The organism is Pseudonocardia humida, from assembly GCF_023898865.1.
Taxonomy (GTDB): Bacteria; Actinomycetota; Actinomycetes; order Mycobacteriales; family Pseudonocardiaceae; genus Pseudonocardia; species Pseudonocardia humida.
In genome coordinates this window covers 168,970-257,208 of sequence record NZ_JAGSOV010000023.1, presented here as the reverse complement: position 1 = coordinate 257,208, position 88,239 = coordinate 168,970, and the positions used below count along the sequence as shown (strand labels likewise).

Annotated in this window: 78 protein-coding genes (1 of these 78 only partly in view); 28 read left to right on the top strand and 50 right to left on the bottom strand. The window is 74.9% G+C overall.

Features of this window, described 5'->3' with window-relative positions; genetic code table 11:
- The 7 genes from KDL28_RS11845 to KDL28_RS11815 form a co-directional block, all read right to left on the bottom strand.
- On the bottom strand, positions 1-195 hold a 195-nt coding region (locus tag KDL28_RS11845), incomplete at its 3' end, for an SDR family NAD(P)-dependent oxidoreductase (RefSeq protein ID WP_252437732.1).
- Between the two features lie 16 nt (positions 196-211).
- A complete protein-coding gene (locus KDL28_RS11840; protein WP_252437730.1) occupies positions 212-1,180 on the bottom strand; it encodes an alcohol dehydrogenase catalytic domain-containing protein in 969 nt (322 codons plus the stop codon).
- The gene (locus KDL28_RS11835) at positions 1,177-2,217 is read right to left on the bottom strand and encodes a zinc-dependent alcohol dehydrogenase (RefSeq protein ID WP_252437728.1); all 1,041 of its coding nucleotides are present in this window, start codon (positions 2,215-2,217) and stop codon (positions 1,177-1,179) included. The genes KDL28_RS11840 and KDL28_RS11835 overlap by 4 nt, the downstream gene beginning before the upstream one ends.
- Positions 2,214-3,317, bottom strand: a complete 1,104-nt coding sequence (locus KDL28_RS11830) for an ABC transporter ATP-binding protein (protein WP_252437726.1) — start codon at positions 3,315-3,317, stop codon at positions 2,214-2,216. Before KDL28_RS11830 ends, KDL28_RS11835 begins: the two co-directional genes overlap by 4 nt.
- Entirely contained in the window at positions 3,314-4,342 is a 1,029-nt protein-coding gene (locus KDL28_RS11825) for an ABC transporter ATP-binding protein (RefSeq protein ID WP_252437724.1), read from the bottom strand. Before KDL28_RS11825 ends, KDL28_RS11830 begins: the two co-directional genes overlap by 4 nt.
- A gap of 34 nt (positions 4,343-4,376) precedes the next feature.
- Positions 4,377-5,375 carry an ABC transporter permease gene (locus KDL28_RS11820; RefSeq protein ID WP_252437722.1) on the bottom strand — a complete coding sequence of 333 codons (999 nt, stop codon included), beginning with the start codon at positions 5,373-5,375 and terminating at the stop codon, positions 4,377-4,379.
- The gene (locus KDL28_RS11815) at positions 5,372-6,316 is read right to left on the bottom strand and encodes an ABC transporter permease (protein ID WP_252437720.1); all 945 of its coding nucleotides are present in this window, start codon (positions 6,314-6,316) and stop codon (positions 5,372-5,374) included. Before KDL28_RS11815 ends, KDL28_RS11820 begins: the two co-directional genes overlap by 4 nt.
- A gap of 357 nt (positions 6,317-6,673) precedes the next feature.
- Between KDL28_RS11815 and KDL28_RS11810 the strand changes: the two genes are divergently transcribed.
- The 7 genes from KDL28_RS11810 (at position 6,674) to KDL28_RS11780 (ending at position 14,388) form a co-directional block, all read left to right on the top strand.
- Positions 6,674-7,945 (top strand): LLM class flavin-dependent oxidoreductase, encoded by a 1,272-nt coding sequence (locus KDL28_RS11810; protein WP_252437718.1) that lies wholly within the window; start codon positions 6,674-6,676, stop codon positions 7,943-7,945.
- Between the two features lie 4 nt (positions 7,946-7,949).
- Positions 7,950-8,792 carry an alpha/beta fold hydrolase gene (locus tag KDL28_RS11805; RefSeq protein WP_252437716.1) on the top strand — a complete coding sequence of 281 codons (843 nt, stop codon included), beginning with the start codon at positions 7,950-7,952 and terminating at the stop codon, positions 8,790-8,792.
- Positions 8,789-9,397, top strand: coding sequence for an NADPH-dependent FMN reductase (locus tag KDL28_RS11800; protein WP_308215991.1), 609 nt, complete (start codon positions 8,789-8,791; stop codon positions 9,395-9,397). The genes KDL28_RS11805 and KDL28_RS11800 overlap by 4 nt, the downstream gene beginning before the upstream one ends.
- A complete protein-coding gene (locus tag KDL28_RS11795; protein ID WP_252437714.1) occupies positions 9,394-10,632 on the top strand; it encodes a 3,4-dihydroxy-2-butanone-4-phosphate synthase in 1,239 nt (412 codons plus the stop codon). The genes KDL28_RS11800 and KDL28_RS11795 overlap by 4 nt, the downstream gene beginning before the upstream one ends.
- A 67-nt stretch (positions 10,633-10,699) precedes the next feature.
- Entirely contained in the window at positions 10,700-12,139 is a 1,440-nt protein-coding gene (locus KDL28_RS11790) for an MFS transporter (protein WP_252437712.1), read from the top strand.
- A gap of 24 nt (positions 12,140-12,163) precedes the next feature.
- Complete coding sequence (locus KDL28_RS41105; RefSeq protein ID WP_308215990.1) at positions 12,164-12,826, top strand: nitroreductase family protein; 663 nt, start codon at positions 12,164-12,166, stop codon at positions 12,824-12,826.
- Positions 12,823-14,388, top strand: a complete 1,566-nt coding sequence (locus tag KDL28_RS11780; protein ID WP_252437710.1) for an AMP-binding protein — start codon at positions 12,823-12,825, stop codon at positions 14,386-14,388. The genes KDL28_RS41105 and KDL28_RS11780 overlap by 4 nt, the downstream gene beginning before the upstream one ends.
- Before the next feature lie 17 nt (positions 14,389-14,405).
- Here the strand turns inward: KDL28_RS11780 and KDL28_RS11775 are convergent, their stop codons facing one another.
- Entirely contained in the window at positions 14,406-14,987 is a 582-nt protein-coding gene (locus KDL28_RS11775) for a TetR/AcrR family transcriptional regulator (RefSeq protein WP_252437708.1), read from the bottom strand.
- A 124-nt stretch (positions 14,988-15,111) separates the two neighbouring features.
- Between KDL28_RS11775 and KDL28_RS11770 the strand changes: the two genes are divergently transcribed.
- Complete coding sequence (locus tag KDL28_RS11770) at positions 15,112-16,143, top strand: phosphotransferase family protein (protein WP_252437706.1); 1,032 nt, start codon at positions 15,112-15,114, stop codon at positions 16,141-16,143.
- Positions 16,144-16,158: 15 nt separating this feature from the next.
- On the opposite strand, the gene KDL28_RS11765 is transcribed toward KDL28_RS11770, so the two are convergent.
- The 6 genes from KDL28_RS11765 to KDL28_RS11740 form a co-directional block, all read right to left on the bottom strand.
- Positions 16,159-16,884, bottom strand: coding sequence for an ATP-binding protein (locus KDL28_RS11765; protein ID WP_252437704.1), 726 nt, complete (start codon positions 16,882-16,884; stop codon positions 16,159-16,161).
- Between the two features lie 172 nt (positions 16,885-17,056).
- On the bottom strand, positions 17,057-18,718 hold the full coding sequence (locus KDL28_RS11760) for an ABC transporter ATP-binding protein (RefSeq protein WP_252437702.1): 1,662 nt from the start codon (positions 18,716-18,718) through the stop codon (positions 17,057-17,059).
- Between the two features lie 35 nt (positions 18,719-18,753).
- Positions 18,754-19,650, bottom strand: a complete 897-nt coding sequence (locus KDL28_RS11755; protein ID WP_252437700.1) for an ABC transporter permease — start codon at positions 19,648-19,650, stop codon at positions 18,754-18,756.
- Positions 19,647-20,660 (bottom strand): ABC transporter permease, encoded by a 1,014-nt coding sequence (locus KDL28_RS11750; protein ID WP_252437698.1) that lies wholly within the window; start codon positions 20,658-20,660, stop codon positions 19,647-19,649. The genes KDL28_RS11755 and KDL28_RS11750 overlap by 4 nt, the downstream gene beginning before the upstream one ends.
- Positions 20,661-20,750: 90 nt before the next feature.
- Entirely contained in the window at positions 20,751-22,364 is a 1,614-nt protein-coding gene (locus tag KDL28_RS11745) for an ABC transporter substrate-binding protein (protein ID WP_252437696.1), read from the bottom strand.
- A 55-nt stretch (positions 22,365-22,419) separates the two neighbouring features.
- Positions 22,420-23,685 carry an aminotransferase class III-fold pyridoxal phosphate-dependent enzyme gene (locus KDL28_RS11740; RefSeq protein WP_252437694.1) on the bottom strand — a complete coding sequence of 422 codons (1,266 nt, stop codon included), beginning with the start codon at positions 23,683-23,685 and terminating at the stop codon, positions 22,420-22,422.
- Between the two features lie 165 nt (positions 23,686-23,850).
- Between KDL28_RS11740 and KDL28_RS11735 the strand changes: the two genes are divergently transcribed.
- Positions 23,851-24,468 carry a TetR/AcrR family transcriptional regulator gene (locus tag KDL28_RS11735; RefSeq protein WP_252437692.1) on the top strand — a complete coding sequence of 206 codons (618 nt, stop codon included), beginning with the start codon at positions 23,851-23,853 and terminating at the stop codon, positions 24,466-24,468.
- Positions 24,469-25,139: 671 nt separating this feature from the next.
- On the opposite strand, the gene KDL28_RS41465 is transcribed toward KDL28_RS11735, so the two are convergent.
- The 10 genes from KDL28_RS41465 to qcrB all read right to left on the bottom strand — a co-directional run bounded on the left by KDL28_RS41465 (position 25,140) and on the right by qcrB (position 34,312).
- Entirely contained in the window at positions 25,140-26,345 is a 1,206-nt protein-coding gene (locus KDL28_RS41465; RefSeq protein WP_252437690.1) for a PucR family transcriptional regulator, read from the bottom strand.
- A gap of 49 nt (positions 26,346-26,394) precedes the next feature.
- Positions 26,395-27,393 carry a carbohydrate kinase family protein gene (locus tag KDL28_RS11725; protein WP_252437688.1) on the bottom strand — a complete coding sequence of 333 codons (999 nt, stop codon included), beginning with the start codon at positions 27,391-27,393 and terminating at the stop codon, positions 26,395-26,397.
- Entirely contained in the window at positions 27,390-28,034 is a 645-nt protein-coding gene (locus KDL28_RS11720) for a class II aldolase/adducin family protein (RefSeq protein WP_252437686.1), read from the bottom strand. Before KDL28_RS11720 ends, KDL28_RS11725 begins: the two co-directional genes overlap by 4 nt.
- Positions 28,035-28,039: 5 nt before the next feature.
- Entirely contained in the window at positions 28,040-28,363 is a 324-nt protein-coding gene (locus KDL28_RS11715) for a 2Fe-2S iron-sulfur cluster-binding protein (protein WP_252437684.1), read from the bottom strand.
- A 36-nt stretch (positions 28,364-28,399) separates the two neighbouring features.
- The gene (locus KDL28_RS11710; RefSeq protein ID WP_252437682.1) at positions 28,400-29,686 is read right to left on the bottom strand and encodes a cytochrome P450; all 1,287 of its coding nucleotides are present in this window, start codon (positions 29,684-29,686) and stop codon (positions 28,400-28,402) included.
- Positions 29,687-29,822: 136 nt separating this feature from the next.
- Positions 29,823-30,650, bottom strand: coding sequence for an oxidoreductase (locus KDL28_RS11705; protein WP_252437680.1), 828 nt, complete (start codon positions 30,648-30,650; stop codon positions 29,823-29,825).
- Positions 30,651-30,737: 87 nt separating this feature from the next.
- Positions 30,738-31,625, bottom strand: coding sequence for a polysaccharide deacetylase family protein (locus KDL28_RS11700; RefSeq protein ID WP_252437678.1), 888 nt, complete (start codon positions 31,623-31,625; stop codon positions 30,738-30,740).
- Between the two features lie 76 nt (positions 31,626-31,701).
- Positions 31,702-31,932: a hypothetical protein gene (locus KDL28_RS11695; protein ID WP_252437676.1), complete on the bottom strand. Its 231-nt coding sequence runs from the start codon at positions 31,930-31,932 to the stop codon at positions 31,702-31,704.
- Positions 31,933-31,967: 35 nt separating this feature from the next.
- Positions 31,968-32,687: a B3/B4 domain-containing protein gene (locus tag KDL28_RS11690; RefSeq protein WP_252437674.1), complete on the bottom strand. Its 720-nt coding sequence runs from the start codon at positions 32,685-32,687 to the stop codon at positions 31,968-31,970.
- Between the two features lie 113 nt (positions 32,688-32,800).
- Positions 32,801-34,312, bottom strand: a complete 1,512-nt coding sequence (qcrB, locus tag KDL28_RS11685; protein WP_252437672.1) for a cytochrome bc1 complex cytochrome b subunit — start codon at positions 34,310-34,312, stop codon at positions 32,801-32,803.
- A gap of 321 nt (positions 34,313-34,633) precedes the next feature.
- On the opposite strand from qcrB, the gene KDL28_RS11680 reads away from it, so the two are divergent.
- Positions 34,634-35,395: a ribonuclease activity regulator RraA gene (locus KDL28_RS11680; protein ID WP_252437670.1), complete on the top strand. Its 762-nt coding sequence runs from the start codon at positions 34,634-34,636 to the stop codon at positions 35,393-35,395.
- Positions 35,396-35,407: 12 nt separating this feature from the next.
- Here the strand turns inward: KDL28_RS11680 and KDL28_RS11675 are convergent, their stop codons facing one another.
- From KDL28_RS11675 to KDL28_RS41460, 5 genes are all read right to left on the bottom strand, one after another.
- The gene (locus tag KDL28_RS11675; RefSeq protein ID WP_252437668.1) at positions 35,408-36,253 is read right to left on the bottom strand and encodes an NAD-dependent epimerase/dehydratase family protein; all 846 of its coding nucleotides are present in this window, start codon (positions 36,251-36,253) and stop codon (positions 35,408-35,410) included.
- A 3-nt stretch (positions 36,254-36,256) separates the two neighbouring features.
- Positions 36,257-37,531 carry a mandelate racemase/muconate lactonizing enzyme family protein gene (locus KDL28_RS11670; RefSeq protein WP_252437666.1) on the bottom strand — a complete coding sequence of 425 codons (1,275 nt, stop codon included), beginning with the start codon at positions 37,529-37,531 and terminating at the stop codon, positions 36,257-36,259.
- A 13-nt stretch (positions 37,532-37,544) separates the two neighbouring features.
- A complete protein-coding gene (locus KDL28_RS11665) occupies positions 37,545-39,569 on the bottom strand; it encodes an ABC transporter permease (protein ID WP_252437664.1) in 2,025 nt (674 codons plus the stop codon).
- Positions 39,566-40,996 (bottom strand): extracellular solute-binding protein, encoded by a 1,431-nt coding sequence (locus KDL28_RS11660; RefSeq protein WP_252437662.1) that lies wholly within the window; start codon positions 40,994-40,996, stop codon positions 39,566-39,568. Before KDL28_RS11660 ends, KDL28_RS11665 begins: the two co-directional genes overlap by 4 nt.
- Positions 40,997-41,444: 448 nt before the next feature.
- On the bottom strand, positions 41,445-42,176 hold the full coding sequence (locus KDL28_RS41460; RefSeq protein ID WP_252437661.1) for a FadR/GntR family transcriptional regulator: 732 nt from the start codon (positions 42,174-42,176) through the stop codon (positions 41,445-41,447).
- A 78-nt stretch (positions 42,177-42,254) separates the two neighbouring features.
- On the opposite strand from KDL28_RS41460, the gene KDL28_RS11650 reads away from it, so the two are divergent.
- A complete protein-coding gene (locus KDL28_RS11650) occupies positions 42,255-43,415 on the top strand; it encodes a mandelate racemase/muconate lactonizing enzyme family protein (protein ID WP_252437659.1) in 1,161 nt (386 codons plus the stop codon).
- 91 nt (positions 43,416-43,506) lie between these two features.
- Positions 43,507-44,295: a 2-keto-4-pentenoate hydratase gene (locus tag KDL28_RS11645; protein WP_252437658.1), complete on the top strand. Its 789-nt coding sequence runs from the start codon at positions 43,507-43,509 to the stop codon at positions 44,293-44,295.
- 16 nt (positions 44,296-44,311) lie between these two features.
- Here KDL28_RS11645 and KDL28_RS11640 read toward each other — a convergent pair whose 3' ends face one another.
- Genes KDL28_RS11640 through KDL28_RS11620 form a run of 5 tightly spaced genes read right to left on the bottom strand, consistent with a single transcriptional unit; the run spans position 44,312 to position 49,604 of the window.
- Complete coding sequence (locus tag KDL28_RS11640) at positions 44,312-45,106, bottom strand: SAM-dependent methyltransferase (RefSeq protein ID WP_252437656.1); 795 nt, start codon at positions 45,104-45,106, stop codon at positions 44,312-44,314.
- A gap of 54 nt (positions 45,107-45,160) precedes the next feature.
- Positions 45,161-46,075: an alpha/beta fold hydrolase gene (locus tag KDL28_RS11635; RefSeq protein WP_252437654.1), complete on the bottom strand. Its 915-nt coding sequence runs from the start codon at positions 46,073-46,075 to the stop codon at positions 45,161-45,163.
- 46 nt (positions 46,076-46,121) lie between these two features.
- Positions 46,122-47,663 (bottom strand): alpha/beta hydrolase family protein, encoded by a 1,542-nt coding sequence (locus KDL28_RS11630; protein WP_252437653.1) that lies wholly within the window; start codon positions 47,661-47,663, stop codon positions 46,122-46,124.
- A gap of 10 nt (positions 47,664-47,673) precedes the next feature.
- Positions 47,674-48,927 carry a sensor histidine kinase gene (locus tag KDL28_RS11625; protein ID WP_252437651.1) on the bottom strand — a complete coding sequence of 418 codons (1,254 nt, stop codon included), beginning with the start codon at positions 48,925-48,927 and terminating at the stop codon, positions 47,674-47,676.
- A complete protein-coding gene (locus tag KDL28_RS11620) occupies positions 48,924-49,604 on the bottom strand; it encodes a response regulator transcription factor (RefSeq protein WP_252437650.1) in 681 nt (226 codons plus the stop codon). Before KDL28_RS11620 ends, KDL28_RS11625 begins: the two co-directional genes overlap by 4 nt.
- A gap of 165 nt (positions 49,605-49,769) precedes the next feature.
- Between KDL28_RS11620 and KDL28_RS11615 the strand changes: the two genes are divergently transcribed.
- The 8 genes from KDL28_RS11615 (at position 49,770) to KDL28_RS11575 (ending at position 57,383) form a co-directional block, all read left to right on the top strand.
- Entirely contained in the window at positions 49,770-50,771 is a 1,002-nt protein-coding gene (locus tag KDL28_RS11615; RefSeq protein ID WP_252437648.1) for an AAA family ATPase, read from the top strand.
- The gene (locus KDL28_RS11610; RefSeq protein WP_252437646.1) at positions 50,768-51,679 is read left to right on the top strand and encodes a DUF58 domain-containing protein; all 912 of its coding nucleotides are present in this window, start codon (positions 50,768-50,770) and stop codon (positions 51,677-51,679) included. The genes KDL28_RS11615 and KDL28_RS11610 overlap by 4 nt, the downstream gene beginning before the upstream one ends.
- On the top strand, positions 51,676-52,632 hold the full coding sequence (locus KDL28_RS11605) for a VWA domain-containing protein (protein ID WP_252437644.1): 957 nt from the start codon (positions 51,676-51,678) through the stop codon (positions 52,630-52,632). The genes KDL28_RS11610 and KDL28_RS11605 overlap by 4 nt, the downstream gene beginning before the upstream one ends.
- 211 nt (positions 52,633-52,843) lie before the next feature.
- Complete coding sequence (locus KDL28_RS11600; protein ID WP_252437642.1) at positions 52,844-53,572, top strand: S1C family serine protease; 729 nt, start codon at positions 52,844-52,846, stop codon at positions 53,570-53,572.
- Positions 53,573-54,292: 720 nt separating this feature from the next.
- Positions 54,293-54,757, top strand: a complete 465-nt coding sequence (locus KDL28_RS11595) for a DoxX family protein (RefSeq protein ID WP_252437640.1) — start codon at positions 54,293-54,295, stop codon at positions 54,755-54,757.
- 199 nt (positions 54,758-54,956) lie between these two features.
- A complete protein-coding gene (locus tag KDL28_RS11590) occupies positions 54,957-56,396 on the top strand; it encodes a thioredoxin family protein (protein ID WP_252437638.1) in 1,440 nt (479 codons plus the stop codon).
- Between the two features lie 23 nt (positions 56,397-56,419).
- The gene (locus KDL28_RS41100; protein WP_305882200.1) at positions 56,420-56,956 is read left to right on the top strand and encodes a UGSC family (seleno)protein; all 537 of its coding nucleotides are present in this window, start codon (positions 56,420-56,422) and stop codon (positions 56,954-56,956) included.
- 10 nt (positions 56,957-56,966) lie between these two features.
- Positions 56,967-57,383 (top strand): nitroreductase/quinone reductase family protein, encoded by a 417-nt coding sequence (locus KDL28_RS11575; protein WP_252437632.1) that lies wholly within the window; start codon positions 56,967-56,969, stop codon positions 57,381-57,383.
- Here KDL28_RS11575 and KDL28_RS11570 read toward each other — a convergent pair.
- From KDL28_RS11570 to KDL28_RS11505, 14 genes are all read right to left on the bottom strand, one after another.
- Positions 57,370-58,539 (bottom strand): NDMA-dependent alcohol dehydrogenase, encoded by a 1,170-nt coding sequence (locus tag KDL28_RS11570; RefSeq protein ID WP_252437630.1) that lies wholly within the window; start codon positions 58,537-58,539, stop codon positions 57,370-57,372. The two genes, KDL28_RS11575 and KDL28_RS11570, sit on opposite strands and share 14 nt — an antisense overlap.
- Entirely contained in the window at positions 58,529-59,617 is a 1,089-nt protein-coding gene (locus tag KDL28_RS11565; protein ID WP_252437628.1) for an alcohol dehydrogenase catalytic domain-containing protein, read from the bottom strand. The genes KDL28_RS11570 and KDL28_RS11565 overlap by 11 nt, the downstream gene beginning before the upstream one ends.
- A 50-nt stretch (positions 59,618-59,667) precedes the next feature.
- The gene (locus KDL28_RS11560; RefSeq protein ID WP_252437626.1) at positions 59,668-60,429 is read right to left on the bottom strand and encodes an enoyl-CoA hydratase/isomerase family protein; all 762 of its coding nucleotides are present in this window, start codon (positions 60,427-60,429) and stop codon (positions 59,668-59,670) included.
- A complete protein-coding gene (locus KDL28_RS11555; RefSeq protein ID WP_252437624.1) occupies positions 60,426-61,613 on the bottom strand; it encodes a CaiB/BaiF CoA transferase family protein in 1,188 nt (395 codons plus the stop codon). The genes KDL28_RS11560 and KDL28_RS11555 overlap by 4 nt, the downstream gene beginning before the upstream one ends.
- A 136-nt stretch (positions 61,614-61,749) precedes the next feature.
- Complete coding sequence (locus KDL28_RS11550) at positions 61,750-63,282, bottom strand: B12-binding domain-containing radical SAM protein (protein ID WP_252437622.1); 1,533 nt, start codon at positions 63,280-63,282, stop codon at positions 61,750-61,752.
- A gap of 212 nt (positions 63,283-63,494) precedes the next feature.
- Positions 63,495-65,204 carry a PucR family transcriptional regulator gene (locus KDL28_RS11545; protein ID WP_252437620.1) on the bottom strand — a complete coding sequence of 570 codons (1,710 nt, stop codon included), beginning with the start codon at positions 65,202-65,204 and terminating at the stop codon, positions 63,495-63,497.
- A 71-nt stretch (positions 65,205-65,275) separates the two neighbouring features.
- Positions 65,276-66,382 carry an o-succinylbenzoate synthase gene (gene menC / locus KDL28_RS11540; protein ID WP_252437618.1) on the bottom strand — a complete coding sequence of 369 codons (1,107 nt, stop codon included), beginning with the start codon at positions 66,380-66,382 and terminating at the stop codon, positions 65,276-65,278.
- Complete coding sequence (locus tag KDL28_RS11535; RefSeq protein ID WP_252437616.1) at positions 66,379-67,263, bottom strand: GNAT family N-acetyltransferase; 885 nt, start codon at positions 67,261-67,263, stop codon at positions 66,379-66,381. Before KDL28_RS11535 ends, menC begins: the two co-directional genes overlap by 4 nt.
- Entirely contained in the window at positions 67,263-70,574 is a 3,312-nt protein-coding gene (locus KDL28_RS11530; RefSeq protein WP_252437614.1) for a serine hydrolase, read from the bottom strand. Before KDL28_RS11530 ends, KDL28_RS11535 begins: the two co-directional genes overlap by 1 nt.
- Positions 70,571-71,317, bottom strand: coding sequence for an ABC transporter ATP-binding protein (locus KDL28_RS11525; RefSeq protein WP_372496947.1), 747 nt, complete (start codon positions 71,315-71,317; stop codon positions 70,571-70,573). The genes KDL28_RS11530 and KDL28_RS11525 overlap by 4 nt, the downstream gene beginning before the upstream one ends.
- A complete protein-coding gene (locus KDL28_RS11520; RefSeq protein ID WP_252437612.1) occupies positions 71,314-73,254 on the bottom strand; it encodes a dipeptide/oligopeptide/nickel ABC transporter permease/ATP-binding protein in 1,941 nt (646 codons plus the stop codon). The genes KDL28_RS11525 and KDL28_RS11520 overlap by 4 nt, the downstream gene beginning before the upstream one ends.
- 3 nt (positions 73,255-73,257) lie before the next feature.
- The gene (locus KDL28_RS11515; RefSeq protein WP_252437610.1) at positions 73,258-74,244 is read right to left on the bottom strand and encodes an ABC transporter permease; all 987 of its coding nucleotides are present in this window, start codon (positions 74,242-74,244) and stop codon (positions 73,258-73,260) included.
- Positions 74,245-74,264: 20 nt separating this feature from the next.
- The gene (locus tag KDL28_RS11510; protein WP_252437608.1) at positions 74,265-75,866 is read right to left on the bottom strand and encodes an ABC transporter substrate-binding protein; all 1,602 of its coding nucleotides are present in this window, start codon (positions 75,864-75,866) and stop codon (positions 74,265-74,267) included.
- Between the two features lie 42 nt (positions 75,867-75,908).
- A complete protein-coding gene (locus tag KDL28_RS11505; protein WP_252437592.1) occupies positions 75,909-77,297 on the bottom strand; it encodes a serine hydrolase domain-containing protein in 1,389 nt (462 codons plus the stop codon).
- A gap of 133 nt (positions 77,298-77,430) precedes the next feature.
- Between KDL28_RS11505 and KDL28_RS11500 the strand changes: the two genes are divergently transcribed.
- Entirely contained in the window at positions 77,431-78,222 is a 792-nt protein-coding gene (locus KDL28_RS11500; protein WP_252437590.1) for an APH(3') family aminoglycoside O-phosphotransferase, read from the top strand.
- 124 nt (positions 78,223-78,346) lie between these two features.
- Here the strand turns inward: KDL28_RS11500 and KDL28_RS41095 are convergent, their stop codons facing one another.
- The gene (locus KDL28_RS41095) at positions 78,347-79,888 is read right to left on the bottom strand and encodes a PucR family transcriptional regulator (protein ID WP_308215989.1); all 1,542 of its coding nucleotides are present in this window, start codon (positions 79,886-79,888) and stop codon (positions 78,347-78,349) included.
- A 129-nt stretch (positions 79,889-80,017) separates the two neighbouring features.
- Here KDL28_RS41095 and KDL28_RS11485 point away from each other — a divergent pair, with 129 nt between their 5' ends.
- Genes KDL28_RS11485 through KDL28_RS11460 form a run of 6 tightly spaced genes read left to right on the top strand, consistent with a single transcriptional unit; the run spans position 80,018 to position 86,676 of the window.
- Positions 80,018-82,387 (top strand): xanthine dehydrogenase family protein molybdopterin-binding subunit, encoded by a 2,370-nt coding sequence (locus KDL28_RS11485; protein ID WP_252437588.1) that lies wholly within the window; start codon positions 80,018-80,020, stop codon positions 82,385-82,387.
- Between the two features lie 36 nt (positions 82,388-82,423).
- Positions 82,424-83,149, top strand: a complete 726-nt coding sequence (locus tag KDL28_RS11480; protein ID WP_252437586.1) for a LamB/YcsF family protein — start codon at positions 82,424-82,426, stop codon at positions 83,147-83,149.
- Positions 83,150-83,206: 57 nt separating this feature from the next.
- Entirely contained in the window at positions 83,207-83,452 is a 246-nt protein-coding gene (locus KDL28_RS11475) for an acetyl-CoA carboxylase (RefSeq protein ID WP_252437584.1), read from the top strand.
- A 10-nt stretch (positions 83,453-83,462) separates the two neighbouring features.
- Positions 83,463-84,818: an acetyl-CoA carboxylase biotin carboxylase subunit gene (locus tag KDL28_RS11470; RefSeq protein ID WP_252437582.1), complete on the top strand. Its 1,356-nt coding sequence runs from the start codon at positions 83,463-83,465 to the stop codon at positions 84,816-84,818.
- On the top strand, positions 84,815-85,687 hold the full coding sequence (locus KDL28_RS11465; RefSeq protein ID WP_252437579.1) for a 5-oxoprolinase subunit B family protein: 873 nt from the start codon (positions 84,815-84,817) through the stop codon (positions 85,685-85,687). The genes KDL28_RS11470 and KDL28_RS11465 overlap by 4 nt, the downstream gene beginning before the upstream one ends.
- Positions 85,684-86,676 (top strand): 5-oxoprolinase subunit C family protein, encoded by a 993-nt coding sequence (locus KDL28_RS11460; RefSeq protein ID WP_252437576.1) that lies wholly within the window; start codon positions 85,684-85,686, stop codon positions 86,674-86,676. The genes KDL28_RS11465 and KDL28_RS11460 overlap by 4 nt, the downstream gene beginning before the upstream one ends.
- 74 nt (positions 86,677-86,750) lie before the next feature.
- On the opposite strand, the gene KDL28_RS11455 is transcribed toward KDL28_RS11460, so the two are convergent.
- Positions 86,751-87,692 (bottom strand): alpha/beta fold hydrolase, encoded by a 942-nt coding sequence (locus KDL28_RS11455; protein WP_252437573.1) that lies wholly within the window; start codon positions 87,690-87,692, stop codon positions 86,751-86,753.
- Positions 87,693-87,915: 223 nt separating this feature from the next.
- Here KDL28_RS11455 and KDL28_RS11450 point away from each other — a divergent pair, with 223 nt between their 5' ends.
- A protein-coding gene (locus tag KDL28_RS11450; protein ID WP_252437570.1) for a VOC family protein crosses the window boundary here: on the top strand, positions 87,916-88,239 show its 5' portion. 90 nt of this gene lie beyond the right edge of the window; 324 of the gene's 414 nt are visible here — the first part of the coding sequence; its start codon is at positions 87,916-87,918; its stop codon lies off the right edge, out of view.

The window sequence follows — 88,239 nt, the reverse complement described above, 5'->3', positions numbered from 1 at the left end:
GCTGGTGGTGTCGGTGCGCACGTAGTGCGCGCGGCGGCCGGCCTTCTCGACCAGCGCCACCGTCTCGTCGCCGGGGGCGAGGTCGCCGATCACGATGTCGGCGCCCTCCTCGGCGAACCGGACGGCGCAGGCCTGGCCGATGCCGCTCGCGCCACCGGTGATGACGGCGACCTTGCCGTCCAGGGCGGTTCCCATGGTCAACCTCCGTCGGTCAGAACGTGAGCACGAGCCGGCCGCGGACGCCGCCGGCCTCCAGTCGGCGGTGCGCGTCGGCGGCGTGGGCGGCGGGCAGGGCGTCGGCGACCCGCGGGGTCAGCCGCCCGGCCAGCACCAGGTCGGCGAGCCGGGCGATGCCGGCGCCGTCGCGCAGGTGGTCGCGCACCATGACGGGGTGGATCCGGATGCCGCGCTCGGTGGGCCCGGCCCAGAAGCGCACGGTGGCCAGCGCCCCGCCGTCGCGGACGATCCCCAGCGCGGCGGCGTCGAGCACGGCCGCGTCGATCAGCCCGTCGACCCCGTCCGGCACCGCCTCGCGGAAGGCCGCGGTCTCCTCGGCCGCGTCGCGCGATGCCGGGACGACGACGTCCGCGCCGAGCCCTTCGACCAGCGCGCGGTCGGCGGGCTTCGCGTCGGCGACGACCCGCAGCCCGGCGTGCTTGCCCAGCTCGATCGCGTACCCGCCGACGGCGCCCGCGCCCCCGGTGACCCCGAGGATGTCGCCGGGGGAGAGGGCCAGGTGGGCCAGGGCCGAGACGACGGTGAGCCCGTTCATCGGCAGGGTGCACGCCTGCGCGTCGGAGACCGCGTCGGGCACGGCGGCGACCGCGTCGGCGGGCACCACGACCAGCTCGGCGTAGGACCCACCGAGCTGCCGGCGCGGCATGACGATCGCCATCACCCGCTGGCCGACCGCCCAGCCCGCGGCATCGTCGTCGATCACGGGACCGACCGCGTCGACCACCCCGGCCAGCTCCATGCCGGGGATCCACGGCGGGGCCAGGCCCTCCTCCGGTCGGGGGCCCGTGAGCCGGTACATGGTGTCGGTCGGGTTGACCGCGGTGGCCGTGGTGCGGATGCGCACCTCGCCCGGGCCCGGCTCGGGCACCGGCAGCTCGAACCGCTCCATGACCTCGGGACCGCCCGTGCTGGCGAAGCCGATGGCCGTCATGGTCGCCGTCACGGGATCACCATGACCTTGATCGAGCCGTCCACGGCGTGCTGGGCGGTGAAGGCCTCGGCCACCCGCTCCAGCGGCACCCGGTGGGTGACCAGGTCGGCGACCCGGACGTGGCCGTCGGCCAGCAGCCGGAAGGCCTCCGCGGCGTCGTCGGCGGTGTAGGCGAAGCTGCCGCGCAGCCGCAGCTCCTTCTGCACGACGGTGTTGACGTCCAGCGGGGGAGTGCGGCTGGTCAGCCCGGCCACGACGATCGTGCCGGCGGCCCGGGCGACCGCGGTGGCCAGCTCCAGCATCGGCAGCGCCCCCGAGCACTCGACGACGGTGCCGACGTTGCCGCTGCCGGGCTGGTAGGGCGAGGTCGAGGTGCCCCAGCGGTCGAGCAGTTGGGCCTTCAGGGCGTCGACGCCGTCGCGGGCGTCCAGGACGGTGGCGCCGGCGGCGGCCCCGGCGGCCAGCCGGGGCGGCGACACGTCGATGCCGACGACGTCGGTGGCCCCGTAGGCGAGCAGCGCCCGCAGCGCGCACTGGCCGATCGAGCCCAGCCCGGTCACCAGGATCGGCTCGTCGAGCGCCGCCGAGCGGACCGCGCGCACCGCGACCGACAGCGGCTCCAGGAACGCGCCCTCCTCCAGGCTGAGCCCGTCGGGCAGCCGGAACACCCGCCGGCCCAGCTGGGCGCGCGGCACCAGGACCCGGTCGGCGAGCCCGCCGCCGGCGCCGTGCACCGGGGCGGCGCACAGGTTCGTGTTCCCCGCCGCGCACTGCGCGCACCCGCCGCACGGGCCCATCGGGTTGACCGCCACCCGGTCGCCGACGGCGATGCCCCTGACCTCGGCGCCGACGGCGCGCACGGTGCCGGCGAACTCGTGGCCCATCCGGGCGCCCGCCGAGATCCACGCGCCCTCGGCGAAGGCGTGCACGTCCGAGCCGCAGATGCCGCAGGCGCCCACGTCGATCACCAGGTCGGCCGGGCCGGGCTCGGGGTCGGGCAGCTCGGCCAGCCCGACCGAGCCGATGCCCTCCCACAGCGCCGCCCTCACGCCGGCACCCGCTGCCGCCGGGTCGCACCGAGCGAGCGCACCGACGCCCCGGCCAGCGTCGGGCCGCTGGTGTGCAGGTGGCAGGCCACCTCGCCGGAGCCCTGGGCGCGCGTCGGCTGCGGCACCTCGGTGCGGCAGAGGTCCATCACGTAGGGGCAGCGGGTGTGGAACCGGCAACCCGGCGGCACCCGCGACGGGTCCGGTGGGTCGCCGGCCAGCACGATCCGCTCCCGGGAGCGCTGCACGCGCGGCGACGGCACCGGAACGGCCGAGAGCAGCGCCTCGGTGTAGGGGTGCGCGGGGGCGTCGAACACCCGGGTGGCGTCGCCGTGCTCGACGATCTGCCCCAGGTACATCACCGCGACCCGGTCGGAGATGTGGCGCACCACCGACAGGTCGTGGGCGATGAACAGGTAGGTCAGCCCGATCGCCGCGGACAGCTCCTCCAGCAGCCCGATCACCTGGTTCTGGGTCGACACGTCCAGCGCGCTGACCGCCTCGTCGAGCACCAGGATCTTCGGGTCGGCGGCGATCGCCCTGGCGATGGTGAGCCGTTGGCGCTGCCCGCCGGAGAACTCGTGCGGGTAGCGCATCATGTACTCCGGCGGCAGCCCGACCCGGCGCAGCAGCTCGCCGACGCGCTCGGCCCGGTCCCGGCGGCCCAGCTTCAGGTGCACGTCGAGCGGCTCGCCGATCGACTCGCGGATCAGCATCGACGGGTCCAGCGAGGAGTACGGGTCCTGGAAGACCATCTGCACGTCGCGGCGGGCCGCGCGCAGCTGCGCGGCCGGCAGCCCGAGCAGCTCGCGGCCCCGCAGCTTCACCGACCCCGCGGCCGGCTCGACCAGCCGCATGACCCCGCGCGCGGTGGTCGACTTGCCGCAGCCGCTCTCGCCGACCAGCCCGAGCGTCTCGCCCTCGTGCAGGTCGAAGCCGACGCCGTCCACGGCGCGCAGCGGCGGCGGCGCGGCCCGGAACGGGCGGCGCCTGCCCGGGAAGCTGACCACCAGGTCCCGGACCTCGAGCAGCGCCCCGGCGGGCTCGGGCTTCGCGACCGGCTCGCTCGCCGTGCCCGCGGATGGGCTCGCACGCTCGCTCATGGCGTTCCTCGCAGGGTCAGCTCGGGGTGCCGCAGGCACCGGGTGGTGTGGGTCGGGCCGAGGCGCACCAGCTCCGGCGACCCCGCGCCGGTGCAGCGGTCCTCGGCGTAGCGGCAGCGGGGGTGGAACCGGCAGCCGTCGGGCATGGCGCCGACCCGCGGCGGGTGGCCCGGGATGCTGGCCAGCTCGCCTGCCGGCTGGTCCATCCGCGGCATCGCGGCCAGCAGGCCCTCCATGTACGGGTGGCCGGGCTGCTCGAACAGCTCGACGATCGGCGCGCCCTCGACGATCTGCCCGGCGTACATCACCAGCACCCGGTCGCAGACGTCGGCGACCACGCCCAGGTCGTGGGTGATGAAGATGACCGACATGCCGTGCTCGCGCTGCAGCTCGCGCAGCAGTTCCAGGATCTGCGCCTGCACGGTGACGTCCAGCGCGGTGGTCGGCTCGTCGGCGATGATCACGTCCGGGCGGCAGGCCAGCGCGATCGCGATCATCACCCGCTGCCGCATGCCGCCGGAGAACTCGAAGGGGTACTGCCGGTAGCGGCGCTGCGGGCTGGGCACGCCGACCCGGTCCAGCAGCGCGATCGCCCGCTCCCGGGCCGCCCGCCGCGACAGCCCCTCGTGCCTGCGCAGCACCTCGGCGATCTGGTCGCCCACGGTGAACGCCGGGTTCAGGCTGGTCATCGGCTCCTGGAAGATCATCGCGATGCGCGGGCCGCGGATGTCGTCCATCTGCTTGGGCGAGAGCGCGGTGAGGTCGTGCTCGAGCACCCGCAGCGTCGTCGCGCGCACCCGGGTCTGCCGGGGCGGCATCAGCCCGGCGATCGACAGGCAGGTCACCGACTTGCCGGAGCCGGACTCGCCGACGATGCCGAGCGTCTCGCCGCGGGCGACGCGGAACGACACGCCGTCGACGACGGTCGCCCAGCCGTGCTCGGTCAGCACGTCGACGACCAGGTCCTCGACCAGCAGGGTGGTCTCGGTGGGCGGAGCCGGGGCGGGGGGCAGGGTCTGGGTCATGCGGGCGTCCTCCCGGACATCTCGCGCGGGCTGGTCAGGACTCGGTGCGCTCCTCGCGGCCCAGCGCGTCGCGCAGGCCGTCGCCGAGGGTCACGAAGGTGAACACGGTCAGCGCGATCAGCACGCCGGGGAAGATCCCCAGCCACGGCGAGCGGCCGTAGTACAGGAAGCCCTCGCGGATCATCGAGCCCCAGCTGGCGTCCGGCGGCTGCACGCCCAGCCCGAGGAAGCTCAGCCCGGCCTCGGAGAGCATCGCGTAGCCTGCGGTGACCGCGATCGCCACCGTCAGCGGGGACAGCGTGTTGGGCAGGATGTGCCGCAGGATGATCGTCGCGGGCGGGGTGCCGATGCTGCGCGACGCCTCGACGTAGGTCTCCTCCTTCAGCCCGATCACCACGCCGCGGACCAGCCGCAGGAAGCGGGGGGCCATCAGGATGCCGACCGCGAACATGGCGTTGCGCAGGCTCGGCCCGAGCACCGCGACCAGGGCGATGGCCAGCAGCAGCGGCGGGAAGCTCATCGCGGCGTCGTTGAGCCGCATGACCACCGTGTCGAACCGGCCGCCGATGTAGCCGGTCAGGAAGCCCAGCGGCACCCCGATCACCATCGCCACGGCCAGCGCGAGGCAGATCGCCAGCAGCGACACCCTGGTCCCGACGATGAGCCGGCTGAGGATGTCGCGGCCGAGCTGGTCGGTGCCCAGGACGTGGCCCGCGGTGAACGGGTCGAGCAGCACCCCGCGCAGGTTCTGCTGGTTGGGGTCGGCCGGGGTGATGAACGGTCCGATCGCGGCCACCAGCACCAGCAGGGCGAGCACGCCGAGCGCGATCATCGCGCCGCGGTTGCGGGCCACGCGGCGGCGGAAGTCGGCCCAGGCGCCGCCGCCGTGCACGACCGCCGCGGTCGCCTCGGCGGGCACCGTGCCCGCGGGCAGCGCCGAGGCGGCGGGTGCGTCCGGGGCGACGGCGAGGTCGGGGGTGGCCGGATCGGCCGCTCCGGTGGCCGCGGGCGAGGGACGCTCGATGTTGGTCAACGGGGGCGCACCTTCGGGTTGAGGTAGCCGTACGCGAGGTCGACGAGCAGGTTGCAGACCACCGCCACCAGCACCGCGACCAGCACGACGCCCTGGATGACCGGGAGGTCGCGGGTGGTCACCGCGTTGATGGCGACCTGGCCGAGGCCCGGCACGCCGAAGACCTGCTCGACCAGCACCGCGCCGCCGAGCAGCGCGGTGATCTGCAGGCCGAGCACGGTCACCAGGGGCACGCTCGCGTTCTTCATGACGTGCTTGCCGATCACCATGCGGGCCCGCAGCCCCTTGGCCCTCGCGGTGCGGATGTAGTCCTGCTGCAGCACGCCGATGATCGACCCGCGCAGCTGGCGGGTGCTCTCCGCGGCGCCCGCGATGCCCAGGGTCAGCGCGGGCAGCACGATGTGGGCCAGCCAGGCCGCCGGGTCCTCCTCGATCGCCACGTAGCCGGTGGCCGGCAGCCAGCCCAGCCCCAGGCTGAAGATCAGCACGAACACCAGGCCGAGCCAGAACGACGGCAGGGCGATGCCCAGCGACGAGCCGACGGTGGCGACCCGGTCGAGCCAGGTGCCGCGGCGCAGGGCGGACAGGATGGCCGTCGGCACCGCGATCAGCAGCGAGATCAGCAGCGCCGTGCCGGCGAGGGCCATGGTCACCGGCAGCCCGTCGCCGATGGAGGTGGCCACCGGACGGCTGGTGAACAGCGAGGTGCCCAGGTCGCCGGACAGCGCCCCGGTCACCCAGTCCCAGTACTGCACCACGACGGGGCGGTCGAGCCCGAGCCGCTCGCGCACGGCGGCGACCTGCTCCACCGTGGCGTCGGGTCCGGCGATCGTGACCGCCGGATCGCCGGGGATCAGCAGCACCAGCCCGAACGCCACGAACGTGACCAGGACCAGTACGGGCACCGTGGTCAGCAGGCGCATGGCGAAGAACTTGAGCACCGTCGGCAACCTCCTCGATGACATCGGCGTCGTTCAGGGGGTTCAGGGGTCGTGCGGGCAGCGCTGGGCGGGCCGGGATCGGCCGTGGGCTGCGCGGTGGTCCGGGGAGAGCCCCGGTGGAGGGGCGGCGCGGTGGCGCCGGTTCCGGGACGCTAAGCGCTGCCGACCGGCCGCCGCAATGGGTGGGCGGCGAAAACCACGGATAACGATGCGATCACGCGCGTTTTGGGCGGGCGGGTGTGAGGACGTCCGTCCCGGGCCCGGGCGAAGTGTGCGGATCTCCATTGCCGGGCCCGCGGGGCCGTTCGACGATAGCCGCGTCCCCGACCGGTCCGACCTGAGGGTGGTGCACGCACGGTGAAGTTCCACTGGTTCGCGGAGGTCACCTACGACGACCTCCCGGCGGACTTCCCGGCCGCCGGGCAGGGCGCATGGGTGGACAGCCCGATCGGGCTGGCCGACCCCCGCCGCGTCGGCGAGAACTACCGGATGTTCCTGCGGCTGATGCAGCAGGCCGACCGCGACGGCTTCGACGGGCTGGCGGTCAACGAGCACCACCAGACCCCGTTCGCGATGACGCCCTCGCCGAACCTGCTGGCCGCCGGCCTGGCCGGGACCACCGAGAAGGCCGCGATCCTGGTCATCGGCGACTCGTTGGCGCTCTACAACCCGCCCACCCGGGTGGCCGAGGAGCTGGCCTACCTGGACTGCCTGTCCGACGGGCGGGTCATCGCCGGGTTCGTCTTCGGCACCCCGATGGACTCCGCGTTCGCCTACGCGCGCCCGCCCTCGGAGCTGCGCGAGCGGTTCCACGAGGCCCGCGAGCTGGTCCTGCGGGCCTGGCGCGAGCCCGAGCCGTTCGCCTTCAACGGCAGGTACACGCAGTTGCGCTACGTGAACCTGTGGCCGCGCCCGGTCCAGGCGCGCCCGCCGATCTGGGTGCCCGGCTCGGGCAGCGTGGAGACCTGGGAACTGGTCACCAGGGAGAACTACTGCTACGGCCACCTGTCGTTCTCCGGATTGCGCGCGGCGAAACCGGTCGTGGACAACTACTGGAACTACGTGGCCGAGAACGGCGGCGACCTGAATCCGCACCGGATGGCGTTCACCCAGCTCATCTGCGTGGCCGATTCCGACGCCGAGGCCGAGCGCAAGTACGCCGATGCGGTGCGCTACTTCCAGCGGGTCAAGGACCCGGCCACCCGGTTCGCCACCCCGCCCGGATACACCTCGCCCGACTCGCTGCGCGGCATGCTCGCCCGCACCACGACGCCGCAGGCCGCCGAGGACCGCAGGCGGGCCACGGCCGGGGAGATGAGCTTCTGGGAGTACGACGAGAAGGGCTACATCATCGCAGGCACGCCCGACCGGGTCGCCCAGCGCGTGCGCGAGCTGGCCACCGAGCTGCGGGTCGGCCAGCTGATCGCCTGCCTGCACATGGGCGACCTGGCCGAGGAGACCGCCGCGGAGAACACCCACCTGTTCGGCACCCGGGTCATCCCGCAGCTGCGGGACCTGTGGGCCGACCAGCCCGACCACTGGACGCCGCCCGCCTCCCACCGGGACGTGCCGGCGAGCGTGCAGCCGACCACCCGGGCGGGCGCCGCGACGCTCGTCGGAGGGGACTGAACCGATGTCGACCGCCACCACCCCCACCTCGGGCACCGCCACGGTCAACGGCGTCTCGCTGCGCTACGACGTGCGGGGCGACGGACCGCCACTGCTGCTGATCTCCGGGCTCGGCGCCAGCTCGCTGGCCTGGGCGCTGCTCGCGCCGCGGCTGGCCGAGCGGTACACCGTCATCACCTTCGACAACCGGGGGACCGGGCTCAGCGACGTGCCGCCGGGCCCCTACGCGATCGACGACCTCGCCGACGACACCGCGGCGCTGGTCGAGCACCTCGGGGCCGGCCCGGTGGCCGCCGTGGGCTGGTCGCTGGGCGGCTCGGTGCTGCAGTCGCTGCTGGTCCGGCACGCGCGGGTGCTGTCGCGGGCCGTGCTGGTCACCGCGTTCCCGTCCTACACCGCGGTGCAGGACGCCTGGTTGGACACCGGCCTGGCGCTGCGCCGGGCCGGGGTCGACCCGGTGGCCGTCGGGATCAGCAGCATGCCGTGGGTGTTCACCCCGCGGCTGCTGGCCGACCACGCCGCCGCGGCGGCCCAGGCCGAGCTGGTCCGCGCCGACCCGCACCCGACCACCCTGGCCGGGTTCGAGGCCCAGGCCGCGGGGCTGCGCGTCTACGACTCCCGCCCGGGCCTGCCGTCGGCGAGCACGCCGACGCTGGTGCTGGCCGGCGCCGAGGACGTGCTGACCCCGGTCGCCCAGTCGGTCGAGATCGCCGAGCTGATGCCGAACGCGACCCTGCAGGTGCTGCCCCGCGGCGGGCACGGCCTGCCGGTGGAGTACCCCGACGACACGCTGGCCGCGATCACCGCCTTCCTCGACCGGACGGCGCAGGCGGGAGGGGGATCGTGACCCGGCCGCTGCACGTCGTCGGGATCGGCGGGACGGTCCGCGCCGGCTCGTCGAGCGAGCAGGCCCTGCGCATCGCGGTCGAGCGGGCCGCCGCCGCGGGCGCCACGACCCGCGTCTTCGCCGGCGCCGAGCTGGCCCGGCTGCCGATGTACGCCCCGGAGGCCGGCGACGGCGGCCCGGTGGCCCGCGAGCTGGTCGAGCACCTGCGCCGCGCCGACGGCGTGCTCATCGCGTCGCCGGGCTACCACGGCTCCATCTCCGGACTGGTCAAGAACGCCCTGGACTACACGGAGGACATGCGCGGGGACGCGCTGCCCTACCTGGCCGACCGCTCGGTGGGGCTGATCGTCACCGCCTACGGTTGGCAGGCCGCGGTCACCACGCTCACCGCGCTGCGCGCCATCGTGCACGCGCTGCGCGGCTGGGCCACCCCGTACGGGGCGGCGGTCAACTCGCTGCAGACCGGCTTCCGCGACGGCGCCTGCGCCGAGCCGCGGGTCGTCGAGCAGCTGCACACGGTGGCCGACGAGGTGGTGCGGTTCGCCGACCTGGTCGCCGCGAGCCGCCACGACGTGCTCTCCGGGCCGCAGCCGGGGGAGGGGTGAGCGCCCCGGCGGCCGGGGCCGACCTCCCCGACCAGCGCCTGGTCGTGCTGCCCGACGCGGACCCGGGCCCGGTCGCGGCCGCGCACCGGGCGCTGCGCCGCGGCCGTCCGGTGCTGCTGGTCGACGACCTGCGCGACGGCCCGGCGGCCGGCACCGGAGTCGTGGTCGGCGGTGTCCTCGTCACCGCCGCCGAGCTGACCGGCACCGCCTCGATGGCGTTCCTGGTGCGCGAGACCAGCGGCGTCGTGTGCGTCGCCATGACCGGGTCCCGGCTCGACGAGCTGCGCGTCCCGCCGATGGACTCCGACGGCCCGGGCGCCTCGGCCTTCGCGGTGTCGGTCGACGCCCGGGTGGGCACCACCACCGGCATCTCCGCGGCGGACCGCGCGCTGACCGCCCGCGTGCTGGCCGACCCGGCCACCCGCCCGTCCGACCTCCTGCTGCCCGGGCACGTGCTGCCGCTGCGGGTGCGCGCCGCCGGCGTGCTGGAGCGGGCGCGCCCCGCCGAGGCCGCGGTGGACCTGTGCCGCGGCGCCGGGCTCGCCCCGGCCGCGGTGCTCGCCGCGGCCGTCGACGGCGCGGGCGAGCCGGCCGACCGGACGACGCTGACCGCCCTGGCCGAGCGCCACGACCTGGTGCTGCTGGCGGTCTCGGACGTGCTCGCCGACCGGCGGCGCCGCGAGCCGTCGGCGCGGCGCGGGGCCGCGACCGCGCTCCCGACGTCGCACGGCCGGTTCCAGGCCGTCGGCTACGGCTCGACGGCCGCCGACCGCACCGCTCCCGCGTCGCCGGGCCGCGACGAGCACCTGGCCCTGGTCCGCGGCGACCCCGCGACCGCGGTCGGGCCGGTGCTCGTCGGCGTGCACCGCGAGTGCGTGCTCGGCGACGTGTTCGGCTCGCTGCGCTGCGGGTGCGCCGCCCGGCTCGACGCCGCGCTGGCCGCGATCGACGCGGCCGGTCGCGGGGTGCTGGTCTACCTGCGCAGCGGGCACGCCTTCGCCCGCCTCGCGGGCGGGGCGAACCCGACCGGCTGCGGCGCGCCCGACGAGCGCCGGGACCTGGTCGCCGCGGACGTCCTGCGCGACCTCGGCTTCGGCACCGGCTTCGGCACCGGGACCGGCGCGGTGGTCCTGCTCTCCGACGACCCGGCCGAGGCGGGCCGGCTGGCCCGGTGCGGCGTCGCGGTCACCGCGCGGCGCCCGTTGCTGGGCGCGGCCGAGGCCGACGTTGTCTGAGCGGTCCGTCGCACCGTCCCCCGCACCCGGCGCGGAGCGCGCCGGTCCGGGGACCCCGTTCCCGGCGGTGCGCCGGGGACCGTTCCTGGCCCTGGTCTGCAGCGTGCAGTTCGTCCTGCTGGTCGGCGGCACCGTGGTCACCGTGTCGCTGCCGGCCATCCGCGCCGACCTGGGGCTCTCGGTGGCGCAGCTGCAGTGGGTGCTGACCGCGTTCGCGCTGACCTTCGGCTGCCTGCTGCTGCTCGGTGGCCGGGCCGCCGACGTGCTCGGCAGGCGCCGGCTGTTCCTGACCGGGCTCGCGGTGTTCGCGGTCGGCTCGCTGCTGTGCGCGCTGGCCGCGTCACCGGGGCTGCTGATCGCGGCCAGGGCGCTGGCCGGGGTCGGTGCGGCCATGGCGTCCCCGGCGGCGATGTCCCTGCTCACCGGCGTGTTCACCGGGGCGCGCGAGCGCAGCCGGGCGCTCGGGGTGTGGGCGGCGGTCGGCGCGGGCGGCGCCACCCTGGGCAACGTGCTCGGCGGCCTGCTGACCACGGCCGGCGGCTGGCGGTGGATCTTCCTGGTCAACGTGCCGGTCTGCGTGCTGGCCTTCGTCGGGGCGTTCGCGCTGGTGCCCGCGGTGCGCGGGGCGCCGCACCAGCGCCTGGCGGTCGTCGACGGGCTGCTGGCCACCGCGGCGGTCGCGGCGCTGATCCTGGGCCTCACCGAGCTGCAGACCGGTGGGATCGGCCCGCTGGCGCTCGGCGCGTCGGTCGGCGCGCTCGCGCTCGGCGCGGCGTTCCTGGTGCTGCAGGCGCGCTCGGCCGACCCGCTGCTGCCGCTCGCGCTGTTCCGGACCCGCACGTCGGTGGCGTTCCTGCTGGTGCTGGTGGCCTCGGGTACCGGGATCGGCGCCTACTTCGTCAGCTCGCTGTTCATGCAGGAGGTGCTGGGCTGGAGCGCGTTGCAGGCCGGCGCGGCGTTCGTGCCGTGGGCCGCCCTGATCGTGCTCGTCTCCCAGGTCACCTCGCGCAACCTGCACCACGTCGGGCCGCGCGCGCTGGTGCCGCCCGCACTGCTGTGCGTCGCGGGCGGGGCGGTGCTGCTGGCGCTCGCGCTCGGCCCGGCCACCGACTACGCGGGCGGGCTGCTGCCGGCGTTCCTGCTGCTCGGCCTGGGCACCGGCGCGGCCGGGGTGTGCTGCACGGTGACCGCGATGTCGGGCATCCCCCGGCACCGCCACGGCGTCGGCGCGGGGGCGCTGAACAGCACCCAGGCGGTCGGCAGCGCGCTGGCCATCGCCCTGGTCGCCCTGCTGTCCACGGCGGTGGCCCGCCACCTGGTCGGCACCGGGACCGCGGTGGCCGAGGCCACCCTGGCCGGCTACCGGGTCGCGCTGCTGGCCGCGGCGGGCACCGCCGTCGCCGGTGCGCTCCTGGCCGCGCTCGTGCTGCCGAGGCGGGTGCCGGTGCCCGAGGATGCGGAGGAGGACGTCGCGCTGTCCCGCCCGGCGTCGGCCCCGTTGACCTGATCCGAGCTCCCGAGGAGGACCACCGTGGTGGACCCGGCGTCGCTGTCCGTCCTGGACGCGCTGCACTCCACGCCCGCCCGGCGCTACCTGGCGCCCGACCCGATCCCCGACGACGTGCTGTGGGAGGTCCTCGACGCGGCGGTCCGCGGCCCCTCCGGCGGCAACGCCCAGCAGTGGGGCTGGGTGGTGGTGACCGATCCGGGGGTCAAGGGCACGGTCGCGGCCTGGTACCGGGAGAACTGGGACCGCGCCTACGGCGCCCGGCGGGCGCAGATCCTGGCCGGCGAGGTCGACGGCGGGCTCACCCCGCGCGGCTACCTCGGCGCCGAGCACCTGGCCCACCACCTGGCCGACGCCCCGGTGTGGGTGTTCCCGGTGCTGCGCGGCGCGGCCGACGCGACCAGCCCGCGGGTCGGCTCGTCGATCTACGGGGCGGTCCAGCAGCTGTGCCTGGCGGCCCGCGCGCACGGCATCGGCACCTCGCTGACCACCCTCTACGGCGGCCACGAGGACGAGCTGCGTGCGCTGCTCGGCCTGCCGGCCGACGCGCTGACCATGGCACTGGTCCCGCTGGGCTACCCGTCGCAGGGGCGGTGGGCGCAGCCGAAGCGGCGCCCGGTCGAGGAGGTCGTGCACTGGGAGCGGTGGGGGCAGCACCGGGCGCGGACGGGCGGCGGTGTCCGATGAGCGACCTGCTGGACGCCCTGTCGTTCGAGCCGCTGACCCCGACCGCGTACCTGGACCGGGCGGCGGCCGCGCACGGCGACCGCGTCGGCGTGGTCGACGGCGGCCGGCGCTGGACCTACGCCGAGCTGCACGAGCGGTGCACGCGGCTGGCCGGGGGGCTGGCGCCGCTGGCGCAGGGCAGGCCGGTGGCGGTGCTGGCGCCCAACACCCACGTGCTGCTGGAGGCCAACTTCGGGGTGCCGTGGGCGGGTTCGGCGCTGGTGGCGGTGAACACCCGGCTCTCGGCGGGCGAGGTGGCCTACATCCTGGAGCACTGCGGGGCCGCGGTGCTGGTGCACGACCCCGTCTTCGACGACCTGGTCGACGCGGCGCTGTCGGGCCTGGAGGACCCCCCCACCCGGATCCGGGCGGGGGAGGAGTACGAGCGGCTGCTGGCCGGGGCCGAGCCGCGCCACGACACCCCCGACGACGAGCGCGCCCTGCTGTCGATCAACTACACGTCCGGGACGACGGGGCGCCCCAAGGGCGTGATGTACCACCACCGGGGCGCCTACCTGCAGGCGCTGGCGATGGTGGGGCACACCGGGCTGACGCCGTCGGCGGTGCACCTGTGGACGCTGCCGATGTTCCACTGCAACGGCTGGTGCTTCCCGTGGGCGGTCACCGCCGCCGCGGCCACCCACGTGTGCCTGCCCAGGGTCGACCCGGTCGAGGTGTGGCGGCTGATCCGCGCCGAGGGCGTGACCCACCTCAACGGCGCCCCCACGGTGCTGTCGATGATCGCCTACGCGAAGCAGGCCGCCCCGGTGGAGACGACCGTGCGCATCGCCACCGGCGGTTCGCCGCCGTCACCGGCGATCCTGCGCCGGATGGCCGAGCTGGGCTTCGAGGTCACCCACCTCTACGGGCTGACCGAGACGTTCGGCCCGGCGATGATCTGCGACTGGCGCCCGGAGTGGGACTCCCTCGACGGCGACGCGCAGGCTCGGCTCAAGGCCCGCCAGGGCGTCGGGAACATGATCGCCTGCACCGCCCGGGTGATCGCCGACGACGGCTCCGACGTCCCCGCGGACGGCACGACGACCGGGCAGATCGCGCTGCGGGGCAACAACGTGATGCTGGGCTACCTGAAGGATCCCGAGGCCACCGCGGCGGCCGCGCCGGACGGGTGGTTCCGCACCGGCGACATCGGGGTGGTGCACCCCGACGGCTACGTCGAGCTGCGCGACCGCAGCAAGGACGTGATCATCTCCGGTGGGGAGAACATCGCCTCGGTCGAGGTCGAGCAGGCGATCATGGACCACCCGGCGGTGCTGGAGGTGGCGGTGATCGCCGTCCCCGACGAGCGGTGGGGCGAGGTCCCGGCCGCGTTCGTGACGCTGCGCGAAGGCGCGTCGGCGACCGAGGCCGAGATCGTCGAGCACGTGCGGGGGCGGTTGGCCCGGTTCAAGGCGCCCAAGACGGTGACGTTCGGGGAGCTGCCCAAGACCTCCACCGGCAAGATCCAGAAGTACCTGCTGCGGGACGAGGCCTGGGCCGGTGCCGAACGGCGCATCCGGTGAGGCGCCGCCCGGCGCGCTCAGCCGGCTCCGACCAGCCGCAGCGCGAACTCCGTGTACTGCCAGGCGACCTCGTTCTCGGAGAGCTCGCCGTCCTCGCGGTACCAGGCGGCGATGCCCATGCCGAGGTCGAGGATCGCGTAGGACGCGAGCCGGGTCGACTGCACGGTGAACCGGCCGACCTCGACGCCGTCGTGGACGAGCCTGCGGAACCCCTGCTCGTACTCGGCGCGCCTGCCCAGCACCGCCTGCCGGTGCGGCTCGGCCAGGCTGCGCAGCTCGCGGGCGCCGACGAACGCCTCGAGCCGGTGTCGGGCGTGGTAGCGGACGTGCGCGTCGACCGCGCGCCGCAGCCGCTCCACCGGGTCGGCGGTGGTGGCCACGGCCGCGCGGTGGGCGGCCAGCAGCGCGTCCATCGTGCCGGTCATGATCTGCACCAACAGGTCCTGCTTGGACGCCACGTGCTTGTACAGGCTGGGTCCGCGCATCCCGACGGCCGCGCCGATGTCGGCCATCGTCGTGGCCGGGTAGCCGTTGCGGGTGAAAAGTTCGAGCGCGGCGGCGCGGATGTCGTCCGTGCGCGAGCTCGCGGCCACCGTCATCGCGTCCCCTCCCACCGGCTAGCCGATCATAGTGAGCCCACGGGGAAGCGCGCCCGGCCGGCGCTGCCCGGCCCGGCAGGCCGCCGGCTCCGGCCGGCTAACGAGCGTTAGCCTTGGGGGCACCATGAGCGTCGACATCGATCCCGACCCGGCCATGGCCGGCCTGGACCTGCCCGCCCTGCAGGCGTTCCTCGCCGCCGAGGTGCCCGGGACCGGGCCGCTGCGCGCGGAGCTGATGCACGGCGGCCGGTCCAACCTCACCTACCGGCTCACCGACGGCCGCTCCACCTGGGTGCTGCGCCGCCCGCCGCTGGGCGGGCTCAACCCGTCCGCGCACGACATGGCCCGCGAGTACCGGGTGGTCGCCGCCCTGCACGGGCACGGCGTGCCGGTGGCCCGGCCGGTGGCGATGACCGAGGACCCGGCGGTCATCGGGGTGCCCTTCGCGGTCGTCGAGCACGTGCCGGGCACGGTGCTGCGCACCCGCGCCGATCTCGACCCGCTCTCCGACGACGACGTCGCCCGCTGCGCGCGCGGCCTGGTCGAGGTGCTCGGTGCCCTGCACGCGGTCGACCCGGCGGCGGTCGGGCTGGCCGGATTCGGCCGCCCGCAGGGCTACCTGGCCCGCCAGGTCCGGCGCTGGTACGGCCAGTGGACCCGGATCGCGACCCGGGAGCTCCCCGACGTCGAGGCCCTGCACGAGCGGCTGGCCCGCGACTGCCCGCCGGAGAGCGGCACGGCGATCGTGCACGGCGACTTCCGCATCGACAACGCCATCCTCGACCCCGACGACCCGGGCGTGGTCCGGGCGCTGGTCGACTGGGAGATGGCCACGCTCGGCGACCCGCTGGCCGACCTCGGACTGCACATCGCCTACGCCGACCCGGCCTTCGACCCGGTGCTCGGCGGCGCTGCGGCCTCCACCAGCCCGCGGCTGCCGCGCCCCGACGACCTGGCCGCCCACTACGCCGCGGTGACCGGCCGCGACCTCAGCGGCCTGGCCTTCCACATCGCACTGGGCTACTTCAAGGCCGCGGTGATCGCCGAGGACATCCACGCCCGCTACCTGCGCGGCGACACCGTCGGCGCGGGCTTCGAGCAGGTCGGAGCGGCGGTGGCGCCGCTGGCCGCCACCGGGCTCGCCGTCCGCTGGTGACGGTCGTCCGCGCCCTCACGCGTCCAGCCCGGGCCCGGGAGCGCGGCCGTCGCAGCTGAAGCGGGCCCAGACGGTCTTGCCGTCCGCGCGCTCGTCGACCCCCCACTGCGCGGCCAGCGCCGCCACGACCCGCAGCCCGTACCCGCTGGGCGGGTCGGTCACGGGCAGGGCGGGGTGGGAGTCGCGCACCTCGACGCGCAGCCCGTCCTCGTCGAGCAGGAGGCCGACCTGCAGGTCGGTGCCGGCGTGCAGCACGGCGTTCGTGACGAGCTCGTTGAGCACCGCCTCCACGCGCCGGGGGTCGCTGCCCGGGCAGGACCAGGAGGCCAGCTGCAGGCCCAGCCGGCTGCGGCTGAGCCGGGGGGCGTCCAGGCCGGGCGGCAGCGTCCACCGGGCCCGGACCTCGCGGGGCTGCTCGGCGCAGCGCAGCAGGGCGAGCTCGGGCTCGTCGGCGACGGCGACCCGGCGGGCGACCCGGGAGGCGCGCAGGGCCTGCCCCATCGTCCGGTCGCGGTAGACCAGCGCGAGGCGGGCGGCGGGCCAGCCCCCCGCGGCGTCGAGGGCGTCGGGGAAGACCTGCAGGACCGACGTGCTGGTGATGGACAGGGCGGTGATGTCGACGACGACGCGGTCGACGTCGCGCAGCAGCGCCGTCACGGGGTCGCGCACGAAGGCCACGTGCTCCGGGTCCAGCGTCCCGCGCAGCACGACCCGCGCGTCCCCGTCTCGGTCCACCGCCATCGAGAGGTCGCCCTCCCGCCGTTCCCGCCGCGTCACCGGCACTGCGCCTCCTCCGCTCGGTGGCTGGCCGAACGGGGGGTGCCCGGCGACGGGCGACTCACTCCTGCGGTCGCCGAGGCGATGGCCAGGTGGCCCCACCGCGTCGCCCCCACCGCGTCTTCACCCCCGCGGGTCATGCGGTGGGCGCCTCGACCTCCTCGGGTCGGGGCGCGCCGATCGGGATGGCGGCCAGGAGCTCCCTCGTGTACTCGTGCTGCGGGTCCCGGAAGAGGGTGGCGGGCGATCCGCTCTCCACGATCCGGCCGTCCCTCATGACGTGGACGTGGTGGCACAGGATGCGCACCACGGCGAGGTCGTGGCTGATGAACACGTAGCTGAGCCCGAGCCTGCGCTGCAGCTCGACGAGCAGGTCGAGGATCTGCGCCTGGACGAGCACGTCGAGGGCCGACACGGCCTCGTCGAGGATCACGACCTCGGGGTCGAGTGCGAGCGCCCGGGCGATCGCGACCCGCTGGCGCTGCCCGCCGGAGAGCTCGTGCGGGTACCGGTCGGCCAGCGCGGGATCGAGGGCGACCTGGGCCAGCAGCTCCGCGACGCGGGCGTCCTGCTCGACGCGGGTGCCGATCCGGTGCACCTCCAGCGGCTCCCGGACGGTGTCGCCCACCGTGTACCGCGGGTCGAGCGCCGCGTAGGGGTTCTGGAAAACCGGCTGGACCCGGCGGCGGAACGCGAACAGGTCGGGCCCGGCCAGGCCGGTGACGTCGCGGTCGTCGAAGACGATGTCGCCGGACGTGCTCGGCTCGAGCATCAGCAGCATCTTCGCGGTGGTGGACTTGCCCGATCCGCTCTCGCCGACGATGCCGACGGTCCGGCCGCGCGGCACGGAGAACGAGACGTCGTCGACGGCGAGGAACTGCTCGCGCCTGCCGAACGCGCCCTTGCGCACCGGGTACTCCTTGCGCAGCCCCACCACCTCGATGACGGGTCGGGCGGCGGTCGGCGTCCCCCCGTCGACGAGGGAGTCGGTGGCCATGCTCGGGGCCGCCGCGAGCAGCCTGCGCGTGTAGTCGTCCTGCGGGTCGGCCAGCACCGTCGCCGTCGGGCCGCACTCCACGACGGCTCCGCGGTGCATCACCACGACCCGGTCGGCGCGCTCGGCGGCGAGCGCCAGGTCGTGGGTGACCAGCAGGACGGCCGTGCCCATCGAGGTGGTGAGCTCGTCGAGCAGGTCCAGGACGATCTTCTGCACGGTCACGTCGAGCGCGGAGGTCGGCTCGTCGGCGATGAGCAGCTGGGGCCGGCAGGCCAGGCCCATCGCGATCAGCACCCGCTGCCGCATCCCGCCGGAGAACTCGTGCGGGTACTGGCGGTAGCGGTGCCCCGGGTCGGGGATGCCGACCGACCCGAGCAGCTCGATCGCGCGGTCGCGGGCCGCGCGACCGGTGGCCACGCCGTGGATCCGGAAGATCTCCGAGATCTGCCGCCCGACGGGCACCAGCGGGTTGAGGTTGGACATCGGGTCCTGCGGGACCAGGCCGATCCGCCTGCCGCGCACGGCGTTCATCCGCCGCTCGGGGAGTGCGAGCAGGTCCGTGCCGTCGAAGGTGATCGTCCCGGCCGTCACGGCGCCGTTGGGGGCCAGCAGCCCGTTGATGGCCGAGGCGAGCGTGGACTTGCCGGACCCGCTCTCGCCGACGACGGCGACGGTCTCGCCGCGGCGGACCGTCAGGTCCGCCCCGCGCACGGCCTGGACGGGGCCGCGGGTGGTGCTGAACGCGACGGTCAGGCCGCTGATCTCCAGCAGGGGCCGCTCGTCGTCGGTCGCGACGATCATCGGGTCCGCCTCCGTTCGGGGATCGGGTGCGCCGCTCACCGGACGCGGGTCCTGACGTCCAGGACGTCGCGCAGGCTGTCGCCGAGGAAGTTGACCGCGAGGACGATCGTGACCATCGCCAGGCCGGGCCCGGCGGCGATCCACCACTGGTAGAAGTTCGCCGACCCCTCGGTGATCATCGCCCCCCACTCCGGTGAGGGCGGCAGCGCGCCGAGCCCGAGGAAGCTCAGCGAGGCGACCAGGATGATGATCATGCCGAGGTCCATGGTGGCGGAGACGAGCACCGGGGTGAGGGCGTGGGGGAGGACGTGCTTGCGCAGGGTCCTCAGGCGGCTCATCCCGATCGCCCTGGCCGAGGTGACGTACTCGCGCTCCTTGATCGAGAGGATCTGGCCCCGGATGAGCCGCGCGTAGATGGGCCACCAGACCACGACGATCGCCACGAAGGAGTTGGTGAGGCCGGGCCCGAGCGCGGCGGCCACCGCCATCGCGAGCAGGATGCTGGGGAAGGCCATGGTGATGTCGGCCAGGCGCATGAGCACGGCGTCGACGATGCCGCCGTAGAAGCCGGCGACCGCTCCGACCACGCTCCCCACGAGCGCGGCGATGCTGATCGTGGCCAGCGCGATCGGCAGCGACAGCCGCGCCCCGTGCAGCACCCGCGACAGCACGTCGCGGCCCAGGGTGTCCGTGCCGAGGAGGAACTCGCCCGTCGGCGGGCTCAGCCGGGGCCCGGCCACCGCGTAGGGGTCGTACGGCGCGAGCACGCCCGCGAACGCGATCACCAGGATCCACGCCGCGACGACCGCGGCACCGGCGAGGATCGAGGGCGTCAGCAGCCGGCGGAACCGCCCGCGGAGCGGGACCTCCGTCCCCGGCGGCGGGGGCCCGGCCGTCGGGGACGCGGCGTCGGGGGCGGCGGCGAGCGTCACGACAGCCTCACTCGGGGGTCGACGACGGCGTAGGCGATGTCGGTGATGAGGTTGGCGACCAGGAAGATGCAGCCGCCCACCAGGCACACCCCGGTGATCGCCGGGAAGTCCAGCGCGCGGGACGACTCGACGGCGTAGGTGCCGATGCCGTTCCAGGAGAAGATCGTCTCGATGAGGACCGCGCCCATGATGAGCAGGCCGACCGAGACGCCGACGATGGTGATCACGGGCGTGATCGCGTTGCGCAGGACGTGCCGGTTGAGCACCTGGCCGCGCGTCATCCCCTTGGCCCGGGCGGTGCGGGCGTAGTCGGACCCCTGCTCCTCCAGCATCTGCGAGCGCACGATGCGGATCACGGTGCCCAGCAGCGCCAGGCTCATGATCAGCGCGGGCATGAGCAGGTGCTGGAAGGCGTCGACGAACAGGGGCCAGTCGCCGGCGAGCAGGGCGTCGACGGTGTAGAAGCCCGTGGCGTCCGGGGGCGGGATCACGCGGGCGGACAGCCGGCCAGGGCCCGCGGCGACCCCCAGGGTGGCGTAGAAGAGGAACAGGAAGATCAGCCCCACCCAGAAGACCGGGAGCGAGGACCCGAGCAGCGCGAGGACCCGCACCACGCCGTCGACGAGCTTGCCCCGCATCCGGGCGGCCAGCACGCCCAGCAGGGTCCCGATGACGATCGCGAACACCAGGGCGACGGCGGCGAGCTCGAGCGTGGCGGGGAGGCGGACGGCGAGGTCCGCGCCCACCGGGGCCTTGGTGCGGAACGAGGTCCCCATGTCGCCCTGCAGCAGGTTCGCGATGTAGACGAAGTACTGCTCGGGCAGGCTCTTGTCGAGCCCCCACCGCTCGGTGGCGGCCCGCACGACGTCGGGGTTGCCGAGGTTGCGCTCACCGACGATCGAGGCGAGCGGGTTGTCCGCGACGGCGTGCGACAGCAGGAACGCGATGGTCACGATCCCCCACAGCAGCAGGGGCATCAGGGCCAGGCGCTTGGCGACGAAACGGATCATCAGCTCGGGTCCACTGGTCGGGGCGGGCGGTGGGCTCGGTGGGAGGTGGAGCCGGTGCGGGGGCGGGCGCGCCCGCCCCCGCGCCTCGGGTCACCCCGTGGCGAAGCGGATGCGGGTCAGGTCCAGGTTGCGGGTGATGTCGAGGTTGTTGCCGGTGACGTCGGCCGAGCTGGCGAGCAGGTACTTCGGGTTGACCACCGGCAGGATGATCGCGTCGTTGTACATCAGCTCGGCCAGCTGGGAGTAGGTCGCGGTGCGCTGTTCACCGGTCTGGGCCAGCGCGGACACCGCCAGCTGCTGCTCCTGGGGGTTGACCGGCATGCCGGCCCGCTCGGCCCAGACCGAGCCCTCGATGAGCCCGAAGTACTGCACGTACTGGATCGCGTCCGGGTGGTCCGGGGCGAAGTAGACGGCCGTCACGGGGATGCCCTCGGCGAGGCGGTCGGCCCAGGCCTGGTACTCCAGCGGCTGCAGGTCGAGCTGGATGCCGACGCCCTGCAGCGACTGCTGGATCGACTGCATCATGGTGGCGAAGTTGACGCCGTAGATCGTGAACGTCGGGAAGACGGCCTGCAGCGCGAGCCCGCCGCCGTAGCCGGCCTCGGCGAGCAGCGCCTTGGCGCCCTCGGGGTCGTACTCGGGCAGGGGCAGGCCCTCGGTGCCCTCGAAGCCGTTGGGGATCCCGGTCGCCTGCTTCTCCCCGTTGCCGGCCACGGTCGCGTCGATCGCCGAGGTGTAGTCGATGGACTTGCGGATCGCCTCGCGGACCCGCGGGTCCTGCAGGGCCTCGCCGCCGGGCTTGCCGGGGGACAGGGCGAGGTAGACGAAGTTGAACGACGGGACGACCTCGGTGGAGAGGTTCGGGTCGTTCTCGATCTGGCCCAGCGCGTCGAAGCTGAGCTGCATCGCCACGTCGATGTCGCCCTGCTGGAGCTGCTGGAGCTGGGCGGAGGAGTCGGTGACCTCCTTGATGGTGACGTCGGTGAAGTTCGGCGCCTCGCCCCAGTAGTTGTCGTTGCGCTTGAGCACCAGCTGCGTGCCCTCGGCGTAGGAGTCGAGCACGTACTGGCCGCTGCCCGCCGAGTTGCCCAGGAACCACTGCTCGGCCTGGTCGGTCGAGGCCGCGTTCGCGTCGGCGGTGGCGCCGTTCTGCGCGGCGACGTCGGAGTTGATGACGCCCGTGTAGCCGGCGGAGGCGATGTTGAAGAACGCCGAGTTCGGCAGTTCCGAGGTCACCACGACCGTGCGCGCGTCCGGGGCCTGCACGTCGGAGACGCCGGCCATGAAGTAGCTCGGCGACCCGGCCAGGTTCTTCAGCCGCTCCCACGACCACTCGACGTCCTTGGCCTCCACGGGTGAGCCGTCTGAGAACACGGCGTCGGCGCGCAGGGTGAACGTGAACTGGGTGTTGTCCGCGTTCGCCGTCCAGCTCTCGGCCAGCAGCGGCTCCAGGCTCCCCTCGGGGGTGGCCCGCAGCAGCGACTCGTAGACCGCCGCGTTGTAGATCTGGCAGGTGTCGCACAGCGAGCGGGAGATGTCGAGCGTGGTGACGTCCATCGCCCGGCCCAGGATGATGCCGGTGCGTTCCTGCGTCGCGGGCCCGGCGCCCGAGCAGGCGGCCAGCCCGAGGGCGAGCGCCATGGCGGTCGCCGCTCGCGCGGCGACCCGGGACTTCCTGGCTCTGCGCCTGGGGAGTGGACTCATCGGGGTGTCTCCTCTGTGGTGCCGGGGTCGGCGGGGGGCGTCGGGGGAGCGGTGGTTACGAGGCGGCCCGGAGCGCGGTCGCGGTCTCGGCGAAGGCCTCGTCGGTCAGCGCGAGCACCTCGTCGACCACCTCGACGGTGTGCGCGGTCGACAGGAACATGTTGTGCCAGGGGTGCAGCAGGACACCGCGCCGGACCGCGGCGTCGGTGAACGCGAACGCCGTGGTCCGCTCGGGGTCGTCGGCGAAGACCAGCAGGGGCATCTGCACCGGCCCGGTGAGGCTCACGGGCAGCCCGTGCCGCTCGCCCTGGGCCTCCAGCCCGGCCTTGAACCGCTCGCCCGGCTCCCGGATGAGGGCCGGGGCGTCGACCTCGACGGCGTGCCGCACCGTCGCGATGGCCGCGGCCATCGGCACCGCCGAGTACCAGAAGGACCCGGTCACGTAGACCTCGGAGGCCGACTCGCGCAGCGCGTCCGCCCCGACGAGCGCGGAGATCGCGTAGCCGTTGGCGAGGGCCTTGGAGAAGGCGGTCATGTCGGGCCGGACGCCGAGCCCTTCCCACGCCCCGCGCACGTCGAGCCGGAAGCCGCTGCGGACCTCGTCGAGGATGAGGACCGCGCCGATGCGGGTGGCCAGCGCCCGGACCGCTCGGGCGAACGCCGGATCGACCGGCTCCTGGGCCACGAACGAGTCGTGCCGGAACGGGGCGACGATGATCGCGGCGACGTCGCCGTCGTGGGCGGCGGCCGCGGCCTCCAGCGAGGCGACGTCGTTGTAGGCGAACTCGACGATGTTGGCCCGGTCCTGCGGCGTCACCCCGGCCGAGCGAGGGGTGAACCAGTCGTTCGCGCCGTGGTAGGCGACGGCGGCCTTGAGCAGCTTCGTGCGGCCGGTGGCGACGCGCGCGATCCGCACGGCCGTCGACGTCGCGTCGGTGCCGTTCTTGGCGAACATCGCCCAGTCGGCGTGCGGGATCGTCGAGGTCAGCAGCTCGGCCAGCTCGACCATCCGCGGGCTCGGGCCCGACAGCGTGTCGCCCAGGGCCGCCTGGCGGGCCGCGGCCTCGTCGACGAGCGGGTTGCGGTGGCCCAGCAGCATCGGGCCGAAGGCGCAGAGGAAGTCGACGTAGCGGTTGTCGTCGACGTCCCACGCGCAGGCGCCCTCGCCGCGGGCCCAGAACTGCGGGAACGACGGCGGCATCGTCCGCGCGTTGGCGAGCATGTGGCCGTACATGCCGCCGGGGATGACCTTCGCCGCCCTGTCGCGCAGCTCCCGGTCGTGACGGGACAGCCGCAGTGGTTGATCGGCAGCGAGAGTCACCGGGGTTCCTCCAGGTGTAGCAGCGTGGGCGTCCAGGATTTAGTTCGGATGTTCGATATACCTTAAGGTCAGATTATCTTCATGTGAAGTGCCTGGAAGTCGGCCCGCGCGGGAGCGCCCACCGACAGACTCGCCCCGACGCCGAGGCCCCACCGGAGGAGATCCATGCCGAAGATCGTCGACCACGACCAACGCAGGCAAGAGGTGCTTGCGGCGACGTGGCGGGTGATCGCTCGGGTCGGCCTGGACGCGACGACGGTCCGCCGCATCGCCGACGAGGCCGGCCACTCGGTCGGGGTCCTCGCGCACTACTTCACCGACAAGGAGGACATCCTCAGCTCCGCCCACCTGCTGGCCTTCGCCCGGGCCCGCGCCCGCATCGTCGAGGCGACCAAGGGGCAGAGCAGCCTGGAAGCCCTCCGCCTCGCCATGCTCGAAGCGCTCCCGCTCGACGACGAACGACTCCTCGAAGCCCACGTCGACGTCAGCTTCCTCGGCCACACGGTGGGCAACGCCCACCTGCGCCAGATCCGCAGCACCTCCAACGCCAACTCCCGCGCCATGTGGGGAGGCTTCGTGACCCAGGCCCAGGAGTCCGGCGAGATGCGCCGCGACGAGGACGCCGGCTTCATCGTCGACGAGATCCAGGCCCTCATCGAGTCCCTCTCGATCCAGGCGATCATCGACCCCGTGCGGATGACCCCGGAGCACCAGGTGGCCCTGGTGTCGCGGTTCCTGGCCCGGGTGTCGATCAACGAGCACCCCCTGCCCGCACGAGAGTGACGCTCGTCCGGCCGGCTGGACGGAAGTCCCTCTCGTCCGGCCCGGTCGAACGAGAGTCACTCTCGTCCCACGAGGCGGGCGGCCCCCCCGTTGCTCGGGCCCCCGGTCGCCCCTCGCCCCTCGCCCCTCGCCCCGAGCGAACGGCGCGCTGGGCCAACCAGGCTGGCCCATCGCGCCACTCGCTCGCCCGGCGGGACGGGAGTCGCGCTGGCTCCGCCCGGCGCAACGAGAGTCGCGCTCGCTCCACCGCGCGCAATGTGAAGTCGCGCTCGTCCCCGGCGAGGCGGCGCGCAGCCGCCGCGAGCCGGGCGAGGCACGGGGGCGCGCAGCGCCCACCCCACCCCGGGGAGCACCTCGCACCCCTGCTGGAGCTGAGGACGCCCGCCGCGGAGGCGCCGCCGGAGGCGCCCTGAACAGTGACTGTCCTGGGCGACGCGCCCAGCTCCGGACCCGGGAAAGGCGGCGTCTGCGCGGCGGGCGTCCTCGGATCGAGCAGGGGTTCGGCCCCTGCCGTCACGTCGACCCGCCCAGGGTTGCACGCCGGAAACCCGGTTGGGCGAGAGCGACCTTCGTCCCGCCTGGCGGCACGAGAGCGACTTTCGTCCCGCGCGGCGGCACGAGAGCGACTTTCGTTCGCCCCGGGCCGGGCGGACGGTGCGAGCGCGGTTCGCCTAGACCTCGCGAGGGTTGCGGCTGCGCTGCTGCACGGTCAGCGAGTCGGCCAGCGCGATCGCCAGCACCAGTTCGGGGAGGCGGGTGCGGAAGCCCGGACCGAGTAGCGCTTCGAGCCGGTCGAGGCGGTAGCGCACGGTGCGTTCGGCGATGCCGAGGGCCTTCGCGGTCAGGCGGGTGTTGAGGCCCGACCGGGAGTAGGCCGTCACCGTGTCGGTCAGCTCGGCCGTGCGTGCTCCCGCGGCCTGCAGCGGGCGCAGCTCGTGCTCGGCGAAGGTTCGGGCGGTGGCCTCGTTGTCGAGCGCGACGGCCCGGAAGGCGATGTCGACGTACCCGAGCGCGGATCCGGTGGGGGCGGTCAGCTTGCGCGCCCACACCGATGCGGCCTGCCGGGCCTGCTGGTGGCCGGTCACGAAGCCGGGTGCGCCGGCGGCCGGTGCGCCCAGGGCGAAGCGGCCCGTCGGGGCCGCGTCGAGGGCCGAGCGCAGCGCGGCCTCGGTCGCCACCTCGTCGACGGCGAACCACGCCCAGGTCAGGTCCTCCCCGGCGGGGACGATCAACGCGTCGGTGGCCAGCTCCCGGGCGACGGCGCTCAGCGTGGCCCGGGCGTCGTCGGAGCCCCAGGCGACGACGGCGACGTGGGTCCTTCCGAGGCGGTAGCCGAGCTCGACCTCGGGCACCGATCCACCGTCGAGGACCTGCACGACCAGGCCGCGGATCCGGTCGTCGCGGCGGCCGTCCTGCTCGCGCTCGGCCTGCGCGTACACCCGCCCGGCGTTGGAGGTGAGGTGGTCGAAGTAGGAGAAGAGGCGGCCGGAGACGGTGCGCAGCAGCGACGCCTCCTCGGGGCGCGGGCGGCGCAGCGCGGTGAGCACGCCGATCACCGACTCCCACACGGCCTGGTGGGTGAGGTGGTAGGTGCGGTCGAGGACCTCCCACGGCAGGCCGTTGCGGGCCGCGGCCACCGACTCCGCCACCAGCTCGACCGGGAACCCGGCGTGGCTGCCCTCGTCGACGGCGAGCAGCGCGCCGTCCACCACCACCGACAGAGCCGACCACCCGGCGTCCTGGAAGTCGCTGGCGTCGATGGCGTAGTACTCGGGGGCGACGCTGCGCAGCAGCTGGGCGAACCGCCTGCCGATCGTCTCGCGCTCCTCGTGGAGGCCGGCGACGAGCGCGCCCAGGTCCAGGCCGGAGGGGTGCACGTCCGTTCGGCCTCCCTCCAGCGCCCGGGCAGTCTAGTGGTCGGTCGGGTCACGGCGGGGTGACGCCGATGTCGGTGGCCCGCTCCTTCCAGAAGGCGACGGTGGTGGGCAGGTCGACGACACCGGCGTCCGAGCCCAGCCCGGTGGCGACGAGACCCGCCGCCGCGGTGCCGAGCGCGGCGGCGAGCCGCGGCTCCCAGCCCTGGTGCAGCCCGACGAGCAGGCCGGCGACGAACGCGTCGCCGCAGCCGGTGGTGTCGACGACGTCGCAGGAGAAGGCGGGCAGGTGCTCGGCCGGCCCCGACCCGACCAGGAGCGATCCCGCTCCGCCCATGGTCACCACGACGGTGCCCACGCCGCGCTCGCGCACCGTCCGGGCGGCCCGTTCGAGGTCGTCGATCCCGGTCAGCCCGCGGAGCTGGTCGTCGTTGGGCAGGAAGTAGTCCGCGGACGGCAGCAGCGGGGTGAGCCGGTCGAGGAGGGCCGGGTCGGTCGCGGAGCGGAGCAGGTCGACCGTCGTGGTGGTGCCGTGCGCGCGGGCGTGCCGCAGCAGCGCGGCGCCCGCCTCGTCGGTGAACGCGCCGAGCACGTCGGGTCCGCCGAGGTGCAGGGCGTCGGCGTCGGCGACGAGCGCGGGATCGACGTCGGCCCCGGTCAGGGTGGCGGTGGCGCCGGGCAGGTGCAGGGAGGGGCGTTCGCCGTTGGGGCGGATCGGCAGCACGGTGGCCGAGGTCGCCAGGCCCGGGCGGACGACCAGCCGCGACGCGTCGACCCCGTGCTGCTCGAGCAGGATGCGCAGCAGGCTGCCCACTGTGTCGTCGCCGACCGCCCCGATAGAGGTGACCTCGGCGCCGAGCTTGGCCAGGTCGACGGCGGTCCCGGCGGCGGTGCCCGCGGCGGTGATCCGGAGCTGGTCGACGAGGGCGCCGCCCTGGCCGGCGGGGATTCCGGTGACGGGGCGCACCAGGACGTCGACGATGTGCGGGCCGACGCACACGACGCGGGGACCGGTGCGAGGGCTGACGGCGGTGCTCGCGGCGGTGCTCACGACGGCGACCTCTCGTAGGCGGCCGAGGCGACCTCGGCCAGGTCCAGCTCGGACAGCGCCCGCGGCGTGCCCATCGAGGCCGCCGTCACCTGCAGCCGGCACAGCCATTCGAGCAGGAGCGCCCGGTCGAACGCCTGCTCCGGGGAGCGGCCGTAGGTGATCGCGCCGTGGTTCTGCATCAGCGCGGCGGTGCGGCCCTGGAGGGCCAGCAGCACGTTGCGGGCGAGCTGGTCGGTCCCGTAGCGGGCGTAGGCGGCGACGCGGACCGGGCCGCCGAGGCGGACGATGTAGTAGTGCAGCGCGGGCAGCACGTCGACGACCGTCGACACCGCGACGCTGGCCAGGCCGTGGTGGTGGACCACGGCGCGGGCGTCGGTCTCGCGGTAGATCCGCAGGTGCATGCCGGTCTCGGTGGACGGCCGTGGGCCGTCGGCCCGGCTGACGAGCGTTCCGTCGAGGTCCAGCACGCACACGTCCTGCGGGCGGACGCGGTCGTAGGCGATCGAGGAGGGCGAGATGGCGACCAGGTCGCCGTGCCGGACGCTGACGTTGCCCGCGGTCCCCTCCACCAGCCCGTCGCTGATGAGCCGCAGCCCGCCCTCGACCACGGCCCGGACGGCGTCGTCGATCGATGACCCCATGCTGCTCACCCCTGCGACTCGGGAACGTGGACGGTGATGCCGTCGAGCTCGTCGGTCATCGCGATCTGGCAGGCGAGCCTGCTGGTCGCGGTGACCGGGGTGAGCAGTCCTTCCAACACGATCTCCTCGTCCTCGGAGGGGGCGGGCAGCAGCGGCCGGAACCGCTCGTCGACGACGACGTGGCAGGTGCCGCAGGTGGCGAAGCCGCCGCACTCGCCGATGATCCCCGGCACCAGGTTGTCCAGCGCGGCCTGCCTGAGGGTCTGCCCGGCGGGGACGTCGAGGAGGACCTCGGTGCCGTCGACGCCGACGAAGCGGGCTGCGGGCACGTCAGTCCCCGCCCCCGCTCGGGTTCGTGGCGGTCCTCACGCGGCAGCCACCCGCCGCACGACCACCGGGATCGCCGGGTGCCGGCGGATGGCCGAGCCCGGTACCCAACCCGGCTGCGGCGATTCCAGGCGCACCTGCACGGACGTGGCGGTCAGCGCCCGGAGGGCGACCTCGCCGAGCATCCGGGTCGCGCCGCGCCCCGGGCAGATGCGGGCACCCCCGCCGAAGGTCGTGCCGAGCCGCGGCGGCCGGTCGAGCCGGTAGCCGCCGGGCTCGTCGTACGCCTCGGGGTCGCGGTTGGCGGCGATCCAGGCCATCGTGATCGGCGTGCCCGCCGGGATGCGCAGGCCGGCGTGCTCGACGTCGCCCAGCGCCATCCGGGTGGTCAGCATGAGCGGTGCGGTGAGGCGGGCGCCTTCGGTGAAGGCCGCCGCCACCAGGGACGGGGCGCGCCGCACGCGCTCGGCGGCCGGGGCGTCGGCCAGCAGGCAGCGGGCCGCGTTGGCCACCGCGACGGCGACGGTGTGGAAGCCGTCGAAGAAGTTGGCCGCCACGAGCGCCCCGAGGTCCGGCGGCGCACCGGGGAGATCGATGCCGTCGAGGCCGCGGGCGAGGTGGCCGAGCAGGGCGTTGTCGCCGCGCTCCCAGGCCATCGCCACGGTCCGGCCGACGAGCTCCAGGTACTCCTCGGTGGCCGCGAGCACCCGGGCCCGGTCCTCGAGGGTGGGCGCGAACAGGAACATCCGGTTCATCTCGTGCACCAGCTGCTGGACGCGGAGCGCCGCTCCGGCCGGCACGCCCAGTTGGTCGGTCCAGAAGCGGGTGACGTACGGCCCGGCGACGTCCCGCTCGAGGTCGACGACCCCACCGACCCGCGTCACCTCGTCGAGGACCCCGACCAGCACCCGCTCGGCGTGCCCCGCCATCCCCAGCACGGCCCGGGGCACCAGGTGGCGGGCGACGACCCGGCGGACGGCGACGTGCAGCGCCGCGTTCATGGTGAAGACCTGGTTGCGCAGGAAGGCGTCGAACGCCGCCGCGCCGCTCGGCGGTGCCGCACCCGTCGCGCGCCGGACGCGGTCGCCGGCGCGGCCGGTCAGGAACTCGACCGGGGTGCCGCCGACCGCGGGGTCCTGGGCCAGCGCCCGCATCACCGCGTCGCCGATGACGAGCAGCCCGCCCTCGCCGTCGCGCAGGACGCGGACGCCGCGCTCGAACAACCCGTCCGAGGCCGCGACCAGATCGGCGGACCAGGCCTGCGGGGCCACCAGGTCGGGCAGCAGGGGGAGGTCGTCGACGGACCGGGGCAACGACCCGCCCATGCCTCACCCGCTCTCGAGATGCCGTGGGAGGGCCTCCCACCCGGGCACCAGCTTCGCTGCTGCCCGGGGGCGCGCGGGTGCCGTGATCCGGCAGTCGACCTCGACGGGGTTGCCGATCGCGGCCGAGCCGGCCGGGTCAGGCGAAGTCGGTGCTCGTGCTCAGCGCCCTCCACGCGGCGAGCTCGGCGCGCTGCGCGTCCAGGACGCCACCGGCGGCGTCGACGGCGTCCGACCCGAGCAGCAGCAGCGCGGGCGGCTCGGCCGCCCCGACGGCGGTGATGATCGCCTCGGCGGCCCTGGCCGGGTCGCCGGGCTGGTTGCCGTGGGCGGTGTCGTGCTCCTTGCGCCGCCTGCCCGCGGTGTCGGCGTAGTCGGCGATCGGCTCGGCGGACTGGGTGAGGGAGCGCCCGGCGAAGTCGGTGCGGAAGCCGCCGGGCTCGACCGACATCGCCGTGATGCCCAGCGGCGCGAGCTCCTTGCGCAGGGACGAGGTCATGGCCTCCAGCGCGGCCTTCGTCGCGGCGTAGTAGCCCGAGCCGGGCGCGCAGATGCGGGCGCCGATCGAGGAGATGTTGACGATCGTGCCGCGGCGGCGGGCGCGCATGTCCGGCAACACGGCCTTGATCATGGCGACCGCGCCGTGGAAGTTGGTGGCGAACAGCCGCTGGACGTCGGCGTCGTCGGCCTCCTCGACGGCGGCGCGGTAGCCGTAGCCGGCGTTGTTGACCAGGACGTCGACGCCGCCGAACCGCTCACGGGTGCGCCGCGCGGCCTCGGCGACCTGGGCGGGGTCGGTCACGTCGAGCGCGAGCGCGAGCGCCCGGTCGGGGTGCGCGCTCACCAGGTCCCGCACGGCGGCGGGGTCGCGGGCGGTGACGGCGGCCTCGTCGCCGCGGGCCAGGACGGCGTCGGCGAGCGCGCGACCGAGCCCGGTCGAGCATCCGGTGATCAGCCAGGTGGCCATGCGGTGTCCTCACTCATCGGGGGGCAGGTGGTCGTGGCCAGCTTGTCCCCCCGGGCCCGGGCGCGCAGCGGCGGCCGGGGGCGCCCGTCAGCGGACGTTCTCGATCCACCACCGCACCACCTGGTCGCGGTGCACCAGGGTGATCCCGGGTGTGGTCGTGACGTGGTGCAGGAAGTCGCGCACCGCCGTCGCGCGGGAGGCCTGGCCGCTCCAGCGCGGGTGCAGGCCCACGCTCATCAGCCGGGCGCCCGCGCCGTGGCGGGCCTCGTCGAGCAGGAAGTCGGCCGCCCCGATCAGGGACTCGGCGAAGTGGCGCGGCGCCGCGTAGGTGGGGGCGAGGAAGTAGCGGGTGTCGTTGTGCACCTTGGTGTAGGGGACGACCAGCCAGGGCCGCCCGTCCACCTCGACCCGGTAGGGCAGCTCGTCGTTGCAGGAGTCGCTGTCGTAGACCAGGTCGGGGTGGGCGGCGGCGAGGCGGCGCGTGCGTTCGCTGGGGAACGACCGCACGTACCAGCCGCGCACCGGGCGCCCCACGAGCTCTGGCAGCACCCGCATCGCGCGCTCCAGGTCGGCGCGTTCCTCCTCCTCCGACATCTGCGACACCTCGGCCCAGCGGTAGCCGTGCCCGAGCACGTCGTGCCCGCTCGCCCGCAACCACTCCGCGAAGGGCGGGTTGCGTTCCAGCGCCCGGGCGCACACCCCGAACGTCACGGGCGCGTCGAACCGCTCGAACAGCCGCACCAGCCGCCAGATGCCCACCCGGCTGCCGAACTCGAAGTGCCCCTCGGTGCCCAGGTCGCGCACGGTCGGGTCGATGGGGATCGTGTACTCGCCCCAGCTGTCGTTGCCCTCGCCGTCGGCCCACGACGCCTCGGCGCCCTCCTCGACGTTGACGACGATGTTGACCGCCACCAGCGACCCGTCGGGCCACCGGTCGAGCGGTGCGGTGGGGCCGTGGCCGACGAAGTCACGCACCGGCGCCGGCCTGGGTCGGGATCATGTGCTCAGCATGGGGCCGGGGCCGGCGATCCGACCAGGGACCGAGCCCGGTTCAGCCGCGGAAGGCGCGTTCCATGGCCCGGCGGGTGAGGGCGCGGGCGAGGCGGGCGAGGACGGCGGTCATGGCGGAGGTGGTGGCGCCGGGGATGTGCAGGGTGCGCCCGGCCCGCCAGGCGGTGAGGGCCGAGGCGACCACGTCGATGGCCGACATCAGGCCGGGTGCGGTCCGCACGAGCTCGCCCATGCCGGCGACGTCGCCGAGCTCGGCGCGGGGATCGCTCACGCCTGCGACTTCGGCGCGCGGTCCGACCGCGACCACTAGCGCGCGGTGATCGCGGACCTCAGGTCGAGGGCCGTCGGTCCGTCGCCGTGCAGCACCGCGCTGATCGGGTCGAGCGACCAGTGCGCGGCCAGCTCCTCGGCGATCAGGGTGGTCGCGGCGGTCACGTCGGCGAGCGCCGTGGCGTGCAGGCCCTCGACCACGATGAGCACGCAGGACGTGGCGTCGCGGACCGCGGAGTGGCCGCTCTGCCGGTTCGTCCAGCGCCGCGCGTGCGCCCGCCCCGCGTCGTCGGCGTAGGTGACCTCGCCGGGTTGCGGGTGCTCGGTCGCCCCGTCGAAGCCCAGGTAGACCTCCTGCCCGGTGGCCCGCCGCACGACGAGGTCGCCGGTCACCCGGTCCAGGTCCAGCACGGCGACGGGCAGGGCGGTCGCCAGCGACACCGCGTTGCACAGGTCGACCAGCGGGTGGATCCGGGGCAGCGCGCCCTCGCGGGCGAACCGGCGCAGCAGGGCCTCGGAGGCGCAGCGGTACTGGGTGGGGCGCAGCCCCAACCGGGTGAACGCCCGGCGCCAGGCCTGGACCTCGGCGAACCCGCTCGGGGTGGCCACGGTGGCCAGCCGGGCGGTGGCCGTGGCCGTGTGGCGGGCCACCGCGTCGGTGGTGTCGGCGTCCGGGGTGGTGCCGGTGGCGGCGACCACGCCCGCGACGAGCTCCGGGAAGTCCGCGCGGAGCTGCGCGGCGTGCTGGAAGCGCATGTTCTGGTCCCTGCTGGTGGTGGTCCTTCGACGGCGTGCACTCTGCCGCCGCCCCGGGGTCGGGGGCAGGTCCAAGACGGCCCCGGTCGACAGGTCCAGCAGGCGGTCCCGGGTCAGTCCGCCGGCGGACCCGCCGCGACCAGCTGGTTCATCCGCTTGGGCACCGGGGCTCCCCGGTACGCCGGCCGGACCGGGCGGCCGTGCTCGTCGAACCCGGCGAGGGGGTGGTGCACCTCGACGTACCCGCCGTGGGGCAGCCGCCGGACGAGGCCGGTCTCGATGCCGTGCTCGAGCACCGCGCGGTCGGCCATCTGCAGGCCGAGGCAGACCCGGTAGGTCACCGCGTAGGCGAGCGCCGGCACGACGAACACGGCGACCCGGCCGGCCCAGAAGACGGCGTCGGTCGAGAGGTGGAAGGTGAACGCGAGGACGTCGGTGGCCGCGGCGAGCTGGAGGCAGCCGTAGAACGCGGCCACCAGCACGCCGAGGGAGGTCCGCGCCGGGACGTCGCGCGGGCGCTGCAGCAGGTGGTGGTGCGCGGTGTCCCGGGTGAAGCGGCTCTCCAGCACCGGGTAGAGGGCGAGCGCGACGAAGCTCAGCGGCAGGAACACCATCGACGGCCAGAACCACGGCGGGACGGTGTACTCGCCCAGCCGGATCTCCCACGCCGGCCACAGCCGCACCGCGCCGTCGACCCAGCCGAAGTACCACGGCGAGGTCGACCCCCCGGAGACGTGCGCGGGGTTGGCCGGGCCGTACGCCCAGATCGGGTTGACCTGGAAGGCGGCGGCCATCGCGGCCAGCACGCCGACCATCGCGGTGAACTGCGCCGCGGACCGGGCCGCGTAGCCGGGCAGCACCCGGACGCCGACGACGTCGCCCTCCGACCGGCCGGACCCGGGGTACTGCGGGTGCCCGTGCCGGGCGTGCAGCACCGCGCGCACCGCGAACAGCGCGCCGATGACGACGGCGAGCACCAGGTGCGCGACGTGCAGCCGGGGGATGACCTCGGTGCCCGGGAACTCGCTCCCGAACAGCATCCAGTGCAGCCAGGTGCCGGCCACGGGGATCGACAGCAGGTAGCCCGAGATCATGCGCAGGCTGGTCCCGGAGAGCAGGTCGTCGGGCAGCAGCACGCCGGTGAAGGCGGTGAGGACCCCGACGAACAGCAGCAGCACCCCGACCACCCAGATCGAGCGCCGCGGCCGCCGGAATGCGCCGCTGAAGAACGCCACGACCAGGCCGGCCAGCAGTGCGGCGACGAACAGCGACGCGGCCCAGTTGTGCAGCTGGCGCACGAACAGCCCGCCGCGGACCTCGAAGGAGATGGCGAGCGCGCTGTCGTAGGCGTGGCTCACGCCGACCCCGCGCAGGTTCTCGTAGGGCCCGTCGTAGACGGTCGTGGCCATCGAGGGGTCGAAGAACAGCTCCAGGTAGAGCCCCGACAGCACGAGCACGACGAAGCTGCCCACCGCGACCTGGCCGAACAGCACGGACCAGTGCCGCGGCACCACGGCGTGCAACCGCCCGCGCACCGCCGCCGCGAGCGGGGACCGCTGCTCGCGCGCCCCTGGCGCACTCGTGGTCCGGCCCGGACCGCTGCCGCCGGTCGTCGTGGCGCTCATCGCCCAACCCCCCTGTCCACGGGCACCGGTCCACCGGTGCCGGGCTCCGCCGGGACGGCCCCGGTCGTGCGGATCGGTGGCGCCGGTCCGGCCCCGCGGCCTACTTCTACAGTACGTAGAAAGTTGGGGTTCGGCCAGTGCCGCCGCGCGCGGACCAGCCGGCGGCGCGCGGCCGGGGCCGGGTCGGCCCCCCTCCGCCCGTCCGGCCCGCCCCCTCGTGGATTTCTCCGGCGACCGCGGCCACGACCCACCACTCCCGCAATCCTCGGGTTACGCTCTTTTCGCAACACAACCGGATGGCTCTGCGGAAAGGTGCGCGCAATGCTGCGACAATCTGTCGGTGGAACGGTCGAGACGCCGGACATCGTCCGACCGCCGGCCGAGCTGGTGGCCGGGCTGGCCGCGGTCGGCAGCGCGACCGCGAGCAGCGAGCTGAGCAGGCTGGGAGTGCGCAACGCCCACATCCAGGGCCCGGTCAGCGCGACCCCCGGCAAGACGGTGGCCGGACCGGCCCTGACCTTGCAGTTCATGCCCAAGCGGGAGGACCTCTACCAGGTCGACGAGTACGCCGACCCGGAGCGCCAGCTGCACCGGCACGTGCTGTATCACACCCAGCCCGGCGACGTGGTCGTCGTCGACGCGCGGGCGGACATGGGCAGCGGCGTGTTCGGCGAGATGATGCTCACCTATTTCATGGGGCGCGGCGGGGCGGGAGTCGTCATCGACGGCTGCGTGCGCGATTTCGGCAAGGCGCGGCAATTGGGCATCGGTTTGTGGCTGCGCGGCGCGACGCCCAATTTCCACACGCAGACCGATATCGTGCCGCACGCGGTGAACGTCCCGATCGCCTGCGGGGGCACGGTGGTGGAGCCCGGCGACATCATCGTGGCCGACGACGACGGCGCGGTCGTGGTGCCGATCGGGCTCGCGGAGGCGCTGCTGGCGACGGCGAGCGAGCACGCGGCGTGGGAGGAGTTCTCCCGCGAGCGCCTCGCCGAGGGCGGCGACATGCGCCGCTACTACCCGCTGTCCGAGGAGGCCCGCCCCGAGTACGAGGAGTGGGTGCGGGCCCGGCGCGGCTGAGCGCGGCGGCGGTCACCGGGCGCGCTCCGCATCGGAGAGCGCCGGGTGCTCGTCGCCGGCGTCCCAGCCCAGCAGGGCGTGCGCGGCGTCGGTCGCGTAGAAGCCGGTGCGCCCGGTCAGCGGCCGGTCGACCGCCACGTCGGGGTACCAGCGGCGCGCCAGCTCGGCCGACGGCGCGTCGCTGGTGGTCCGCGCGGCCACGACGTGGCAGACCGCGTGCCCGGCGGTGGGGCGGTGCAGGGCGAGCAGGCAGGCCGCCGCGGCCGAGTCGAACGAGGTCCAGCCCCAGAGCTGGCTGACGCCGTGCAGCTCGTTCATGGTGGCCCGCGCGTGGGCGTGGTCGTCGCGCAGCGCGTGCAGGCGCAGCGCGGTGAACGTCGCGTCCGGTCGCCGCCGGGCGAAGGCCGCCGACTCCTGCTCCAGGATCCACTTCGAGACGCTGTAGGAGTCCTCGCAGTAGCTCGGGTGCTGCTCGGTCACCGGGAAGCGGTCGTAGCGCGCGACGGCGCTGAACACCCCGCCGATCGCGTTGACGCTGGAGGCCAGGCAGAGGGCGTCGACGCCGTGCTCCTCGGCGGCCACCAGGACGTGGTGGGTGCCGTTCACGTTGGTCCGGAACACCTCCGGCTCCGGGTGGCGGGGGTGGGTGAGCGCCCCCAGGTGCACCACCCCGCGGACGCCGTCCAGGGCCGCCCGTACCTGCCCCAGGTCGGTGATGTCGGCCCGGCGCCACTCGACGTCCGCCGCGGCGTCGGTCCCGGGCAGGTCGACCGCCACCACGTCGTGCCCGGCGCGCACCGCGCGGTCGACGACGCGGCGCCCGAGCGCCCCCGCGGCGCCGGTGATCGCGATCCGCACCGGTCAGCTCCACAGCCGGTCGTGGCTGGACTCGGCGTCCCAGTGGCTGGAGTCGGCGAAGAACTCCGGCGCCCGCGGGTCGAGCCGGCGGCGGAACAGCTCCTCGTCGATGTCGCCGAAGCCAAGGCCGGGGGTCTGCGGGACGGCGATGGAGCCGTCCTGGATGAGCGGCCGGGGCAGGTCGGTGACCAGCTCGGACCAGAAGTCCACGTCGGCGGCGTGGTGTTCGAGCGCCAGGAAGTTCTCCGTCGCCGCGGCCAGGTGCACGCTGGCCATCGTGGCGATCGGCGACGCCGCCAGGTGCAGGGCCATCGCCACCCCGCGCTCCTGGGCGTAGTCGCCGAGGCGCTTGGTCTCGGCGATCCCGCCGGAGGTGGCCGGGTCGGGGTGCACGACGCGGATCGCCCCCGCGTCGAGCAGCGGCTTGAAGCCCTCGGTGAGGTAGATGTCCTCACCGGTGCAGGTGGGCACGGCGACGGCCTCGGTCAGCTGGCGCCACTGGTCGGTGAACTGCCACGGGATCAGGTCCTCGATCCAGGCCAGCGTGAACGGCTCCAGGGCGCGCCCGATCCGGATGCAGGAGTCCAGCGCGATGTGGCCGAAGTGGTCGGCGGCGAGCGCGACGTCGTAGCCGACGATCGAGCGCACCGTCGCGACGTAGTCGGCGAGGTGCTCCACGCCCTTCGCGGTGACCTGGACGCCGGTGAACGGGTGCATCGTCGTCAGGTTCTCGCGGGCGCCCGCCGGGGCGATCAGCGCGCCCGGGACGTCCCACAGCAGGCTGATGCCGACGTCCATCTTGAGCATGGTGAAGCCGCGCTGCTTGCGTTCGAGCAGCTTCGCTCCCATCTCGTGCGGGTCGAGCAGGGACGGGGTGTCGGCGTAGCACCGCACGGTGTCCCGGAACCGGCCCCCGACCAGCGCGTACGCCGGCACCCCGTAGGCCTTGCCTGCGAGGTCCATCAGCGCCATCTCGATGCCGGAGACGCCGCCACCCTGCCGGCCGTGGTGGCCGAACTGCTTGATCTTGCGGAAGATCCGGTCGAGGTCGCACGGGTTCTCGCCGACGACCCGGCTCTTGAGCATCAGCGCGTAGGTGGCGCTGGCCTGGTCGCGGACCTCGCCGTAGCCGACCAGGCCCTGGTTGGTGTCCAGCCGGATGATCGACGAGCGGAACGGCACCCCGTGCAGGTTGGCCACCCGCAGGTCGGTGATGCGCAGCGCGCTGGGCCGCGACGCGGTGCTGACGTGCTCCTCGGTGAGGACGGAGTCGCTCATGTGGTTCCCTTCGTCATCCCTTGACCGCCCCCGCGGTGAGCCCTTCGGTGAGGAACCGCTGGCCGAACGCGTACATGAGCACGACCGGGATGCTGATCAGCAGCGAGGCCGCGGCCAGCTGGCCCTGCGGCACCACGTCGCCGAAGATCATCGACTGCATCCCGACCGGCAGCGTCTTGTACTCGTCCTTGGTGATGAACACGAACGCGAACAGGAACTCGTTCCAGGCGTTGGTCAGGGTGAACAGCGCGACCGCCAGCAGGCCGGGCTTGGCCAGCGGCAGCACGATCCGGCGGAACGCCTGCAGCCGCGTGCAGCCGTCGACGAGCGCGGCCTCCTCCAGGTCGATCGGGATCGACTTGAAGTAGCCGACCAGCAGCCAGGTCGCGAACGGCAGCGTGAACGTCGGGTAGGCCACCACCAGCGACCACAGCGAGTCGGTCAGCCGGAAGCCGCTCATCAGCTGGTAGAGCGGGATGAACAGCAGCGCGCCGGGCATCACGTAGGTCAGCAGCACGGTGACGGTGAACGACTGCGACCCGCGGAAGCGCAGCCGGGCCAGCGCGTAGCCGGCCAGCGCCGAGCAGACCAGCGCGATGACCGTGGAGGCCACCGACACCAGGATCGTGTTGAGGTACCAGGTGCCGAACGGCTGGCTGGTGAACAGCTCGCCGAACTGCTCCAGGCTCCACGGCGTCGGCCACAGGTCGTTGCTGCGCATGGTGATCTGGGTGTCGGACTTGAAGGCCGTCACCACGATCCAGTAGAGCGGGCCGATCACGAAGCCGAGCAGCAGGAACAGGGCGAACCCCGACCCGACGCCGGTGGCCGTGCGCGCGGCCCGCACCCGCCCGCGGGCGGCGAGCGTCGAGATCAGCCGCCCGACCACGGCGGCGACCAGGATGCAGGCGCCGAGCACGACCCCGGCCTTCCAGAAGATGTGCGGCGACGACCAGGCCAGCAGCGCGGTGAAGGCCGCGGCGGTGACCCACAGCAGCGACCGGCGCTGGGCCCGACCCAGCAGGGGGCGCCGGCCCCCGGACCCGAGCACGGCCGCGGTGGGGGCGTCGCCGCTGCGCATCATCCGCACCAGGATCACCACCAGCACCGCGATGACCGGCACCATCACCAGCGTGACCGCGGCGCCCGCGCCGAACTGCAGCTGCGCGATCGCCTTGTTGTAGGCGACCATGACGTAGGGCGCGGTGGCGTCGCCGGGCCCGCCCTGGGTCATCAGCCAGATCAGGTCGAAGTTGTTGAACGTCCAGATGGACGACAGCAGCACCGTGACGATCATGACGTAGCGCAGCCCGGGCAGCGTCACGTGCACGAACCGCTGCCACGGCGACGCGCCGTCGACCATCGCGGCCTCGTGCAGGCCGGAGTCGATCGCCTTCAACCCGGCCAGGAAGGTCACCGTGAAGAACGGGATGCCCTTCCAGACGTTGACCAGGATGACCGAGGGCATGGCCAGCGAGGCGTCGGACAGCCACCCGGCAGGCCAGGTGTCCACCAGGTTCACCGCGGCCAGCGCCGGACCGATGCCGGAGTCGGTGAGCAGGGTGTTCACGCTGCCGAAGATCGGGTCGAACAGCGAGCGCCAGCTGAACGCGGTGACCACGGTCGGCACCACCCAGGGCAGCAGCAGGACCCCGGCCAGCACCGCCCGCCCGCGCTTCATGTGGTGCAGCATCAGGGCCGCGATCAGCCCCAGCACCACCTTGAAGACCTCGGCGTAGGCGGTGAAGACGAACGAGTTGACCACGCCGGTGTGGAACTGGCGGTCGTCGACCAGGGCGGTGTAGTTGTCCAGCCCGACGAACACCGTCTCCGCACCGTGGCGCTCGGTCGTGCTGGTCACCACCGAGTCGAAGATCGGGACCAGGATCAGCGCGGCGATCAGCAGCACCGTCGGGCCCATGAAGACCGCCGCCATGCGCCAGTCCCGGCCCAGCGCGCGCTGGGTGCGGGTGAGCGAGCCGGTGCCCGGTGGCCCCTCGGCCGCCACCGGGACCGGCCGCTTCTGCAGCGTCGTCACTGCGGGACGCCTTGCTGCTCGAAGATCTGCACCATCCGGTCGTGCGCCTCGGCGACCGCCGTTGCGGCCGGGGTGCCCTGCACGACCTGCTGCATCATGTCGGTGAGCAGGTAGGCCGCGACGGCGGCCTGGGCGCCGGGGCTGGGCGCCTGGGGGAACGCGTTGCCGGTCGTGGTGGTCAGTGGCAGCGGCGCCTCGGTGATCTTGCGCAGGGCCGGGAAGGCCGGGTCACCGCTGGTGTAGAACGGGTCGGAGTCCCAGACCTTCTGCCACGCCGGCATCGCCAGTCCGGTGGCCTCCTTCGCGATCCCGAGCAGCGGGGTGCCGCTGACCAGGTACTTGGCCAGGACCTTGGCCAGGTCGGGGTTGGCCACCCCCTTGAAGACCACGAACGCCTGGGACTGGCCGAACAGCAGCGGCCGGTCGGTGGCCGGCCCGATGCAGTCGATGAAGGGGTGGGTCTGCTCGTAGACCGGGTTCCCCTTGGACTTGGAGTCGGCGTAGACGCTGTACTGGTTGCGGGTGTAGCCGAGGATGCCGGCCAGCCAGTTCTCGTTGTTGCTGGAGTCGGTCCAGCTCTCGATCCCGGGCGGGAGCATCGGCTTGTACTTCGGGTTGGTGTAGATGTCGCCCAGGAAGGACACGGCCTCGACGGTCTCGGGGGTGTTGAAGGTGACCTTCGTGCCGTCGTTGGAGGTGAGCGCGCCGCCGTAGCCGTTGATGATCGACTCGATCAGGCCGTTGGCGTCGCCGGAGCGGTTGATCGTCATGCCCCAGCCGAAGCGGCGCTGGGCCGGGTCGGAGATCTCCAGGGCGATGTCGCGCATCTCCTCCCAGGTGTAGAAATCCTTGAGCGCGATGCCCTTCTCCTGCATCCAGTCCTTGCGCGCGAACGAGCCCAGCCCGATGAAGTGGTAGGGGATCGCGAACCACTTGCCGTCGAAGACGCAGTAGTTCTTCGACTCCGCCGTGGGCTCGCCGAACTCGGCGATGAGCTCGGTGACGACGTCGGTGACGTCGGTGAGGATGCCGAGGTTGTAGAACTGGGCGACGAACCGGTTGTCGGTCGCGAAGGCCAGGTCGCGGGCGGTGCCCGCCTGCACCTCGGCGTCGATCTTGGCCACCATGTCGCCCGCGTCGGCCTGGACCAGGCTGTTCTCGATGGTGGTCCCGGTGGCCTCGGCGAACGTCTGGATCGACCGGTCGAGCGCCGCGTTGGCGGCCTCGGAGTAGAGCTTCTGGGACAGCATCCGCACCTGCTGCCCGCGGAACGGCGCCGCCGCGTCGATGACCGACTGCGGTACCTGCACCTGCACCTGCGGCGCGGCGGGCGTGCCGCCACCGCACGCGCTCAGGCCGAGGGCGCCGAGCGCGGTGGCGCTCATGCCCAGGAACTTGCGCCGGGACCAGACCGGGAATTCTTCCATGACCGCTCCTCCCGCATCCGACCGAGCGGACGCGTGCATCTGCCATCGGGGGCCGGGAGGCGAAGGCCTCCCCGGTCGTACGAGGACGGGCCCGGTGTCGGGAACCGGGCGGCGACGGCCCGCGGCCCCCTTGCCGGAGAGCGTCGCCTCTTGCGCAGCGTGCTGAGAGATCCCGGATCGGTCGGGTGACGGCCGGGGTGGGGCGCGGCCGCGCACGGGGAGGGCTGCGGACCGGGGGAGCGGTGCGGGACCGGGGAGCGGTGTGCGCCGGGGGAGCGGTGCGGGTCGGGAGGGCGGTGCGGAGCGGGGGAGCGCTGCGGGACCGTGCCGCCGCCGCGGCGGGGGACCCGCCCTGGTCGACGCGGGTCGCCGGGATGGAGCTGGTGGTGCTGCCATGCCTTCCCCGTCCTCGTCGTCGGGTTCGGATGCCGGCCGTGCGGAGGTGTCGTTAAGCGGGTGCCTCGGGGTGGTCCCGCCCGGTGAGCGCCGAGTAGTTGGCGCGCAGGTGGAACTGCATGGCCGCACGGGCGGCGGCCGCGTCGCGGGCGGCCAGCGCGGCGTAGATGCGGGTGTGGTCCGCGGTGGCCCGGCGCCTGCCTGCCGGGTCCTCGTTGGTGATGCGCCGGCTCGCGGTGCCCAGCCAGCGGGCCGAGTACATGATCCGGTCCAGGATGCGGTTGTCCGCGGCCCGGCAGATCTCCATGTGGAACTCCTGGTCGACCTCCAGGTAGCGGTCGGGCTCGTCCTCCAGGGTCGCCATCCGGTCGAGCGCCTCGCGCATCCGGGCCAGCGTCTGCTCGGTGACCATCCCGGCGGCCATCGCGGCGAGCTCGGGCTCCAGCAGCATCCGCATCCCGTGCAGCTCGCGCAGCAGTTCCTCGACGAGCTCGTCGGGCAGCCACTCGAGCAGCTGCGGACTCAGGTAGTCCCACTCGTCGCGCGGCCGGACGACGACCCGGCGGCCCTGCGCCACGTCCACGATGTCGAGCGAGGCGAGGATCTTGATGGTCTCGCGGGCGACCACCCGGGAGACGCCGAACTCCTGGCAGATCTCCAGCTCCGACGGGGCCCGGCCGTCGGGGAACTCGCCGGCCACGATCTGCCGGGTCAGCCGCGCGGCCACCTGCACCGGGAGCGTCCGGACCTTGACAGCATCGTCGGAGGCTTGTCTGCTGGGCACCTCAGCAGCTTATATGACAAGTACCCAAACGTGACTACCCTCACTCGATGAGCGGTCATACCCAACGGAGGAGCGGACGTGCGCATCGTCGACGTGAAGACCGCGGTGGTCGCGTACCACGGCCAGGCGACCCTCGTCCGGATCGACACCGACGAGGGGATCAGCGGGTTCGGTGAGGCGAACCCGGACGCGGGCGCGGGCGCCGTGGTCGGCATGATCGACTTCCTGCGCTCGGAGCTGATCGGAGAGGACCCCCGCAACGTCGAGCGCTGCTGGGAGAAGCTGCGCAGGCGCAAGGTGTTCGCCGGCCCGCAGGGCGGCGTGTTCGTCATCGCGCTGAGCGGCATCGAGCTGGCCCTGTGGGACCTCGCGGGCAAGGCCGCGGGCCAGCCGATCTACCGGATGCTGGGTGGGAAGTACCGCGACCGGATCCGGCTCTACGCCGACTGCGGCGAGGGCGACGACCCGACCGGCTCGGCGTCCGGGTGCGTCGACCGGGCCCAGCGCATGGTGGCGGCGGGCTTCACCGCGCTCAAGTTCGACATCGACGACCTGCACCACGAGGCCAAGTTCGACGCCTTCAACCACACGGTCAACGCCGCCGAGCTGCGCAGCATGGTCGAGCGGGTGGCCGCGGTCCGGGAGGCGATCGGCCCGGACGTCGACCTGGCCATCGACCTGCACGCCCGCTACGACGTGCCCAGCGCCTGCCGGATCGCCCGGGCCCTGGAGCCCTTCGAGCTGATGTGGCTCGAGGAACCGGTGCCCGCGGAGAACATCGACGCGCTGGTCAGGGTCAGGGCCCAGACCAGCACCCCGATCTGCGCCGGGGAGAACCTGTACCTGCGCTGGGGGTTCCGCCGGCTGCTCGAGTCGGGCGCCGTCGACGTCATCGAACCCGACATCCCCAAGTGCGGCGGCCTGGCCGAGTCCAAGCGCATCGCCAACCTCGCCGAGATGCACTACGTGCCGTTCGCGCCGCACCTGGTGTCCACCCCGCTCGGCACGATGGCCGCGTCGCACCAGTGCGCCGCCATCCCGAACTTCTACGTCCAGGAGTGGCACGCGCTGGAGGAGCGCGAGGTGTGGGACAGCTACGTGGTCGCTCCCGACGGCAGCGGCTCGATCGTCAAGGACGGCTACATCACGCTGCCGGAGGACACCCCGGGGGTCGGCGTCGAGCTCGACATGGACGCGGTCCGCAAGCACGCCGTGCCCGGCTACGGGGTGTTCGAGTAGCCCCCGCCCGCCGCGGCCGGTCGCCGGCGCCGATGATGGACCGGGTGACCGGGGCGCCGGCGGCCGGTGCGGGACGCGGGGGAGGGGACCCATGGCGGTGGACGACGTGGCGGGCGGGGCGGCGGCCCGGGTGGCCGACATCCTGTGGTCGGCATGGCGGTCCGGCGAGCGGATCGAGGCGCTGCCGGCCCCGGTCCGACCGTCCACGCCGGCACAGGGGTGGGCGGCCCAGCGGGAGCTGGTGGCTCTCGCGGGTCCCAGCTACGGCTGGAAGATCGCGGCCACGTCCGGCGCGGGGCAGGCCCACATCGGGGTGACCGGGCCGCTGCCCGGGCCGCTGTTCGAGCGGTTCCGGTACGAACCGGGCAGCGTGGTCCCCTCCGCCGACCTGCACATGGGGGTCGTCGAGGCCGAGTTCGCGTTCCGGCTCGGCGCGGACGTGCCGGCCGGGGCGTCGCCGGCCGCGCTCGCCGGCGCGGTCGCGGCGCTGCACCTGGCCGTCGAGGTACCCGACTCCCGGTTCGTCGAGTTCTCCACCGTCGGCGGCCCGTCGCTGATCGCCGACGCCGCCTGCGCGGGGTACTTCCTGCTGGGGCCGGAGGTGCCCGACTGGCGGGACGCCGACCTCGCCGCGGCCCGGACGCGGATCGAGGTGAACGGCGAGGTCGCCGCGGAGGGCCGCGGCGACGCCGTGCTCGGCTCGCCGTGGGCGGCGCTGGCCTGGCTGGCCGCCGAGCTGCCCCGGTTCGGGTCCGGCCTGCTGGCGGGCCAGGTCGTGACCACCGGGACCACGACGACGCCACCGGCGATCGGCCCGGGCGACCGGGTCCGGGCCCACTTCGCGGGCTACGGCGAGGTCGGGTTCGGGTTCGCCCGGTGAGCGGGCGGCCCGCCGGTCAGGGCTTGCGGGCGACGGCGCCGTAGGCCTCGATGGCCTCGGGCCGGCCGACCTCGGCGGGGTCGGGTCGCCAGAGGGTGATGGGCACCAGGCCGGGCTCGACGAGGTCCAGGCCGTCGAACCAGCCGCGGAGCTCCTCGACGCTGCGCGTGGCGTAGGGGGAACCGGCGTCGGCCTGCGCCTTCGCGGCGATGCGGGCCTCCTCGGTGGTGGCGGTGGCGTCCCACAGCGCCATGTAGCTGCCCGACGGGACGGCCGCCATCACCCTGCGGACGACGGCGTGGGCGTCGTCGGGGTCGTCGAGGTAGCCGAACACCCCCATGAACAGCACGGCGATCGGCCGGTCGAAGTCCAGGGCGGCGCGGGCCCCGTCGATGATGAGGTCGGGGTGGTTGTAGTCGGCGTCGAGGTAGGTCGTGGTGCCCTCGGCGGTGGTGTTGGCCAGCAGGGCGCGGGCGTGGGCCAGGACCATGGGGTCGTTGTCGACGTAGACGACCCGGGCCGTCGGCTGCAGGGCCTGGGCGACCTCGTGGGTGTTCTGCATGGTCGGCAGGCCGGTGCCGACGTCGAGGAACTGGGTGATCCCGGCCTCGCCCGCGAGGTGGCGCACGGCGCGGACGAGGAACCGGCGGGACTTGAGGGCGTACTCGGCGACCGCCGGGTACGCGTCGCGCACGGCGTCGCCGACGGCGCGGTCGGCGGGGAAGTTGTCCTTGCCGCCGAGCCAGTAGTTCCAGATGCGGGCGCCGTGGGGCACGTCCGTCCGCAGGCCCGGGGCCTCGTCCTCGCTCACCGTGTCTCCTCCGGGCGCGTACGGGTGCTGCCGGGGGAGACGGTATCCCGTCGGCTACCCAGCGTCGTCGACGGACCGGTGGGCCCCTGAGGCGACGCGCTCGGGCCCGGGGTCGCCGCCGGTGTGCGCGACGATCGCCGGTACGACCACGTCCCACAGCCGCCGCGGTGGCACCTGGTGGCCCATGTCGGGCAGCGCGACGAGCGTCGCGCCGGCGATCTCGGCGGCCAGCGCCTCGCCGTGGTCGAACGGCAGCAGCGGGTCGGCGGTGCCGTGCAGGACCAGCGTCGGTACGGCGATGTCGGACATCCCGAAGGGCTCGGTGGCGTCCCCGGCGACGACCCAGTGGTTGGCCGCCGCGGCCGGGTCCGTGCTGCGGGCGACCACGGCGGCCGCGATGCGGCGCGCGGCCGCCTCGTCGAAGCCGCCCGGGCCTGCGTACAGCCGCTCCGCCGCCACCAGGTGCGCGACGACCGCGGCCGGGTCGTCCCACGCCGGGTCGGGGGGCGGGTCGGTGAAGGTCGCGGCCAGCCCCGGCCACGGCGGCGACAGCGGAGCGGCGTTGGCGGCGCGCTCGCCCGCGGGGCTGGTGGCGATCAGCGTGATGCTCCGCACCCGCCGCGGGTGCCGCACGGCCAGCTCCTGGGCGATGCCGCCGCCCATGGACACCCCCACCAGGTGGGCGGCGGCGATGCCGAGGCCGTCGAGCACGCGGATCGCGTCGGTGCCGAGGTCGTCGCCGGTGTAGGCGGGCGCGCCGGGCGGGGAGCACGCGGAGCGGCCGGTGTCGCGGTGGTCGTAGCGCACCACGCGGCGCCCGGCCGCGGCCAGCCGCTCGCACAGCTCGACGTCCCACCAGTCCATCGAAGCGGACGCACCGCCGATCAGTAGCACGGCCGGGTGGTCCCGGTCGCCGAAGACCTCCGCGCACAGCCGCGCGCCGTCCACCGTCAGGATCTGCTCGGTCATGCCCGTCATGACCGGCCCGGCGGGCGGAACTCATCGCCGGGCGCGCTCAGGCCGTGATCGGGAAGGTCAGCGCGAGCGGCCAGGCCAGCAGCGCGCCGCCCACCACGGCGATCGACCACACCGGCATCGCCGCGCCGCGCAGGACCGCGGCGGTGCGGGCCTGCCAGACCAGCAGGGCCGCGAAGAGCGGCGCCACGAACAGCACGAACGACGGCGCGCCGCCGACGAGCACGGCGCCGGTGAGCCCGAGCACCACCACCAGCGCCGCCCAGGCGTGACCGAGGACGGGGCGGCGACCCGCGACGGCCTCCAACCCGGCCACCAGCAGCGCGCCGGCGGCGAACGCCGGGAGCAGCAGCCACAGCCGGGTGCCCGCCGGGGTCGACCAGGCCCAGCCGAGCTGCGCGGGCACGGCGAAGCCGACGACGGTCGACGCCGTGAGCACGACCGTGGCGAACGCGGCGCGGGCCGGGGCGGGACCGGGGCGGGCCGGGGTCGGGCGCCGCCGGCCAAGGCCCAGCAGGACCAGGCCGAACACCGCCAGCCAGCCGACCGCGTAGTCGGCGACCCGGACGGGCAGCCACCCGGCCGGGACCACCCGCATCACCAGCGTCGCGCCGACGGCGGCGGCGACCGGGGCCAGGACCGGCCGGACCGCCGAGCGCCCGCCCGCGGCGGCGCCGGGGTCGGGCGCCGCCGCCCCGCCGGCAGCCACCGGTGGCGCCCGCCGGAGCAGCACCAGCGTCGTGAGCGCCCCGAACCCGAGGACCGCGGCGAGGTGCAGCAGCAGGGCCGTTCCGGCCCGGTCGAGCGGGACGACCACGGGCGCGGCGGCGCGGCGCGGGTCCAGCGCGGCGTCGAACCAGTCCAGCGCGGCGCGGTGGGTGGCCGCGCTGAACAGCACGCCGACGTGCTCGACGCCGGGGATCTCGGCGTACCGGCGCGCGGTGCCGGCGCCCGGGTCGCCGTAGGTGCGATCCGGCTCCGCGCCCGGGTGCAGCGCCCGCACGAGCCGCGGGCCCGCGGCGCGGATGCCGGCGAACTCCAGGTCGCCGGCGAGCACGAGCAGGTTCCGGACGCGCGGGCCGCCGTCGTCGGAGCCCGATCCGCCCGAGATCGCCACCGTGGCCGCGACCCCCTGGTCCAGCGCGGCCCCGGCCAGCACCGCGCCCGCGCCCATCGAGTGGCCGAGCAGCCCGACCCGGGCCGGATCCACGCCCGGCTGCCCGCGCAGGTGCCGCAGCGCGGTCGCCAGGTCGTCGACCAGCGGCACCGACCCGAACGGCACCCGGCTGCGGCCGTGCCCGGCCGCGTCGAGCAGGACGACGACGTACCCGGAGCGGGCCAGCGTGTCGGCGAACCCCCGCATCAGCGGCGTGCTGCCGGCGAAGCCGTGCACGACCACCACCCCGGGCCCGCGCCCGGTCGCGGCTCCCGCGCTGACCGTCTCCAGCGGCACCCCGTCGACGACGGTGCCCACCCGGCGCAGCCCGTCGTCGGCCCGCACCAGCCCGACGACCCCCGCCGCCGCGCACAGCACCGCCACCAGCAGGACCGCCGCCCGCCGCAGCGCCTCCGCCGAGATCATCCGGTCCGAGCTATCGGGTGCGGGCGCCGGCCGGGGCGGCCGCGCCCACGGGGTCGGTGGTGGGCGGCGCCGGGGTCCGGGCGCCGCGGCCGTCGGTGACGTGCGGGATCCAGAGCACGAACGTGCTGCCGGCACCGGGAGCGCTGTGCACGGCGACCGTGCCGCCGTGGCTCTCCGCGGTCTGCCGGACGATCGCCAGGCCCAGCCCGGTGCCGCGGTCGTCGGGTCCGCCCCGCTCGGGGCCGCGCCAGAACCGGTCGAAGACCCGCTCGCGGTCCTCGTCGGCGATGCCGGGGCCCTCGTCGCGCACGGCCGACCAGGCCCAGCCGTGCTCGTGGCCGCTGGCCACGAGGACGGTGCCGCCCGCGGGCGAGACCCGCAGGGCGTTGGACACGAGGTTGTCCATCGCCCGGCGCAGCGCGGCCGCGTCGCCGATCACCGTGCTGCCGCCGGCGGAGCGGCGCTCGATCCGGACCCCGGCGCGCTCGGCGAGCAGCGCGTACTCGTCGGCGACCTCGCCGACCACCGCGGCGAGGTCGACGTCGGTCTCGACGAAGGCCGGGGCCGCCCGCCGGGCCGCCGCCAGCAGGTCCTCCACCAGCCCGCTCATCCGGGCGGTCGCCCGGGTCACCACGGTCAGGGCCCGGCGGCGCTCCTGGGGGGTCGCGTCCTCCCGGGAGAGCACGGCGTCGAGGGTGGTGCGGATGACGGCCAGCGGGTGGCGCAGCTCGTGGGAGGCGTCGTCGATCAGCCGACGCTGGGCGGTGAACGCGCCGTCGAGGCGGCCGAGCATGTCGTCGACGGTGTCGGCGAGGGAGCGGATCTCGTCGTTCGGGCCGTCGAGGGCGATCCGGCGCGACAGGTCGGTGGCCCCGATCTCGCGCGCCGCCGCGGTGACCCGCCGCACCGGCCGCAGCGCCCGGCCCGACAGCCACCACCCGACGACCAGGCTCAGCACCAGCAGCCCGGCCAGCACCAGCGCCGAGGCCGTCCGCAGCACCTGCAGCGTCTGGTGGTTGACCGCCTGCTGGACGCTCTCCAGGTCGGCGGCCTGGAACTGCTGGTCCTCGCGCAGCACCAGCTGGTTGCCGACCTGCTTGACCTTCTGCACGGTGATCGGGTCGAGCGGGGCGGCGTCGACGTTCTGCGAGACCACCGCGTAGACCAGCGCCAGCACCGCCGCCGTCAGCCCGAACACCACCAGCGAGTAGGTCGCGGTGAGCCGGAACCGGATCGTCTGCATCCAGCCGGGGAGCCTCGTCATGCCGAGATCCCCGGCACCCGCAGCCGGTAGCCGCGCCCGATCACGGTCTCCAGCACCGGCGGCTCGCCGGCGACGGTCAGCTTGCGGCGCAGCGTCCCGACGGTCACCCGCACGGTCTGGGTGAACGGGTCGGCGTTCTCGTCCCAGACGTGGTCGAGGAGCTCCTCTGCGGAGATGACGTACTCCGGGCGGGCCATCAGGTAGCGCAGCACCGCGAACTCCTTGCGGGTCAGGCGCAGCTCGCGGTCGCCGCGGGCGGCGGTGCTGCGGGCGTCGTCCAGGACGAGCTCGCCGAGTTCGAGCACGGCGCTGGCCGCACCGGTGCCGCGCCGCAGCAGGACCCGGATGCGGGCCAGCAGCTCCCCCAGCGCGAACGGCTTGACCAGGTAGTCGTCGGCGCCCTCGTCCAGGCCGCGGATCCGGTCGGCCAGGCCGCCGCGGGCGGTGAGCATCAGGACCCGCGGCCCGCCCGCCGAGCGCAGCCGCCGGCACAGCGCGAAGCCGTCGGTGTCGGGCAGGTTCACGTCCAGCACGAGCAGGTCGTACTCGGTGAGCCCGGTCTTCTCCACGGCCGCGGCGCCGGTGCCTGCCGAGTCGACCGCGTAGCCCGCCCTGCCCAGACCGGTCACCAACGCCGTGGCCAGGTCCTCGTCGTCCTCCACGACCAAGAGCCGCATGGGACCACAGTAAGCGCGCCGGCGTTGCGGAGCCGTCTCCGTTTTCGCCGGGCTTTCGGTCGGCCTGCCGGTGGTTTTCGCCCCCGCCCGCTGCACTGGTCCACGGCCGAGCGATCCGGTGCCCCCCTCGCCCGGGTCGCTCGGCCCCCGGACCGGAGGAGGAACATGACCGCGGTACCGCAGCTCGAGGAGGCGATCCTCGAGGTCAAGCGCGTGGTGGTCGGGCAGGACCACACCGTCGAGCGGATGTTCGTCGGGCTGCTCGCCCGCGGGCACTGCCTGCTGGAGGGCGTACCGGGCGTCGCGAAGACGCTCGCCGTGCGCACGCTGGCCGCGGTGACCGGCGGCACCTTCGCCCGCCTGCAGTTCACCCCGGACCTGGTGCCCGGCGACATCGTCGGCACCCGGATCTGGCGGCCGTCGACCGAGTCGTTCGACGTCGAGCCCGGCCCGGTGTTCGCCACCACCGTGCTGGCCGACGAGATCAACCGGGCGCCGGCCAAGGTGCAGTCGGCGCTGCTGGAGGCCATGGCCGAGCGGCAGGTGTCGATCGGCGGGGTCAGCCACCGGCTGCCCGACCCGTTCCTGGTGCTGGCCACCCAGAACCCGATCGAGTCCGACGGCGTCTACGAGCTGCCCGAGGCCCAGCGCGACCGGTTCCTGCTCAAGATCGACCTCGGCTACCCGTCGGGCACCGAGGAGCTGGCGATCCTGAACCGGATGAGCGTCGACCCACCACGCCCCCGCCGGGTGCTGTCCGCCGACGGGGTGCGCGAGCTGCAGCGGCGGGCCGACGAGGTGTTCGTGCACCACGCCTGCGCCGAGTACGCGGTGCGGCTCGTGCTGGCGACCCGCGAGCCCGCCCAGTACGGGCTGCCCGACCTGGCCGCGGCCCTGCAGTTCGGGGTGAGCCCGCGGGCGACGCTGGGGCTGGTCGCCGCGGCCAGGGCGCTGGCGCTGCTGCGCGGGCGGCCCTACGTGCTTCCCGGCGACATCGCCGACGTCGCCGAGGACGTCGTCGCCCACCGGCTGGTGCTGACCTTCGACGCGCTGGCCGACGGCGTGGACGCCCGGCACCTGGTCCGCCGGGTCCTCGACGCGGTGCGCCGCCCGGTGGTGGCGCCCGCCCAGCAGGAAGCGGAACGGCCCGACGGGGAGGCTGCGTGACCGCGCCCGCGCCCCACCGCGCCGAGCGGACCCTGCGCCGGCTCGACCTGGCCGTGCGGCGCAGGCTCGACGGCCTCCTGCAGGGCGACCACGGCGGCCTGCGACCCGGCCCCGGCGGCGAGCCCGACGCGGTGCGCCCCTACTCGCCCGGCCTGGACGACGTCCGGCTGATCGACTGGTCGGTGACGGCCCGGACCGGGCAGCCGCACGTGCGGGCCACCGTCGCCGAGCACGAGCTGGAGACCTGGGTGCTGGTCGACGGCTCGGCCAGCATGGACTTCGGCACCGCGGTGATGGAGAAGCGCGAGCTCGCCGCCGCCGTGGTCGCGGCTCTCGGCGCGCTGACCGACGCGCCCGGCAACCGGCTCGGTGCCCGCGTGCTCACCGGCGCGGGACTGGGCACGCACCGGCCGCGGGGCGGTCGGCTCGCGCGGCGGGCGCTGCTGCGCGACCTGCTCGACGCGCCGCGGACCGCGCCCGGCCCCGGCGCGGGCGCCGAGCTGGCCGCCGGCCTGGAGCGGTTCGGCCGGGAGCACCGCCGCCCGGGGCTGCGCGTGGTCGTGTCCGACTTCCTGGACGACTCACCGTGGGAGGCGCCGATGCGCCGGCTCACCGCGCGGCACGAGGTGCTGGCGGTCGGGGTCGTCGACCCGCGCGACCGGCGGCTCCCCGACGTCGGTGCGCTCGTCCTCGTCGACCCGGAGACCGGGCGGCGCCGCGAGGTCCGCACCGACCCGCGGTTGCGGGCCCGGTTCGCGCAGGCGAGCGCGGCGCACGCGGCGGCGACCTCGGCGGCGGTGCGCCGGGCCGGCGCCGAGCACCTGGAGCTGCGCACGGACGGCGACTGGGTGACCGACCTCGCCCGCTTCGTCGCCGGTCGGCGCCGGATGCGGAGGGGCAAGCGGTGAGCTTCCTGGAACCGTGGTGGTTGGTACTGCTGGTCGGCGTCGCGGCGCTCGCCGCGGCCTACCTGCTCGCGCAGCGCAGGCGCGGTCGCTACGCGGTCCGCTTCGCCGCGCTGCCCCTGCTGGAGCGGGTGGCCGGACGCGGGCCCGGGTGGCGGCGCCACGTGCCCGCGGTGGCGTTCGGGCTGGTCACGGTCGGGCTCGTGGTCGGACTGGCGCGGCCGGTGCTGGAGCTCTCCGTCCCCCGGGAGCGGGCCACGGTGATCGTCGCCCTGGACGTCTCCACCTCGATGCGGGCCGTCGACGTCGAGCCCAGCCGGATCGACGCCGCCACCGCGGCCGCCCGCACGTTCGTCGCGAGCCTGCCCGACACGTTCAACGTCGGGCTGGTGACCTTCTCCGGGACCGCGGCGGTGGCGGTGGCGCCGACGCTCGACCGGACGCCGGTGCTGGCCGCGCTGCAGGACCCCGACCTCGGCGACGGGACCGCCATCGGGGACGCCGTGGGGTCCGCGCTGGCCGCCGTCCGGTCGCTGGACGCCGCGCTCGCCAGCACCCCCGAAGGCCCCCCACCCGCCCGGGTCGTGCTGCTCTCCGACGGTGCCAACACCGCCGGCGGTCCGCTCGACGCGGCGGCGGCCGAGGCGGCGGCGGCCGGCGTGCCGGTCTCGACGATCGCCTACGGCACCCCCGCCGGGGTCATCGACAGCGGCTCCCGGACGCTGCCGGTGCCGGTCGACCCGGCCGCGCTCGCCGAGCTGGCCGCGAGCAGCGGCGGCGCGGCGTACACCGCCGCCACCGGCGCCGAGCTGCAGGAGGTCTACGACGACATCGGCTCCTCGGTCGGGTACCGCACCGAGCAGCGCGAGGTCACCGCGTGGGTCCTGGCCGCGGCCCTGCTCGCCGCGCTGGCCGCGGCCGTCACCTCGCTGCGCTGGTTCGCCCGCCTGCCCTGACCCACCCGAACCCGCCCCTCCGGACCGAGGAGGTCCCGTGCCCCATCCCGGCCCAGCGTTCCGACCGAGCACCGAGCCCGACGGGCCCCGGGCGGCGCCGCCGCCCGGGCCCCACGGCCCCGTCCCACCCGACCTCCTCGCCGCGCCGGCGCGTCCGGAACCACCCGTGGCGACGGCCCCGCCGCGGCCGACCCGGAGCCGCGGTCCGGCCGTGCTGGCGCTCGCCGCGGCCGGCGCCCTGCTCGCGGGTGCGGCCGGTGGGGCCGTCGGGGCCGGGACGAGCGGCGGCGGAGCCGTCCTCCTCCAGGGCGGTGGCGGCACCCCGGCCGCCGCGGCGCCCGGCACCCTCGACGCGGTCGCGGCGGCGGTGCTGCCGAGCGTGGTCTCGGTCGAGGTCCGCGGGGCGCGCGGGGCGGGGACCGGTTCCGGGTTCGTGATCGACGCCGACGGCCACGTCCTGACCAACGCGCACGTCGTGGCGGGCGGCGCGGCCGTGGAGGTCGTCTACGCCGACGGGCGCCGCGTGAGCGCGCGCATCGTCGGGACCGACCCGGCGACCGACGTCGCCGTGCTGCGGGTGCCCGCCGGCGGCGCTCCGCCCCCGCTCGTCCTGCGCACGTCCGGTGACCTGCGGGTGGGGGAGGCCGTGCTCGCCGTCGGCTCGCCGCTCGGCCTCGCGGGCACCGTCACCGCGGGCATCGTCAGCGCGGTCGGCCGTGAAGCCCGCCTCGGCGACGACGGCAACCGGCAGACCGCGATCCAGACCGACGCCCCCATCAACCCCGGCAACTCCGGCGGCCCGTTGATCGACGCGGGCGGCCGGGTGGTCGGGATCAACACGGCGATCGCGAGCCTCGGTTCGGGCAGCATCGGCATCGGCTTCGCCATCCCGGCCGAGCGGGCCGCCGAGGTCGCCGGCCGCATCGTCGCCGCCCGGTGAGCCGGAGCGGACCGCGACGGTGTTCGCGGCGGACGTCAGGCGCGCACCGGCAGCACCACCCGCGAGCGGGCCAGGTCGATCCCGCGCCGGGACGGGGCCAGCGCCGTCGAGGTGGCCGGTCCCCGTCGGTGCCCAGGTTGCGCTCCCAGCGGGGGAACGAGCCCCGGCGACCAGCAGGCGGATGCGGTTCCCGGCGGCGAAGCGGTGCGCGATCGCGTCCAGCTCCAGGCGCACCGGACCCGAACCGCCCCGGCACCGCACGATCGCCACGTGGTAGCCCGCGGCGATGAAGGGCCCGGCGAACGTCGCCGCGAGCAGCGCCCCGGCGCCGTACGGGAAGCGCAGCAGCACGGTCCCGCCGATCGGCTCCCGGGGGGCGTAGTGCTCGGCGAGCAGTTCCACCCCGTCGCGCATCGGGACCCGCAGGTCGTGGGTCACCCTCGCGCCGGTGATCCCGGCCCGGGTCGCGAGCAGGCGCCCGAGCAGGGCCTCGGTCCTGCTCTCGGTGCGGGGCCGGGCGGGCGCGGGCGGCGCGGGGTGGGCGGGGGCCATGGGGCACGTCAGCTCGACCGCCCGCCCCCGTGTCCGCCGCGCCGGCCCGGCCGCGGATCTCCCGGAGTCCGCCGCCGTGTCGATCCGGGCACCGCGCCGTTCGACGTCCGGATGAGCGGGGGCGGACGCACTCGCTCCCCGCACGCACCCACCGAGGAGGAGTTCCCGATGACCGCATCGACCACGACCACCGCCCGCACGACCACCGCCCGCACGACCACCGCCCGCACGACCACCGCCCGCGCCGACCGGCTCCGGGAGGCGGCCTGGGCCGGCTTCCGGGTCGTCTTCGGCTTCCTGTTCGTCCTGCACGGCGCCGTCGGCGCGTTCGGCGCGTTCGGCGGCGTCGACGGGGCCGGCACCCCCGTGGAGCTGCTGTCCTGGCCCGGGTGGTGGGGCAGCGCCATCCACCTCGTGGCCGGGGCGCTGGTGCTGGTCGGGCTCTGGACGCGGCCCGCCGCGCTGCTCTGCTCCGGCGCGATGGCCTACGCGTACTTCGTCGTGCACCAGCCGCTGGGAGCCCTGCCGCTGCAGAACGGCGGCGAGCCCGCCGCGCTGTTCGCGTGGGCGTTCCTGGCCATCGCGGCGGTCGGCTCCGGCCGCTACGCCCTCGACGCGCTGCGCCGGCGCTGATCCGCCCGGATCAACTCCACCCCGCAGTACGTCGTGTCCGGCACGCGCGAGGCGCTTGACACCGGCATCGCCCTGATTAGGCTGATGCGACCGGATCAACGTGGAGACCCGTCCGCCGGAACCCGGCGGCGGGTCGCGCGGGCCGCGCCCGCGAGATCGGTCGGTTGCTGGTTCGGCGCTTCGATCGGAGTCGGCGACGGTGGACCTGCGCGAGGACGGCCTGGTCGCCGTGGTGAAGCGCGACTGCCCGACCTGCCGGCTGGTCGAACCGGTGCTCGCCGGTCTGAGCCGGACGGGCGAGCTGACGGTGTTCACCCAGGACGACCCCGCGTTCCCGGACGGCGTCGCCGACCTCCGCGACGACACCGAGCTGAGCGCCAGCCTCGCGCTCGACATCGAGACCGTGCCCACCCTCGTGCGGTTCGCCGGGGGAGTGGAGGCCGGTCGGGTCGTGGGCTGGAGCCGGGCGCAGTGGACCGAGCTGACCGGCGTCGCCGACCTCGGTGAGGGCCTGCCCGAGCACCGCCCCGGCTGCGGCTCGCGGACCCTGGACCCCGACGTGGCCGAGCAGCTGCTGGTCCGCACCCGCGGCGGGGCGCTGCGCTCGCGCCGGCTGGAGATCTCCGCGCTGGAGGACGAGGCGGAGGCGCTGTTCGACCGCGGCTTCACCGACGGGCTGCCGGTCGTCGCGCCCACCCCCGCCCGGGTGCTGCGGATGCTGGAGGGCACCTCGCACGCGCCCGACGAGGTCGTGGCGGTGGTCCCGCCCAACCTGGCCGAGGCGACCGTCGAGAAGGTGGCGGTCAACGCCGTGCTCGCCGGGTGCCGCCCCGAGTACCTCCCGGTCGTGCTCGCCGCCGTCGAGGCGGCCTGCACCGACGAGTTCAACGCCCACGGCCTGCTGGCCACCACGTGGGGCGCCGGTCCGGCGATCGTGGTCAACGGGCCGGTGCGCGCCGAGATCGGGATGAACTGGGCGGGCAACGCGCTGGGCCAGGGCAACCGGGCCAACTCCACGATCGGCCGGGCGCTGCAGCTGGTGATCCGCAACGTCGGCGGCGGGCGCCCCCGGGAGGTGGACAGGGCCGCGCTGGGCCACCCGGGGAAGGTCGGGTTCTGCTTCGCCGAGGACGAGGAGGGTTCGCCCTTCGAGCCGCTCGCGCAGAGCCGCGGCGTGCCGGCGGGCCGCTCGGCGGTCACCGTGTTCGCGGCCGAGGGGCCCCGCGGCGTCGCCGACCAGATCTCCCGGCGCCCGGAGTCGCTGGCCCGCTCGCTGGCCCTGGGCCTGCGCGGGGTGGTGCACCCCAAGCTGGTGCGCGGCTTCGACGCGACGCTCGTCGTGTGCCCGGAGCACGCGCGCGTGTTCGCCGAGGCCGGCTGGGACCGGGCGCGGCTGCAGGCCGCGCTCGACGAGTACCTGCTGCTCGACCGGGCCGAGATCACCCGCGGCGCGGGCGGCGTCGACGAGGGCGTGCCCGCGGGCGACTCCGATCGTCCGCTGGCGAAGTTCCGGCCCGGCGGGCTGCTGATCGTGCACGCCGGCGGCGGCGCCGGCATGTTCTCGGCCGTGATCGGCGGCTGGGCGGGCGGACCGGGCGGGAGCGCGCCGGTGACGAGGGAGGTGGACCCGTGGCGGTGAACGGGACGGGGGTGAGGGGCCCGCTGGTGGTCCTGGACCCCACCGACGAGTCCGCGCCCGACGCGCGCACGGCGATCGCCCGCCCGGCGTCGCTGGACGGGCTGCGGGTCGGCCTGCTCGACATCTCCAAGCCCCGCGGCGACGTCTTCCTCGACCGGCTCGCCGAGCTGCTGGCCGAGCGCGGGGTCACGGTGCGCCGCTACGCCAAGCCGACCTTCACCAAGCCGATGCCGCCCGACCTGCGGCGCGAGATCACCACCGAGTGCGACGTCGTGATCGAGGCGCTCGCCGATTGAGGCTCGTGCACGTCGTGCAGTGTGCACGACTTCGTCGCCCTCGAGGGTCGGGGCGTGATCGCGACCTTCCTCGCCTCCACCGAGTTCGTGGAGGCGGCCGACGCCCAGGCCAGGGCGCTGGGCTACCGCGCGGTGCCCTCGGTGTTCGTGCCGCACCCCATCCAGGACCGCACGGACGCCGAGGTGCGCGCGCTCGCCGACGCGGCGCTGGAGGAGGTGCTCGCCCGGGTGGTCGATGTCGATCAGGCGCGGGGCGTCGACTAGCGTCCGCGGGGTGGCTTCCTTCAACGACACGGTGATCGAGGACTTCCGCGCCAACGACGGCGTGCTCGGCGGTCACTGGGAGGGCAAGACGACCCTCCTGCTGCACACGCCCGGCCGCAAGTCCGGGAAGGACTTCGTCAACCCGCTGGTCGCGGCCCCGCACCAGGGCTCCTACATCGTCTGCGCCAGCGCGGGCGGCGCCCCGCAGGACCCGCAGTGGCTCGCCAACCTCGAGGCGCTCGACGGCCCGGTGACCGTCGAGCTGGGCGCGGACACGGTCCAGGCCGACCACCGGGTCGTGCGCCCCGGCCGCGACGACGACTGGGACGAGCTGTACGGCGTGTGGCGCCAGTACTGGCCCGACGCCGCCGACTACGAGAAGAACACCGACCGGAGGTTCCCGGTCGTCGTGATCACCGTTCGCTGACGCCGGGCGGCCGCTGCGCGGCGCCGCCCTCCGTGGCGTCGTGCAGCACCACCCCGCGGATGTTGTGCCCGTCCACCATGTCCCGGTAGGCCTCGTTGAGCTGGTCGAGCCGGTAGCGGCGGGAGACGAGCTCGTCCAGCCGCAGCGCGCCGTCGCGGTACAGCTCGATCAGCAGCGGGATGTCGGCGAGCGGGTTGCAGTTGCCGAACAGCGCCCCGCGGACCTCCCGCTGGTGGGACACCACGTCCCGGGCGGCGAAGCTCAGCGCCTTCTCCGCCGACCGGCCGTTCGCCGTGACGACGACCCGCCCACCCCGGCCGACCACGGCCAGGCTCGTGGCGATCATGTCCTCGTCGAGCGCGCCCGGGGTCAGGATGACGTGATCGGCCATCCGGCCCCCCGTGATCCCGGCGACGGCGTCCGCGACATCGGCCAGGCGCGGGTGCGCCGCTGTCGCCCCGAACCGCAGCGCCGTGCTGCGCTTGAACTCGACCGGGTCGACGGCGATCACGTGCCGGGCGCCGGCGAACCGCGCGCCCTGCACCGCGTTGATCCCCACCCCGCCGACCCCGACCACGACCACGACGTCGCCCGCGCGCACCTCGGCCGCCCGCACCGCCGAGCCCCACCCGGTCGGCACCCCGCAGCCGAGCAGCGCGCCGACCTCGAACGGGACGTCGTCGGGCAGCGGCAGACAGGCCCACTCCGAGACCACCGCCTGCTGGGCGAAGGTGCCCAGGCCGCAGAACCCGCCCAGGTCGGTGCCACCCAGGTGGAACCGGAACGTGCCGTCCTCGGCCGCGCCGGTCATGGCGTTGCCGCCCTTGACGCAGACGTTCTCGTGCCCGGTCGAGCAGGGCCGGCAGACGCCGCAGGCGGGGATGTAGGAGCAGAGCACCCGATCGCCCGGGCGCACCCTGGCCACGTGCGGACCCACGGCCTCGACCACGCCCGCGCCCTCGTGCCCGCCCACGATCGGCAGCCGGGTGGGGAAGTCGCGCCGGGTGACGTGGTGGTCGGAGTGGCACAGGCCCGCGGCGCGGAAGGAGATCCGCACCTCGTGCGCGCGGGGCTCGTCGAGGCCGAGCTCGACGAGCTCCCACTCCGACCCGCCGTCGAGCAGGACACCGGCGCTGACCCGGACCTCACCGGCCATGGATGATCACCCCGCGGACGCCGCGACCCGCGAGCAGGTCGTCGAAACCGGTGCGGACGTCGTCGAGCCGGTACCGGTCGGTGAGGAGACCGCCGACGTCGAGCTGCCCGTCCTGGTGCATGCGGACCAGGCGGGGGATGTCGTCGAGGGGGTTGCACCCGCCGTGCGGGCCGCCGCGGATCCGGCGGGTGTAGGCGATCGCCGGGCTCGGGTGGTGGCGGAAGGACCCGGGGCCGAGCGAGGTCACGGTGACCTGGCCCGCCTTCCCGACGACCAGGAGCGCGGCGTCGAGCACCGCGTCGTCGACCCGGCCCACCGTGACGATGGCGTGGTCGGCCAGCTCGCCCCAGGTGTCCGCGACGACGAAGTCGTGCGCCGCGGCCGCGTCGGCGAAGGCGTGGGTGGCGCCGGAGCGCAGCGCCGTCTCCCGCTTCAGCGGCACCGGGTCGACGACGACCACGCGGCGGGCCCCGGCGGTCGCCGCGGCCCGCACCGCGCTCGTCCCCACCCCGCCGCACCCGAACACGACGACGGTCTGGCCGGCGCGCACGCCGGCGAGGCGGACGGCCGAGCCCCACCCGGTCGGCACGGTGCAGCCCAGCAGGGCCGCGACCTCCGGGGACAGCTCGGCGGGGACGCCGATGCAGGACGCCTCGGCGACGACGGCCCGTTCGCTGAAGGTGCCCAGGCCGCGGAACCCGCCCACCTCCGCGTCGCCCAGGCGGAACGGCGGCGCGCCGTTCGCGGGGCCGGCGCCGTCCTCGCACAGGTTCTGCCGGCCGGTGGCGCAGTAGCGGCAGCGCCCGCAGACCGGGACGGGTGAGCACAGCACGTGATCGCCCACGGCGACCCGGGAGACGCCGGGTCCGACGGCCTCCACGACCCCGGCTCCCTCGTGGCCGCCGACGAACGGCGCGCGCACGGGGAGGCCACCCGTCCGGGCGTGCTCGTCGAGGTGGCAGAGGCCCGCCGCGCGGAACCGCACGCGGACCTCCCGCGCTCCCGGCTCGTCGAGGTCCAGCTCGACGAGCTCCCACGGCGCGCCGGCCTCCCGGCAGATCACGGCTCGGGTCCGCACCGCCGCACCACCTCCTTCTCCCATCCCCTGCGTCCGCTGCGCGGTCCGCGTCAGCGGCCGACGAACACCGGCACCTCGCGGGCGAGGTTCGCCGCGATGCCGATCGCGCAGTCCTCGGTGGCCCACAGCCGGGCCTGCTCGGACAGCTCCCGCTCGGTCGCCGCGGCGACCTCGTCGGCCAGCCCGGCGCGCAGGGTCTGCTTCATCGACCGCACGGTCAGCGGCGCCGACGCGGCGATCTCGTCGGCGAAGGCCATCGCGGCGGGCAGCGGGTCCGCCCCGTCGGCGAGCCGGTCGGCCAGGCCCAGCGCGACGGCCTGCTCGCCGGTCAGCTTCCGGGCCGTGTAGAGCAGCTCCGCGGCCCGTTGGGCGCCGACCAGCCGGGGCAGCGTCGCGCTGAGCCCGAAGCCCTGGTGGAAGCCCAGCGCGGCGAAGTTGGCGTGGAAGCGGGCGCCCGCCACGGTGACCCGGAAGTCCGCCGCGCAGGCCAGCCCCAGCCCGCCGCCCACCGCGGCGCCGTGCACCGCGGCCACCACCGGCACCCCCACCCGGAACAGCCGCACCGCCTCGCGGTAGAGCAGGCGGGAGCTGTCCACGCGCTCGCCCGGGGCGCCACCGCCGCCGAAGTCCGCTCCGGCGCAGAAGTGCTTGCCCTCGGCGGCGAGCACGGCGGCCCGGCAGTCGCCCGCGTCGAGCCCCTCGAACGCGTCGGCGAGGTCGTGGATGAGCGCGAAGTCGAAGTAGTTGGCCGGCGGCCGGTGGACGGTCACGACCGCGATGTGGCCGCGGCGCTCGACGCTCACGTCGGTCATGGGCCGGTTCCCTCCAGCTGGGCGTCGGGGTCGGTGACGAGGTGGGCCGCTGCCGCCGCGATCTCCGCCGTCACCTCGGCGGTGTGCTCGCCGATCAGCGGCGCCGGCCTGCGCACCGCGGCCGGTGTCGCGGAGAAGTTCGCCATCGCCGGGATGACCCGGTAGCGGCCGGTCACCGGGTGCTCGGCCAGCGGCAGCTCGTCCACCAGGTCCTGCAGGGAGGCGACCCGGGTGGCCGGGATGCCGACCCCGTGGCAGAAGTCCAGCCACTCCTGCGTCGTCCGGGTGGCGCAGACGGCCCGGACGTCGCGGTAGAGCGACTCGGCGTTGGCGATGGTGGCGCGCTGGTCGACGTAGCGGGGGTCGTCCGCGGCGTCCGGGCGCCCGGCGGCGGCGAAGAGCGTCGCGTAGTGGACCGGGCGGTAGGGGAACATGTGCACCAGCCCGTCGCGGGTGGGGTGCGGGCGGCGTTCCGGGGTGAGGATGCGCGGGTAGCCGGCGGCCGGGTGGCCCGGGGCGGTCACCGGCGGCTCCGGGATCGCGCCGCTGCCGTGCTCGGCCAGCATGAACGCCGACATCGCCTGCACCATCGCCACCTCGACGTGCTGGCCCTCGCCGGTGCGCTCGCGGTGCAGCAGCGCGGCGGTCACGGCCTGGGCCATCACCAGCCCGCACACCTTGTCCGCGAAGATCGACGGGAACAGCCCGGCGGTGCCGTAGACCCGGGCGATGATGTCGGAGACCCCGGTCGCGGCCTGGATGATGTCGTCGTAGGCGGGCTCGTGGGCCCGCGAGCCCGCCAGCGGGTAGCCCTGGGCCTGGCAGTAGACGAGGTCGGGCCGGATCGCCCGCAGCGCCGGGTAGTCCAGACCGAGCCGGGCCAGCGCCTGCGGCCGCATGGTGGCCACCACGACGTCGCAGGTGCGGACGATGCCGTGGACGATCGCCACGCCCTCCGGGGTGGTGAGGTCCACGTCCACCGAGCGCTTGTTGCGCAGCATGTTCAGCGCGACGCCGGAGAGCTGCGGGTGCGGCCCCGGGCCCATCACCCGGTTGGTGTCGCCGCCGTCGGCCTCGACCATGATGACGTCCGCGCCCTGGTCGCCCAGGACCTGGGTGGCCAGCGGCCCCATCACCACCCGGCTCAGGTCGAGCACCCGGATCCCGGCGAGCGGCCCGGTCATCGGGGCACCCGGTCGCCCGCCGTGGACAGCATGGTGTCCTCAATACCCGGCACCCCCCGCGCGTGTCTACGTGATCGCCCGGCTCAGCGGGCCCGCGGACCGCGCCGGTGGTGTGCCGTGCGCGCGGACTAGCGCTTCATGATCGGGAGCGGTGCGGCGGCGCGTCGGCGGGGGAGAGGTCCGGCGTCCGCTCGGCCTCGGACAGCAGCTCGGCGTAGCGGCCGAGCATGCGCTCGGCGAGCCCGCGGTAGTACTGCGGCAGGGTGGTGCTGCGCCCCTCGTGGAAGGCCAGGAACCGCGGGTCGGAGCGCAGCATGCCGACGATGCGCTCGAAGCTGCGGACGTCGGCGCGGAAGCTCGCCGTGCGGGCCCGGTGGACGGCGGCGATGGCGCGGTGGGTCGTCGTCCGCAGGCGCCTGCGCAGCATCGCCGGCGACGCGGCGTGCGAGTAGAGGTCGATCAGCCGCTGGTAGTAGCCCACCGGGTCGTAGTTCTTGATCGTGGTCACCAGGTGGGGCGCGTAGTAGAAGCTGAACGGCATGGCGGCCAGGATCCGCCCGTCGGCGGCGAGCCGGTCGTGCAGCGGGGTGCCGCCGAAGGGCACCGGGATGTTGATCGTCGGGAAGGCGAAGGGCGCCTTGTCCATGAACCGCTTGGTCAGCTCGACCGGCGCGTCGCCCTCATCGGTGTCCAACCCGAACATGAAGTTGGCCTGCAGGTACGGCACGTTCTCGGCGAGCTGGGCGAAGTGCTCGGCCACCTTGTCGACCTTGTCCACCCCGCCGGCCCGGCCGACACCGGCCTTGTTCGAGTAGTCGGTCCAGGACTCGACGCCCGGCGCGACCATGGCGCAGTTCGTGTCCTTCAACCGGCGTGGGCGCTCGCCGCGCAGCACCGTCAGCGAGCTCTCGATGATGTAGGGCGGGCGGCGTCCGCGCGGTTGTCCCTCCAGCGTCTGGAAGACCTCGTCGAACTTCACCGCGAAGTTCGCGTCGTGGAACACGACCAGCGTGCCCGGGAGGTGGTCGCAGAGGTAATCGAGGTCGCTCCTGAGCCGGTCGGCGGGCAGCTGGCGGTAGGTGCTGTTCCAGTCGATGCAGAAATCGCACTTGTACGGGCACCCGGTGCTGGCGAGCATCGGCACCGCGGTCAGCGGGAATCGCCTGCGCCGCCAGAAGAACGCCGAGGCGCGGATCTCGGGCATCCGCTCCTCGACCGTCGGCACGTCGTCGAACGGCTGGGCCGAGGAGATCACCGCACCAGGATCGTGCTGCCCGGTGACGACGTCCTCGATCAGCTCCGGATCGCACTCCCGCACGACCAGGTCGAAGAACCGCAGGCAGTCGACCGGGAACGCCCTGGCGTGCGGTCCGCCGATCACCGTGCGGGCACCGGCCGCGCGGTAGATCTTCGCCACGGCGTAGGCGAGGTGGCTGACCTGGGTGTAGCAGGAGATGAACACGACGTCGAGGTCCGCGGGCAGCATGCGGTGCAGCCGGCCGACGCCGTAGTAGGTGGCGTAGAACGTCTCGTGGCCCCGGCGCCGGCACCACACCGAGACGGCCTGCGGGGTGATGCTGGCGTACTGCTTGGTGATCAGCGTCTGGTAGCCGAGGTCCACCGGTCGGCGCGCCGGCGGCCCCAGCAGGTCGAGGATCCCCACTCGCACCCCGCGGCCCCCCGAGGTAGGCGTCCGGGCCCGACCCGGAAGCGGTTGGCGACAGCCGTCCGGCCTGACCCGTGCCTGCCACCGACGTTCTTCGGGCGCGAGAGCGACCCGGCGGAACGCACTCTACTCCGGCGCCGCCGACTGTCGATGGCGGAAACGGCGGAACTGATTCCGCAGGATCGGATCACCGAACTGGTCCGGTCCCCGACCTTTCATGACCGGAATGGCGGATCGGGTGGGGAGGCGGCGTGCAGCACCCGCAGCTGCAGCATCGCGGCGAAGCGCTGGTCGGGGTCGTCCAGGTCGATGCCGCCGACCTCGACGACCCGGCGCAGGCGGTAGCGGAAGGTGTTCTGGTGCACGAATGCGGCGTCGGCGGCCGCGACGACGTCGCCGAACGCGTCCAGCCAGGCGCGCAGGGTCTCGACCAGGTTGCCGCGGTGGTGGCGGTCGTAGTCGATCAGCCGGGCGAGTGCCCCGGTCGGCGCGTCGCCGCGGGCGGCGGCGAGGTCGCGCATCTCCAGGATCAGCGCCTCGCCCTGCAGCTCGTCGAGCCGCCCGAGCCGGCGCCCGGGCCGGCCCTCGCGCAGCACCCGCAGGACCCTGTCCACGCAGGACCGGCTGTGGGCCAGCCCGGACAGGTCGGGCGCGACCGGGCCCACCGCGGCGATCGCGGGCAACCGGTCGCCGACCCGGTCCAGGAAGTCCTGCAGGGTGCGCAGGGCGCCGGTGTCGGCCTTCGCGGCGGTGCCGGTCACGGGCAGCAGGCCGTAGGTGGCGGTGCCGATCGCGGCCACCGCGGAGCGGGGGTGGACCGCGGACAGGTGCATGGCGAAGGCGTCGGCGAGGCGCTGGCGGTCCTGGGTGGTGGCCGCGTCCGTCCCGTCGGCACCGGTCGGGCCGGTCGCGCCGGTGTCGCCGTCGGGTCGCGGGCCGCGGTCGTCGAGGGCCACCCCCAGCACCAGCAGCGGGCGGCCCGCGAGGCCGAGGCGCCCGAGCGCCTCACCCGCGCCCGCCCCGCCCTCCAGCGCCGAGCTGAGCAGGTCGGAGCGCAGCCGCCGCTGCACATCGGCGCCGGCCCGGACCCGCAGCAGGTGCAGCGCGACGAGCTTGGCCGCGTCGCGCAGCGCCTCGGTGCGCTCCCGGCTCATCGGCCCGGGCACCGCCGCCCAGATCGAGCCGAGCACCTCGTCGCCCGCCCGCACGGCGATCGCCACGCGCGGCAGGGAGAGCCTGCCCTCCGCGTCGGGGACGGGGTCGATGGACACCGGCCGGTCGCCGCGCAGCAGCTCCCGGAACACCCCGCGCTCCCGCAGGATCCGCGACACCCGCTCGGGCACCTGCCGACCCAGGATCGTCTCGACCCTGGCCGGATCCGCCTCGTCCTGGCGCCCGGAGAACGCGAGCACCCGGGAGCTGCGGTCCTCGATGGTGACCGGGGCGTCGAGCAGCGCGGCGATCGCGTTGGCCACGGCGAACAGGTCGCCCGACGGCAGGCCGCCGAGCGACTCCGGCTCGGCCACCCCGATGTCGCCCTCGGCCAGCAGCGAGCGCAGCATCTCCCCGAGGTGGCCCCACGGCGCCCCGCGGCTCAGCCCGATCACCGCGACGCCCGTCGCGTCGGCGGCCGTGCGCACCTGCGCGGTCAGCGGGACCGGGGCCCGCAGCACCAGCGCGGCCGCGCCCTCGGTGCCCAACCGGCGCAGCAGCGCCACGACCTGGTCGGGGGCCTCCACGCCGACGCCGAGGACGAGCGCGCGGGGCGGGAGCACCGGCCGGTCGAGCGGGTCGTGGATGACGACGCCGCCGATGTCCGCGTGCCGGTCGGGGTCGCCGTGCGCGAGGTCGAGCAGGGTGCTGCCCAGGTCGTCGAGGATCCGCCCCAGGCTGGTGCGGGGGCGCGCGCTGCCGGCGTGCTGCACGCCGTCACCGTAGGGGCCGGCCGCGTCCACGCAGGCGTCCACGGGCGCGTCCCGGCCGGGCCCGGCGCCCCTCAGCCCGTGATCCACTCGGTGGCCGTGGTGACCTCGGCCAGCCGGTCGGGCAGCGGCGCCACCCCGAGCCCGGCGCCGGTGGGCACGTCGAGGTGGCCGTCGTCGAGCACGAACGGCTCGGTGATGTCGGTGGCGTAGTACCGCCCCGAGGCCGACGTGTCGCCGGGCAGCGTGAACCCGGGCAGCGCGGCGAGGGCGACGTTGGCGGCCCGACCGAGCCCGGTCTCCAGCATCCCGCCGCACCACACCGGCACGCCGTGCGCGGCGCAGACGTCGTGGATGCGCCGGGCCTCCAGGTACCCGCCGACCCGTCCGGGCTTGATGTTGACGACCCGGCAGGCGCCCAGCCGGATCGCGGCCGCGGCGTCGCGGGCCGAGCCGATCGACTCGTCCAGGCAGATGGGCGTGCGGAGGGCGCGGGCCAGCTCCGCGTGGCCGAGCACGTCCTCCTCGTCGAGGGGCTGCTCGATGAGCAGCAGCTCGAAGGGGTCCAGCCGGGCCAGGTGCCGGGCGTCGGCCGGGGTGTAGGCGGTGTTCGCGTCCACCTGCAGCGCCACCTCGTCGCCGAAGCGCTCGCGGACGGCGCGGACCGGGGCGACGTCCCAGCCGGGCTCGATCTTGAGCTTGATCCGGGCGTAGCCCTCGGCCAGGTAGCCCTCGACCGCGTCGAGGAGCTCGGGGATGCCGTCCATGATCCCGACCGAGACGCCGCAGGGAACCCGCCCGCGCACGGCGCCCAGCTCGCGGGCGAAGGAGCGGCCCCCGGCGCGCAGCTCGGCGTCGAGCACGGCCGTCTCCAGCGCCGCCTTGGCCATCCGGTGGCCCTTGACCGGGGCGAGCACGCCGGCGACCGCGGGCGCCGGCACCGGGCCGGCGCGCAGCAGCGCCGGGACGAGGTGGCGGCGCAGCACGTCCGCGGCCGCGTCGACGTACTCGCTGGAGTAGAGCGGGCTGGTCATCGCCACGCACTCGCCCCAGCCCTCGGCGGCGTCGGTCACGACCCGCACGAGCAGGACCTCGCGGACCGTCTGGGTGCCGAAGGAGGTCCGGAACGGCGCGACCAGCGGCAGCGAGACGCGCCGCAGCTCGACGCCGGGCCCGGTCACCGGTGGCCCCGCACGACGTAGCCGCCTGCGCGGTCGAAGCCGTCGATCCGCCCACCCCTGGCGACCAGGCCGGTGAGCGCCTCGCGCACGGCGACCCGCCAGCGCTGGGCCGTCCCCGGGTCGACGAGCCGCAGGCGTCCGACGTCGGGGGGCACGGCCACGAGGGAGGTCGGGCCGTCCAGGCGGCCGGGCAGCGGGCCGCCGTCGTCGTCGTCGACCCCCAGCGCCGCCACGGCTCCGGCCACCGCCGGGGTGCGCCCCGCGGCGCCCCCGGCGCAGGCCAGGACCACGGCCGGGTCGCGCAGCCGCCAGCGCACCAGCAGCCGGTCGGAGTCGGCGTCGCCGTTGATGGCGTCGGCCTGCGGGCCGTAGAAGTCGGGCAGGTACTCGGCCGGGCGCGCGGCCAGCTTCACCAGGTTGAAGTGCGCGTTGCGGGCCACCAGCGGGTCGAAGGTCCAGGCGATCTCGCCGACGCCGCGCGCCATCGCCCACGCCCGCTGGTGCAGCTTGAGAGCGAAGCCGATGCTGCGGTTCGTCGCGGCGGGCGCGACGCCGGCGATGTGGCTGTGCAGCGCGTCCTCGGCCGGGGCGTGGAAGAAGCCCACGCAGGCCCCGACCAGGCGGCCCCCCTCCACCGCCCCGTCGACGGCCCCGGCCACGTAGTTGCCCGCCTTGGCGAACGCGCGCAGGAGCTCGACGGTCACCGGGGGGTTCGCCGAGCGGCCCCAGATGGTGGCGAACAGCTCGACGGTGCGGTCGAGGTCGGCGAGGTCGGTCAGCTCGCGCACCGAGACGCCCGCCGCGCGTGCCGCCGCGTCGGCGGCCCGCACGGCCCCGTCCAGGTCGAGCGCGGCGTCGACGGTCCGGCTCGGGCCCGCCATCAGCGCGTCCTCGGCGTCGCCCGCACCCCGAAGTGCAGGTAGCGCTCACCGGTGGGCAGCTCGTAGAAGGTGACCGGCGCCCAGGTCTGCGCCTGCGCCGGCCGGACCGCGAACAGCGCCGGACCCACCGGGACCAGCGGGTGCTCCTCGACCGGATCGGGCACCACCTCGGCGATGGGACCGGTGATGGTCGTGCGCATCAGCGGCCCGTCCGGGCCGTTCTCGACCTCGATCCGCACCCCGGCCCGCTCGTAGACGCCCACGTGGGGCTCGACGTCGACGGGCACGGGCTCGTCGGGCGGGGCGAACGGCGCCGGCATCGCGACCCCGACGACCTCGGCGAAGACCTCCCGGAAGAGGTCCTGGTAGAGGTCGCGGCCGTGGCCGCCGTTGGTGAGCAGCGCGACGGCCAGGCCCTGCTCGGGCAGCACCCGCAGGAAGGCCTGCTGCCCGAGCGTGGTGCCGTCGTGGCCGATGAGCCGGTGCCCGTCCCAGCCGAACCGGATCCAGCCCAGCCCCCACGAGTCGCCCAGGACGTGCTTGTCGGGCAGGTCCGCGTGGTGCGCGGCCATGTCGGCGACGTGGTCGGCGGACAGCAGCCGGGTGCCGTCGGCGGCGAGGCCGCCGGTCAGGTGCAGCCGGGCGAAGGCCAGCACGTCGGCGGCCGTGGCGGTGATCAGCCCGGCCGGGCCGAGCGCGCGAGGCAGCGACCAGACCGGGGCCGGCACCGGTACGCCGTCGCGCTCGTCGTGGCCGACGGCGTCGGCGAACCGCAGCGCCTCCTCGGGCAGCGTCACCGTGCTCCCCAGCCCGAGCGGGGTGAACAGCCGCTCCCGCATCGCCCGGTCCCAGCTCTGCCCGGTGACCTCCTCGATCATCCGGCCGAGCAGCACGTACCCTGCGTTGCAGTACGACCAGGTCGCGCCGACCGGGTGGTTCTGCGTGGAGTCGGCGAGCAGGTCGACGTAGCGGCGCAGGCAGTCGTCGCCGCGACCGGTGTCGGTGAACAGGTCGCCGTCGATGCCGCTGGTGTGGGTGAGCAGCCGGCGGGTGGTGACCGCCTTGGTGGCGTCGGGGTCGGCCAGGCGCAGCTCGGGCAGCACCTCGACGACGGGGGCGTCCAGCCCGAGCAGGCCCTCCTCGACCAGCATCATCACCACGGTCGCCGTCCAGACCTTGGTGATCGATCCGATCTGGAACAGCGCGGCGGGGGTGACCGACGCCCGGGTGTCGACGTTCAGGACGCCGTGCGCGGTCTCGACGAGCTCGTCGTCCGCGCCGTCGGTCCCCAGGCGCAGGAACGCCAGCTGGGCGCCGGGCACGCCGTGCTCCTCGGCGAGGCGGGCAAGCCTGCGCTGCCAGTGGGCGCCGTCGATGCGGGGCCGCCCGGCCCGCGCGGTGTGCTGCTCCAGCCAGTCGAGGACCCGGTGGTTGACGTCGATCCGCTGGGAGGGCCGCCCGGTCAGCACGAACGCGTGCGATGCGCCCGGGTAGAGCACCAGCCGGGTCGGCACGCCCTGCTCGCGCAGCGCGGTGTGCCACTGCTGGGCCTGGCCGACCGGGCACCGCACGTCGGCGGCGCCGTGGAAGACCAGGGTCGGCGTCCGGACGTCGGCCACGCGGGTCAGCGGCGACATGGCGGCGTAGCGCTCGGGTTCCCGCCACGGGGTGCCGCCGAGCTCGTAGGCGCTGAGCAGGTGGCAGTCGTCGCTGGTGCCGCCCATGCTGACCAGGTCGCTGACCGACCCGCCCGCGACGGCGGCGGCGAAGCGGCGGTCGTGCCCGGTCAGCCAGCAGGTCATGAAGCCGCCGTAGCTGTAGCCGGCGACCGCGAGCCGGTCCGGGTCGGCGAACCCCTCGGCGACCAGCTCGTCGAGCGGTTCGAGGAAGTCGGCGGCGTCGGCGACGCCCCACGCGCCGCGGACGTCGTCGTAGAACGCCTCGCCGTAGCCGTCGCTGCCCCGCGGGTTGACCAGCAGCACCGCCCACCCCCGGGCGACCAGCTCCTGGTGGTAGAGGTGGACCTCGTCGGCGGCGGCGTTCCAGGCGTTGTGCGGCCCGCCGTGGATGTCGAGCAGGACCGGGCGCGGACCGGTCCGCGCGGGGTCGTGCATCAGCCAGGCCTGCACCCGGGTGCCGTCGGAGATCGTGAACCAGCGCTCCGCGCGGGGATGCACCACGCGGTCGGCCAGGTCAGCGCCATGCCCGGTCAGCACGGTGGACTCGCCCGTCGCCGGGTCGACGAGCGCGACCTCGCCGAACGACTCCGCCGTGGTGAGCACGACGGCGGCCCGGCCGGCCGCGACCGACAGGTCCGAGACCACCAGCCCCGGGCCGCCCAGGACGGCGCGGGCGTCGCCGCCGTCGGTCGCGACCGACCGGAGGTGGGTGCAACCCCGCTCGCGCAGGCAGAACCACACGCGCCCACCGGCCTCGTGCGGCAGCCCGCCCGGGTAGCCGACGTCGCCGGGCATGACGTTGCGGTCGAGGGAGCCCGACAGGTCGAGGGCGTCGCCACTGCCGCCGTCCCCACCGACCCCGACGCGGAACAGCCGGGCGTGGCCGACCGGGTCGCCCGCCCAGCCCGTGACCAGCAGCGCCGAGCCGCCCGGCGCCCATCCCACGGTGGCGGCCACGCCTCCGGTGAGCGCGACGGCGCGCGGTCGGGCGTGCGGCTCGTCGACCGCCAGGAGGTGCACCGGGGTGCGGTGGTGCAGGTCGCTGTCGGCGCCGGCCGGGCGGGTGAAGGCGAGGGTCGTGCCGTCGGGCGACCAGGCGGGCGCGCCTGCGTCGTGCGCCCCGTCGGTGAGCACCCGGACCGCGCGGCTCGCGACGTCGAGCACGTGCACCTGGTGGCGGACCGCGCCGCGCATCCCGGCGCCGTCGACCTGGTAGTCGAGCCCGTCGGTGACCATCGGGCCGGCCGCGCCCCCGCCCGGGTCGACGGGCGCGGCGAACGCCAGCCGGCGACCGTCCGGGCTCCACCGCGGCGCGCCCGCGCCCAGCGGCAGGTCGGTCAGCCGCTCCGGCTCGCCGCCGCCCGCGTCGAGCAGCGCCACCTGCCCGCCGCGCAGGAACGCGAGCATGCTGCCGTCCGGGGACCAGGCCGGGGCGGTGTCCTCGGGTCCGGCGGTGAGCCGGCGCGGTGCGCCACCGTCCACCGCGACCAGCCACAGCTGCTCGACGGTGCGGTCGCGGGCGGCGTCGAGGGTCCGCAGCACGTAGGCGACCCGCGTCCCGTCCGGCGATACGGCCGGCCCGGACGGGACGGCCAGCTCGGTCAGGTCCTCGATCTGCATCGGGCGGCTCATGGCCTGCTCCTCCGCGCGGTGCCGCCGGGAACGGCGGCGAGCAGCTCGCGCGTGTAGTCGTGGCGGGGTTCGGTGAGCACGTGGGCGGTCGGTCCCTGCTCGACGACCCGCCCGCCGCGCAGGACCGCGACGTGCGAGGCGACGTAGCGGACGACCGCCAGGTTGTGCGAGATGAACAGGATCGACAGGCCCAGCTCGCGGCGCAGCTCGCGGACCAGGTTGAGCACGGCCCCCTGCACCGAGACGTCCAGCGCCGAGGTGATCTCGTCGGCGATGACGGCGCGGGGGCGGGCGGCCAGCGCGCGGGCCAGCGCGACGCGCTGGCGCTGGCCGCCCGACAGCCGCGACGGCAGGGCCGCGGCGCGGGCCGGGTCGAGGTGCACCAGCTCGAGCAGCCGCTCGACCTCGGCCCGCCGCTCGGCGCGCGAGCTCCCGCGGGGCATCGCCTCGGCCACGCTGTCCCCGACCGTCCGGCGCGGGTCGAGCGAGGAGTAGGGGTCCTGGAAGACCATCTGCAGCGGGCGGTGCCGCCCGCGCAGCGGGACCGGCTCGCCGCCCAGGGTGATCCGCCCGCCGCTGACCGGGGCCAGCCCGACGGCCGCCCTGGCCAGCGTGGACTTGCCCGATCCCGACTCGCCGACCAGCCCGACGATCTTGCCGGCCGGGACCCGCAGGCTCACCCCGTCCACGGCGGTGGTGCGGCCGTAGCGGACCGTCACGTCCTCGAAGCGCAGCTCGGTCACGGCGACTGCACCAGGTCGGCCCGGACGACCCGGGAGGGCGGGAGCGGTTCGCCCGCGTGCCAGCAGGCCACCCGGCGCCCGGGGGCGTGCGGGTCGGCCCGCAGCGGCGGGTCCTCGCCCCGGCAGCGGGCGTCGGCCAGCGGGCACCGCGCCGCGTACGCGCAGCCGGCGGGCACGTCGGCCGGGTCGACCGGGCGGCCCGGGATCGTGGCGAGCGGCTCGTCCAGGTCGGTGTCCATGTCGGGTACCGCATCGACCAGCGCTCGGGTGTAGGGGTGGCGGGCGCCGGCCAGCTCGGCGGCCGGCAGGTCCTCGACGATCCGCCCGGCGTACATCACCAGCACCCGGTCGCAGACCTCGCCGACCACCGCCACGTCGTGGCTGATCAGCAGCAGCGCGACCGCGTCGCTCGCCCGCACGTCCGAGAGCAGGTCGAGGACCTGGCGCTGCACGGTGACGTCGAGCGCGGTGGTCGGCTCGTCGGCCACGATCAGCGCCGGGGTGCCCATCAACCCCATGCCGATCATCGCGCGCTGGCGCATGCCGCCGGAGAACTCGTGCGGGTACTGCCGGGCGCGCTCGCCCGGGTCCGGGATGCGGACCGCGTCGAGCCGGTCCACCGCGCGGGCCGCGGCCCGGCCGCGGGTCATGCCCTGGTGGTGGGTGGCGACCTCGGCCAGCTGGGCGCCGATCCGGTGGGCCGGGTTCAGCGAGGTCATCGGGTCCTGGAACACCACGGCCAGCGCGGTGCCGAGCATCCGGCGGTCGGCCGTGGTCTGCGCCGCGCGCAGGTCGGTGCCGAGCAGGTGCAGCCGGGTGGCCTCGACCCGGGCGTCGTCGTCGACGAGGCGGGTGACGGCCAGCGCGGTCAGCGACTTGCCGCAGCCCGACTCGCCGACGATGCCGACCGCCTCGCCGCGGCGGACGTCGAAGCTCACCCCCCGCACCGGGCGCACCGGACCGGACGGCCCGGGGAAGCTCACCGCGAGGTCGCGGACGCCGAGCACGACGTCGTCCGCGGGTTCCCCGACCTCGGCCGGAGCGGGATCGGGCGCGGTCGCCGGCGCGGCCGCGCCGCCCGGCACCACCCAGCGGCCGGCCGCCGCGACGCCCAGCCCCTCGATGCCCAGCCCCTTCGCGACCGACTCGCCGACCAGGTTGAACGCCAGGCCGGCGAGCAGCACGGCCGCGCCCGGGGCGAGTGCCGCGGCGGGGTTCAGGTAGAGGGCGGCGGCGCCGTCGTAGAGCAGCCTGCCCCAGTCGAAGGAGGGCGACTGGACGCCGAGGCCCAGGAACGACAGGCCGGCGAAGGACAGCAGCGCGCTGCCCGCGCCGATGGTGGCGTTCACGACCAGCGGCTCGGCGATGTTCGGCAGCACGTGGCGGACCAGGATCCGGGCGCGGCCGACCCCGGCCACCCGCGCGGCGGCCACGAAGTCCCGCGCGGCGACGCCGCTGACCAGCGTGTGCACCAGGCGGGCGAACGCCGGGGCGCCGGCCAGCCCGATGGCCAGCACCGCGCCGGTCTCCCCGACGCCGAACACCACCGCGAAGAACAGCGCCAGCAGCAGGCCGGGGAAGGCCACGGCGGTGTTGACCGCGGCCGACACCAGCCGCCCCGCGCGCCTGCCGAGCAGGAAGGGCGCGGTCCCGAGCAGGAGCCCGACGACCACCGCGATCGCCACGGCCAGCAGCGCGAGCACGACCGAGAGCCGCGAGGCGACGAGCACGCGCGCGAGGATGTCGCGGCCCAGGTTGTCGGTGCCCGCCCAGTGCGCGGCCGACGGCCCGGCCAGGATGTTCCCGGTGTCGACGGCCTCGGCGGCATCGCCCCAGAGCACCGGTCCGAGCGCGGCCAGCGCCGCCACGGCGACCAGGAGGGCGGTGGCGACGAGGCCCAGCGGGGAGCGGGCGACCCGCGACCAGCGGTGCGGCACGGGTCAGTCCTCCCGGATCGTCGAGCGCGGGTCGAGCAGGGCGATCGCGATGTCGACCGCGGTGTTGACCAGCAGCACGCCCAGGCCGTAGACGAGCACGATCGCCTGCACCACCGGGTAGTCCTTGGTGAGGATGGACTGCACGATCGTGCTGCCCAGCCCGGGCCAGGCGAAGACGTTCTCGACCAGCACGGTGCCGGCGACCATCGCGCCCAGCAGCAGGCCGCCCAGCGTCAGCGCCGCGGTGACGGCGTTGGGCAGCGCGTGGCCGAGGTGGATCGTGCGGGCCGGGAGGCGCTTGGCCCGCGCCGTGCGCACGAAGTCGGCCTCCAGCACGCGGACCATCTCGACCCGCACGATGCGCGCCAGGATCGCCGCGGGCCCGACCGCCAGCGCGATCACCGGCAGCACGTACGCCGCGGCGGTGTCGTTGCCCGCGCCGGGGAGCCACCCGAGGCCCACCCCGAACACCGAGACCAGCCCGACCCCGATCAGGAAGTCCGGGACGGTCGCCACGACGATGCTGCCGGTGGTGAACGCGAGCTCGGTGCGCCGCCCGTGCCCGCGCCGGGTCAGCACCCCCATGGCCACCCCCAGCGGGATCGCCACGAGCACGGCCGCCAGGAACGCCAGCACGGCCAGCTGGAGCGTGGCGGGCAGCCGCTGGGCGACGACGTCGGAGACCGGCAGCTGCGAGGACAGCGAGGTGCCGAGGTCGCCGGTGAGAAGCCCCTGCAGGTACCGCGCGTACTGGGTGAGCAGGGGGTCGTCGAGCCCGAGGGCCTGCCGGCGGGCCGCGACGAGCTCGGCGGGCGCGGTGGGGCCCAGCGCCCCTCGCACCGGGTCGCCCGGGATGAGGTGGATCATCGCGAAGGACGCGGTCACCAGCACCAGCAGGGAGACCAGCAGCCGGGCGAGGCGCCGGGCGCCGAACCGGAGCCAGGGGTTGCCCTCCCCGCGCCGGACCTCCGGCGGAGGCGGGGCGCTCACGCTCACCGTCACGGCCGGCCCTACTCCGCCGTCATCCGGATGCTCGTCGGGACCAGCTGCCCCGGCGTCGCGAACTCCGCGCCCTTGCCGAAGGTCCGCGCCGAGGTCGCGGCGAACGGCACGATGTCGGCCTCGGCGATGAGCCCGGCCTCGGCGTCGAGCCAGGCGCTGCACCCTTCCGCGCCGGTCAGGGCGGACGCCGCGGCCACCGCCGCGTCGTACTCGGGATCGGAGATCGCGGCGAAGTTGGTGCCGTCCGGGGCGGGCGGGCCGGACAGGAACGGCACCAGCTGGTCGGGGCTGCTGACGTTGAGCGAGACCCAGGCGACGTCCCAGTCGCCGGCGCCGAAGATCGTGCCGGTCAGCGTCGTCTCGTTCTGGCTCTGCGCGGTGGCCGCGACGCCGATCGCCTTCCACTGCTGCACCGCGAGCTCGGCGGCCGCGTCGCCGCTGCTGCCCAGGTTGTTCTGGTAGAGGAAGGTCAGGGCCAGCGGCCTGCCGTCCTTGCTGCGCACGCCGTCGGCGCCGACCGTCCAGCCCGCCTGGTCGAGCAGGGCGCCCGCGGCGGCCGGGTCGGTGGAGGGCAGCGCGCGGGAGACCGAGTCGCCCGGGCAGGCGACCGGCTCGTTCGTGGCCAGCGTGGTGGCGGGGGAGCCGCGCCCGGCCGTGATCACCTTCTGCAGCTCGGCCAGGTCGAGCGCGCGGGTGAGCGCCATGCGGACGGCGGGGTCGTCGGTCACCCGACCGCCGGCGTGGTTGTACCACTGCTCGCCGACGATGGCCGGGGTCTCGGCGACGAACAGCCCGGACCCCGCCAGCCGCTCGGAGTCCGGCCCGGCCACCTGGGTGGCGTTCAGGCCGCCGGAGAGCAGCAGGTTGGCCGCGGTCGTCTCGTTCTCCACCACCTTGACCACGACGGTGTCGGGCAGCCCCGGGGTCGCGGTCGTCGCGCCGCCGGGCCCCCAGGTGTAGTCGGGGCGCTTCGCGTAGGTGTAGCGGTCGCCGGGGGCCGCCTCGGTCAACGCGAAGGGCCCGGTGCCCGCCGTGGCCGTGCGCAGGCCGGCGCGGTCCGCCATGCCGCTCGGGCAGACGATCGGCAGGTTCGCCAGCCCGTTGAGGACGAACGGCGCCGGTGCGGCCAGCGTGATCGTCACGGTGCGCGTGGCGTCGTCGGCCTGCGCGGTGGCGCCCACCGGGTAGAAGGTCCCGAGGAACGGGCTCTGGTTCGCCGGGTCGCCCACGAAGGCCAGGTTGTCGGCCACGGCGGAGGCGGTGAGCGGCGTGCCGTCGGAGCAGGTGATGCCCTCGGCCAGGGTGAGGCGCACCGTCGTGGCGTCGGCTTCCCAGCTCGTCGCCAGCGCCGAGCGGATCTCCCCGGTGTCGCCGTCCACGCTCACCAGCGGGTCGTAGGCGAACTGGGTCACGGTGAACAGCGAGGTGCCCGCGCCCAGCTGCGGGTCGAGGCTGCCCGGGTCCGAGGACATCCCGAGGGTGAAGGTGCCGCCCTCGACGACCCCGGCGGCGCCCGGGGCCGAACCCCCTCCGCCGCACGCGGCGAGGGCGACGACCAGGCAGGCGCTGAGGCCGAACCGGCCCGCGGTGGCGAGGACCACTGGCTTCATGGCGGTTCCGTTCCCGTGCGTGGGGGCTTGTCCGGGGGCAGTTCAGGCGCCCGCGCGGCGGACGGCGCGGCCGACGTGCAGGTAGAGCGCGTGACCGGTGCCGTCGTCGCCGACGAACGCGTGCGGCATGTGCATGCCGCGGTCGGCCTGGAGGGGGATCAGCATGTCGTCTCGGTAGGCGACGAGCTCGGTGCGCTCGGCGCGCCCGCCCATCTCCACGAAGGCGCCCTTGGGCACCTGGTCGAGCCAGATCCGCCCGTCGGGGTCCTGGCTGACGGTGAGGTCGAAGACCTCGGCGGAGTAGGTGCCGAGGAACCGCTCGGCGTCGATCCGGCGCGGCTGCCGGGGCGGCGCGGGCAGCGCGGGCAGGTCGACGTCGGCGAGCGCGGCGAGGACGTGGCCGACCGCGTCCCGGTAGAGCGAGACGGCGTCACCGCCGTTGGTGAGCAGCGCGACGGCGACCCCCGCCGCGGGCACCACCCGCAGGAAGGCCGCCTGGCCGATGGTGTTGCCGTCGTGGCCGACGAGCACGCCCGTCGGGGTGTCGAACCGCTCGAAGCCCAGCCCCCACGACGTCCCCATCAGGCCGAGGTCGGGCAGGGCGACCTCGCCGGCGTGCATCCGCGCGGCCGTCCCCGGCGCCAGCACGGCGGTGCCGTCGGCCGCCCGGCCGTCGTCGAGGTGCATGCGGGCGAAGGCGACCAGGTCGCGCGGGCGCATCGCGAGCATCGAGCCCGCCGGGGCGTTGGACCGCGCCATCGCCCACACCGGAGCCGGCACGACCGCGGCGCCGGGCTCCGGCTCGACGTGCCCCACCGCGGCCCGGAACATGATCGCCTCGGCGGCCCCGGTCGCCGCGTGGGTCAGCCCCAGCGGGGAGAGGACGTGCTCGCGCAGGCACGCGTCGTAGGGCCGGCCCCGCAGCACCTCGACGAGCCTGCCCAGCACGCAGTAGCCGGCGTTGCTGTAGGAGAACTGCTCGCCGGGCGCGAACAGCTGCGGCACCCCGTGCAGGACCGCGACGAACTTCTCCAGGCAGTCGTCACCGGTGCCGGTGTCGGTGAAGATGTCGCCCTCGAACCCGGCGGTGTGGGTGAGCAGCTGGCGCACCGTGATCTGGGCGGCGGCGTCCTCGTCGGCTATCCGGAACTCGGGCAGGTGCGCCCGGACCGGGTCGTCGAGCCCGACGACGCCCTCGTCGACCAGCTGCATGACCAGCGTGGCCGTCCACAGCTTGGTGACCGACCCGATCTGGAAGACCGAGTCCGCCGTCGCCTCCACGCCGGTGGCCCGGCTGAGCAGCCCGGCGGCCCCGTCGACGACCCGACCACCGGACAGCACCGCCCACGCCGCTCCCGGCACGTCGTACTTGCGCAGCAGCTGCCCGAGCCGCTCGTCGAACCAGGACCGGACCTCGTCGAGGGTGCTCATGGGCGAGCAGGCTATGAACGACGGGCCCGGCTGTGTTCGTCGTCACCGACAACTCCGGGCGGGTGGGTTGGTCGAGCCCGACGAGTGCGCGCCGGGGGCGCGAGCGACGATCACCACCGGGCAGGCTGGGCGCATGGCCGCGCCACCCGACGCCCTGCTGCAGCGCTTCCCCGACCACACCTGGTCGTCGGTCACCGACGGCCTGTCCGGAGCCTTGGTCTGGCGGCTGCACGGGCCGTCCGAGCTGTTCGTGAAGGTCGCCGGCGCCTCCCCCCACCTCGACAGCGGGTTCGACGTGCGCGCCGAGGTCGAGCGGACGCGCTGGCTCGCCGGGCGGGGCATCCCGGTGCCGGAGGTCGTCGACGCCGGCACGACCGGGGCGGAGCACTGGTTGATCACCACGGCGGTCGCGGGGCTCCCGGCCGCGCACGCCTGGTCCGCCGAGCAGGTCCCGGCGGTGGTCGACGCCTTGGCCGACCTCACCCGGACCCTGCACGCCCTGCCCGTCGAGGCCTGCCCGTTCGACCGGAGCCTGTCCGTCACCGCGTCCGCCGCGCGGCACGCGGCCCGGGCCGGGCTGCTCGATCTGGACGACCTCGACGACGAGCGCGCCGGCTGGACCGCCGAGGAGTTGCTCGCCGAGCTGGAGGCCACCCGGCCGGACGACGAGGACCTCGTCGTGTGCCACGGCGACCTGACCTTCGACAACGTGCTGCTCGACCCCGCCACCGCGACGGTCACCGGGCTGATCGACCTGGGCCGGCTCGGCCGCGCCGACCGCTGCGCCGACCTCGCGCTCTTGACCGGGGAACTCGCCGGCACGAACTGGCCCGGTGCCGTCGAGCGCTTCCTGCACCGCTACGGCGGGCCTGCCCCCGATCCGGCCCGGTTGGCCTTCTACCGGCTGCTCGACGAGTTCTTCTGAGGCCGGTCCCGGTGTGGAGGTGCACGGCCATGCGTCCCGTAGGGGAGCGACCCATCGAGCGAGTCGCGCAGGCCGCGGACCGGCGACTCGCCGGTGCGATGGTGTGAGCCGCACCGCCGGCGGGTCAGCCGGGTAGGTGCAGCGCGAACCACAGCTCCGCGCGCACCCCGGGGGAGTCCAGGTCGCGCTCCAGCAGCGCGGCGGCCTTCGCCATCCGGGCCCGCAGCGTGTGCCGGTGCACCCCGAGCCGGGCCGCGGCCGGGTCCCACTGGCCGTGGTGGGCGAGCCACTCGCGCAGCGAGCCGACCAGGTCGCCGCGGCGCTCGGCGTCGTGGCGCAGCAGCGGGGCGAGCACCGAGGCGGCGAAGGCGGCGGCGTCGGCCGGGGGGACCAGGTCGGCGAGGCCGCCGGCGGCGAGGTCGGCGAACCGGACGACGGGGCGGTCGCGGCGGTCCGCGGCGTCCAGCGCCCGGGTCGCCTCGCGCAGCGCGCGGTCCAGCTCGCCCGGCGGGGCGGGGTCGGAGACGCCGGCGCGGACGTCGGGGTGGCGGGCCGCGGGGGCGAGCGCGGCGGCGACGGCGTCGTCGGTCTCCCCGGGCACCACGGCGACGACCCGGTCGTCGAGCTCGGCGTGGAAGCCGGGCGCGGCGCGGTCGAGCGCGTCGAGCAGTGCCGGGGGCAGCGGGCCGGACAGCCGCCCGCCGAACGCCACCACGACCACCGGGCCCTCGGGCAGGGGATCCCAGGTGTCGGCGAGGACCTGCTCCGCCCCGCCGCCGGGGAGGGTGAGCAGCGCCCGCAGCACCGCGGTGCGCAGCCTGCGCTCCGCGCGGCCGACGGCGGCGGAGCGGGTGTGGGAGAGGGTCAGCACCGACACGGCGATCTCCACGATGCGCTGGTCGACCGGGGTGAAGGGCCGGTTGCGCCCGACGACCAGCACCGCCGGCCCGAGCAGCCGCACCGGCTGCAGCACCACCTGCCGGGCGCCGTCGGACATCGAGACGCAGGAGCGCCCCGCGTGGTCGCGCACCTTCGCGATCTCCTCGCCGAGGCCGCTCGCGCGCCGGGCCGCGGAGCGGGGCACGGCGTGCCGGACGCGGCCGTCCCCGTCGCAGACCAGGACCCAGGCGTCGAGCCGCTCGGCCAGCGCGGCCAGCACGTTCGCCGTCCCGCCCGCACCGCGCCGGGTCACGCCGGCCGGGCCGGCGGCGGAGACCCCGGTGCTGAGCGCGGCGGCGGTGAGCGCGCGGCGGGCCTCGTCGGTGCGCACGACCTCGGCGTAGCGGTCGGCGGCGTGCGCGGCGGCCACCGCTTTGGTCAGGGCGAGGAACGGGGTCCGCTCCGGGACCTCCAGCAGCGGCAGGCCCGCCCGCGCGCAGGCGTCGACGACGGCGGCGGGGATCTCGTCGTAGCCCAGGCCGGTGCCGAACCCGAGCCCGCTGAGCCCGTGCGCGGCCAGCCGGGCGACGTAGTCGCGCGGGCCGGTGCCGGCGTGCGGACCGAGGCCGACGGTCAGCAGCAGCTCGCCGCCGTCGAGGTACGGGGTGGGGTCGTCGAGCTCGCTGGCGTGCACCCACCCGATCGGGCGGTCCAGGTCCGCGGGCGGACCCGCGATCCGCAGTCCGAGGCCGCGGTCCTCGCACAGGTCCCGGAGCGTGAGCGGCACGGACACCTCCTGGCGAAGTGACAGAGTGGCGGGTCCGGATCGGCCAACCTGCCATATCGGACACTAGCGCCCCGCGGGTGAGTTGGATCACGCTGGCGGGCACCTGTTCCGCGGCCGAGGGGAGACGGCGTGACCACCACCGCGCCGAAGTACGTGGGGACCAGCCTGCCGCGCAAGGAGGACCGCGCGCTGCTGACCGGGCGCGGGACGTGGACGGGGGACATCACCCCCGCCGGCACGCTGCACCTGGCGCTGGTGCGCAGCCCGCTGCCGCACGCCCGGATCACCGGCATCGACACCACCGCGGCGAAGGCGCACCCGGGCGTCACCGCGGTGCTGACGGCCGCGGACGTCGACGGCGAGTTCCTGGCCGGCATCCCGTGCGGCTGGCCGGTCACCGAGGACATCAGGATCCCCGACCACCGCCCGCTGGCCACGACCGAGGTCAACCACGTCGGCGACGGGGTCGTCGCGGTGCTCGCGACCAGCGAGGCCGCCGCCCGCGACGCCGCCGACCTGGTCGAGGTGGACTACGAGGCGCTGCCCGCGGTCGTCGACGTCGCCGACGCGCTCGTCGAGGGCGCCCCGCTCGTGCACGAGGAGCTGGGCACCAACCACTGCTACACCTGGCCGCTGGCCACCGGCGACGTCGACGCCGCGTTCGCGCAGGCCGACGTGGTGGTGAAGGGCACCTACCTGCAGCAGCGGGTGATCGCCTCGCCGATGGAGCCGCGCGCGGTGGTCTGCGTGCCGGACCCGGTCGGCGGCGGGTTCACCATGTACACCGCCACGCAGGTGCCGCACTTCGTGCGCGACATCCTGGCCGCCTGCACCGGCATCGCCGACACCAAGATCCGGGTGGTCGCCCCGGACGTCGGCGGCGGGTTCGGCGCCAAGCTCAACGTCTACGCCGAGGAGTTCCTCGCGCTCGTGCTGGCCCGGCGCACCGGTAGGCCGATCAAGTGGACCGAGACGCGCTCGGAGCACCACCAGGCGACCACGCACGGTCGCGGCCAGGTCCAGGACATCTCCGTCGCCGCCACCAGGGACGGCCGGATCCTCGGCATGAAGGTGGAGCTGCTCGCCGACATGGGCGCCTACCTGCAGCTGCTCACGCCGGGCATCGCGGTGTTCGGCGCGTTCACCTTCTGCGGGCTCTACGACTTCGGCAGCTACTCCTTCACCTGCCGGGGCGCGTTCACCAACCTCACCCCGACCGACGCCTACCGCGGCGCGGGCCGGTCCGAGGCGGCGTACGGCCACGAGCGGATCATGGACGACCTGGCCCGCGAGCTGGGGATGGACCCGGCCGAGCTGCGGCTGCGCAACCTGCACCCGAAGTTCCTGGAGCCGCGCACGGTGCCCTCCGGCGTGCAGTACGACTCCGGCGACTACGAGACCTGCATGCGCAGGGCCATGGAGCTCGTCGACTACGACGGGCTGCGCGCCGAGCAGCGGCGGCGCCGGGAGGCGGGCGAGAAGGTCCAGATCGGCATCGGGATCGGCAACTTCACCGAGTCCGGCGGGCTGTCGCCGTCGAAGGTCGCCGCGGGCGTGCGGCTGCAGTCCGGCGGCTGGGAGCAGGCCACGGTGCGGATGACGACCTCGGGCAAGGTCGAGGTCGTCACCGGCACCTCACCGCACGGGCAGGGCCACGAGACGGCGTGGTCGCAGATCGTCGCCGACAAGCTCGGCGTGCACCCCGACGACGTCGAGGTCCTGCACGGCGACACCCTCATCGCGCCGTTCGGCCGCGACACCTACGGCTCGCGCAGCCTCGCCGTCGGCGGCACCGCCGTGCACCTGGCTGCGGGGAAGGTGCTGGACAAGGCGACGGAGATCGCCGCGCACCTGCTGGAGGCCGACCGGGGGGACCTGCGGTTCGAGGGCGGCGAGTTCTCGGTGGCGGGCACGTCCGGGCCGACGGTGACGATCCAGGCGGTGGCCGGGGCGGCGTCGCTGGCGGCGGACCTGCCCGAAGGGATGGAGCCGAACCTCACCGCCGACTCCGCGTTCGACCCGCCCAACTTCACCTGGCCGTTCGGCACGCACGTCTGCGTGACCGAGGTCGACGTCGAGACCGGGTTCACCCGGATCCGCCGCTACGTCGCCGTCGACGACTGCGGGGTGGTGGTGAACCCGATGATCGTCGAGGGCCAGCTGCACGGCGGCATCGCGCAGGGCATCGGCCAGGCGCTCTTCGAGCACGCCACGTTCGACGCCGAGGGCCAGCCGACCGCGGCGAACCTCGCGACCTACACCATCCCGACGGCGGTCGACCTGCCGAACTTCGAGCTGGAGCAGCAGGTCACGCCGTCACCGACGAACCCGATGGGGGTCAAGGGCATCGGCGAGTCCGGCGCGATCGGGTCCTCGCCCGCCGTGGTGAACGCCGTCATCGACGCGGTGTCCCACCTCGGCGTGACCCACGTGGACATGCCCGCGACGCCGCAGGCCGTCTGGCGGGCGATCAAGGCCGCGACCGAGCAGGCTGGTTGATCGCCGGGAGTCGAGCACAGGGGAAGGAGACACCCGATGGTGGCCATCAACTGCGACATGGGCGAGTCGTACTCGATCTACCACTGCGGCGACGACGAGGGGCTGATGCCCTGGGTGACCGTGGCCAACGTGGCCTGCGGGTTCCACGCGTCCGACCCCCGGGTGATGACCCGGACCGTGAAGCTGGCCAAGCGGCACGGGGTGAAGGTCGGGGCGCACCCGTCGCTGCCCGACCGGGAGGGCTTCGGCAGGCGCGAGATGAAGCTGGACCGCGAGGAGCTGACCGCCGCGGTCGTCTACCAGATCGGCGCCCTGTCCGGGTTCCTGCGGGCCGAGGGCATGGAGCTCAACCACGTCAAGGTGCACGGCTCGCTCTACGGCATGTCCGCGCGCGATCCCGAGGTCGCCGAGGCGATCTCCGACGCCGCCGACGTGTTCGGCGCGCCCCTGATGGGCATGGCCGGCACCGTGCACGAGCAGGTGTGGGGCGACCGGGGGCCGGGCTTCATCAGCGAGTACTACGCCGACCTCGACTACCGCGACGACGGTTCGCTGATCATCACCCGCGAGCACCAGGCGTTCGACCCGCGGCGGTCGGCTGAGCGGGCGCTGCGGGCGGTCACCGAGGGCCTCGCGACCTCGGAGAACGGCAAGGACCTCCCGGTGCGGGCCGACGCGGTCTGCGTGCACTCCGACACCCCGAACGCCGTCGAGCTGGCCAAGGCCGTGCACGACGCGCTCAAGCCCCACCTCGACACCTGACCGCACCGCCAGCACCGACCGCCCCGCCAGCACCGACAGCCGAGAAGGAGCCAGAGGGTGCCCCGACACGAGGTCGTCTCCCCGATCCCCGGAGTGTTCTACCGCCGCCCCGACCCCGACAGTCCGCCGTTCGCCGAGGACGGCGGCCCCGTCTCGGACGACTCGCCGATCGGGCTGGTCGAGGTCATGAAGTCCTTCCACCACATCACCGCAGGCGCGACCGGCACGATCGTGGAGTTCCTGGTGGACAACGAGGACGAGGTGGACGCCGGCCAGCCGGTGGCGGTGGTGGAGACACCGTGAGCGTGGTGCTGTGAGACGGCTGCTCGTCGCCAACCGCGGCGAGATCGCCGTCCGGATCATCCGGGCCGCCCGCGACCTGGGCATCGGCACGGTCGCGGTGCACTCGCAGGCCGACGCCGATGCGCTGCACACCCGGCTGGCCGACACGGCGGTCGGGATCGGGCCGTCGCCGGCGTCGAAGTCCTACCTGGTCGCCGAGGCGATCCTGGACGCGGCCGAGCGGACCGGCGCCGACGCCGTGCACCCCGGCTACGGGTTCCTGTCCGAGCGGGCGTCGTTCGCCGCCGCCGTCGCCGATGCCGGGCTGATCTTCGTCGGGCCGACGGCGTCGACCATCGAGCGGATGGGCGACAAGGTCGCCGCCCGCGAGGTGGCCCGCGCCGCCGGGGTGCCGACCGTCCCGGGCACGCCCGGTGGGGTGCCCGACGCCGACGCCGCGGCCGAGGCGGCCCGGTCGATCGGGTACCCCGTGATGCTGAAGGCCGCCGCGGGCGGCGGCGGGCGCGGCATCCGGGTGGTGCACGACGAGGACGCGCTGCGCGGGGCGTTCGGGCAGGCCTCCACCGAGGCGCGCAAGGCGTTCGGCGACGGGACGATGTACCTGGAGCGGTTCGTCGAGCGCGCCCGCCACGTCGAGGTGCAGGTCCTGGGCGACGGCTCGGCCGCGGTGCACCTGTTCGAGCGCGAGTGCTCGCTGCAGCGCCGCAGGCAGAAGGTCGTGGAGGAGGCGGTCTCCCCGGGGATCACCGAGGCCGTGCGGGAGGGGATGACGCGGGCCGCGGTCGCCCTGTGCCGCGAGGTCGGCTACACCTCGGCCGGCACCGTGGAGTTCCTGGTCGACGACGAGACCCAGGAGTTCTTCTTCATCGAGATGAACACCCGCATCCAGGTGGAGCACCCGACCACCGAGCTGATCACCGGGATCGACCTGGTCGCCGAGCAGCTGCGGATCGCGGCGGGGGAGCCGCTGCGGTTCGCCCAGCCCGACGTGGCGCGCCGCGGGCACGCCATCGAGTACCGGGTCTGCGCGGAGGACCCGGGCCAGGACTTCATGCCCCAGCCCGGCGGCGTCGGGCGGGTCACCCTGCCGTCCGGGCCGTGGGTCCGCTGCGACACCTGGCTGGAACCGGACGCCACCGTCCCGCCCTACTACGACTCGCTGCTGGCGAAGGTCGTCGTGTGGGGCGCCGACCGCGACGAGGCGCTGGCCCGGTCCCGCCGCGCGCTCGACGAGTTCGCCGTCGACGGCATCCCGACCACCGCCGGGCTGCTGCGCGAGCTGGTGGACGAGCCGTGGGTCGCGGCGGCCGACTTCCACACCGGGACACTCGAATCCTGGCTGGCCGAACGGAAGGAGAACGCATGAGCGCGCGCTACAGCTGGGGCGGCGACGAGTTCGTGTTCGTCGAGCTGGCCGAGGAGATGAGCCTGCAGGCCAACTTCAAGGCCATGGCGATCACGAAGCTGCTGCAGGCCGAGCGCCCGGACGGGGTGCTGGAGATCTGCCCGGCCAACGCGTCCTACCAGGTCCGCTACGACCCGGACGTGCTGGAGCCGCACGGCTTCCTGGCCCACCTCAAGCGGCTGGAGGAGCGGGTCGGCGACGCGCTCGGCGTCACCCTGGACTGCCGGGTCGTGGAGATCCCGGTGCTCTACCGCGACCCGTGGACCACCGAGACCCAGATGCGCTTCCGCGACCGCCACCAGGACCCCGGGGCCACCGACATCGAGTACGCGGCCCGGATCAACGGCTACGGCTCGGTCGAGGAGTTCATCGCCGTGCACTCCGGCTCGCCGTGGTTCACCTCGATGGTCGGGTTCGTCGCCGGGCTTCCGTTCAAGTACCAGATGGTGCCCCGGGACCGGCAGATCCTCGTCCCGAAGTACCTGCGCCCGCGCACCGACACCCCGAAGCAGACCGTCGGCTACGGCGGCTGCTTCTCCTGCATCTACTCGGTCCGCGGCGCGGGCGGCTACCAGATGTTCGGGATCACCCCGGCGCCCATCTACGACCCGACCCAGACCAAGCCGGACTTCACCGAGCACATGGTGTTCATGCGCCCCGGCGACATCGTCACCTTCCGCCCGATCGAGCGCGACGAGTACGACGACCTGCAGGCCGCGGCCGAAGCGGGGGAGTTCCGGATCACCAACCGCCCGGTCGGGTTCGACCTGCAGCCCTTCCTCGACGACCCCGACGGCTACAACAAGCGCCTGCTGGAGGTCCTCGCATGACCGGCGCCACCACGATCGAGGTCCGCAAGCCCGGGCTGTCCACCACCGTGCAGGACGGCGGCCGCTCCGGCTACTACCACCTGGGGATCCCGCCGTCGGGCGCGCTCGACCAGTACTCGCTGGCCTGCGCGAACGCGCTCGTCGCGAACCCACCCGACGCGGCCGTGCTGGAGATCGTCTACATGGGACCCGAGCTGGCCTTCACCGGCCCGGCGACGGTGGCGGTGGCCGGGGCGGCGATCGCCCCGAAGGTGAACGGCGACGAGCGGCCGGTGTGGGAGTCGTTCGACGTCGCCGAGGGCGACGTGCTGTCCTTCGACTACCTCAAGGCCGGGGCGCGGGCCTACCTCGCGGTGTCCGGCGGGCTGGACACCCCGGTCAAGCTGGGCAGCCGGTCCACCTACGCGCTCGGCGCGCTCGGCGGGGTCGAGGGCCGCCCGCTCGCCGAGGGCGACGTCCTGCCGGTCGGGGCGGACCGTGGGAGCGGCTCCGCGCGGGCCGGGCTGGTGGTGCCGCCCGAGCTGCGGCCGGTGCTGGCGAAGGAGGTCGAGGTCCGGGTCGTCATGGGGCTCTACGACCACCGCCTCACCGACCGCGGCCGGGCGACGTTCCTCGACACGGAGTGGACGCTGACCCCCGTCGCCGACCGGATCGGGTTCCGCTACACCGGTGGGCAGCTGGAGACCGTGGACCGCGAGCCGCCGTTCGGGGCCGGGCAGGATCCGTCGAACATCGTCGACTCGCCCTACCCGATCGGCTCGATCCAGGTGCCGGGCGGGGTGGAGCCGATCGTGCTGCACCGCGACGCGGTGTCCGGCGGCGGCTACATGATGGTCGCGACGGTGCTGTCGGGCGACCTCGACGTCGTCGCCCAGTCGGCGCCGCGCACGCGGACGAGGTTCGTCGAGGTCGACCTGGACACGGCGCTGGGGCTGCGGGCCGAGCGGAAGGACCGGCTGGCCCGCCTGCACGCCGCCCTGGACGGCTGAGGGCCCGACGTGGCGCCGACCCGCCGCCACGCGGGTCGGGCCACCGTGCGCGGCCGGTCCGATCCGGGGTGGGCTCAGTGGGCCACCCCGCGCAGGAACTCCAGCAGCGCCGCGTTCACCTCGTCCGGGTGCTCCTGCTGGACCCAGTGCCCCGCGCCGTCGACGATCACCTGGCCGCGCAGGTCGTCGAGGTGCGCGGCCTGCCGGTCCGGCGGGGTCATCCACAGGACCGGGTCGGCGGAGCCGGCCACGAACAGGCTCGGCACCCGGACCCGGGCCCCGGCGAGCTGCGGGGTCAGCTCCCAGTTGCGGTCGATGTTGCGGTACCAGTTGACGCCGCCGGTGAAGCCGGTCCGGGCGAACTCGGCGACGTAGTGGTCGAGCTCGGCCTGGGAGAGCCAGGCCGGCAGCGTCTCCGGCTGCGGCAGCCGGTCGACGACGCCGCGCCCGTCGTCCGGGCCGATCAGCTCGGTCCCGTCGCCCGCGCGCAGTCCGCAGAGCATGCCGCGCATCGTGCGAGCGGGGTCGGCGGCCAGCTCGGCGTCGACGACGCCGGGCCGCTGGAAGTGGCGGATGTAGAAGAACCGGTCGGCGAACCGCTCGGCCCATGCGGAGCTGGGCGGCCGTCGCGCGCGCGGGGTGAACGGCACGCTCATCCCGCAGACCGCGGCCACCCGCTCCGGGTGCAGCAGGGCCAGGTTCCAGGCCACCGACGCGCCCCAGTCGTGCCCGACGACAACCGCGCGCTCCTCGCCGAGCGCGTCGAGCAGTCCGACGACGTCGCCGGTCAGGTGCAGGATGTCGTAGTCCTCGACGCGCTCGGGCCGCGATGACCCGCCGTAGCCGCGCATGTCGGGCGCGACGGCCCGGTAGCCGGCGGCGGCGAGGGCGGGCAGCTGGTGGCGCCAGGAGTAGCCGAGCTCGGGGAAGCCGTGCACGAGCACCACGAGCGGGCCCGAGCCCTCCTCGGCCACCCGCAGCGTGATCCCGTCGGCCGTGGTGACCGTCCGCTCCATCGCGTCCCCCTCGTCGGCCCGCCCCGGCTGAACGGCCGTTCAGCCCGTCGCCGACATCCTGCTTCCCGGATGCCCGGGTCCGCCACCCGGGTGCCGACCCGGGCGGAGAAGGCGCCGAAGGGCGTAGTGCGATACGTCGGTCGGCGCAGCAGTCGATGCGGTCACCGCTAGCATCTCGGCCGTCGACGCGCCGCGCCGCCGCCGCCCCACCGGAGGGATCGCCATGGCCACCACGCTGAACCCGTACCTCAACTTCCGCGAGGGCACCCGCGAGGTGATGGAGTTCTACACCTCGGTGTTCGGCGGCGAGCTGACCCTGAGCACGTTCGCCGAGATGGGCGGCATGGGCCAGGACGAGTCCGAGCAGGACAAGGTGATGCACTCCCAGCTGCGCACCCGGGGCGGGATGACGCTGATGGCCGCCGACGTGCCGGCCTCGATGCCGATCGGCCCCAACGGGACGATCTCGCTGAGCGGCGACGACGAGGCCGAGCTGCGCGGCTACTGGGACGGCCTCACCGCGGGCGGAACGGTGACCGTGCCGCTG

Bases quoted from the DNA above. Each gene is read 5' to 3' on its own strand.
- KDL28_RS11830 (WP_252437726.1), bottom strand. From the start codon at position 3,317: ATGAGCGAGCGTGCGAGCCCATCCGCGGGCACGGCGAGCGAGCCGGTC.
- KDL28_RS11825 (WP_252437724.1), bottom strand. From the start codon at position 4,342: ATGACCCAGACCCTGCCCCCCGCCCCGGCTCCGCCCACCGAGACCACC.
- KDL28_RS11805 (WP_252437716.1), top strand. From the start codon at position 7,950: ATGTCGACCGCCACCACCCCCACCTCGGGCACCGCCACGGTCAACGGC.
- KDL28_RS11780 (WP_252437710.1), top strand. From the start codon at position 12,823: ATGAGCGACCTGCTGGACGCCCTGTCGTTCGAGCCGCTGACCCCGACC.
- KDL28_RS11775 (WP_252437708.1), bottom strand. From the start codon at position 14,987: ATGACGGTGGCCGCGAGCTCGCGCACGGACGACATCCGCGCCGCCGCG.
- KDL28_RS11770 (WP_252437706.1), top strand. From the start codon at position 15,112: ATGAGCGTCGACATCGATCCCGACCCGGCCATGGCCGGCCTGGACCTG.
- KDL28_RS11765 (WP_252437704.1), bottom strand. From the start codon at position 16,884: ATGGCGGTGGACCGAGACGGGGACGCGCGGGTCGTGCTGCGCGGGACG.
- KDL28_RS11760 (WP_252437702.1), bottom strand. From the start codon at position 18,718: ATGATCGTCGCGACCGACGACGAGCGGCCCCTGCTGGAGATCAGCGGC.
- KDL28_RS11750 (WP_252437698.1), bottom strand. From the start codon at position 20,660: ATGATCCGTTTCGTCGCCAAGCGCCTGGCCCTGATGCCCCTGCTGCTG.
- KDL28_RS11745 (WP_252437696.1), bottom strand. From the start codon at position 22,364: ATGAGTCCACTCCCCAGGCGCAGAGCCAGGAAGTCCCGGGTCGCCGCG.
- KDL28_RS11735 (WP_252437692.1), top strand. From the start codon at position 23,851: ATGCCGAAGATCGTCGACCACGACCAACGCAGGCAAGAGGTGCTTGCG.
- KDL28_RS11720 (WP_252437686.1), bottom strand. From the start codon at position 28,034: ATGGGGTCATCGATCGACGACGCCGTCCGGGCCGTGGTCGAGGGCGGG.
- KDL28_RS11710 (WP_252437682.1), bottom strand. From the start codon at position 29,686: ATGGGCGGGTCGTTGCCCCGGTCCGTCGACGACCTCCCCCTGCTGCCC.
- KDL28_RS11705 (WP_252437680.1), bottom strand. From the start codon at position 30,650: ATGGCCACCTGGCTGATCACCGGATGCTCGACCGGGCTCGGTCGCGCG.
- KDL28_RS11690 (WP_252437674.1), bottom strand. From the start codon at position 32,687: ATGCGCTTCCAGCACGCCGCGCAGCTCCGCGCGGACTTCCCGGAGCTC.
- qcrB (WP_252437672.1), bottom strand. From the start codon at position 34,312: ATGAGCGCCACGACGACCGGCGGCAGCGGTCCGGGCCGGACCACGAGT.
- KDL28_RS11680 (WP_252437670.1), top strand. From the start codon at position 34,634: ATGCTGCGACAATCTGTCGGTGGAACGGTCGAGACGCCGGACATCGTC.
- KDL28_RS11670 (WP_252437666.1), bottom strand. From the start codon at position 37,531: ATGAGCGACTCCGTCCTCACCGAGGAGCACGTCAGCACCGCGTCGCGG.
- KDL28_RS11660 (WP_252437662.1), bottom strand. From the start codon at position 40,996: ATGGAAGAATTCCCGGTCTGGTCCCGGCGCAAGTTCCTGGGCATGAGC.
- KDL28_RS11645 (WP_252437658.1), top strand. From the start codon at position 43,507: ATGGCGGTGGACGACGTGGCGGGCGGGGCGGCGGCCCGGGTGGCCGAC.
- KDL28_RS11635 (WP_252437654.1), bottom strand. From the start codon at position 46,075: ATGACCGAGCAGATCCTGACGGTGGACGGCGCGCGGCTGTGCGCGGAG.
- KDL28_RS11630 (WP_252437653.1), bottom strand. From the start codon at position 47,663: ATGATCTCGGCGGAGGCGCTGCGGCGGGCGGCGGTCCTGCTGGTGGCG.
- KDL28_RS11625 (WP_252437651.1), bottom strand. From the start codon at position 48,927: ATGACGAGGCTCCCCGGCTGGATGCAGACGATCCGGTTCCGGCTCACC.
- KDL28_RS11620 (WP_252437650.1), bottom strand. From the start codon at position 49,604: ATGCGGCTCTTGGTCGTGGAGGACGACGAGGACCTGGCCACGGCGTTG.
- KDL28_RS11615 (WP_252437648.1), top strand. From the start codon at position 49,770: ATGACCGCGGTACCGCAGCTCGAGGAGGCGATCCTCGAGGTCAAGCGC.
- KDL28_RS11595 (WP_252437640.1), top strand. From the start codon at position 54,293: ATGACCGCATCGACCACGACCACCGCCCGCACGACCACCGCCCGCACG.
- KDL28_RS11570 (WP_252437630.1), bottom strand. From the start codon at position 58,539: ATGGCCGGTGAGGTCCGGGTCAGCGCCGGTGTCCTGCTCGACGGCGGG.
- KDL28_RS11560 (WP_252437626.1), bottom strand. From the start codon at position 60,429: ATGACCGACGTGAGCGTCGAGCGCCGCGGCCACATCGCGGTCGTGACC.
- KDL28_RS11555 (WP_252437624.1), bottom strand. From the start codon at position 61,613: ATGACCGGGCCGCTCGCCGGGATCCGGGTGCTCGACCTGAGCCGGGTG.
- KDL28_RS11535 (WP_252437616.1), bottom strand. From the start codon at position 67,263: ATGGCGGGCCCGAGCCGGACCGTCGACGCCGCGCTCGACCTGGACGGG.
- KDL28_RS11530 (WP_252437614.1), bottom strand. From the start codon at position 70,574: ATGAGCCGCCCGATGCAGATCGAGGACCTGACCGAGCTGGCCGTCCCG.
- KDL28_RS11510 (WP_252437608.1), bottom strand. From the start codon at position 75,866: ATGAAGCCAGTGGTCCTCGCCACCGCGGGCCGGTTCGGCCTCAGCGCC.
- KDL28_RS11505 (WP_252437592.1), bottom strand. From the start codon at position 77,297: ATGAGCACCCTCGACGAGGTCCGGTCCTGGTTCGACGAGCGGCTCGGG.
- KDL28_RS11500 (WP_252437590.1), top strand. From the start codon at position 77,431: ATGGCCGCGCCACCCGACGCCCTGCTGCAGCGCTTCCCCGACCACACC.
- KDL28_RS11480 (WP_252437586.1), top strand. From the start codon at position 82,424: ATGGTGGCCATCAACTGCGACATGGGCGAGTCGTACTCGATCTACCAC.
- KDL28_RS11465 (WP_252437579.1), top strand. From the start codon at position 84,815: ATGAGCGCGCGCTACAGCTGGGGCGGCGACGAGTTCGTGTTCGTCGAG.
- KDL28_RS11460 (WP_252437576.1), top strand. From the start codon at position 85,684: ATGACCGGCGCCACCACGATCGAGGTCCGCAAGCCCGGGCTGTCCACC.
- KDL28_RS11455 (WP_252437573.1), bottom strand. From the start codon at position 87,692: ATGGAGCGGACGGTCACCACGGCCGACGGGATCACGCTGCGGGTGGCC.